This window comes from Ensifer adhaerens, from assembly GCF_013283195.1.
GTDB classification, from domain to species: domain Bacteria; phylum Pseudomonadota; class Alphaproteobacteria; order Rhizobiales; family Rhizobiaceae; genus Ensifer; species Ensifer adhaerens_G.
Window position 1 is genome coordinate 470,795 of sequence record NZ_JABEKT010000001.1, and the last position, 112,002, is coordinate 582,796.

Genomic DNA, 112,002 nt, shown 5'->3' on the forward strand with positions numbered 1-112,002 from the left:
CGCTTGGCGCGGGGTGGAGCAGCCCGGTAGCTCGTCAGGCTCATAACCTGAAGGCCGCAGGTTCAAATCCTGCCCCCGCAACCAAATCATAAAAGCCCGTCAGGTGAAAACCGGCGGGCTTTTCTGCGTTCTGGGACAGCGACAAAGCCAGCCGCCAAGCGAACTCGAACCGACCTTGTGGCCGCCTTCGAAAAAACTTCACGGTGACGCACAATTCCGGCTTGCAGCTCTAGTCGCTAGAGGTCGTAGCCTTGCGGCAAGATATGCAAGGAGCAGGTCATGGCAGGCAATATTCGTGAAAACCGCTATCGGGTCGAAGGCATGGATTGTGCGTCCTGCGCCTCGAAGATCGACACCGCCGTCCGGCGTATGCCGGGTGTCGAGGATGTCTCGGTTTCCGTTGCCGCGGGTACGATGTCGGTCAAGCACGCCGACGACGGCGCGCTTGCGGCGAACATTGTCAGTAAGGTCGGAAAACTCGGCTACCGGTTGCATCCGATCACCGGCCACCAGAAGCCGGCCATTGTTGCAGCACACACTTGCTCGGGCGACCATTCTCACGACCATTCTCACGACCACGACCACGACCACGACCACGACCACGACCACGACCACGACCACGACCACGACCACGACCACGACCACGACCATGGGCACGGACACGGGCACGGGGATGACGGCGGCAAGCACGCGCATGCCGGCTATCACACGCATGATCATGGCAACAGCCACAACGCTGCCCGGCCATCCGTGTCACAGCCGTTAAATTCCCATGCACACGATCATGGCCCAACGACTGGTCCCTGGTGGCGATCGGGCAAGGGTCGGCTGACGATTGCCTGCGGTGTTGCGTTGGCCGCCGCCTACGGCCTCGGTCACCTTGTTCCGGCAACCGAGCCCTGGATCTTCACGCTTGCCATGCTGGTCGGTCTGCTGCCGATCGCGCGGCGCGCCTTCGCCGCCGCAACCTCCGGCACGCCGTTCTCGATCGAGATGTTGATGACGATTGCCGCCGTGGGAGCCGTCTTCATCGGCGCGACGGAAGAAGCGGCCATGGTCGTCTTGCTCTTTCTCGTCGGCGAACTGCTCGAAGGCGTGGCCGCAGGCAAGGCGCGGGCGAGCATCCAATCGCTGACGGCACTGGTGCCCAAGTCGGCCTATCTCGAGCGCAACGGCCGCGTCGATGAAGTGCCGGCCGAAAGTCTTGACGTCGGCGCCGTCATCCTCGTGCGCCCCGGCGACCGTGTTCCGGCCGATGGCATCATCCTCTCGGGCGAAAGCGCCGTGGACGAAGCACCAGTCACCGGCGAAAGCACGCCGGTGCACAAGGCTGTCGACGACGCACTCGTTGCCGGAACGGTCAATGGCGACGGCGCCCTGCGCGTCCGCGTGACGGCTGCCGCCTCGGACAATACTATTGCCCGCATCGTACGGCTCGTCGAGGAGGCGCAGGAAAGCAAGGCGCCGACCGAACGCTTCATCGATCGTTTCTCGCGCTACTATACGCCCGGCGTCGTCGTCGTCGCAGCACTCGTCGCGATCCTGCCGCCGCTTCTGGGTGGCGGCGTCTGGAGTGAATGGATCTACAAGGGGCTGGCAATCCTGCTGATCGGTTGCCCCTGCGCATTGGTGATCTCGACGCCGGCAGCGATCGCCGCCAGCCTTTCGGCCGGTGCGCGCCGCGGCCTGCTTTTGAAAGGCGGCGCCGTACTGGAAAATGTCGGCAAGATCACCGCTGCGGCCTTCGACAAGACCGGCACGCTGACCGAAGGCAAGCCCCGGGTCACGGATGTCGTCGGCTTCGGCCGCGCCGAAAACGAAGTGCTGGGCCTTGCCGCAGCGCTCGAGCAAGGATCGAGCCATCCATTGGCACGAGCGATCCTGCAGCGTGCCGGAGAGTTGAAGTTGCCGATCCCGGGCATAGCGACGGTAAAGGCGATCGGCGGCAAGGGCCTTGAGGGCGTAGTCGGCACGGCCGATGTGTTCCTCGGTTCGCCGCAGGCTGCAAACGATCGCGTGCCAATGTCACCGGAGCAGAACACGCGCATTGCGGCACTCAACGACGAGGGCAAGACGGTTTCGGTGCTGATTGCTGACAACGCGATCGTCGGTGCAATCGCCATGCGCGATGAACCGCGTCCGGATGCCGCCGCCGGCGTGAAGGCGCTGACCGATGCCGGCATCCATGTGGTCATGCTGACCGGCGACAACCGCCGCACGGCAGAGGCGATTGGCCGGCAATTCGGCATGGAGGTGCGTGCAGAACTGCTGCCTGAGGACAAGCAGCGAATCGTCGGCGAATTGAAGACGTCCGGCTTCAACGTTGCCAAGATCGGCGATGGCATCAACGATGCGCCGGCGCTTGCTGCGGCCGATGTCGGCATCGCCATGGGTGGCGGCACCGATGTGGCCTTGGAGACGGCCGACGCAGCCGTGCTGCATGGCAGGGTTGGAGACGTCGCAGCGATGGTGAACCTTTCCCGCTCCACAATGCGAAACATTTTCCAGAATATCACTATTGCGCTTGGCCTGAAGGCCGTTTTCCTCGTCACCACGATTGCCGGGATCACCGGTCTGTGGCCGGCCATTCTGGCCGATACCGGCGCCACGGTGCTGGTGACCATGAATGCGCTGCGCCTGTTGCGGCCCGCCAGAACGGCTTGAAGCAAAGACATAAAACGGAACCGGCGGCATCGAATGTCGCCGGTTTTTTGTTGCGATGACCGTTGATCTGCCTGTGTATATTCACGCTGGACTCTCATCAGCGATCCGGTGAGAGTATAAGGAGATCTCGATTGAGGGCTTCCGTGCCGGGAAATCGATGATAAACTTATACCAAATGGTAAAAAAATCGCCGGCACGGTTTCTGGGAAGAAGACCGAAGCGGGCCAGTTTGGGGATCGCAAGGCCAATATGGACAGTATTGCCATCGAACTGCGTGGGATCGACAAGAGCTTCGGTCCGGTTCACGCCAACAAGAATATCAATCTGAAAGTCCGCAAGGGTACGATCCACGGCGTCATCGGCGAAAACGGTGCGGGCAAATCGACCCTGATGTCGATCCTCTACGGCTTCTATCAAGCCGACAGCGGCGAAATCCACGTGGATGGCAAACAGGTGACGATCCGCGACCCGAATGCGGCGATCGCCGCCGGCATCGGCATGGTGCACCAGCACTTCATGCTGGTCGAGAACTTTACGGTTCTCGAAAACATCATGCTCGGCGCGGAAGAAAGCCAGATCCTCAACAAGGGCATCGCCAAGGCGCGGGAAGAGCTGAAGCGGCTTGAGCGCGAATATGCGCTGGAGGTCAATCCGGATGCGGTCATCGAGGAATTGCCGGTCGGTCTGCAGCAGCGCGTCGAGATCCTGAAGGCGCTCTATCGCCGCGCCGATATCCTGATCCTGGACGAGCCTACCGGCGTGTTGACGCCGGCCGAGGCTGACCATCTCTTCCGCGTTCTCGAACAGCTGAAGAGCCAGGGCAAGACCATCATTCTCATCACCCATAAGCTCAGGGAAATCATGGCGATTACCGACGAAGTGTCGGTGATGCGGCGTGGTGAGATGGTGGCGACGCGAAAGACAGCGGAGACCTCGGTCGAGGAACTCGCCGAACTGATGGTCGGCCGCCGCGTGCTGCTGCGGGTGGAGAAGGGTGAGGCCAAGCCCGGCGACGTCAAGCTCTCCGTCAACGGTCTGACCGTCAAGGACGGCCGCGGCGTCACCATGGTCGATAATGTCTCCTTCAATCTCCGGGCTGGCGAAATCGTCGGCATTGCCGGCGTTGCCGGCAATGGCCAGTCGGAACTGCTGGAGGCGATTTCCGGTATCCGCCGCGCGGTTTCCGGCGAAGTCCACCTGAACGGCAAGCCGATCAACGTCACCGGCCATGTCGATCCCAAGGACCTGCGCGACCGCGGTCTCGCTCACGTGCCGGAAGACCGGCATCATGTCGGGCTCGTTTTGAAATTCGAGGAATGCGAAAACGCCATCCTCGGCTATCACCACGACAAGCGTTACCTTAACGGCGTCTTTCTGAACGTCGATGCCATCCGCAAGGATGCCGAACAGCGGATCGCCGAATACGACATCCGCCCGCCGAACGCCCGGCTGAAGACCGCCAATTTCTCCGGCGGCAACCAGCAGAAGATCGTTCTCGCCCGCGAGATGGAGCGGAGCCCGGATGTGCTGATCATCGGCCAGCCGACCCGCGGTGTCGACGTCGGCGCCATCGAATTCATCCACAAACGGATCATCGAGATGCGCGACCAGGGCAAGGCTGTCCTGCTTGTCTCCGTCGAACTCGATGAAATCCGCGCCCTGTCGGACCGTATCCTGGTCATGTTTGCCGGCCGTATCGTCGGCGAGCGCGATCCCGACGCGACCGAGGGCGAGCTGGGCCTGTTGATGGCCGGCGTCGAAGGCCGCAAGGAGGCCGCAGAATGAGCAATCCCTATGCAAAGCTTCCGGGGTGGGTCGAATACGGCCTCGTCCCGCTGGTCAATCTCGCCGTCGCGTTTCTCGTTGCCGGTCTCGTGGTTCTGCTCGTCGGCGAAAACCCGCTCGAAGCCGCCTACCATCTGATCAACGGTGCCTTCGGCCGCGGCGAATACATCGGCTTCACGCTCTATTACGCCACGACCTTCATCTTCACCGGCCTTGCGGTCGCAGTCGCCTTCCACGCCGGGCTTTTCAACATCGGCGGCGAAGGTCAGGCCTATGTCGGCGGTATCGGCGTCGCGCTCGCGTGCCTCTGGCTCGACCAGACGATGCCGTGGTTCGTGGTTTTCCCGCTGGCGATTATCGGTTCGGCCCTGTTCGGCGCCGCTTGGGCGTTCCTGCCGGGCTGGCTGCAGGCCAAGCGCGGCAGCCATATCGTCATCACCACCATCATGTTCAACTTCATCGCGTCGAGCCTGATGGTCTATCTCCTGACCCGGGTGTTGAAACCGCTCGGCTCGATGTCGCCACAAACCCGCACCTTTGCGGAAGGCGGCCAGCTTCCCAAGCTCGACTGGCTGCTGTCGATCTTCGGGCTCGATATCGGAACCGCGCCGTTCAACGTGTCGTTCCTGCTGGCGCTGGTCGCCGCCTTTGGCGTCTGGCTTTTGATCTGGCGCACCAAGCTCGGCTATGAGATGCGCACCATGGGCCACAGCCCGTCGGCCGCCCGTTATGCCGGTATGAGCGAGAGCCGCATCACCGTCATTACCATGATGATCTCAGGTGCGCTTGCCGGCATGATGGCGCTCAACCCGATCATGGGTGAGCAGGGCCGCATGCAGCTCGATTTCGTCCAGGGTGCAGGCTTCGTAGGCATCGCGGTTGCTCTCATGGGCCGTTCGCATCCCGCCGGCATCATCCCGGCGGCCGTTCTCTTCGGTGTGCTCTATCAGGGCGGCGCCGAGATCTCGTTCGAAATGCCGTCGATCTCGCGCGACATGATCGTCATCATTCAGGGCCTCGTCATTCTGTTTGCGGGCGCCCTTGAAAACATGTTCCGGCCGGCGATCACCCGGTTGTTCTCCACCTCCAGCCGGCGCGCCGCGGTCGTTGCCCAGACCAAGGGAGCTTGAGCCATGGATTTCTTCCACGTCATCGTGGTGCTCCTCGAGTCCACCATCCGCGTCTCCGTTCCGCTGATCTTTGCGGCTCTCGCCGGGCTCTTCACCGAGCGTGCCGGTATCTTCGATATCGGCCTTGAGGGCAAAATGCTGGGTGCGGCCTTTGCCGCCGGCGCGGTCGCCGCCATCACCCAGTCCGTGTGGCTGGGGCTGCTTGCCGCCATCCTCATCTCGGTGGCCCTGTCGCTGGTTCATGGTTACGCATCGATCACCCAGCGCGGCAACCAGATCGTTTCGGGCGTCGCCATCAACTTCATCGTTGCCGGTTCCACCGTCATCCTCGGCGAGGCCTGGTTCCGCCAGGGCGGGCGCACGCCGGCGCTGGCGGAAGGCGCACGCTTCCAGACGATCAACTTCCCCTTCGCCGACACCATCCGCGAAATTCCGTTCATCGGCCCGATCTATGCCGATCTGCTGTCCGGCCATTTCATCCTGACCTATCTCGCCTTCGCCATGGTGCCGATCAGCTGGTGGATTCTCTACCGCACGCGTTTCGGCCTCAGGCTCCGCGCGGTCGGCGAAAACCCTGGCGCCGTCGACACAGCCGGCATTTCGGTGATCTGGATGCGGTATCGCGCCGTCATCTGCTGCGGCATCCTGTGCGGCTTTGCCGGCGCCTATCTGTCGCTGGCGATGACCGCCGGCTTCGTCAAGGGCATGACGGCCGGCAAGGGCTATATCGCTCTTGCAGCTCTGATCTTCGCCAAATGGCGGCCGTTCAACATCATGCTTGCCTGCCTGCTCTTCGGCTTCCTCGATGCATTTGCGATCCGTCTGCAGGGCAATCCCCTGCCGCTGATCGGCCAGGTGCCGGTGCAGCTGATGCAAGCGCTGCCCTACATTCTCACCGTCATCTTGCTTGCCGGCTTCATCGGCAAGGCCATCCCGCCGAAAGCTGGCGGTGTCCCCTATGTGAAGGAGCGGTAAGACCATGGAAAACGAGCTCTTCGAGGCCGCCCGCGAGGCGATGGCCAAGGCGCATGCGCCTTATTCCAAGTTTCCTGTTGGTGCCGCGATCCGTGCTGAAGACGGCCAGATCTATACCGGCGCAAACATCGAGAACCTCTCCTTCCCGGAGGGATGGTGTGCCGAGACCACTGCCATCAGCCACATGGTCATGGCCGGCCAGCGCAAGATCATGGAAGTTGCCGTGATTGCCGAGAAGCTGGCGCTCTGCCCGCCCTGCGGCGGTTGCCGGCAGCGGCTTGCGGAATTCTCCGGCGCCAGTACCCGGATCTATCTCTGCGACGAGACGGGCGTGAAGAAGACGCTGGCTCTGTCGGATCTGCTGCCGCACAGCTTCGAGACCGAGATCCTCGGATGAACAGCGCTGCGGAATTTCTGCGGGACAGGCTCGGTGGCCTGTCTCCACGCTATGGCATTGTCCTCGGGTCAGGACTTGGCACACTTGTCGAAGCGGTCGGCGGCGCGATCCGCATTTCCTACGCGGATATTCCCGGTTTTCCCGTCAGCAGCGTTTCTGGCCATGCCGGCGAACTCGTCGCAGGCTTGCTTGGCGACGTTCCCGTCGTGATGCTGTCCGGCCGGGTGCATTATTACGAGAGCGGTGACGCCAACGCGATGCGCGTGCCGCTCCAAACCCTGAAGGAGCTCGGCGTCGAAAACCTGGTGCTGACCAATTCCGCGGGCTCGCTCAGGGACGATCTGCCGCCCGGATCGGTGATGCGGATTTCGGACCATATCAACTTTTCCGGCTTCAATCCGCTGATCGGCGTCGAAAGCGACGATCGCTTCGTCGGCATGACCAGTGCCTATGATGCCGCACTCGGCGACCGCATGCGGGCCGCAGCCGAGCGGTTGGCGATACCCTTGCAGGACGGCGTTTACATGTGGTTTTCCGGGCCGAGCTTCGAAACGCCGGCGGAAATTCGCATGGCGCGCGTGCTCGGAGCCGATGCCGTCGGCATGTCGACCGTGCCGGAAGTGATCCTTGCGCGCTTCATGGGCCTGAAGGTCGCGGCAGCCTCGGTGATCACCAATTTCGGCGCGGGCATGACCGGTGGCGAACTCAGCCATCATGAAACCAAGGACATGGCCCCCGTCGGCGGCAAGCGGCTCGCCGCGATTCTCAAGGAAATGATTTCCACCGAAGCGGCGGCCAACTGACCATGCTTCCCCAGGAGATCATCCGTCGCAAGCGAAATGGCGGGAGCCTCGAAGCGGCAGACATTGCACGCTTCGTCCGCGGTCTCTCCGATGGCTCGATTTCGGAGGGCCAGGTTGCGGCCTTCGCCATGGCCATCTGGTTTTCAGGCATGAGCCGCGACGAGACGGTGGCGCTGACACTGGCCATGCGCGATTCCGGTGAAACGCTCGACTGGAGCAGCATCGGCCGCCCCATCGTCGACAAGCATTCCACCGGTGGTGTCGGCGACAACGTCTCACTGATGCTCGCCCCGATCGTTGCCGCATGCGGCCTGGCCGTTCCGATGATCTCCGGGCGGGGATTGGGTCACACCGGCGGCACGCTCGACAAGCTCGAATCCATACCCGGCTATGATATCCAGCCGTCGGCGGCACTGTTCCGCAAGACGGTCGACGAGGTCGGCTGCGCCATCATCGGCCAGACCGCCAATCTGGCGCCCGCCGACAAGCGGCTCTACGCCATCCGTGACGTCACCGCGACCGTCGATTCCGTTCCGCTGATTACGGCTTCGATCCTGTCCAAGAAGCTTGCCGCCGGCCTGCAGTCGCTGGTGCTCGACGTCAAGGTCGGCAATGGCTCGTTCATGAGCGATGCCGGCGAGGCCGAGGTGCTGGCCCGATCGCTGGTCTATGTCGCCAATGGCGCCGGCGTGCGCACGTCGGCATTGCTTACGGACATGAATGAACCTCTGGCCGATGCGGCCGGCAACGCACTCGAGATCTGGAACTGCCTTGCCTTTCTCAAGGGCGACAAGCGTGGCACTCGTCTCGAAACTGTCGTGATGGCCTTTGCCGCCGAAATGCTTGTTGCAGCCGGTGCTGCAGTCGATCCGACAGCCGGCGAGGCACTAGCCCGCGCGGCGCTTGCAAACGGTGCGGCGATCGAGCGTTTCGCTGGGATGGTGCATGCGCTCGGCGGTCCCGCGGATTTCGTCGATCGGCCGGGACAATACCTCGTGCCGGCGCCGGTCATCTTGCCAGTGGAAGCCGAAAGCGACGGCTTTTTGCAGTCCTGCCGGACTCGCGATCTCGGGATGAGCGTTATTGCTCTGGGCGGCGGGCGGACACATCCGAGCGACCAGATCGATCATCGCGTTGGCTTCTCCGCGTTGAAGCCTCTGGGAACGCCGATCGCCAAAGGGGAGCCCTTCGCGTTCGTCCATGCTGCGGACGAGAATGCGGCGGTGCGGGCGCGCCAAGAGATCCGGTCACTCTACGTGATCGCCGACATCCAGCCGGAGACGTGTGCGCCGGTCCTTTCAAGGATCACCTGACCAGGTGCAGAGCGCCGTCTTCGACGCGATAGGATGATAGCCGGCTGAGGAAGCTCATGCCCACGAGCATTCCGGAAAGCGACTTGTCCGGCAGCACGAAGGCGTCGACGTCCCGCAGGGATATGCCGCCGATTTCTACCCTGTTCAGTTTCGCCCGTGCCGCGCCGACCTCACCATTGGCTGTTCCAACCCGAACGTCGAATGTCAGTGTCGCCGGTGAAAGGCCGAGCCTGCGCGCGGTCGAGACATTGATCGCGATCGTGCTGGCGCCGGTATCGACCATGCCGCGCTCGGTGCGGCCGTTGATGCGAAAGGCGCCGAAGAAATGGCCCGAGCGGTCGGCTTCAAGCACCACGTCTTTTCCAGCTGCATATTTTGCAGTCGTTGCCGGAACGGCGCCGCTTGCTGCGGTCCTGCCTGTATCGGCGGGTTTGGGGCTTGAGAGATAGGAACTCGCAAGGTCTGGAATGACCAGGGCCGCAACCGCGATGCCGCCGGCAAATGTCAGCAGACGTCCGAACAATGGCCTGGCCTCCCGTGCTTTGGGCCGCACACATGCGTCCCGATCGAGCGTTCAGTAGAACAGGGGAAGGGCTAATAGGGCACAAAAAAACCGCCGGTTTGCCGGCGGTTTTTGGTCAATTCTTCGCTCTGGTTAAGAAACGGAAAATTACTTCGTTCCGTACATACGGTCGCCGGCATCGCCGAGCCCGGGCATGATGTAGCCGAGTTCGTTCAGATGGCTGTCGATCGATGCAGTGAAGATCGGCACATCCGGGTGCGCGGCCTGAAAGTTGCGGATACCTTCGGGCGCTGCGAGCAGGCAGAGGAAGCGCAGGTTCTTCGCGCCGCGTTCCTTCAGCTTGTCGATCGCCGCGATCGAGGAGTTGCCGGTCGCAAGCATCGGATCGACGACGATGATCAGCCGCTCGGACAGGCTTTCGGGTGCCTTGAAGAAGTATTCCACCGCTTCCAATGTATCGTGGTCGCGGTAAACGCCGATATGCGAGACGCGGGCCGAAGGCACCAGTTCGAGCATACCTTCCAGCAGGCCGTTGCCAGCGCGCAGGATCGAAGCGAAGACAAGCTTCTTGCCTTCCAGCACCGGCGCGTCGATCTCCTGCATCGGCGTCTCGATGCGCTCCATCGTCAATTCCAGATCGCGCGTTACCTCGTAGCAGAGCAGCGTCGAGATTTCCCGAAGCAGTCGCCGGAAACCCGCGGTCGAGGTTTCCTTCTTGCGCATGATGGTCAGCTTGTGTTGCACAAGCGGATGATCGATCACTGTTACGCCGTCCATGGCCACCTTCCCGGAAGTTTCTGTATCCGCCCTTTTTCCATGGATTGCTCCGCGGCCGCAAGGGCGTTGGGCGGCTCGTTGTGTTCATCCCCAGCCGCGCCATCCATCTTGGCCCGGCGCGGGCTTGGATCAGACTAACGCCAGCAATCTCTGGCGTGTCGCCTCGTCGACGAAAGCCGCCTCGATCGCCGTCCTGGTCATGCCGTTGATGTCGTCGTCTCCGAACCCCATCACCTCCGAGGCGATGTCGTATTCCTGGGCAAGCGAGGTGTGGAAGAAGGGCGGGTCGTCGGAATTGAGCGTCACCCGAACGCCGGCCTCGTGCAGGGCTCGCAGGGGATGCGCGGCAAAATCCGGGAAGACCTGCAACGAGATGTTGGATCCGGGGCAGACTTCCAGAACGACACGCTCATCGGCGATCCTCTTGACGAGATCCGCATCCTCGATCGCGCGCACGCCGTGGCTGATGCGCGACGGCCTGACATGGTCGAGCGCATCGCGCACGCTGAAGGCGCCGGATAGCTCCCCTGCGTGGATCGTCAGGCCAAGGCCGGCATCGCGGGCGATATCGAAGGCCCGGGCAAAATCGGCGACGCTGTGCATGCGTTCCTCGCCTGCCAGATTGAAGCCGGTGACCAGAGCGTGCTCTCTTTTGGCGGCAAACTCGACCGTTCTGACGACCGATTCCGGACCGAGATGTCGGATGCCGGTGATCAACATGCGGGATTCGATCCCGGTCTTTGCCTTCGCCGCCTCCATGCCAGCGGCCAGGCCCTCGAGATAGGCGTCGGCGCCAAGCCCGATGGTGTTGCCGTGATCCGGCGAAACGATGATCTCGCTGTAGATCGTTCCGGCTTCCGCCAGTTCCGTAAGATAGGTTTCGGCAAGAAGCGCATAGTCCTCCTGCGTTCGAAACAGCGAGGCGACTGCGTCGTAGCATTTCACGAAGCTGGTGAAATCCGCCCAGACATAGGCGCGGTCGGCGATGATTTCACTGGTATCGAGCCCGTACTTCTCCGCCTGCAACAGCGCCAGTTCCGGCGATGTCGCGCCCTCGATGTGGCAGTGCAGTTCCGCCTTCTTCAGATGTGCGGTCAAATGAGGCTTCTCCCGTGTAGGCCCGGTGCGATCCCGAGATGTCTGGCGACCGTTTCGCCGATATGTGCAAAGGTGTTGGCAATCCCGAGCGAACGGCTGCGCACCGCCGGCCCGAACATCAGCACCGGCACGCGCTCGCGTGTATGGTCCGTTCCGCGCCAGGTCGGGTCGCAGCCGTGATCGGCGGTCAGGATGACGATATCGCCGGGCTTCAGCCGCCGGTCGAGATCGGGCAGCCGTGCGTCGAAGGCTTCGAGGGCTGCGGCATAACCGGCGACATCGCGGCGGTGGCCGAAAAGCATGTCGAAATCGACGAAGTTGGTGAAGACGAGGTCGCCATCCTCGGCCTCATCGATTGCGGCAAGGCTCGCATCGAACAGCGCCATGTTGCCGTCGGCCTTGGTCAGCTTCGTCACGCCCTGGTGCGCGAAGATATCGCCGATCTTGCCGATCGCGTGCACCGTGCGGCCGGCGTGCGCCAGCCGGTCGAGAACCGTCGGCTCCGGCGGCAGAACCGAGTAGTCGCGCCGGTTGCCGGTTCGAACAAAGGTCTGTGGGCTTTGCCCGATGAAGGGGCGGGCGATGACGCGGCCGATATTGTGGTCGTCGACGAGGCGGCGAACGACTTGGCAGAACTCCAGCAGGCGCTCCAGCCCGAAGGTGTGCTCGTGTGCGGCGATCTGAAAGACGCTGTCGGACGAGGTGTAGCAGATCGGCTTTCCCGTCTGCATATGCTCCTCGCCGAGGCGGGCGATGATATCCGTACCGGAGGCGTGGCAATTGCCGAGAATGCCGGGGATGTTGCCCTCGCGGCAGATCGCCTCGACCAGCTCGGCGGGAAACGCGTCGCCTTCGGCCGGGAAATAGCCCCAGTCGAACATGACAGGCGTACCTGCAATCTCCCAATGGCCTGAGGGCGTATCCTTGCCGCGCGAGACTTCGCTCGCAGCGCCGTAGGCGCCGTAGACCCGGCCTGGCACTGGCATGCCCACCGGCACCCGCCCCGTGGCCAATTTCGCCGCGTGCATGAGCCCGAGTGCCGACATGTTGGGAAGATTGAGCGGCCCTTCGCGCAATCCTGCGTGATCTGCCGCTCCGGTCGCGCAGAATTCGGCGATGTGGCCAAGCGTGTCCGCGCCCAGGTCGCCATAGGTTTCGGCATCCGGCGCACCGCCTATGCCGAAAGAATCGAGGACAAAGAGAAACGCGCGCGCCATGAACGATCCGGTAAGCCGGAGCGCGAGCGGAGCGCGCGGTCCGGTGCTGCAACGAGCGCGGAAGCAGATGCCGCCAGCGCAATCCCGAAGGAATAGCGCCGGCGAAGTCGCATTGCAATTGGGTTCGGTTATGCTGCGATCAGCAGTCGGGGCACTTTATGATTTCCGCCTGGCGCGAACGGAAATAGGCCGTCTTGGACAGGTTGATCGTCTTGAGTGTGCTGGACCCCAGGCCCTCGGCAAAGAGCAGAAGTTCGTGCGGAACGACGAGTTCGGTGCGAACGACGAAGGCTTCGGTGGTGGCGAACTGCGCCGGTACAGTTGTCGCAGAGTTTGCGGGGTAGGGTATCGCGCCACTCTGATCACGCGACCAGATCACAGTGCCTTTGTTGGCGGCGTCGACTTTGATTCCGGTTATCTTCAGGGTGTATCCGGAATTCTGGTAGGGTGCGAGGATGCTCTTGGCGACACTCGACATGTTGCCGAGATAGGTTTTGTTAACCTCTGACTGTTGCGCCACCATATCCGCCACCGAGCTTGCGGCCCGTTCGACCTTGTTCTTCACCGAGAACCCTAGGGTAACTTCGAACGCCCCGATATAGGCGACGATCAACATTGGGATCACCATGGCGAATTCGATCGCGCCGAAACCGCTGCGGTCTTTTGCGAGCAACGTAATCGCGCCGCGAGTACGGGCAAACAAGGCGATTGTCTTCTTCGTAAGAGAGGTCACGGACGCCCTCATTCGTTTTCGTTGCGGAAAGTCGCGGTCGCGACCATGAGATAGTCTCGTGGCATGCTCGCACCGGCGGGGCGCAGATTGGTCACGAAAGGACGGACAAGGTCCGTGATCACGCTCCATCGGTAGTACGCGCGCAGCACGTTGTATGTGCCCGGTCCTCCCGGTGCGAAGGAGAAGTTCCCGGTATTGATGTCGTTGGATTTGGCCATTCGCGGTATATCGACTGGCAGTTGAGCCAGGTCGGTCGTGCTCTTGACATCGATAAGCAACCTGCTCGGAATGTTCACTTCGTTGCCGGTGCACGTCAGCATCACCGAGATCTCGGCGCAGAACGCCTGACGGAACTGTTTCTCCGTCATGTCGGTGGGCTTGCCTCTGGCGAAGGTGATCTCGCCAGTGCGAACTTTGCGCGCCATCACCTCCGTCGCGTTGGCCAGGAGGCGCTCGCCCGCAAAGGCAAAGAATGTCTCGAAGCAGGCAAAAGTGACCACAAGGAACGGGATCGCCAGAATCGCGAACTCGATCGACGCCGCGCCACTTCTATTCCCAAACAGACGCCGCAGCGGACCGCGATTTGATCTCGAAGATTGCCTAGAGCCTTGAACTTCCTGTTCGGCCAACATCTCGTCGTCCCATCATGTTACGTTTGATGGGTGAGAAATAAGGGGTAACTCTTGATATTTCGTTCTCGATGATCATCGGCATTTTAATGATCGCCGGCGTTTTTTACCTGATTCTAATTGGTGGCGCCGGTCGTTTTGCGTTCAGCATGCCGCTCACAGTTCGGGGTGCACGACAGCACGGTACGTGAAGTCTGCTTGTAGACACGCACGGTATTGCCCTCGTCGATAGAGACGAGAATGCGCTCGTCGACAATCGCATTGCCATCCTGGTCCAGGATCACAAGGTTCGTCGTGCCGAAATTGCGGCCTGTGACGACGATGGTCTTTGCGTCGGCGACCGTTGCGTCGGCAACATCAGCGTTGCCGATGATCACTTTGCTTACGGGGCGATCAAGCTTGAGGACGCGCGCGTGATCCATGTAGACGCGCATGATGTCATCCTGGGCAAGGGCGGGCCGGGTTGGAGACACCGCAAAAAGCCCGACGAGCACGAGAAGAGATAAACTGGCTTGGGCGGTCGTGGAGGGCACAGACATGGGGCGTCCTTGAGGTGACATCGCCGCATCCTCGCGCGTCTTGGTGAATGAAGCGTTAAGGTACAAGCGTCTCGCCAGCGGCCTGGAAATGTTTGCCGTTCGTTTACCCAAAAATCAGCGATGCGACGTTCATCTTTTAGTAACCGCCTTCCTTAAGTCGGTAGCAATCCGGCGGGCATAGGTTGGGCTCATCCGATCAACGGCAACAGTTGGCGGACGTGCTGAACAACAATCGCGAAGTAGGAGAATCATCATGAAGAAGATTTTTGCCCGTCTGATGAAGGACGAGTCTGGCGCAACTGCAATCGAATACGGCCTCATTGCTGCCCTCATCTCCGTTGCGCTGATCGGTGGCGCGACCCAGCTGGGCAACGTTCTCGACGGCCAGTTTACGTTCCTCGCCGATCAGGTGACCGGTTCGCAGACCGCGCCGTAAGGCAACCTTAGGGCTCACGGAATGAAAAGCAGAAAGCCGCCCTTGTTGGCGGCTTTTTGTTACCTTGGCAGATATGTTCAGGAACATCCCGCCTTTAAGACGAATCGCTGAAGGCGGATAAGATGCTCAGGAATCAAAGTGCTGGAGCTCCCTGGTGCGTTCTTCCGAACGCACGGCGCTCTAAGTCTCGCTCGCGGAGTGGATTTCGATAAATGCTCTTGTTGGCCTTCCTTGCAATCTTTCCGCTGTGTCTGATTTGGGCCGCTGCCTCAGATCTGATGACGATGACGATACCGAATCGTCTGTCGCTGCTTCTTGCTGTTGGCGCGGTCCTCGCGAACGTCGCCGCCGGCTCCGGTTTCGTTGACATCGGTTTCGATGTGGCTGCCGGTCTGCTGGTCTTCCTTTTGTGCTTTTGCCTTTTTGCCTCCGGTGTCATGGGGGGCGGTGACGCAAAACTATTGAGCGCCTGCGCTCTTTGGTATGGGCTGAACGGCTCTCTTCTGGCGTTCCTGCTGTATGTCTCGCTTATGGGCGGCGTCTTGACGGTGCTCATTGTGATGTTGCGGTCCAGCCAGCATGTGTTGCTTGCCGCCGGCATTCCAATCCCTGGTCTTTTGCTGACCGCAAAGAAAATTCCCTATGCAATCGCGATTGCTGCTGGCGCCTTCCTGGCCTTTCCGGCCTCGCCCTTGTCTCGAATGGCTCTCGCGCAGTTTGGCCTTTAGCGTTGATGGGTGCGGAAAGCTGCTCGGAAGGAGGCTGTTAACCATACCCGTAGATGGGTCGTTAACTATAATTACACCAATTCCTGATCAATCTGATCCCGGCATATCTGCGGGGCACAGAAACGATCATGAAACCGGTTCGCATCATCATACTGACGGTGGCCGTCGCGTCGGCGGCGATGGCCGGGTTGTTGGCGATGAAGCTGACCCGCGGTCCTGCCCGGCTAACGGCCGAGCCCGTCATTGAGCGGGCTCCGACTGTCAATGTCCTCGTAGCCAGCAAGAGCTTACCTGTCGGGTCTCGCCTCGGCGGAGACGCCGTCCATTGGATGGCCTGGCCCAAGGACGGCATCGTCGATGGCCTCATCACCGAAGAAAACCGCCCATCGGCGATTGAAGACCTGACCGGCGCCGTCGTTCGGCTGCCGATATTCAATGGTGAGCCGGTGCGCAACGAGAAGGTTGCCGACTCCTCAAGTCGAATCATGTCGTCGCTCCTGCCTGCCGGCAAGCGCGCGGTTGCTACGGAAATTACGGTTGCGACAGGGGCCGGCGGTTTCATCCTGCCGAACGACCGGGTCGACGTCATCATGGTCCGCAAGTCGGACAACGATGTTTTCCTGACGGAGACAGTGCTCAGCAACGTCCGCGTTCTGGCGATCGACCAGCAGGTCGAGGAGAAGGACGATGGCTCCAAATCCGTGGTCGGCACCACGGCGACCCTGGAGCTGACCCCTGATCAATCAAAGGTCATGACCGTCGCCCAGCAGATGGCCGAGCGTATCTCGCTCGCCCTTCGCAGCGTCGCGGATGCTCAGGAGCCCGATACGAACGCAGCGGATTATCTTTTGAGCGGTGATGGCCAACCCAGCATTCAGGTCATCAAGTCTGGCTCCATCGTCAAGGGCGACGGTTCAAGTCAGGGCCAGCAACAATGAGCGATCGAGTGGAGCACAAGGTGAAGCGGATCGGAAATAAGTTTCGGGCGTCTGTTGCGGCGGGCCTGTCGTTTTGCCTGACATTTTCGGGCATCGCGCTGCCAACGCTCCCGTCCGCCCATGCGGCTGCCTCCTCGGTCGTCAGGATCGTCGAAAGCGGGCCGGGGGCGAAGAAGAAGGTCAGCCTTGGGCTGAACAAGGCCGTTGTCGTCGATCTACCTTCCGATGCCCACGATATTCTCGTTGCTGACCCATCGCTCGCCGATGCCGTTACGCGCACATCCAGACGGATTTATCTCTTTGGTAAATCCGTGGGGCAGACCAACATTTTCGTATTCGGGCCGAACGGCGAAGAGATCGTCAGTCTTGACGTCGAGGTCGAGCGCGACATCGCCAACCTGCAGTCAAACCTGCGCCGTTTCATTCCCGATGCCGACATCAATGTCGAAATCATCTCCGACAACATCGTCCTGACAGGCACCGTGCGCACGCCGCTCGATTCGACACGCGCCGTCGACCTCGCCAAGGCCTTCCTCCAGGGCGGTGAAGCGACCACACGCAACATTACTGCGCAGGGCAACAATGGTGATGCCGATATCTTTGCTGAGGATCGGCAGGTCTCGCAGATCGTCAACCTGCTGACCATCGATGGCGATGATCAGGTCACGCTGAAAGTTACGGTTGCCGAGGTCAGCCGCCAGGTCCTCAAGCAACTCGGCTTCAACGGCAGCGTCTCCGATGGCGACAGCAGCATCGGATTCCGCAACCCCGCCAACCTCGGAGACGCCATCGGGCTCGGCGCAAACGCACTCATCAAGGGCTCGATTGGTGGAACGACGATAGCAAGCTACATCAATGCGATGGAGCAGGCAGGCGTGATGCGCACGCTCGCCGAGCCGAGCTTGACCGCGATTTCGGGCCAAGAGGCGAAATTCTACGTTGGCGGCGAGTTTCGGCTGCCCGGCATGCAAGAGGTCGAAAGGGACCCCACCACCGGCCTGAGTAAGGTCAAACGCGAGGTCAACGACGTCGAATACGGCATTCGCCTGAACTTCAAGCCTGTCGTTCTCGGTCCTGGTAGGATCAGCCTGCAGGTCGAGACCGAAGTGTCGGAGCCGACCTACGAAGGCAGTGTCGTTACCGGCAACGGCTCCAACGCCATCCCCGGCAACACCTTCCTCGGCATTCGCAAGCGCGAGGCATCGACCAGCGTCGAGCTCCCCTCAGGCGGTTCGATCGTCATCGCCGGTTTGGTGCAGGACAACATCCGTCAGGCGATGTCCGGCGTGCCGGGCGCCTCGAAGATCCCAGTCCTCGGAACGCTCTTCCGCAGCAAGGATTTCGTCCGCAACGAGACCGAACTTGTCATCATCGCGACGCCCTATCTCGTGCGGCCAGTGGCCAGAAGCGCGATCTCCAGGCCCGACGACAATTTCAATGCAGCCAATGATTGGGAGAGCTTCTTCCTTGGTCGCGTGAACCGGATCTACGGGCGCCCGGAAGCATCCGCTCCGGCTGGCCGCTACCACGGCAACGTTGGCTTCATCTACAAATAGGCTGGGTCATGCAAACGCGAAGCAGCTTCCACGAGAATTCTGAAAGGCCGAGTGCCATGCCCCTCAACAGATCCGGAATGCCCGCCCGTCATTTGCGGCATGTTGCAATCCTCGTCGTTGCCGCGGGGCTGCTTGCCGGCTGCGGCACCAAGGACAATCTTGCAACGGGCTCCATCCCGGATGACTACCGCACCCGCCACCCGATCGTGCTTGCCGAAGGTGAGCGTACGATCGATATCCCGATCGCCTCCGGCGATCGCCGGTTGACGCAGGGCACGCGCGACGTCATCAGCGGCTTTGCGGCCGACTATCGCAATTTGTCGACCGGTGTTGTCCAGATCATGCTGCCGCGCGGCTCGGCAAACAGCCACGCAGCCCAGGCCATGCGCAAGGAGATCCGCAGCGTTCTCGTTGCCGCCGGTGTCCCGGCCAAGCGATTGATCGAGGCGGGCTACGAGGCCGGTCCGATGGGTGACGCTGCACCTGTTCGCATTAGCTATGTGGCGATCACCGCCCAGACGTCCCCCTGTGGTGAATGGCCCGAGGACGTTGCGCTCAACACGATCCAGAACCGCAACTACTATAATTTCGGCTGCGCATCGCAATCCAATCTGGCGGCGCAGATCGCCAATCCGACCGATCTGCTCGGCCCGCGTCAGATGTCGCCGATCGATGCGGAGCAGCGTGGTCAGGTCATCAAGGACTGGCGCGGAACCGAAAAGAGTGACGGACCCGTCATCGTCTTCAATTGATATCGTTGGGATCATCAGATGAGCACCATTGAGTACAGGATCGAAACGGGCGCCGCGGCCGGCGACCTCGCCTTCGATACCGTGCAGCCGGGTGACCTCGAGCAGGTCCGCCCGCTGCCACGCATCTCGATCCACGCGTTTTGCGAAACCGAGGCGATGCAGCGACTGATGGAGCGTTGCGGCCAGGATCGCCGTATGGCGAAGGTCAGCTTGCGCATCAACAACGGCGGCATCGATGCCGCGGCCAACATGTTTGCGAGCGTGTCGACGCCGAACCTGATCATTCTGGAAACATCGGCCGATCCCCGGTTCCTGCTGAGCGAACTTGCGCCGCTGGCTGCGGTCTGCGATCCGAGCACCAAGGTGATCCTCGTCGGCAAATACAACGATATCGGGCTCTATCGCGAGCTCATCCGCAACGGTATTTCGGAATACATGGTCGCGCCCGTGGCAATGCCAGACGTTCTGTCCGCGGTCGCATCGATTTTCGTCGATCCCGACGCCGAGCCATTGGGACGCAGCCTGGCGTTTATCGGCGCCAAGGGCGGCAGCGGTTCGTCTGCCATCGCGCACAATTGCGCCTGGGGCATTTCGAATCTGTTTTCGACGGAGACCATTCTTGCCGATCTCGACCTGCCTTATGGCACGGCCAACATCGATTTCGACCAGGACCCGCCGCAAGGCATATCGGAGGCGGTTTTCGCGCCCGAGCGGCTCGACGAGGTCTTTCTCGATCGGCTTCTAACCAAATGCTCCGACCATCTTTCGCTGCTTGCGGCGCCGTCGATGCTGGATCGTGCCTATGACTTCGAGGGCGGTGCCTTTCATCCGATCCTTGAGATCCTGCAACGCAGCGCGCCGGTTTCGGTGCTCGACATCCCGCATATGTGGACGGATTGGACACGCTCGGTTCTGGGCGAAGCCGATGAAATCGTCATTACCGCTGTGCCGGATCTCGCAAGCCTTCGCAACACGAAGAACCTGCTCGATGCCTTGAAGAAGCTTCGGCCGAACGACAAGCAACCCCATCTCGTCTTGAACCAGGTGGGTATGCCGAAACGTCCGGAGATCGCGGTGAACGAATTCTGCGAATCGCTGGAAATCGAAGCGGCAGCCATCATTCCGTTCGATGCCGTCCTGTTTGGCAATGCATCGAACAGCGGCCGCATGATTGCGGAGATCGACAAGAAGTCGGCAGCAGCCGAAACCTTCTCCCAGCTCGCGCATCTGCTCACCGGCCGCGCGTCGATGAAGAAGGCGCGGCGTGGCGGTCTCGGCAAGATGCTTGCGGCGCTCGGCAGAAAATAGACGGCGCACAGAACGGGCGGATCAGGAACATGTTCGGCAAACGCGGAAACGAAGGCTTCGGCAAGGGTGGCACCACAGGTGCCGCGATGCCGCCGATCGCCCCGGTCACGCAATCGGCGGTGATCGAGCGCGCCGCGGTGCCGGTGCTTGCCGACCCGCAAACGTCCGCCGCGCGCCCACAATCTCCAGCTCCGGCACAAAGAAAGCGACCCGCGCGCACCGAGGACTACTACGATACCAAATCGCAGGTCTTCTCGGCTCTGATCGATACGATCGACCTGTCGCAGCTGGCCAAGCTCGATACGGAAAGCGCTCGCGAGGAAATTCGCGATATCGTCAACGACATCATCACGATCAAGAATTTCGCGATGTCGATCTCCGAGCAGGAAGAGCTGCTCGACGATATCTGCAACGACGTGCTTGGCTATGGACCGTTGGAACCGCTGCTCGCGCGCGACGACATTGCGGATATCATGGTCAACGGTGCCGGCCAGACCTTCATCGAAGTCGCCGGAAAGACCATCGAGTCCGAGGTCCGCTTCCGCGACAATGCCCAGCTTCTGTCGATCTGCCAGCGGATCGTCGGGCAAGTGGGGCGGCGCGTCGACGAATCCAGTCCCATCTGCGATGCGCGTCTTCCCGACGGTTCGCGTGTCAACGTCATCGCCCCGCCGCTCGCCATCGACGGCACCGCGCTGACCATCCGCAAATTCAAGAAGGACAAGCTGAAGCTCGATCAGCTGGTGAAATTCGGCGCGATCACGCCCGAGGGGTCCGTCCTTCTTCAGATCATCGGCCGCGTCCGCTGCAACATCGTCATTTCGGGTGGTACCGGCTCGGGCAAGACGACGCTTCTGAACTGCTTGACCGGCTTCATCGATCTCGACGAACGGGTGATCACCTGCGAAGACACGGCCGAACTGCAATTGCAGCAGCCGCATGTGGTTCGTCTCGAAACCCGGCCGCCGAATATCGAAGGCGAGGGTGAGATCACCATGCGGGATCTCATTAAGAACTGTCTGCGCATGCGACCCGAACGCATCATCGTCGGCGAAGTGCGCGGACCTGAGGTGTTCGACCTTCTGCAGGCGATGAACACCGGCCATGACGGCTCGATGGGAACGATCCACGCCAATACGCCGCGCGAATGCCTCGCCCGCATGGAATCGATGATCGCGATGGGTGGCTTCACGCTGCCGGCCAAGACTGTCCGCGAGATCATATCCGGATCCATCGACGTCATCATCCAGGCTGCGCGCCTGCGCGATGGCTCGCGCCGTATCACCCACATCACGGAAGTGGTCGGCATGGAAGGCGACGTCATCATCACGCAGGACCTGATGCGTTACGAAATCGAAGGCGAAGATGCCAACGGCCGCATTATCGGCCGCCACGTCTCGACCGGCATCGGGCGTCCGCATTTTTGGGATCGCGCCCGCTACTTCAACGAAGACAAGCGCCTGGCGGCGACGCTCGACGCCATGGACAAGGGCTAGGATCCGCGATGTTCGGCATAGGCCTTCCTGTCCTCGCCTTGGCTGCCCTGGTCGCGATATCGGCGGCGGCGCTGGCCTATGGGGTGCTGTATTCGCGTATCGAAAGCGAGAAGAAGACGGAAGGTCGTGTGCGCAGAGTGAGCGCGGCCGAAACCGATCGGGTCAAGGTCAAGGCCGCCCGCGATCGCGTCAACGAGATGTCGAAGCGGCGCAAGTCGGTCCAGGATTCGCTCAAGGAGCTCGAGAAGAAGCAGCAGGAAAAGTCGGCGAGAGCCGCGCCCTCGATGAAGGCGCGGCTCTCGCAGGCAAATCTGTCTATCTCGTTGGCGAAGTTTTATGTTTTCAGCGGATTGTTCGGGCTTTTCGCAGCTTTTGTCGTGTTGATCCTGGGGGCCGGTCTGGCCATTGCTGCGGGTATAGGCCTGATTGTCGCCGCAGGCTTGCCGCGTTGGCTGGTCAACTTCCTGATCAAGCGCCGTTGCAAGAAGTTTCTTGAAGAGTTCCCGAACGCGCTCGACGTCATGGTTCGGTCGATCAAATCCGGCCTGCCTTTGAACGACGCGCTCCGCCTCATCGCCAATGACGGGCAGGAACCGGTAAAGAGCGAATTCCGCAGGGTGGTGGAATCGCAGCAGGTCGGACTGAGTGTCACCGAAGCCTGCGCCCGCATGATCAATCACATGCCGCTGTCGGAGGTCAATTTCTTTGCGATCGTGATCGGGATTCAGGCTCAGGCTGGCGGTAACCTGTCCGAAGCGCTTGGCAACCTGTCGAAGGTGCTGCGAGAGCGCAAGAAGATGAAGGCCAAGGTCAATGCTCTGTCGATGGAAGCCAAGGCCTCGGCCTGGATCATCGGTGCCCTGCCATTCATCGTGTCGACCCTCGTCTATCTGACGTCGCCTGACTACATGATGATCCTGTTTACCGATCAGCGCGGGCATCTGATTATCGGTGCTGGTCTCGTCTGGATGAGCATCGGCATCCTGATGATGCGCAATATGATCAACTTCGACATCTGAGGTACAATTATGGGCGAAGGATTGGTCAAGACGTTCACGGATCCCAACATCATCCTTGCTGTTCTCGTCTCGTTTGCGGTGCTGGCGACCTTCTATTCGCTGGTGGTGCCATTCTTCGAGCGTGGAGATCTCGGCAAGCGGATGAAATCAGTGGCCACCGAGCGGGAGCAGATACGCGCGCGGGAACGCGCCCGCCTCGCCACGGAGGTCTCGAACGGCAAGGCCAGTCTGCGCGGGCAGAACAACACGTCCGTTCGCCAGGTCGTCGAGCGGTTGAACCTGCGCAAGGCCCTCGTCGACGACAATACCGTCAACCGCCTCAAGACTGCCGGCTATCGCTCGCAGAATGCGCTCAATACGTTCCTTTTCGCACGGTTCTGCCTTCCGTTCCTGTTTCTGGTCGTCGCGGTCGTCTACATCTTCGTGCTCGGCAATTTCGCCGAGAAACCTTTCATGCTGCGGTTCGCATTTGCCATCGGATTCGCCTATCTCGGCTTCTATGCGCCGAACATCTTTGTCGCCAACGCCATCGCCAAGCGACAGCACTCCATCCGTCGCGCCTGGCCGGATGCGCTCGATCTCCTCTTGATCTGCGTTGAATCCGGTGTGTCGATGGAGCTCGGCATGCGGCGCGTCGCCGACGAAATCGCCTCCCAGTCGCCGGCCCTGGCGGAAGAGCTGGTGTTGACGACGGCCGAGCTTTCGTTCCTGCCCGAACGCCGTATCGCGCTTGAGAACCTTGGACAGCGCACCGGGCTAGATGACGTCAAATCGGTGGTACAGGCGCTGATCCAGGCGGATCGCTACGGAACGCCGATCGCCCAGGCGCTGCGCGTGTTGGCACAGGAAAGCCGTGACCAGCGCATGAATGCAGCGGAAAAGAAGGCGGCCGCTTTGCCGCCGAAGCTTACCGTGCCGATGATCCTGTTCTTCCTGCCGGTTCTCGTCGCCGTCATCCTCGGTCCGGCCGGCATCCAGGTCGCCGACAAATTCTGACATCCCGGGTCAAAGGTAACGCAAGGGAACGGCGGGCGGTTGCAGCGCGCCAGAGGGCGCTTTGAGTGCGTCAGCCGACAATATGGCGATTGCCAGCTGGCAAAGCTCAGTTGGTGTTCGCGTCGTCCGCTTTGGCAAGCTCTTTCCATGCGCCCTGCTGTGACAGCATCGAGCGCAAATACGTCACATTTGCCTCGGCCTGCTCGCCCGACAGTTCCTGGCGGGCGATCGTTTCGGCCTCTTGAAAGCGTCCCTGCAGGCCCACGGCGAGCGCGAGGTTCTGCCGCACGCTGCTGTCGGCGCCCGGTTGTCCCGCTGCCGATTTCAAATAGGTTTCGGCCGTGCGCAGGTCCTTGGTCAGAAGATAGGACATGCCGAGGTTGGAAAGCACCGACGGCTCGTTCGGCTTGAGTTCCAGCGCCTCGCGGTAGCGCAGGCGTGCCTCCTGGGATCGGCCGAGCTGGTCGAGGATTGCGCCTTCTGCCGATTTCAGCTTCCAGTCCGGCCGGTCCGGTGTCTGGGCGCGGCTGATCGTGTTCAATGCCTGTTCCAGCTGGCCCGCGGCTGCTTGCGCCTTGCCGTAGGCGCCGAGAACTTCGCGGTCCTGCGGATGGTTGATCGCGACCTGCTGCATGACGGCGAGTGCCTGTTCGTTGCGTCCGGTCATACGCAGGAGGTTGGCGTAATTCAGCCCCGCCTCGCGATCCCTCGGGTTCTTCTCATAGGCTTGGCCGATGCTTTCGGCCGCCTGCGACAGCTCCGATGCGGTCATTGATTGGACGGGCTTCGACGTACGCGAGATCGAACCGGTCGTCAGTTCCTTCTTCGGCTGGTTGGCGCAACCGGCGACAGACAGGGCGACGATCGCAATCGCGGCGCCTTGTATGAGACGGGTGACATTTCGGGATGAGATCGTGTTGTGTTTGGCCATCGGCGGTGTCCCCAGCATGCATTCGCGCACCAGAACTCCAAACAACATCGGCGCAACTTTCACTCCAGCAATAATCTGTTAACCCTAACAGAGCGTTAATTGCGCGAATCCATCTCTGTCAGCCGAGGACTTCCATGGCCCCCTATCAGTTCATCGAACGGCCGTCGCCGTTCAACACCAGCGCCGGCAAGACGCTGCCGATCTTCGCGGTCACGCCGGCGCATATCGAAACGGGAGCCATCGATCCGATCGCGCTTGATTGGGCGCGCAAGGCCGGCTTCAAGGCCGAATCGGGCGCCGTGCTGCTGACCCCGTCTTCGGATGGCCATCTCGGCGGCGCGCTCTTCGGTCTGGGCAGCAACCCGTCCGAGGCGCCGTTCTTGACCGGCAAACTCGCGCGCGCTCTGCCGGCCGGCAAATGGCATATCGAAACAGCACCGCTGACAGCCAACCGGCTGGCGCTCGGTTATGGCCTCGGCTCCTATCGTTTCGAGCGCTACAAGTCGGCAAAGGGCGAGCCGCCGACCTTGTTGATCCCAAGCGATGCCGATGCGACCGACATCAAGCGCCAGCTCGCCGGCGTCTTTCTTGCCCGCGACCTCATCAACACGCCGACCAACGACATGGGACCGGAAGCGCTGGAAGGGGCATTCCGTGCGCTTGCGACGCATTACAAGGCCGACGTCTCGGTGATCTCGGGCGAGGCGTTGCTGACGCAGAATTTCCCGCTCGTGCACACCGTCGGCCGGGCCAGCGCCGAAGCACCTCGTCTTCTCGAGCTGCGCTGGGGCAAGAAGGGCCACAAGAAGGTGACGCTGGTCGGCAAGGGGGTTTGCTTCGATACCGGCGGCCTCGACATCAAGCCCGCCTCCTCCATGCTCCTGATGAAGAAGGACATGGGCGGTGCCGCCAACGTCATGGGCCTCGCGCTGATGATCATGGACGCAAAGCTCAAGGTCGACCTGCGCGTCATCATTCCTGTCGTCGAGAACTCGATCTCGGCCAATGCCTTCCGCCCCGGCGATATCTATCGCAGCCGCAAGGGCCTGACGGTGCAGATCGACAACACCGACGCCGAAGGCCGGCTCATTCTTGCCGATGCGCTCGCCTATGCCGATGAGGAAAAGAACGATCTTCTCGTCGATATGGCAACGCTCACCGGTGCCGCCCGCGTTGCGCTCGGCCCCGACCTGCCGCCGTTCTTCACCGACGACGCTGAGCTGGCGCACGACTTGACGGAAGCGAGCCTCAGCGTCGACGATCCGATGTGGCGCATGCCCTTGCACATGGGTTACGACAAGGATGTCTCGGCGCGCATCGCCGACCTGACGAACGCGCCTTCCGGCGGCATGGCAGGCTCGATCACCGCAGCACTCTTCCTCAAGCGCTTTGTCACCAACACCAAGAGCTGGGTGCATTTCGATATCTTCGGATGGGCGCAGTCCGAACGGCCGCATTCGCCTATTGGCGGCGAGGCCCAGGCCATTCGCGCGCTTTACCAGCATATCGGGCAGATGGCCAAGTAAGGCTTAGATCAAGACGACCGGCGCTGTCCCTGCGCCGGTCGCTTCAAAAGAAACGCTTGCGTAACGGTCCGTGTCTATGTTGGGGCGGGACAGCGCTGCGCTTTGCTTACAGCGCACAGGCTGCTGTCGCCGTTAATCGTCTGCATGACACTTCAGCCGAAGAGGCATGCGGCTGCGCAGGAGTTGCCATTGCCGGTCGAGCTTACGCCTTCCCAGGCCCTTGGGCTCTGGCACACGGTTTCGCTGGAACAGGTGCGTGTCGACGGTCGCGATCTGACGCTGCGCCAGATGGCGATCTTGCTGCAGATCTATCTTGTGCCACCGCCCCACACCGTTCGCGGCCTTGCCGCAACGCTCGGCGTCACCAAGCCGGTCATCACACGCGCGCTCGATACCATGGGCGCGCTCGGGCTTGTCGATCGCGTCCGTGATGATCGCGATCGACGCAATGTCGTCATCAAAAGGACAGTTGACGGTGCTCTTTATCTTGAAAAGTTCGGCGATCTGATCATTGATCAGGGCCGCAAACAGCCTAAGTGAGTTGACATGTCGACACTTCCCGATCGCCGCCTGAATGCCTATCGAGCCGACCTCGCCGAAAGCCGCCTTCGCGGCGTCGTCGATGCCGAGCGCTACGTCGAGGGAAGCGTCGCGCGCGTCTCCGTGCCGGTGACGCCGCTTCGGGCGAAGCCCGATCTTGCCTGCGGGACCGATACCGAGCTGCTGCTCGGCGAATCGGTTCGCGTGCTCGACACCAACGAGAGCTGGTGCTGGGTGAAGGCCGATCTCGACGGTTATGTCGGCTACTTGCCGGAATATTGCCTGGCGCCGGTGGTCAAGAGCCCGACGCATGTCGTTTCTGCGCCGCGCACCTTCGTCTATTCCGGGCATGACCTGCGTTTTCCGACAGTCTACCCGCTGTCGATGGGGAGCCGACTGACCGTCATCGACGAGCGCGAGACCCGCGGCACCCGCTATTTCCTGCTTGATGGCGGCCAGGCCGTGGTTGCCAACCATTGCATCGAGGTCGGCAAGGTTGTCGAAGGCGACTATGTCTCAGTTGCCGCCCGTTTTGTCGAAACGCCCTATCTCTGGGGCGGCCGCTCCGGTTTCGGCATCGATTGTTCCGGTCTCGTCCAGCTGTCGATGATGATGGTCGGCAAGCTGGCGCCGCGCGATTCGGACATGCAGGCGGCCGGCCTCGGCACGCCGATCTCCCGCGAAGAGCTGAAGCGCGGCGACCTCGTCTTCTGGAAGGGACATGTCGCGTTGATGGAAGACGACGAGACGCTGATCCACGCCAATGGCCATACGATGACCGTTGCGCGCGAAGGTCTGGAAGCCTCGATCGAGCGCATCGGCTGGCTCTACGAACAGCCGACGGGCTATCGCCGTCCCTGACGATTCAACGGCTCAGTAGCCGGCTAATTTGTCGACGACGTGCTGCAGCGGCTGCCCGCTTTCGAGGCGGGAGATCTGCTGTTCGACGTGGCGGAACAGCGCCTTGACGTCCGAGGACGCGGCGACATGCGGTGTCATATAGACGTTCGGCATTTGCCAGAAACGGCTATCGGGCGAAAGCGGCTCCTGCTCGAAGACGTCGAGGGAGGCCGCGTGGAGAATACCCGCGTCCAGTGAACTCAGGATATCGGCTTCGTTCTGGCTGCCGCCGCGGCCGCCATTGATGAAGACCGGGGCGCCAAAGGGGCCATTGCGGCTCAACTTGGCAAAAAGCCCGGCGTTGAAGATGCCTTGGGTCTCAGGCGTCAGCGGCAGCAGGCCGACCAGGAAATCGGTACGCGCCAGGAAGGCATCCAGCTCGTCGCCGCCATAGGTCTCGATGCCGTCGACGGCCTTCTTGCCGCGCGACCAACCGACGACCTTGAAGCCCATGACGGAAAGCTTGCGGGCCGCATCCTGGCCAAGCACGCCCATTCCCATGATGCCGACGGTCACATCCGCCGCTTCCGGCTGCGATAGATCGCGCCACTCGCGCTTTGCCGCAAGCGCTTCATAGGTCCGGTGTTGGCGCAGATGCATCAGGCATTGCATCACCACCCATTCGCCCATGCGGGTCGTCAGGCTGCGATCGACGAAACGAACAAGCGGCACCTCCGGCAGCCCCGGCAACGTCAGCACATGGTCGACGCCAGCGCCGCCGGAGAAAACCACCTTGAGATCGGGCGCCCTGTCGAAGAGGTCGGGGGCCGATTTCCAGACCACGGCGTAGTCGACACCCGAGAGGTCACGATTGTCATGGACGGCGTCGGCGCGGTTGATCACTTCCCGATCCGGAAAAGCACCTTTGAGCGCTGTTTCCACTTCTTCCGGGATGAACTTCAGATCGACGATGACAGGGCTTTTTGCGGGCATGGCGGGAACTCTACTGGCGGATGGCGGTGAGGTTGACGGCTTCGAGGTTGAAGGCGGCGGCCATCAGGGCCTTGGTGTAATCTTCCTGCGGCGCATTGAAGATGCGCTCCGCCGGACCCTGTTCGACGACCTTGCCCATGCGCATGACGATCATCTCGTTGGCCAGCGCCCGCACCACCTTGAGGTCATGGCTGATGAAGAGATAGGCGAGGTCGTGCTTGTGCTGCAGGTCGCGCAGCAGGTCGACCACCTGCGCCTGAACGCTCATGTCGAGCGCCGATGTCGGTTCGTCCAGCATCACGAATTTCGGTTTCAGCACCATCGCACGCGCAATCGCGACGCGTTGGCGCTGGCCGCCGGAGAATTCGTGCGGATAGCGCCAGCGGGTGGCGGCATCGAGACCCACTTCCTCGAGCGCCGCAGCAACGCGGGCATCGCGCTCGTCGTCCGACAATGTCCGCTCGTGGATTTTCAGTCCTTCGGCGATAATGTCGGCAACAGACATGCGCGGGCTCAGCGAACCGTAGGGGTCCTGGAACACCACCTGCATCCGGTTTCGAAGCGGCCGCATCTCGCGGAAACTATAGGCATTGATGTCCTTGCCGACGAAGGCGATGCGCCCCTTGGACGAGATCAGCCGCGTCAGCGCCAGGCCGAGCGTCGTCTTGCCCGAGCCCGATTCGCCGACGACGCCGAGCGTCTGGCCGGCGCGCAATTTGAGATCGATACCGTCGACCGCCTTCACATGATCGACGACCTTGCGCAGGAAGCCGGCCTTGATCGGAAACCACACCTTCACGTCATCCGCTTCCATGACGATCGGCTTCGAGGCGTCGGAAGGAGGCGGGTTGCCCCGCGGCTCGGAAGCGAGCAGATGGCGGGTATAGGCATGCTGCGGATTGGCGAAGATCTCGGCGGTCGGTCCGGTCTCGACGATCTTGCCCTTGGTCATCACACAGACGCGATCGGCGATCTTGCGCACGATGCCGAGGTCATGGGTGATGAACAGCATCGACATGCCGTGTTCGTCCTTGAGCTTCTTGAGAAGTTCGAGGATCTGCGCCTGCACGGTCACATCGAGCGCCGTCGTTGGCTCGTCGGCGATCAGCAGCTCCGGCCGGTTGGCAAGCGCCATGGCGATCATCACACGCTGGCGCTGGCCGCCGGACAATTCGTGCGGGTATGCTCCGAGCCGCTTCTCCGGTTCGCGAATGCCGACCTGGTTCAACAGTTCGAGAATGCGCGTACGCGCAGCAGCACCTTCGAGCCCCTGGTGCAACTCGAGGATCTCGCCGATCTGCCGCTCGATCGGGTGCAGCGGATTGAGCGACGTCATCGGCTCCTGGAAGATCATCGTGATGTCGTTGCCGCGCACCTGGCGCAGTTCCGCGTCGTTGGCCTTCAGAAGGTCCTTGCCGTTGAAGCGGATTTCACCGCCCGGATGGCTTGCCGAAGGGTAGGGCAAAAGCTTCAGGATTGAGTTGGCGGACACGGACTTGCCGGAGCCGGACTCGCCGACAAGCGCAACCGTTTCGCCGCGCTTGATGTCGAAGGAAATGCTGTCGACCGCAATCGAGGTGTTGCCGCCTTGGTGGAAGGCGACCGACAGATCACGGATGGAAAGAATGGGATCGGTCATCGTCGCGCTCACCGGAATGTCTTTCTCGGATCGAAGGCATCGCGGGTCGCTTCGCCGACGAAGATCAGCAGCGACAGCATCACCGACATCACGCAGAAGGCCGTTAGCCCGAGCCAGGGAGCCTGCAGGTTGGATTTGCCCTGGGCGATCATTTCTCCAAGGGAAGGCGAGCCCGGCGGCATACCGAAGCCGAGGAAGTCGAGCGAGGTCAGCGTGGTGATCGAGCCCGACAGAATGAACGGCAGGAAGGTGAGCGTCGCCACCATCGCATTCGGCAGCAGGTGCCGGTACATGATCGTGCCGTTGCCGACGCCAAGTGCACGCGCCGCATTCACATATTCGAAGTTGCGTGCCCGCAGGAACTCGGCGCGCACAACGCCGACGAAACCGACCCAGGAAAAGAGCAGCATGATGCCGAGCAGGATGAAGAAGCCGGGCGGCAGGATCGCGGCGATGATCAGGAGAATGTAGAGCACCGGCATCGATGACCAGATCTCGATGAAACGCTGCATCAAAAGGTCGGTCCAACCGCCGAAATAGCCCTGCACCGCACCGGCCGTCACGCCGATGATCGCCGATGCGATGGTGAGCACCAGGCCGAACAGCACCGAGATGCGGAAGCCGTAGATCATGCGCGCCGTCACGTCGCGCGCCTGGTCGTCGGTGCCGAGCCAGTTGAGATTACCGGCGATGCAGTTGCGGTCGGCCGAGCCTTCCGGATAGGCCGAGCAGCGCTCGTCCTTGCTCATCAGCCAGAAGGGCTTTGTCGGCGCCGAATGCGGAATGTTGGAGTTGACCGTCTGGTAGGAGTAACGGATCGGCGGCCAGACCATCCAGCCGTTGGCCTCGATCTCGTCGCGGATGAAATCCGAGCGGAAGTCGGTCTCGGCGAGGAAGCCGCCGAACTTCTCCTCCGGATAATCCACCACCGCAGGAAACAGGATCTCGCCCTTGTAGGAGGCGATGATCGGCCGGTCGTTGGCGATGAACTCGGCAAACAGGCTGAGCACGAACAGCAGAAGGAAAATCCAGAGCGACCAGTAACCGCGCCGGTTCGCCTTGAAATTCTGCCATCGCCGTTGGTTCACTGGTGAAAGGAAACCGCGTGGCGGGGCCGCAACCTGCGTGGCAGTCGGGGTGACGGTGTTCATCACACGTCCCTCCGCTCGAAGTCGATACGCGGATCGACCCAGGTATAGATCAGGTCGGAGAGCAGGCTGACGACCAGTCCCATCAGCGAGAAGATGAACAGCGTCGCAAAGACGATCGGATAGTCGCGCTTGACGACGGAATCATAACCGAGCCGGCCAAGGCCATCGAGCGAGAAGATGTACTCGATCAAAAGCGAACCGGTGAAGAAGGCCGAAATGAAGGCGCTCGGGAACCCGGCGATGATGATCAGCATCGCGTTGCGGAAGACGTGGCCATACAGCACCTGGCGGTCGTTAAGGCCCTTGGCCCGTGCTGTCGTCACATACTGTTTCTTGATCTCGTCGATGAACGAATTTTTGGTCAGCAGCGTCGTCGTTGCAAAGGCCGAAAGCAAGAGCGTGATCAGCGGCAGCGTCATGTGCCAGAAATAGTCGAGGATCTTCTGCCACCAGGGCAATTGCCAGAAATTGTCTGAAACGATGCCGCGCAGCGGAAACCAGTCGAGGAACGATCCGCCGGCAAAGACGACGATCAGGAGGATGCCGAACAGGAAGCTCGGAACGGCGTAGCCGACGATGATGATTCCGGATGTCCACACGTCGAAGGTCGATCCATCAGACACCGCCTTCTTGATGCCGAGCGGGATCGAAATCGCGTAGGAGAACAGGAGGATCCAAACCCCGAGCGAGATCGAGACCGGCATCTTCTCCTTGATGAGGTCGATGACCGAGGTGTTGCGGAAGAAGCTCTCGCCGAAATCGAAGCGAATATAGTTCCACATCATCGTGCCGAAGCGTTCGAGCGGCGGCTTGTCGAAGCCGAACTGCTTTTCGAGCTTGGCGATGAATTCCGGGTCGAGCCCCTGGGCACCGCGGTACTGGCTGCCCTGATCGCCACCGGCCTGCATCAGGTCGCCGCCGCTGCCGCTCAAGCGGTCGGAGCCGCCGGCGTTGGTCAGGTCGGAGATCACCTGCTCGACCGGTCCGCCCGGCGCAAACTGGATGACGGTGAAGGAAATCGCCATGATGCCGACGATCGTCGGGATCATCAAAAGCAGGCGACGCAGGATATAGGCACCCATCAGGCCAGCCTCTCGATCGACGTGTTGCCGGTGGCCCGGACCCGCGAAGCGTTGGCGTGCGCCCTATGGTGTTTCAATCCTCACGTCTCCTTGCGGCTCTCAGGCCCAAGCCGGGCCTATATTCGTTATCAGTGATTCGTTTTTCTGCATTTGGAATCGAGACGGCTTCCGAGTGCAAGGGCTTCATTTGGCCGTGGCGTTTTTCGACCACCAGGTATCCGGGAAGCCAGTCCCGTAATAGGGGAGCTCCTGTGTCCGGGCGAGGTGGTTCCAATAGGCAACGCGGATCGCCTTTGAGTAGAACAGCGGCACGACGTAGTGGTGGGCGAGAAGGACGCGGTCGAGCGCCCGTGTCGTCGCAATCAGTTCGTCGCGGTTCGGCGCGAAGATGATTCGTCGGATTAGCTCGTCGATCGCCGGGTCGGAAATGCCGACATAGTTTCTCGACCCCGGTTGGTCGACCGAGCCCGAGCCCCAGTAGTCGAGCTGTTCGTTGCCGGGCACCAGTGTCTGCGCCCAGATTCCGTAGATCATGTCATAGTCGAAGCTTCTGACGCGATTGGTGTATTGCGAATCGTCGACGGTGCGGATGCGCGCATCGATGCCGATTTTCTTGACGCTGTTGATGAACGGCGTGACCGTGCGCTCAAAGGACGGATTGGACAGAAGCAGCTCGAAGGAGAAGGGCTCGCCGGTCTTGACGTTCACCAGCCGGTTGCCCTTGAGCTCGTAGCCCGCCTCCTTGAACAGTTCGAGCGCCTTGCGCAGGTTGCCGCGCACCTTCTGCGGGTCACCGTTCACGGGGTTCTTGTAGGGCGTGGTGAAGACTTCGGCCGGAACCTTGTCCTTCAGCTCCTCAAGGATTTCCTTTTCGCGGCCCTCGGGAAGGTTTGAGGAAGCAAGCTCGGTGCCCCAGAAATAGCTGTCAACGCGCTGATAGGCGTTGTAGGCGAGATTGCGGTTCAGATCCTCGAAGTCGAAGGCGTAGTTCAGCGCCTCCCGCACCCGCTGATCCCTGAATTTCTCACGGCGCATATTCGGCACCAAGGCCTGCATGACTCCCGTTGCACGCAACGGATTCTCGATCTCCTCGCGGACCACACGGCCGTCCTTCATGGCCGGAAAGTCATAGGCCGTGGCCCAATGGCTTGCGCTACTGTCCTGGTAGAAGTCGACATTGCCGGCGCGAAAGGCCTCGAACTGCACGTTCCGGTCACCGAAGAACGCGTAGCTGATCGCGCCGAAATTGTGCTGCCCGACATTGACGTTCAGGTCCTTGCCCCAATAGTCGTCCCTCAGCTCAAAACGGATCGAGCCACCCGGCTGGAACGAGGCGATCTTGTAGGGGCCGGAGCCCATGACCGGCTCCAGTGTCGTGCGGGCGATATCACGTTTGTTGCCCTTGGCGTCCTGGCCTTCCCACCAATGCTTCGGCACGATGGGGAACTGGCCGAGAATGTTCGGCAGTTCGTGGTTGTTCTTCTCGTCAAAGCGAAAGGTAACGTCGCGCTCGCCGGTTTTTTCCGCCGAAACCACGTGGCGGTAGTAGTTGGACAGGAGCGGATTGTGCTCTTTCACCATGTTGAAGGAGAAGATGACATCATCAGGCGTTACCGGCATGCCGTCCGCCCACTTGGCCTCTGCGCGCAGGCGAAACGTGGCCGACGAAATGTCGTCGGGATAGGAGACGCCCTCGGCAAGCAGGCCGTAAGCGGTGGTAATCTCGTCCTCGGCGGATTTCAGCAGCGTATCGAAGACGAGGGACGCAACACCGCTCGCCGCCTCGCCTTTGGCGAGGATAGGGTTGAACGTGTCGAACGTGCCGGTCTCCGAGAGCCGTAATTCTCCGCCTTTCGGGGCATCCGGATTGACATAGTCGAAGCGGGCGAAGCCGTCCTTGTGCTTGGGTTCGCCGATCGACGACGTGCCATTGCGCCAGACCGGCTGTTCTTCGGCATGCGCTGCAGGAGGAAGAAGAACAAGTGCGGCCGCCAGAAACGACGTCGCGAGGCCAAGTTTCACGGTCCTGCAGAAAATTGGCATCCAGCCGGTACCCCTTATATTTCAACGTTCTTTTGCGAGAGAATAGGCGAAATCGGGCCAAATGACAGGCGCCGCCGCAAATCAGGCGAAATTTTTGCGTCACATCCCGGTGATCCGCAAGGCTGAGGCAAAGGCGGCACCTTAGGATCAGGGGATATCGGGCATCTCGCACCCATTGCCGGTGCGGTTCGCCCTTGGGGAATGAACGGAACGGAATTGGACATGGTTGCTGCAATACGACGCTGTGGCTCGGCGCTTCTGGCGCTCTTGCTCGGAACGAGCGTCTTGATCGCCGATGCCGCCAGCGCAGACGACACGCCGGCCAAGGCGCTGTTTGGCGCCAAATCACTGCCGGCGCAGATGGCGCCCTCGTCCTACGGTTTCTATGCCAAGGGTTGCCTTGCCGGCGGCGTGGCGATCCCGACGGATGGCCCGACCTGGCAGGCCATGCGGCTGTCGCGCAACCGTCGCTGGGGCCATCCGCAGATGATCGCGCTGATCGAACAATTCTCCCATGATGCTGCCGAAAAGGTCGGCTGGCCCGGTCTGCTGCTCGGCGATATCTCGCAGCCGCGCGGCGGCCCCATGCTGTCCGGTCACGCTTCGCACCAGATCGGCCTCGATGCCGATATCTGGCTGACGCCGATGCCGCAAAGGACCCTGACGGGCCGCGAGCGCGAGGACATTTCCGCGACATCCATGCTGCAGAAGAACAAGTTTCTGACCGTCGATCCGTCGATCTGGACGCCGTCGCATGCGCGGTTGATCATGCTGGCGGCAAGCTACCCTCAGGTCGAGCGGGTTTTCGTCAATCCGGCGATCAAAAAGAAGCTCTGCGACACCTGGAACGGCGACCGCTCGGCGCTCGGCAAGGTCAGGCCGATCTATGGCCACGACTATCATTTCCACATCCGCATCAAATGCCCCGAGGGGTCGTCGACCTGCAAGGACCAGGCGGCGGTGCCGGCCGGCGATGGCTGCGACAAGTCGCTTGCCTGGTGGTTTACCGATGAGCCCTGGGCGAAGCCGAAGAAAAAGCCGGGCGAAAAGCCGGTGAAGCCCCGCCTCACGACCATGGCCGACCTGCCGAAGGCGTGCACGTTGGTGCTGAACGGCCCAGCGCCGGCCTCTGAGCAAGATGTGACCTTTGGAATGGCCTATCGCGCCGCCTCACCGGCACCCGCAGAGCAAGGCATCGAGCAGGTGATCGGCAATGCCGCAAGCGATTTGCCGCCATCTGACGTGCCGGTGCCGCTGCCGCGTCCGACGCTGCAATAGGCGTCTTGCCTTGCGGCTTTTCAATCCTGTTACGCTCATGTATACGGCGATCAAATCGATTTAAATTTGATGGCGGGGAGATGGCATGGCGGATCGGAAATGCGTGGCCCTGATCGCGCACGATCAGAAGAAGGACGATCTTGCCGCCTTTGCCAAGGCAAACGAAGCGGTCTTTGCGCAGTGGAAGATCGTCGCCACCGGTACGACCGGCGGCCGCGTTCTCGATGTCTGCCCTGGTCTCGATGTCACGCGGCTGAAAAGTGGCCCGCTCGGCGGCGATCAGCAGATCGGCGCGATGATCGCGACCGGCGATGTCCAGCTGCTGATCTTCTTCGTCGATCCGCTGACGGCGATGCCGCATGATGTCGACGTCAAGGCGCTGATGCGACTTGCGATCGTCTATGACATCCCGATGGCGCTCAATCGCGCCACAGCCGAGCAGTTGATCGACTTCAACCACAACTGATAGAGAATTTTTCGAAACCTCACGGCGACGATCAGGATGGACAGTGCGATGCCCGGTGCGAGTGACAACAGCTTTTCCTTTCCGATCCTGATCGGCGATATCGGCGGCACAAATGCGCGCTTTGCCTTGCTGCTCGACGCCTTTGCCGAGCCGAAGCAGCTGCAGCCGATCAAGACAGGCGATTTCGAGACGATCGAAGAAGCGCTGCAGAAGAGCATCCTCGACAAGACGTCCGTCCAGCCGCGTTCGGCAATCCTCGCGGTCGCCGGTCCGATCAAGGGCGATGAAATCCCGCTGACCAATGCCGGCTGGGTGTTACGCCCGAAGGACATGCTCGAAAGCCTTGGCCTTGAGGACGTGCTGATCATCAACGATTTCGAGGCGCAGGCGCTGGCCGTTGCTGCTCCGGCGGCGGAAGATCTGGTGCAGATCGGCGGTGGCAGCGTCCGCCCTCTGACCTCTCGCGTCGTTCTCGGCCCAGGTACCGGGCTCGGGGTGGGCGGTCTGGTCTTTGCACAACACACCTGGTTTCCGGTTCCGGGCGAAGGCGGCCACGTCGATATCGGTCCGCGCACGGAGCGCGACTTTCAGATCTGGCCTTTCCTGGAGCCGATCGAAGGGCGCATGGCCGGCGAGCAGATCCTCTGTGGTCGCGGCATCATGAACCTCTATCGCGCTGTTTGCGCGGCCAATGGTGAAGAGCCGGTGATGAAGGATCCGGCCGAGGTCACGACAAGCGCGCTGTCCGGCAACGACGCTGCTGCCGTCGAGACCATATCGCTGTTCTCGACCTATCTCGGGCGGGTGGCCGGCGACATGGCGCTGATCTTCATGGCCCGCGGCGGCGTGTTCCTCGCCGGAGGCATTTCGCAGAAGATCTTGCCGGCGCTGCAAAAACCGGAATTCCGCGCCGCCTTCGAAGACAAGGCGCCGCACTCCGCTCTGATGAAGACAATTCCGACCTTCGCGGTCATCCATCCGATGGCGGCACTTTCCGGTTTGGCGGCTTTCGCGCGCACGCCGAGAGACTTCGGTGTTGCAACAGAGGGACGGCGCTGGAGAAGCTGAAGCGGCCGGATCGCGCAAAGACTCGCCAAAGCCGCATCAAACCACTATAGAGCCCGGGAAAGGTAGCGTCGGCGTCCGACGCACCGCACAGGCTCAGGGAAGACAGGCTTTTTGAGCGCTAAAGATAAAAAACAGCATACGGTCGATTCCGAAACCATCACCGGAATCCTGAAGCGGGTCATTGCAGAAAACGGTCGCGATCACATCCGCGGCTATGTCTTTGCCATTGGCTGCCTGGCCGTCGTCGCTGCGACGACCGGCTTTACCGCCTCGATCATGGAGACCGTGATCAATGAGGCCTTTGCCAACAAGAACGCGAGCATCGTGCTGCTGGTCTGCGGTTCGATCTTTGGCGCTTTCGTGCTGCGCGGCTTTGCCACCTACGGCCAGGCCGTCGCGTTGTCGAAGATCGGCAACAATATCGTCGCAAGGTACCAGAAGCGGCTCTACGCGCATCTGATGGCGCTCAGCGTCGGCTATTTCAGCGAGCAACGGTCGGCACAGCTTGCGGCCCAGATCAGCCAGAACGTCAGCGGCATCCGCGACGTGCTCAATCTGACGGTAACGTCGATCGCCCGCGATCTGTTGACCCTGATCGGCCTGATCGGCGTGATGTTCGTCAAGGACTGGTTGCTGTCGATCATCGTCTTTGTGACGGCGCCGCCTTTGCTTCTGGGCCTGCGGTATGTTTCCAAGCGGCTGCGCTCTGCGACCCGCGAAGCCATCGATGTCAACAGCCGTGTCCTTGGTGCGATGCAGGAGACGATCCAGGGGATTTCCATCGTCAAGGCCTTCACGATGGAAGGCGAACTGCGCAGCAAGGTCGACGCGATCGTCGATCGCGCTGAAAATCGCGCCAACCGGATTGCTCGCCTGAGCGAACGCACGGCGCCGATGACCGAAACTTTTGCGGGCCTCGCCATCTCCAGCGTGCTTGCATATTCCGCATTCCGGGCAATCTACAACGATGTTCCGCCAGGTGCCTTCTTCGCTTTTGTCGTCGCTCTGTTGATGGCTTATGACCCGGCGCGACGGCTGGCCCGCCTTCAGGTGTCGCTGGAGCGCGCTGCGGTCAATGCCCGCATGGTCTACGAGATTCTCGATACCGTTCCGCATCAGCGCGACAAGCCGGGTGCAAAGCAGCTTACCTTTGATGGCGCGACCGTCGAGCTGCGCGATGTGCGTTTCCGCTACGCCAATGGTGATGAAATCCTGAAGGGTGTCAGCTTCGTCGCCGAAGGCGGCAAGACCACCGCTCTCGTCGGTCCGTCCGGGGCCGGGAAGTCGACGGTCATCAGCCTCGTTCCACGGTTCTACGATCCGGCCTCCGGCCAGATCCTGATCGACGGACAGGACATAGCCGATGTGACCAAGCAGTCGTTGCGCAACGGCATCGCCTATGTCTCGCAGCAGCCTTACCTTTTCGAAGGCTCGATCCGCGACAACATCCGTTACGGTCGTCCGGATGCGACCGATGCGGAAATCGAAGAAGCCGCGCGTCTCGCCTATGCGCATGATTTCATTCTCACCCAACCGCAGGGTTATGACACCGCGGTCGGCGAGAACGGGGTCACGATGTCCGGCGGTCAGAGGCAGCGGCTGTCGATCGCCCGCGCGCTCGTGCGCAATGCGCCGATCCTGCTGCTCGACGAGGCGACTTCGGCGCTGGATACCGAGTCTGAGGCGGCCGTACAGAAGGCGCTCGACGAGGCGATGCACGGACGCACGGTGATCGTCATCGCCCACCGGCTTTCGACGGTCGTCAATGCCGACAAGATCATCGTCATGAAGGATGGCCTTGTCGTCGAGGAAGGCACGCACGAGGACCTGTCGCGCCGCCAGGACGGGCTGTACGCGCGCCTGCACAATCTCCAGGGCAAGGTCCCACAGGCGTCGGTCGACGCTGAAATCTAAACGTGAGCAGGAAGGAAAATCGCCGATGAGCACAACGGACATGAAGCTTGTGGTCGTCGGCGCGGCCGGTCGCATGGGCCAGACGCTGATCCGTATGATCAATGGCATGGATGGCGTCCGCCTGCATGCGGCGGTGGAGCGTCCAGGCTCGCCTTTCATCGGCCGCGACGCCGGAGAGATCGCCGGTCTCGGATCGATCGGCGTCTCGGTCACCGACAAGCCGCTCGAAGCCTTCGTCGAAGCCGAAGGCGTTCTCGATTTCACTTCGCCTGCCGGCACTGTCGAATTTGCCGGCCTGGCCGCGCAGGCACGTATCGTGCATGTCATCGGCACCACCGGCTGTGGAGCGGACGATGACGCGAAGATCCGTGCCGCCGCGCGTCATGCCCGCATCGTCAAATCGGGCAATATGAGCCTCGGCGTCAACCTTCTCGGCGTGCTCACGGAGAAGGCGGCGCGTGCCCTTGGTCCGGCTGGCTGGGACATCGAGATCCTCGAGATGCACCACAAGCACAAGGTGGACGCCCCCTCCGGTACAGCGCTGCTCCTCGGCGAAGCGGCGGCGAAGGGGCGCCGCATTGCCCTTTCGGAAAATTCCGTGCGCGTGCGCGACGGTCACACCGGCGCCCGCCCGCAGGGCACGATCGGGTTTGCGACGCTGCGCGGTGGCTCGGTGATCGGCGAACATTCGGTCATTCTCGCCGGCGAAGGGGAGCAAGTGACCTTGTCCCACAGCGCCACCGACCGCTCGATCTTCGCACGCGGTGCGGTGACTGCAGCGCTCTGGGCGCGGGACCAGAAACCCGGCTTCTACTCCATGCTCGATGTTCTCGGGCTCGACTGACACCATCTCTATCATCTCAAGGGGAAATCATATGAGCGGCACCCTCGTCCTCGTCCGGCATGGCCAGAGCGACTGGAACCTGAAGAACCTGTTCACCGGCTGGCGTGATCCTGACCTGACCGAGCTTGGCGTCGAAGAAGCCAAGGCCGGCGGCCAGGCGCTCGCCGACTACGGCATCAAGTTCGACGTCGCCTTTACATCGTCGCTGATCCGCGCTCAGCGTACCTGCCAGTTCGTGCTCGATGCCGTTGGCCAGCCATCGCTCGAAACCATCCGCGATCAGGCTCTGAACGAGCGCGACTATGGCGACCTCTCCGGTCTCAACAAGGATGATGCTCGCGAAAAATGGGGCGAAGAGCAGGTGCATATCTGGCGCCGTTCCTACGACATTCCGCCGCCGGGCGGCGAAAGCCTGCGCGACACCGGCGCCCGCGTATGGCCCTATTACCTGACGGAAATCCTGCCGCGTGTGCTGGCCGGCGAGAAGGTTCTCGTCGCCGCGCACGGCAACTCGCTGCGTTCGCTGGTCATGGTTCTCGACCGTCTGACCAAGGAAGAAATCCTGAAGCTCAATCTCGCGACTGGCGTGCCGATGGTCTACATGCTCAACGCCAATTCGACGGTCGCTTCCAAGGAAGTGCTGGGCGACATGTCGGCCGCGCATTGAGCCGAGCATGCATCAACAAGCAAAAGGGGCGCATCGCGCCCCTTTTTCGTTTTCAGGCCTTGCCGGCCTCCCAGCCGAGGATGGCACGCTTGCGTGTCAGCCCCCAGTGATAGCCGGTGAGAGCGCCGCTCTTGCCGACCGCCCGGTGGCAGGGAACGACGAAGGAGATCGGGTTGGCGCCGACAGCCGCTCCGACGGCGCGCGAGGCGGTCGGCTGACCGATCTCACCGGCGATCGTCGAATAGGTCGTGGCGCGGCCAAGCGGGATCTTCAAGAGCGCCTGCCAGACCCGGATCTGGAAGTCGGTGCCGATCAGGAAGATCCGCAAGGGCTGGTCGTCGCACCAGCGTTCCGGATCGAAAATGCGAGCGGCATATTGCGCCGTCGCCGCGCTGTCCTCGACGTAAGCGGCGTTCGGCCAGCGACGCGCCATGTCCTCGAAACTCTCCTGCTCACCGCCGCCATCGGCAAAGGCAAGGCCGGCCAGGCCGCGGTCGGTGATCATCACCAGTGCCGTGCCAAAGGGGGAAGGGTGATAGCCGTAGCGGATGACAAGGCCGGCGCCGCGGGCCTTCCACTCACCCGGCGACATTGCCTCATGGGTGACGAACAGGTCGTGCAACCGGCTCGGGCCTGATAGTCCGACCTCGATGCTGGTCTCCAAGAGCGGCATGTCCTCCTGGCGCAACAGCCGCTTGGCATGGTCGAGCGTGACCGCCTGCAGAAAGGCCTTCGGGGAAAGCCCGGCCCAGCGCGTAAAGACCTTCTGCAACTGCGTCGGCGATTGCTTCAGCCTCTGGGCGATCGCGTCGAGCGAAGGCTGTTCGCGATACTCTTCGGTGAGCATTTCGATCACGCTTCTCACCGTGTCGTAATCGGTGCCGCCGGGCGTGATATCGGTCGGGAGGGTTGTCGCTATGTTCATCGGTCATCTCCTGTCGTGACACAGGTAATCATGGCGCCGGTGCCGTTGCCACCCGAAACTTGATCGGGTTCCGTCAGCGGCGGCGCACGGTTGCAAGTGCCCCGGAAAACGCGGTGGCGAAGGTTTCCCGGTCGTCGCGGTTGAGGAAGGAGCCGACATCGGTCCGGTTCCCGCCGTCGCTGACGCTCATCGAGACGATGCCGATCTCCTGGTGCCGCGCGATGTTGAAGCGCGCCCAGAACGGGTTGAAACGATGCTCTGTCATCCGGCCTGATGGCGTGAATTTGCGCACTGAAACGTCGGTTCGCGAAACGCGCACCTCTTCTCGGGCGCGTGCCGAGCGGTAGTTCAGCCAGAAGGCGCCGAACAGCAGCGCGAAATCCAACCCGAAGAAGAACACGATCGGCCAGGCGCCGATCACCATGAATACGACTGCATGCACCAGGCTGAGCAACCCGGCGATCAGAAAAAACACCTTGAACCCCTTGAAGCCGAGCGAGCGGTAGGGGGTCAATTCGGCGCTGAACACCGGCTCTTCGCCGGCAGCCGTCTCGTCGTTGCCATCAGTCATGACCATTGACTATAGATGCATCATGAAAAACGTGAAGCCGAAATTGCCGGGCACGCCCGCGAAAAAGAAGCCGGCGTCGAAACGCCCCGCTCCGCGAACGACGGGCGTCTACAGTCGCGAGGAAATCGCGGAGATTTTCCGGCGCTTTTCAATCCAGCGGCCGGAGCCGAAGGGGGAGCTGGAACACGTCAATCCTTTCACCCTGGTGGTGGCCGTCGCCCTGTCGGCACAGGCGACGGACGCCGGCGTCAACCGGGCGACGCGCGCGCTCTTTGCCATTGCCGACACGCCGGAAAAGATGCTGGCGCTGGGCGAGGAGAAAGTCCGCGATTACATCAAGACCATCGGGCTTTTCCGCAACAAGGCGAGGAACGTCATCGCGCTCAGCGAAAAGCTGATCACAGATTTCGGCGGCGAGGTGCCGCGCACGCGCGAGGAACTGGTGACGTTGCCGGGCGTCGGACGCAAGACCGCCAATGTCGTGCTGTCCATGGCCTTCGGCCAGGCGACGATCGCCGTCGACACCCATATCCTGCGTATAGCCAACCGGCTCTGTCTGGCGCCGGGCAAGACCCCGGACGAGGTTGAAGCGAAGCTCTCGCGTATCATTCCCGACGAATATCTCTACCACGCGCATCACTGGCTGATCCTGCATGGCCGTTATTGTTGCAAGGCGCGCAAGCCGGAATGCGAGCGCTGCGTCATTGCCGATATCTGCAAGTCGCCAGAGAAGACCTGCGACATTCCGGCGCCGCTGGTCGAGTTGCCGCAGCAGGTTCTTCCGGTGGCTGGCTGATTTCGGCCGGAGGCGGGCTCAGGTGGAAATCAGTCCGTCGATGAGCTGACTGATCGCTTCAACGTAGAGGTCCGTCGGAGCGCCTTCGGCAATCTCCAATGCCGCACGATCAAAAGCCGCCGACAGAAGAGTTGCTGTTGCAGCCAATGCGTCCCGGTCAATGACCTTCGGCGCCATCGCTTCCGCCAAACCGTCTTCCAGCGTCCTCTGGGCATTGGCTGCATCGATCGCGGCCATCTCGCGCGTGCCGAGCACGGCCGGCCCGTCGAGCAGCAGGATGCGGATTCGACCGGGTTCTGCCATCGCGTCGAAGAAGGCTCTTGCGCCCGCTATCAGCGCATCGCGCGACGTCAGGTCATCGACGGTCGCTTGCTCGATCCTGGCCGCCACCGCACCGGCTTCGCGCTCGGCAACCGCGCGAAACAGCGCCCTCTTATCTTCGAAATGGTGGTAGAGCGCCCCGCGCGTCAGGCCGGCGGCCGCCACGATGTCCGGAGTCGACGTCTCCGCATAACCGCGCGCGACGAACAGTCCGTGGGCCGCGTCGAGGATGGCAGCGCGGGTCGTGTCGGAGCGTTCGCGGTTGGTGCGGCGCGGCGATTCTATTTGCATACATTCAGCCTGTATGTTAATTCGATAAATACATGCAGACTGTATGATAATACGAACCCGAGGAAAAGCCATGAAATCGACGAGCTACTATCCCGTCATCATGACGTCAGACGTTGCGGCAACCGCGGCCTTCTACGTCGACAATTTTCGCTTCAAGGCACTGTTCACCAGCGATTGGTACGTGCATCTGCAATCTTCCGAATCCGAGACGGTGGCGCTCGCCATCCTCGACTATCGTCATGAGACCATTCCGGAACAAGCCCGCAAGCCTGTTGGTGGATTGCTTCTCAACTTCGAGGTCGAGGACGCGGATGCCGTTTATGCCGACTGCCGCGCGGCTGGCCTGCCGATCCTGCTGGCCATCCGCGATGAGGATTTCGGTCAGCGCCATTTCATCACCACCGATCCGAACGGCGTCCTGATCGACATCATCAAGCCGATTCCGCCGAGTGCCGAGTTTGCTTCCGCCTATGACGTCAGCGCACTTCCGGCGGAATGATCGCGGTGCGCGCGTGTTTTGTCTTCCAAATGGCTGGAAAACCGCTATTAACGAACACCGGCCATTAGGGAAACTGGACGGAGTTCATGACAAAATACGACGTGCTGACGATCGGCAATGCGATCGTGGATATCATTGCGCGCTGCGATGACGGCTTTCTGAGCGAAAACGGCATCATCAAGGGCGCGATGAACCTCATCGATGCTGACCGGGCGGAGCTGTTGTACTCGCGCATGGGCCCAGCCGTAGAAGCTTCCGGCGGCAGCGCTGGCAACACGGCGGCCGGCGTCGCCAGCCTTGGCGGCCGTGCCGCCTATTTCGGCAAGACGACCAACGACCAGCTCGGCGAGATCTTCGCGCACGACATTCGCGCCCAGGGCGTCTACTTCCAGACCAGGCCGCTCGAAACCGTGCCGCCGACGGCGCGCTCGATGATCTTCGTGACCGAGGACGGTGAGCGCTCGATGAACACCTATCTCGGCGCCTGCGTCGAGCTTGGCCCGGAAGACGTCGAAGCCGACGTCGTCGCCCAGTCCAAGGTCACTTACTTCGAAGGCTACCTCTGGGATCCGCCGCGCGCCAAGGACGCGATCCGCGAGGCTGCCAAGATCGCCCATGAAAACGGTCGCGAAACTGCAATGACCCTGTCGGACAGTTTCTGCGTTCACCGCTACCGTGACGAGTTTCTCGAGCTGATGCGCTCCGGCACCGTCGACATCGTTTTTGCCAACAAGCAGGAAGCGCTCGCACTTTACGAGACAGAGGATTTCGACCTGGCGCTGGAAAAGCTGTCGAAGGACTGCAAGCTTGCAGCCGTGACCTTGAGCGAGGAAGGCTCCGTCGTCGTGCGCGGCGCAGAACGCATCCGCGTCGGTGCGACGCCGCTTGCGCAGGTCGTTGACACGACAGGGGCCGGCGATCTTTACGCAGCCGGCTTTCTCCACGGATATACGACCGGTCGGTCTATCGAGGATTGCAGCAAGCTCGGCAATCTCGCAGCCGGTATCGTCATCGGCCAGATCGGTCCGCGGCCGATGGTCTCGCTCGCTGCTGCCGCCAAGCAGGCCGAGCTCGCCTGAGGCGAGCCGGATTTTCTCTCTAAACGAAAAGAGGGCGTAGCCTTTACTTGAAGGCTTCGCCCGGATAGGCGCCCCAGATCTCGCTCTGGACGATCCAGCCGTCGACGCCCTGGGTTTCGATGTGGCACCAGTCACCGTTGCATTCACCCACGCGGATGACCACGCCGGGCTCCATGCGGGCGACGATCGCCGCGGTGCTCTGGGGCTCGCGCCGCAGGTTGACGAACACGCCTTCGCCCTTGCCGCGCATCCATGGCGCGGTGACGGCGGTGCGGTCGCCCGACAGAAGCGCCTGATTCACCCAGCCTTCGGTGCCATCGGCGTCGCGGATGCGGCGCCAATTATCGTATTCCTGAATGATTTCCACCGGCACGCCGGGCCTGAGGTAACGGAACGCCACCGCATAGTCGACGCTCGGGCCGATGCGCAGATTGACGCTCTTGGCCTTGAGGCTGACGAATCGCGGCAGCGGCAACCCGCTGGCTCCCTTGGCGGCCTGGGCATGGGCGCCCGAAGTCGTAATGACCGCGCCGACGAAGGCGGCGATCAACGCGAACGAGAGTTTGGAAATGACGTGACGCATGACGAAGCTCATTTTCCGTGGCAACTTGCAGGCGCAGTTCACCCAGGGCGCTTGGCCGGGGCGTAAATCGCGGGGACGACGCAGCGAGTTTTGTTTGTCTTCCCGACCGGGTCTGGTAGAAATTGCGGCTACAGGGAGAAAGTATCGCCCAACTTGGTTAAGGACCCGTCAACGAGGCCCATCGCAGCAATGACAAGCAAGAAGAAGCCCAAGGTCTACATCACCCGGAAACTGCCGGACATCGTCGAAACCCGCATGCGCGAGCTGTTCGACGCCGAGCTCAACATCGACGATACGCCCCGCAGTCAGCCGGAGCTTGTCGCTGCGGTGAAGCGCGCCGACGTGCTCGTGCCGACCGTGACCGACCGGATCGACGCGGCGCTGATCGAGCAGGCAGGCCCCCAATTGAAGCTGATCGCGAGCTTCTCCAACGGCGTCGACAACATCGACGTCGATGCCGCCGCGCGAAAGGGCATCACGGTCACCAACACGCCGAACGTCCTGACCGAGGACACCGCCGACATGGCGATGGCGCTGATCCTGGCGGTGCCGCGCCGGCTTGCGGAAGGTGCGCAGATACTGACCGATCGCAAGGGCGAATGGGCCGGCTGGTCGCCGACCTGGATGCTTGGCCGCCGCATTGCCGGCAAACGCATCGGTATCGTCGGAATGGGCCGCATCGGCACCGCTGTCGCCCGTCGTGCCAAGGCCTTCGGTCTGTCGATCCACTATCACAACCGTCACCGGGTCAAGACCGAGACCGAGGAGATGCTGGAGGCGACCTACTGGGACAGCCTCGATCAGATGCTAGCCCGCGTCGACATCGTCTCGGTCAATTGCCCCTCGACGCCGGCGACCTATCACCTGCTGTCGGCCCGCCGCCTGGCGCTGATGCGCCCGGAAAGCTACATCGTCAACACCGCCCGCGGCGGCATCATCGACGAGACGGCGCTAATCAAGTGCCTGCGCGAAGGCAAGATCGCCGGGGCCGGGCTCGACGTTTTCGAGAACGAGCCTGCGGTCAATCCCAAGCTCATCAAGCTTGCCGGCGAAGGTAAGGTCGTGCTGTTGCCGCATATGAGTTCGGCGACGCTCGAGGGCCGCGTCGACATGGGCGACAAGGTGGTGATCAACATCCGCACCTTCTTCGATGGCCACCGACCGCCGGACCGCGTGCTGCCCGGTCGCGACTGATCAGAGCACCTTGCGCATTTCGATGGTGGTGGGGCGGGCAAAGCCCGGATGCGCCGTCCTGCCGGTTTCGACAAAGCCCCAGGCCGCAAACGTCCGGTGGTTTTCGGTGAGTTCGATCCGCGTCTGCAGTCTCAGGGCGGATAGGTTGCGACTGCGTGCCGTGTCTTCGGCCTTTGCCAGCAACAGCCGGCCGACGCCCTGACCCCGATATCCCTCAGCGACTGCAAGCTTGCCGACATAGAGGCAATCGGTCTCCGGCTTGCAGAAGATGCAGCCGGCCAGTTCCGGTCCATCGAGGGCGATCAATCCGATTTCTGCCGAAGCTTTCTGCTTCAAACCTGCGACCGTCAGCGCATGGGCTGACGACGGCGGGTCGATCCGCCCATCCATGTAGGCAAAAGCTTTCAGGATCAGATCCAGCAATTCCCCGTAGCGATCGAAGGTCGCGTCGATTTCGATGATCTGCATCAGTCCGCCTTGTCGGTCCCGCGCCTGCGATAACGGATGGTGCTGAACTGCGCCGAGAGCGCATCATACATCAACAGTCGGCCGACGAGCGGCTCGCCGATGCCGGCGATCACCTTGATGGCTTCCATAGCCTGCAATGTTCCGATGACGCCGGTCAACGCGCCGATGATGCCGGCCTCGGCGCAAGACGGTACCACGCCTGGCGGAGGCGGCTCAGGAAAGAGGTCGCGGTAGGACGGGTTGGGCACGCCATCCTTGCCGTTGCGATAGGGCATCAGCACCGTCAGCGACCCGTCGAAGCGACCGACTGCGCCGGTGACGAGCGGAATGCCGGTGCTTGCCGCCGTATCGGCGGCGAGATAGCGCGTGTCGAAATTGTCCGAGCCGTCGATCACCAGGTCGTATTGGACAAACAGTGCCTCGGCGTTGTCGGGGGCAAGGCGAAAGGGATGCGGCTCGACCGCCACATGCGGATTGAGCGCGCCGATCGTCGCGGACGCACTGTCGACCTTCGCCTGGCCAATATCCGCAGTTTGGTGGATCACCTGCCGTTGCAGGTTCGACAAGGACACCACGTCGTCGTCGACGATGCCGAGTGTGCCGACGCCGGCGGCAGCCAGATATTGAAGAACGGGAGCGCCGAGGCCGCCGGCACCTATGACGAGAACGCGCGCGGCTTTCAGCTTCTGCTGCCCCGCACCGCCGAGTTCCGGCAGGATGATGTGGCGCGCATAGCGCGCGATTTCCGAGGGGTCGAGGCTGGTGTTGGTCATGAGCGCACACTTTCCATGATCGGCTCCATCATCCCGAAACGTTTCCATGCTCCACGGTCAGGAACCGGCCGCGCTCGCCGAGCGCGTCGAACATCGCACGGTCCGTCCCGGTCATGAAGGCCTGGCCGCCAAGCCCGTCGACGAGATCGAAAAGGGCGGCGCGGCGGCCCATGTCGAGATGCGCGGCGATCTCGTCGAGCAGCAGGATCGGGGCGTGGCCGGTCATGTCGCCGACAAGGCGTGCATGGGCGAGCACCAGGCCGACGAGCAGCGCCTTCTGTTCGCCGGTCGAGCAGCGCTCGGCCTCCATGTCCTTTTCGCGGTGACGGATCAACAGGTCGCTGCGATGCGGTCCGTCCAGCGTCCGGCCGGCGGCCGCATCGCGCGGCCGACCCTCGCGCAGCATGGTCAGATATTGCTCTTCAAGGTCGAAGGCCGGCCTGTGGCTCTCATTGTCGAAGAAGCCAGAGAGCGCCAGGCGCGCGGACGGAAAGACGCTGTCGCCGGTATTTCTTTCGACCAGCGCCGTCAGCAGGCCCAGCATTTCCTGTCGGGCCAGCGCCATCGACACGCCGAGCCCGGCCATTTCTTTTTCGATGGCAGTGAGCCAGGCCGGATCAGGACGAAATTCGCTGAGGAGCCGATTGCGGCTGCGCATGGCACGGTCGAATTCGCTGGCGCGCCGGCCATGTTCGGGATCGAGCGAAAGCACCAGCCGGTCTAGGAAGCGGCGGCGATCGGCCGAGGGGCCGGTGAAGAGGCCGTCCATGGCCGGTGTCAGCCAAAGCACGCGCAAATGGTCGGTCAGTTCGTCGACCGTGTTCGCCGCCGTGCCGTTCAGCCGCAGCCGCCGCGATTGCCCCTCATTCGTACCGGCCGTTCCGGTGCCGATCTCGACCGGGCCTTCCATGCCCACCACTTCGGCGAAGACCGAGAAGCCGTCGCTGGCGCCGACGCGGGCGACATCGGCATAGGCAGCGCGCCGGAGGCCGCGGCCGGGCGACAGAAACGACACCGCTTCCATCAGATTGGTTTTGCCGGCGCCGTTCTCGCCGGTCAGCACGATATGCCGCTGGTCGAGCGTCAGCGACAGCGCCGCGTAATTGCGGAACTCGCTCAGCTTCAGACGATTGAGAAAGACCTTCTGTGGCATTTCGGGTCCGGATTCGACTTCGGCGCCAGTAACAGCGCGCCGGAAAGGACGCTCTAACACTTTCAGCGCACTGCATAATTCTCGACCTAAATCGGTGCCGATCTAGGAATTCATGCAGTAGGACGAAAGCGGCCGCCAAGGCAAGGCGAAAGGCAGCCTCGGCCATTTGCAGCGAAAAATGCGCGATAACGGCGGGGAAAGCCTTGCAATCCCTGTGTTTCAGCGCTTTTCTTGATGGCCTGCGTACAATATGACAGCCGCATGACAATCCACGAACGGATATATGTGTGATGCTGGCTTGGTTCCGCAAACTCCTTCCCCGCGAAGACCGCTTCTTTGATCTCTTCGCTCACCATTCGCGCACCGTCGTCGGTGCCGCCGAAGCGCTCGAAAAGCTTCTGGCCGGTGGTAGCGACCTCGAAAAACATTGTGACCGCATCGTCGCGCTCGAGGACGAGGCTGACAACATCACCCGCGACGTGCTTCTGGCCGTCCGCCGCTCCTTCATCACGCCGTTCGATCGCGGCGACATCAAGGATCTCATCCAGTCGATGGACGATGCCATCGACATGATGCACAAGACGGTCAAGACGATCCGGCTGTTCGAACAGAAGACCTTCGATCCGGGCATGCAGGAAATGGGCGCCATCGTCGTTCAGGCGGCGCATCTGATCGCTGAGGCCATTCCGCTGCTCGATCGCATCGGCACCAACCATGGCCGGCTCATTGCCATTGCCGAAGAGATCACGCGCATCGAAGGCCGGTCCGACGAGCTTCATGACCAGGGTCTGAAAGATCTCTTCCGCCGCCACGGCGCCAACAACGCGATGGCCTACATCATTGGCAGCGAGATCTATGGCGAACTCGAAAAGGTCGTCGACCGCTTCGAGGATGTTGCCAACGAGGTCAGCGGCATCGTGATCGAGAACGTCTGATGGACGCGACGCTCGCCCTGCCGCTGCTTGTCGCGCTGATCGCGATTGCGCTGTTCTTCGACTTTCTCAACGGGCTGCATGACGCCGCCAACTCGATCGCGACGATCGTGTCAACCCGAGTGCTGCGGCCGCAATACGCGGTGCTTTGGGCGGCGTTCTTCAATTTCATCGCCTTCCTGTTTTTCGGCCTGCATGTGGCCGAGACGCTCGGAAAGGGCATCATCGATCCCAGCATCGTTACGCCGCTGGTGATCTTCGCGGCGCTGATGGGCGCGATCTTCTGGAACATTGCGACCTGGATCTTCGGCATCCCGTCGAGCTCCTCGCATGCGCTGATCGGCGGTCTCGTCGGTGCCGGCCTGGCGCGCACCGGCGGTGACGCCATCGTCTGGACGGGCCTCCTCAAGACCGTTGGCGCCATCTTCATGTCGCCGATGATCGGCTTCTTCCTGGCGCTCCTGTTGATCCTCATCGTCTCATGGATATTCGTGCGCCAGACGCCGTTTGCCGTCGACCGCAAGTTCCGGGTGTTGCAGTTCATCTCGGCCTCGCTCTATTCGCTCGGCCATGGCGGCAACGACGCGCAGAAGACCATGGGCATCATCGCCGTGCTCCTGTTCTCTCAGGGCTATCTCGGTTCGGAGTTCTACGTGCCGTTCTGGGTAGTGATCACCTGCCAGGCGGCAATCGCTCTCGGCACGCTGTTCGGCGGTTGGCGCATCGTGCACACGATGGGTTCGAAGATCACCAAGCTCAATCCGATGCAAGGCTTCTGCGCGGAAACCGGCGGTGCCATCACGCTGTTTGCCGCCACCTGGCTCGGCATTCCGGTATCGACGACCCACACCATCACCGGTGCCATCATCGGCGTGGGCGCGGCCAAGCGCGTGTCTGCGGTGCGGTGGGGCCTTGCCGGCAACATCGTCATCGCCTGGTTCGTGACCATGCCGGCCGCTGCGGCTATCTCGGCGCTCACCTACTTTGCAGTCGCCCTGTTCCTCTGAGTTCATCCGCCTCCGGCACATTGCCGGGGGCGGCCCCCTCTGAATTCGAGACGCGTCAGCCCCCGACGCGCGCGGCCGGGCTATCCTGGCCATTTTGATGCAGCGTCAGGCTTGCGGCGCGCGCGCCCGCTGGGACCTCGAAGGTCATCTGCGCATCGACCGACCTTGCAAAGAAGCGATGTTCCGCCTCGGCGAAAATTTCGATCGGTCCCTGGCCCGTTGCCTGCGTAAACAACCGGTTGCCATCCCGAAAAACCGTCAGATCGAAACCGGGCGCCAGCCGATAGGTGCCGACATAGGCGTCGTAGGTTGCCGGGTCGGCGGAGATGGCGACCCGCTGAACCGGGGCGGGTGCGAGCGACCTCTCGCGATCGAGCAGATGCACGCCGATGTCATCGACGCCGACTTCCGTCGAGGTGTTCGACAGGACCACGACGCCGACGCCAGTCGACGGTCGGAAGCCGACGAACGATCGGTAGCCGCCGGTGCCGCCATTGTGCCAGACGATCTGCCTTTCGCCGGAGCCGGAGATAACCCAGCCGAGTGCCTGCTCTTCGCTGCCGTCGCCAAGCGGCTTCCGCGTCGCAATCATCGTGGCAAACGCAGGCGCAAGGGATGAGGGCTTCTTGCCCATCGCCGCCTGCAGGAAGGTCAGAAGATCGTTGGTGGTCGAGCGCAGTGCGCCTGCCCCTGGCAGCGCGCCGAGATCCCAATCGCTTGTCGGCTCCAGGCCAGCATCGTGCCCTGTTGCGCGCCGCCCCTCCCATTCGGGACGCGCGGTGATCGCGGTATCGGCCATGCCGAGCGGAATTGCGATGCGCTCCCTGACGAGCGCCTCGTAGGACTGGCCCGACTGTAACGCGAGCACATGGCCAAGCAGGCCATAACCGAGGTTGGAATACGCGTGCTCACCGCCGGGTTGTCGGGTCGGCTGGTGACTGGAAAGGAAGGCGTAAAGCTTGGCGACGCCATAGTCGGCATAGGGATCGTTATCGTCGGCCGGCATCAGATTGTCCGGCAATCGCGGCAGGCCGGACATGTGCATCGCCAGATGTTCAAGCGTGATCGGCTTGCCATCGGCTGCTTGCCTCAGGACAACGCTTTCCGGCAGCAGCTGCGAAACCGGTGTGTCGAGCTGGACACCGCCGCGTTCGGCCATGTCGGCAAGCGCGAGTGCAGTGAAGACCTTGGTCACCGAGCCGATCTCGAACACGGTGTTGCCATCGAGCGGGCGCGGGTCGTCCTTCTCCAGTCGGCCGTGCGCGACGACCCGTTGTCCGGCCGCATCGATAATGCCGACGACGATGCCGACCGACTGTTTCTGCTCGTCGATACGCGCGGTCAATATTTCCAGGATTTCGTCATCGGTTGCGGAGATAGGGGCTGCCTGGGCGGCTGTGCCGAGCGTCATGATGGTGATCCAGTTGAGGAGGAGGTGCCGCATGGAGGGGAGATAAGCATTCCATTTTCGGTTGCAAGACGCATTCGGCGCATACCAACCCTCGATAGTCGAGACCTGGTCAAGACTTGGTCGAGGTATCGCAGACTGTGGGGCCGGGGCCGAGCTGTTGCGCCTGAAATGCCCGGTGGCTTATGGATCCCAGTGCGGTGGATCGCCAAAAGCCTTCTTCAGGTGCTCGGCGATTGCCTTTAGTTTCGCCGAGGATCGCCGACCCTCGGGGTGGGCCATGTAGATGAACTCCGGTTCGGGGCGAAACCCGATATCGATCTCGCGCAAACGGCCTTCACGCACGGCGGGACCGCAGAGGAAGGCCGGCAATAGCGCGATGCCGAGCCCGGCGACGGCGGCATCGTGGATCATGTCGCCGTTGTTGATCCGGAGCGCCATGCGGGCGCGGATGACGGTCGAGCCGCCCGGCCCCTCGAACCGCCAGTCGGAGGCGCCGCGGTTGGTGTAGAAGATGCCGCGATGGTCGTTGAGTTCGGCTAGCGAGGCCGGCGTGCCGTGGCGGCCGAGGTATTCGGGCGAGGCGACCAGCAGGCGCCGGCTCTTGGCGAGTTTCCACACGACCAGCCGTGAATCGGCGATGACCCCGTGACGAACGATCGCGTCAAAGCCCTCCGAGGCGACGTCGATCCGACGGTCGTCGAGATCGAGCGTCAGTTCGATCTCGGGATGTGCCGCCAGAAACGGATAAAGCGCCGGTCCGAGATGCAGATGCCCGAAGCTGACGGGCGCGGCGATCCGGAGCGGTCCCGTCAGTGTTCCCCTGCGCTCGGCCAGATCGCTGGCGGCGGCCTGAACCTCGCTGACGATCCGTACGGCACGCTCGCGAAAAGCGATGCCGTCCTCGGTCAGCGTCAGCTTGCGCGTGGTGCGATGCAGGAGCGTTGCGTTCAGGCTGCGTTCCAGGTCGGAAACCCGTTCACTGATCACCGATTTCGACAACCTCAGCCGACGCGCCGCCTCGCTGATCGAGCCGGCTTCCGCAACCGCGACAAACGCGGCGATTCCTTCGATTTTCAGCATCGTTCGGCTTTCCCGAATTCGAGTTCCATCATTGGCAGACTAATCCGAACGGAAATCTTCGGCCATATCTATCGGCATCGAAGGACAGCGGTCGATGCAAAGGCGATCGGTCCGAAACCAACGCAACGAAAGGAAATCCATCATGACACGCTTGCAGAACAAGACCGCGCTCATCACCGGTGGCACCAGCGGCATCGGCCTGGAGACGGCGCGGCAGTTCATCGCCGAAGGCGCACGCGTCGCCGTGACCGGCACCAACCCGAAGAACATCACCGAGGCACGCAAAGTGCTCGGCGAAGGCGCTCTTGTCATCGAGGCCGATGCCGGAAACGCTGCCAGCCAGGCCGCTGTTGCGGAGCAGGTCAAGGCCGCCTTCGGCCATCTCGACATTCTCTTCGTCAATGCCGGCATCGCCAAGCTCCAGCCGATCGAAAACTGGGACGAAGCGAGCTTCGACCGGTCGCTCGATATCAATGTCAAAGGCCCGTTCTTCCTGATCCAGGCGCTGTTGCCGATCTTTTCGAAGCCGGCCTCGATCGTGCTCAACACCTCGATCAATGCGCACATCGGCATGCCGACCTCCAGCGTCTATGCGCTCAGCAAGGCGGCCTTGCTTTCGCTTGCCAAGACCCTTTCCGGTGAACTGATCGGCCGCGGCATTCGCGTCAATGCCGTCAGCCCCGGCCCGATCAGGACGCCGTTGCATGATGGCCACGGCGCGACGCCGGCGGAAAACAAGGAGATTGTCGCATCGATCGCCGCACAGATCCCACTCGGCCGTTTCGGCGACGCAAGCGAGATCGCCAAGGCAGTCGTCTTCCTCGCCTCCGACGAGGCCGCGTTTACCGTCGGTGCCGAGCTGATCATCGACGGTGGCATGGCCACGCTCTGATATTGCTTGCCGCCGCCGCCCGCCGTTCGGCGCCGGGCGGCGGCGACCGCGCCGCCTCCGGCGTTGGCATTGGTCGCCGAGAAGAGTATATTTTTTCGTTCTAATAAATCGTCGTGCATTGGAAGAGAATGAGGCAAATCCCACACCGATCAGATCCGGGAGGAGACGATGTCGAGTGTCAGATGGACCATAAAGGGCCGGGAATTCATTCACTGCAATTGCGCCTATGGCTGCCCCTGCCAGTTCAACGCGCTGCCGACCCACGGCAATTGCTGCGCCGTCGGCGGGATCGAGATCGAGACCGGCCATCACGGCGAAACGCGGCTCGACGGCTTGCGATGCGGACTGATCGCGGCCTGGCCGGGCGCAATTCACGAGGGCAAAGGAGCGGTCGTGCCGATCGTCGATATCCGCGCCACTCCGGCGCAACGGGAGTCGTTGCTGCGCATCATGAGCGGCCAGGATACCGAGCCAGGAGCGACCTTCTTCCAGGTGTTTGCCACCACATTTGAAACCTTTCACGACCCGGTCTTTGCCGAAATCGATTTCGATGTCGACGTGAGCGCCCGCACAGCACGGCTGAACGTTCCCGGCTGGATCGTCGCGCGCGGCGAGCCGATCCTGAACCCGGTGACGGGGAGCCCGCATCAGGCGCGCATCAACCTGCCGAAGGGCTTCGAATACGATATCTGCGAAGTCGGGCGCGGCTGGGCCGATACCAAAGGGCCGTTGGCGCTGTCGATCCCGGATTCGCACGCCCATTTTGCCAGCATGCATCTGACTGAAAGCGGCGTGGTGCACTGACTGTTATGGCCGACACCCCGCTCGAAACGCTTCTTAGGCGCGACCGGGTGATCGTCGCGTTCTCGCTGCTGGCCCTGACCGGGATTACTTGGCTCTATATCCTCTGGTTGGCAGTGGGAATGGATAGCATGGCCGTCATCCCCGCCTCGGGCGATGGCATGAGCACGGGCATGGCCATGGATATGGACATGACGGCGGATGCAATGGCGCCGATGGGCGATACGACCCTCCGCCCGTGGCGTGCTTCGACATTCGCCTATGCCTTCGTCATGTGGGCGGTGATGATGATCGGCATGATGACGCCTTCGGCGGCGCCGATGATCCTGCTCTATGCCCGTGTCGGGCGGCAGGCGGCGCGTGACAACAAGCCATTTGCCGCCACCGGCTTCTTTGCCGGCGGCTATCTTTCCGCCTGGACTCTGTTTGCCGCCCTCGCAACATCAGGGCAATGGCTGCTGGAGGAAGCGCTGCTGCTGACGCCGATGCTGGCGAGCGCCAGCCGCGGTCTGAGCGCTGTCATCCTGATTTCGGTCGGGCTTTTTCAATGGACGCCGCTGAAGGACGCCTGCCTGAGGCAGTGCCAGGCACCGTTCCTGTTCATCCAGAACCATGGCGGCTTTCGCCGCGATGCCGGCGGTGCCTGCCGGCTCGGTCTGCTGCACGGTCTTTATTGTGTCGGTTGCTGCTGGGCGCTGATGGCGCTCTTGTTCATCGGCGGGGTGATGAACGTCCTGTGGATCGCGGCGATCGCCATTTTCGTCCTTGCCGAAAAGATCGTGCCGGGCGGCCGGCTGTTGTCGCGCATCGCAGGCGCCCTGATCGTCATGGCCGGGCTGTGGCAGCTCGCGGCCATGACGTGATCTTTAGAGGCAGCCGCTGAGCGTCAGTCGCTCAGCGTGTCGAAGAAGTCCTTCATCCGGGCAAAGAAGCCGGCGGATTCCGGGTTGTTGTCCTTCGACGAGATCTGCTCGAATTCCTGCAGCAGCTCGCGCTGGCGCTTGGTCAGCTTCTGCGGGGTTTCGATCTGCATCTGGATGTAGAGATCGCCGGTCTGGCTGGAGCGCAGCACCGGCATGCCCTTGCCCTTCAGGCGGAACTGCTTGCCGGCCTGGGTGCCTTCCGGCACCGTCACGCGCGACTTGGTGCCGTCGAGCGTGGTGACGTCGAACTTGCCGCCGAGGGCTGCCGTCGTCATGGAGATCGGCACGCTGCAATAGAGATCGGCGCCATCGCGCTGGTAGAACTCATGCGGCTTGACCGAGAGGAAGATGTAGAGGTCACCGGCCGGCCCGCCACGCACACCTGCTTCCCCTTCGCCGGAGAGGCGAATGCGGGTGCCGTCTTCGATGCCGGCCGGGATGTTGACGGAGAGCGTGCGCTCTTCGGTGACGCGGCCATGGCCGTGGCACTTGGTGCAGGGGTCGGTGATCGTCTGGCCGCGGCCGCCGCAGGTCGGGCAGGTGCGTTCGATCGAGAAGAAGCCTTGAGCGGCGCGCACACGGCCGGAGCCCTGACAGGTGCCGCAGGTTTTCGGGCTGGTGCCGGGCTTGGCGCCGGAGCCGGTGCAGACGTCGCAGGTGATCGAGGTCGGGACCCGGATCTGCGCGGTCTTGCCGGAATAGGCCTCTTCCAGCGAGATTTCCATGTTGTAGCGCAGATCGGCGCCGCGCTCGCGGCCACCCGATGAACGCCGCTGGCGTCCGCCACCCATCATCTCGCCAAAGATGTCTTCGAAGATGTCGGAGAACCCGCCGGCACCGCCGGCACCACCGCCGAAGCCGTTGCCCATGCCGCCCTGCTCGAAGGCTGCGTGGCCATAGCGATCATAGGCCGCGCGCTTCTGCGGGTCCTTGAGCGTCTCGTAGGCTTCGTTGATTTCCTTGAAGGTCTTTTCCGAGGCGGCGTCGCCGGGGTTCTTGTCCGGATGATACTTCATCGCCAGTTTGCGGAAGGCGCTCTTCAGCTCCTTCTCATCCGCGGTCTTGGCAACGCCAAGCGTTTCGTAAAGATCACGTTTCATTCTTCAAAGATTGTCCTGTTGACAAGGCGTGCCAGCGCGGGGGCCCGGCGGCTGCCTGGTTACCTTGCCACAGGATTTAGTAAACCTTGAAGCGCGATACCATAGCCCATCGAGCTGCAGATGCGGTTTTTTGTCGGAAAAATGACGTTTCTGCCGGTCTTGCGCCTCGCTGGCGCCGCTCGTTGCCATTCCAGCCCACGACGTTGTCCCATGGCGGCCGTCTCAGAGGCGTGGGTCCAGTGCCGCCCGCCCGTGAAAAAGCCGTTCGACGCGAGCCTGCGGGGGTATAAAGAGCAACAAAAAAGCCCGGGTCACCCCGGGCTTTTTCGTCTCTAGCAGAGAGCGACTTAGGCCGAACGCTTGCGGTCGTCTTCGTCGTTGACTTCTTCGTAGTCCGCATCGACGACATCGCCGTCGCGGGCGGCGTCAGCGGCGGCGTCCGCATGGGCGGCGTCCGTCTGCTGGGCCTCATAGATCGCCTGACCGAGCTTCATGGAGACTTCCATCAGCGTGTTGGTCTTGGCCTTGATGTCTTCGGCATCAGGCTCGGAAGCCTCGACGGCGGTCTTCAGCGCGGCAATCGCGTCGGAGATCGCGTTGCGGTCGGTTTCCGAAACCTTGTCGCCATAGTCCTTCAGCGACTTTTCCGAAGAATGGATCAGGCTTTCTGCCTGGTTCTTCGCTTCTACGCCTTCGCGGCGCTTCTTGTCGGTTTCGGCATTGGCTTCGGCGTCCTTGACCATCTTCTCGATGTCGGCGTCGGACAGGCCACCGGATGCCTGGATGCGGATCTGGTGTTCCTTGCCCGTACCCTTGTCCTTGGCCGAGACCTGGACGATGCCGTTGGCGTCGATGTCGAAGGTCACTTCGATCTGCGGCATGCCGCGCGGTGCCGGCGGAATGCCGACGAGATCGAACTGGCCGAGCAGCTTGTTGTCGGCTGCCATTTCGCGCTCGCCCTGGGAGACGCGGATCGTCACGGCCGACTGGTTGTCGTCGGCGGTCGAGAAGGTCTGCGACTTCTTGGTCGGGATCGTCGTGTTGCGTTCGATCAGGCGGGTGAAGACGCCACCAAGCGTTTCGATGCCGAGCGACAGCGGGGTCACGTCGAGAAGCAGAACGTCCTTGACGTCGCCCTGCAGAACGCCGGCCTGGATCGCAGCGCCCATGGCCACGACTTCATCCGGGTTCACGCCCTTGTGCGGCTCCTTGCCGAACAGCTGCTTGACGGTTTCCTGCACCTTCGGCATGCGGCTCATGCCGCCGACGAGAACGACTTCGTCGATCTCGGCAGCCGAGACGCCGGCATCCTTGAGGGCTGCCTTGCACGGCGCAACGGTGCGCTGGATCAGGTCGTCGACAAGCGCTTCGAACTTGGCACGGGTCAGCTTCATCGTCAGGTGCTTCGGACCGGACGCGTCGGCCGTGATGAACGGCAGGTTGATTTCGGTCTGCTGCGACGAGGACAGCTCGATCTTGGCCTTTTCGGCAGCTTCCTTCAGGCGCTGAAGAGCGAGCTTGTCGTTCTTCAGGTCGATGCCCTGTTCCTTCTTGAACTCGCCAGCGAGGTACTGGACCAGACGCATGTCGAAGTCTTCACCGCCGAGGAAGGTGTCGCCGTTGGTCGACTTCACTTCGAAGACGCCGTCGCCGATTTCGAGAACCGAGATATCGAAGGTGCCGCCGCCAAGGTCATAAACGGCGATCGTCTTGCCGTCCTTCTTGTCGAGGCCGTAGGCAAGCGCTGCAGCAGTCGGCTCGTTGATGATGCGCAGCACTTCGAGACCGGCGATCTTGCCGGCATCCTTGGTTGCCTGGCGCTGAGCGTCGTTGAAGTAGGCCGGGACGGTGATGACGGCCTTCTCGACCTTTTCACCGAGGTAGGATTCAGCCGTTTCCTTCATCTTCTGAAGGATCATGGCGGAGATCTGCGACGGCGAGTAGTTCGTGCCGTGCGCTTCGACCCAGGCGTCGCCATTGTCGGCCTTGGTGATCTTGTAAGGCACCATGTCCTTGTCTTTTTGCGTGGTCGGATCCTGGAAGGTCCGGCCGATCAGGCGCTTGATCGCAAAAAGCGTGTTTTCCGGGTTGGTGACCGCCTGGCGCTTGGCCGGCTGACCAACGAGACGTTCGCCGTCTTCGCTGAATGCCACCATCGAGGGGGTCGTGCGCGCACCCTCGGCATTTTCAATGACCTTCGCATCTTTTCCGTCCATGACGGCGACGCAGGAGTTGGTCGTTCCCAAGTCAATACCAATAACTTTAGCCATGTCGTTCTCTCCTTGCAGCGGACTGTCGGAACCCGGTCAGGCATTCGTGAGACAGCCCCTAACGGGATGGTCTTTGGATTTCTTCGCAGCGTTGGCTGCGCCGATGCGGCGTATATAAGGACCGGCGTTTCGGACTGCAAGGCATTCTGCGGGGCGATTGGGGGCAAAAGCAAGCCTGCGATTGGCGTGCGGCGGACAATCGGCGTTTCGCCGAAGTCCGGGACGGCCCCAAAGCGGCAGCACGGCGCCGTTTGCGCCGCCTCAACCGCCCGTCAGGATATCGAAAAGTGTCGTGCGCTTGGTGGCGCCGGTGGTCTCGCCGACATCGGCCGGCGGTACCATGCCGCCGTTGCCTTCGGGCAAGGGGCGGGTCTGCTGGACGGCCATCGAACCGTCGACGCCGACAGGCGGTGCTGGAAAGGCGTTCGGATCGCCGGAAAGAATGTCGCCCGTTGCTGCCGGCGGTGTACCGCCGTCGTCGAAGACCGGCTGCACCCCGGTGGTGCCGAACAGCGGCGAGGGCGAAAGCCCCTCGTGCGCGGCCAGCATGTAGTCGTGCCAGGCCTTGGCGGGCAGGCCACCGCCGGTGACCTTCTTCATCGACTTGCCGTCGTCATTGCCGAACCAGACGCCGGTGGTGAGGTTCGAGGTATAGCCGACGAAAAGCGCGTCGCGGAAGGATTGGGTGGTGCCGGTCTTGCCAGCCGCTTCCCAGCCCTTCAGCTGGGCCTTCTTGCCGGTGCCGTTGGTCAGCACCCGCACCATCATCTGGTTCATTTCGCTGACGATGGCCGGGTCGAGCACACGCGGCGGGTTGTCGTAGGTATTTTCGTAAAGCACCGTGCCGTCGGCCTTGGAAATCCGGCGGATGACATGCGGCGTCGCCTTGAAGCCGCCGTTCATGAACGGGGCATAGGCAGACGTCAGCTCGACGAGGCTGACCTCCGAGGTTCCGAGCGCGATCGAGGCATTGGCCTGCATCTCGGAATCGATGCCGAGGCGGTGCGCGACCTTCACCACATTTTGCGGACCGACTTCCATGACGAGCTGCGCGGCGATGGTGTTCAACGAATTGGCAAGTGCGTCGGCGAGCGTGACCTCGCCGCGGTATTTCTGGTCGTAATTTTCAGGCGTCCAGTTGCCGATCCGGACCGGGCCGTCGTTGCGGATCGACATCGGAGTGCGACCGATCTCGAGTGCTGCCGCGTAGACGAAGGGCTTGAAGGCGGAGCCGGGCTGGCGCTTGGCCTTGGAGGCGCGGTCGAACTGGCTTTCGGCATAATCCTTGCCGCCGACCAGCGCACGAATGGCGCCGGTGCCGTCGATCGACACGAGGGCTGCCTGCGAAGCGTCGAGCTTCTTGCCGTCGGCGTCAAGCGTGGCGCTGATCGCCTCTTCCGCCTTCTTTTCGAGGTTGAGGTCGATCGTCGTGTCGATGACCAGGTCTTCCTTGATCTCGCCGATCATGCCGGGAAGCTGATCCATCACCATGTCGGCGACATAGTGCTCGGCGCCCGACCAGTAGCTCTTGGCCTTGGTCGGCGTCTGCGACATCGCGGTCTTGATTTCGCTTTCGGTGACGAAGCCTTCCTCGCGCATGGCGCCGAGAACGACCTGGGCGCGCTCTTCCGCAGCCTTCGGGTCGCGGGCCGGCGACAGGCGCGAAGGCGCCTTCAGCAGGCCGGCAAGCAGAGCCGCCTCGCCGAGGTTCACGTCGCGCGCCGATTTGTTGAAATAGCGTCGCGACGCCGCTTCGACGCCATAGGCGTTCGAGCCGAAGAACACCCGGTTGAGATACATCGCCAGGATCTGGTCCTTGGAATATTTCTGTTCCAGCCAGAAGGCGAGCAGTACTTCCTGCACCTTGCGTTCAAGCGTGCGCTCCGGCGACAGGAACAGGTTCTTGGCAAGCTGCTGGGTCAGCGTCGAGCCGCCCTGGACCATCCGGCCGGTGGTGACATTGGTCAGCATGGCGCGTGCCAGGCCCAGCGGATCGACGCCGAAATGCGAATAGAACCGGCGGTCCTCGATGGCGATAACTGCCTGGGGAATGTAGGGCGACATGTTTTCGAGCGACAAAGCTTCGCCGCCGGTGGTGCCGCGATTGGCGATGATGTCGCCATTGACGGAAAGAATCTTGACGTTGGGCGGCCGCTCGGGGATCGACCAGCTTTCGGCGCTCGGCATGCGCGCGCCGTAATAGAGCACCAGGCCGCCGACGCCCATCGCACCCCAGATCCCGAGCACGATGCACCAGTAAAACAGGGTGCGCACGAGGCCGATGAACCCGCCGCCATTGCCGGAGCCGCGTCGCGATCCGCCACGCTTGCTGCGCTTCGCCTTCTTCTTCTGCGCGGGAGCCGATTTTCCACGGGCCGGTTTGCGGCCGCCGCCGGTTACGCGATCGCTGGCCTCGATGCGAAAATCGTCATCATCGTCGTCGGTGCTTGCGCCGAACGAGGGCTCGATCCGTTGTCCTGACTTGCCGCTTGCTGCCATGCTGTTTGGATTTACCCCTCATGCCGCATCGCGGGCGCCCAGTCGTTTTGCCCCAGCGGCAAACGCAATCTCAAGAGCGGGGAAAGTTGATCGATCGACCCGCCACGGCGATGCGGTGAACTTTAAATGCGGCAATTTAAGGGGGGGTTAAAAACCTGATCGTAAAATATGCATGCTCTTCAACAGCTTGCCGGATCTGGCGTCACGGAGCGTTGCCGTTTCGTTCGCATGATGACACTCGTCCGAGAACCGCGGACCGTTCGGGCGGGCGAGGCGCCTGGAAACAGGCATCAAAGACCAGTCGTACCACGCCCCATATAGCGGCTCCTGCGGTCCCTCGAGGCCCGCGTCTTTGCGCGGACACGAATCCATTGGACGAGCCCATTCCTTGGCGCGCGTGACATAGGCGACCGCCGACGCTGTGGCAGACATGAAGATCCGGTACTGGGTCTGTCGATGCCGGACTATTCGGCAGTCTTTTCGTCCTGCACCAGGCGATCGGTCTTTTTCAGGACTACCATTTCTTCGGATACCGGCTCGCTTTCCGTCGATATGCTCGCTGTCGTCGTTTCCGTGTCGATCGCTGCATTGGTCTTGGCGTGATAGGCGCATTCGGCAAATGCCGCGGAGGTCGACAGGCCGATGGCGGCTACGGTCACTAGAAGCGTCCTCATGATCTTCTCCTTCTCGCTCACCGGTCAAATCTAACGCGCAAAGCGATCTGCTCGAAATCACGATTTTGTTCCGGCGGGAGGCCGGGCCAGGTAGTGCCATGACGTCGCCGAAGCGCGTGGGGTCGGCGGGGCGATTGCAGAATGCTTGCGGACTATCGATCAGCCGATAGCCTTCAACTTCGCTCTCTAAATCAACAGTCAGGTGTCTATCGACGCGGCTAGGGATTAAAATGGTGCGATGCAGCAAATTGCCCTTGAAAATATTGCGGCGCATGATTATTATACGACTTATCGAAGCGCTGCACCTCCTCCCGCGGCGCCCGATGCGGATCGGTGGCACTCCTCCTCCCAGTCACCGGTCAAGTTTGAGAGCCCCGTGCACCTCCTCCCGCGCGGGGCTCTTTTCATGTCTGGGCCTCTCTCCTGCCTGACGAAGTCAACTCACCTTCGGCGCAGATTAGACTGGTCCTGCAAGGCTTGCGGGTGTATCGGCGCGGACATGGGCTCCAAGGCAAACGGCTACATCTACGCGCTACAGGCAATCGTCATCTTTGCGATCCAGGACGGCATCTCCAAACATCTGGGCAGCCTCTATCCCCCTGTCTTTGTGGCAATGATCCGCTATTGGGCCTTTGCCCTGTTTGCAGTCGTGCTCGCCACCCGGGCAACAGGCGGGCTCAAGGTGACGGCCGCGACCAGAAGACCGCTGCTGCAGGTGCTGCGCGGGCTGCTGTTGCCGCTGCAGATCGTCATGGTGATCACCTCGTTCACGCTGGTGGGGCTGGCGCATTCGCAGGCAATCCTCGCGGCGACGCCCTTATTTGTTGCCCTCCTGTCGATGCCGCTCCTGGGTGAGCGTGTCGGCTGGCGCCGGTGGCTGGCGATCTCGGTCGGGCTTATCGGCGTTCTCCTGATCCTGAAACCGGCCGAGGGCCTGTTCGAGACGGCATTCCTGTTGCCCTTGGTGGCAGCCCTTGTCTTTGCCCTCTATGTCATCGTCACCCGGCTGGTCAGCCGTGACGATCAGGCCATGACGAGTTTTTTCTATACCGGCATCGTCGGCGCCCTGGCGATCAGCCTCGTCGGTCCGTTCTTCTGGACAACGCTGTCGCCACCGGATTGGGGCTGGATGCTGCTCCTATGCCTTACCGGGACCTCGAGCCACTATTTCCTCATCCGCGCCTATGACGTGCTGGACGCGGTCGCTGTCCAGCCGCTGACTTACCTGCAACTCGTCTTCGCGTCGGTCATGGGTGTCAGCATTTTCGGCGAGACGCTGACCACCAACATGATTGCCGGCTCGGTGCTTGTGGTGGCGGCCGGCATCTTCACCGTCTGGCGCGAGCGCGTCGTTGCCCGCCGCAAGGCAGGCCTGCCGCCGGCCTGATCGGCGATATCGATGTTTTCGCGAATCCTGCTATGGCTTCGCCTTGATGTTGTGCTCGCCTGGCTGCCCCGAAAGCCGATGAGGAGGAATGCCGTGAAGTTTCCGTCCGCCGCTGTGCTGGCCTTTTCCACGCTTGCCACCGTGAATTCCGAAGTTCTGGCGCAGGATAGCGTCGCCTATGTCGACGATCGCTCTGATGGTGCCGCTGTCGTTCGATCGCTCTACAACGCCATCAATCGCAAGGAATACGCGCGCGCCTACGGCTATTTCGGCGAGACGAAACCCGTCGGCGGATACAAGGCTTTCACGCGCGGCTACGAGCGGACCGTTTCGGTCGAAGTGAAGCTCGGCAAGGTGAAGACCGAGGCGGGCGCCGGAAGCATCTACTCAGCGGTGCCGGTTGCGGTGAAATCGATCGAGAAACGCTCACGCGTGCGCTTCTTCGCCGGCTGCTACGTGACGCGGATCATCAATCCGTCGCTGCAGGTGCCGCCGTTCACGCCCTATCAGATCGAAGCTGCACGGCTGAAGGAAGTGAAGGGACCGCTCGAAGCGGCCCTTCCGGCCGTGTGCAAGGCACCGTGACGGCCCTTCGTCCCGGCCTTACTGAACCGGGCCGCGCCGCTCGGCAAGGAAGCGCGAGCGTTCGAACACCAGGATCACGGCAAGCGCCATGATGAACGGTATGACCAGGTAGAGAATCCGGAAGATCGCAAGGGCCGCCAGCACGTCGGCCGGGTCCATTTCCGGAAGGGCGGCGATGAAGACCAGCTCCAGCACGCCAAGCCCGCCCGGCGCGTGCGAAAGCAGGGCTGCCGAGAACGATGCCAGAAAAATCCCCAGAATGACGATGAAACCCGGATTACCGGCTTCCGGCAGGGCGAAATAGATGATTCCGGCCGCACCGATCAGCTCGACCGGCGCGATCACCAGCTGCCGCAAGACGATGGCGGGTTTCGGATAATGCAGCTGGAACCAGCGCGTGCGGATCGACGGGAAGCCGACGAGGCTGCCGACGACATAGAGCGTGATGACGATCAGGATCAGCACGCCTGTCGTCAACGACATTTCGACCGGCAGGAATTCGGCGAACCGTTCGATGATTTCCGGTTTCACCAGAAGCACGATCGCCGACAGCATCAGGGTTCCGAGCGCGAAGGTGAACGAGCAGAAGGCGACGAGGACGCCGACTTCTCCCGGCGTCAGCCCCTTCGATCGGTAGGCCCGGTAGCGCACGACAGCGCCGGAAAAGACGGATGCGCCGAGATTGTGCGAGAGCGCATAGGTGGTGAACGAGCAGACGGTGATGAACCACAGCGAGATGCGGTGGCCGAGATGATCGAGCGCCAGCTTGTCGTAGCCGGCAAGGGCGGCATAGGCGACCAGTGTGGCGCCGATCGCCAGAAGCCAGCTTTTCAGGGAAATTGCCGTGAAGCTGGCAAGGAAATCGTCCAGCGAGAGACCGCTCAGTTCGTGATAGAGCGCATGCACCGAAAAGATGATCGCTGCCAGCCCGACGACGGGCCAGAAGTACGCGCGCAGCCTGCTCATAGCGGCGTCGCGATCGCTGCAACAAGCTTGGCCGAAGGCTCTGTCGACGGCGCCGCCACTATCTCGGGACGCATCTGTTCATGAAAGCAGCCACCATCGTGGCTCCAGCTCGTCACAGTTTCGCGCCCAGAACGCGACGTCTCGGTCCTTACACTTGCCAATGATCCAATTTCCCATTCTGATTTGTTTTGCAAAAGGGAAGCACCTGAGGCCGGTGAGGTCAAGGATCGATGCCCCGCCAGAGGCGGGTGTTCGGTCAAGAAATCGCGAAGACGACACGGTAAAGCGGAGGCGGTCGGATGCAGAACGACGAGGAAAAACTGATCGAAGCGGTCTTTCGCAACGGAACCGTGACGGTCGTCGGCGTGGTGCTTTCGTTTTCGCTGGGATTTCTCACCCAGTGGGCGGCCAATCCGCTGCCGTGGAATATGGGCGATCTTCCCGCCGTCATCCTCTTGGCGATCGGCATCCTCCTGCAGATGCGTGCGCTGTGGGACTTCCTCCATCTGCGCTCGCTGCAGCCGAAGGTCTACGAGCAGGCGACGCGTGTGTTCTTCATCGGCGTGATGGTTACCGGCAGCGGCGTGTTTGCCGCGTTGATTGCCGACTTTGTCGAGATGATCTCCAAAGTGGCGTGACCGTCGTGGCGGGCTGACCCGCCACGACGTCGTTGCTGCAAAATTCCTTAAGTCAGAATCGATTCAAGGAGAAATTATGCAGCAAATTCATGGTATTACAGCGTCCATAGCGCGCCATGTTTGGCGCGCGGCGCAGTAACATCAGGCCGCAAGCGCATTCAGGATGCGGATCCAGGAGCGAATGCCCTTGTGATAGGACTGCAGCTCATACTTTTCGTTCGGCGAATGGATACGGTCGTCCGAAAGGCCGAAGCCGACGAGCAGCGATTCCATGCCGAGCATCTTCTGGAAGTCGCCGACGATCGGGATCGAGCCACCCATGCCGATGACCACGGCCGGCTTCGGCCACTCGTCGGACAAGGCAAGCTTCGCCGTGTTGAGCAGGTTCGAATCGTAAGGCAGCTGGATCGCCGGCGAACCGCCATGGGCATGGAATTCGACCGTGCAATCCGCTGGCACCTTCGAGCGCACGTAGGCGCGGAAGGCCTCGCGGATCTTTTCCGGGTTCTGATTGCCGACGAGGCGGAAGGAGACCTTGGCGGAAGCCTCGGCGGCGATCACCGTCTTGAAGCCTTCGCCGGTGTAGCCGCCGATGATGCCGTTGATCTCGGCCGTCGGGCGCGCCCAGGTCAGTTCGAGAACCGAGCGGTTCTTTTCACCCGACGGGATCGACAGGCCGATTTCGCCGAGGAACTTTTCGGCCGTCTGGCCGAGCGTCTCCCATCCGGCCTTGATCTGGGCCGGAGTTTCCTCGACGCCTTCGTAAAAGCCTTCGAGCGTCACACGGCTGTCATCGTCGTGAAGCCCGGCGAGGATGCCGGTCAGGATGCGGATCGGGTTGGCGGCAGCACCACCGAAGTAGCCCGAATGCAGGTCGCGGTCGGCGGCATTGATGACGACTTCCTCGCCGACGAGACCGCGCAGGCCCGCCGAGATTGCCGGCGTGTCCCGGTCCCACATGCTGGTGTCGCAGACAAGTGCATAGTCGGCTTTGAGTTCGGCCGCATTGGCTTCGAGGAAGGGTTTCAGCGACGGCGAGCCGGACTCTTCCTCCCCTTCGAACAGGATGGTGACGCGGCAGGGCAGCGAACCGTGGACATCCTTGTAGGCGCGGGCTGCCTCGACGAAGGTCAGGAGCTGGCCCTTGTCGTCGGCGGTGCCGCGACCGGTGATGACCTTGCGGCCGGGCTCAAGCTCCTTGAGGCCGGGTTCGAACGGATCGGTATCCCACAGGTTCAAGGGATCGACCGGCTGCACGTCATAGTGTCCGTAGAACAGCACATGCGGCGCATCGGCGGTGGCGCCGGCGTGATGGGCGACCACCATCGGATGTCCGGGGGTGTCGCGGACAGAGGCAGTGAAGCCGAGACCGCTCAGTTCCGCGACCAGCCATTCGGCGGCCTTGCGGCAATCGGCCTTGAAGGCCGGATCGGTCGAGATCGACTTGATGCGCACGAGGTCGAAAAGCCTGTCCAGGCTCTTCGGCAGGTTGGCGTCTGCGCGCTCGAGAATGGGGGTGATATCTGCCATCATGCATATCCTTGCTTCAAGTTTTGCCGGAACCTACTGCATGACGTCGCGAATCGGAATCGATTTCGTGAGCGAAATCATGCAGCCGTTCAACGGTCGGCAGCGACTTTGGCGTGTCCGAACGAACCCGCTCTGGTTGTTTAGAGCCTCGGGCGGGCGGGTTTAAGCCAAATTTATTGATGGAACGATCAGAGGGGCGTGTCGCTGTTACGCGGTGCCGCCATCGCGCGGGGCATGGGCAAGCGCCATGCGCATGTATTCGAGCATGAGTTCCCGTTCGAATTGCCTGAGGCCTGATAGCAGGGACTGATCGGCCGCAAGTGCAGCCTCCTTGGCCGCGGCCTCGATTTCCCTCGCCCTCTGCGTCAGGAAGATCTGTTGCGAGCGTTTATCCTGCGGGTGTTTGCGCCTGACGATGAGCCCGTCGCGCTCCATCCGCGCCAGCGTATTGGCCATGGTCGCCTGTTCGATGTCGAGCCTGTCGAGAAGTTGCTTCTGCGTCAGGCCTTCCTCGGCCCATAATTCCAGGAGGACGGGGAATTGGCCGGGCGCGAAGCCGAGCTTCTGGCCGCGCTCCTGAAGGGCACGCGAGAAACTTTTGGCCAGCAGGCTGGCCAGATAGGTCGCAGATTCCATACGATTGAAGGCCATACGCCAATGGGTACGCCCGATGCGGCGCGAAGACAAGTTACAAAGCAGGCGATGGACTTGAGAAAGCCTTGTCTCGCAGCGATTTGACCCGACCAACGAGAAACCGCCACGGCGCGGAGGCGGCGCCGTGGCGGTTCTCTGAAAACGGGACAAAGGCCCGGAGAGGGGGATAAGGCCTTTGTCCTCATCTGGTGCGGGCGGGGGACAGGCCAATCACCAGAAGACGGCATCACTCGGTGCCGTTGAGTAAGATTTGAGGAGTCAAATGTGGCTTTTCAAGGATTGGGCCGAGGAATCGCGCATTACAAATGCGTAACGTTTCCGTGAAGCTTGGGGCCGCATCCAAAGGCTTTTCCGCGGCGCGCCGAAACCGAACAGGACGCGTGACCGCCGTCGTCATCCTTGCCACGACCACCACGCAGCGCACCGTTGTGCGCTGCTGCCTTGTCGCAGCCGGAGATAGGCGCCGCATGCCCAATACGCAAGCCTGTAGATCGGTCCGTGTCCGGCCGGAAGGGCGACCGAAGCGACAGATGGTTCGTGCAAGGGGTGGACGGTGTCGAACGCGGCACGATCGCTCGCAACAATGGGGTGAGAATGTCGCGAGCGCGGAAAACCGCAATGGACGTTTGGCTCACCCCGCGCTATCCATTGCCGATGAAAAACGGTGATCACCTCTTCCTCGTCGACGGCTCCGGATTCATCTTCCGGGCGTTCCACGCCATCCCGCCGCTCAACCGCAAATCCGATGGCCTTCCGGTCAACGCGGTGTCCGGTTTCTGCAACATGCTGTGGAAGTTGCTCACCGATGCGCGCGATACGTCGGTCGGCGTGACGCCGACGCATTTCGCCGTCATTTTCGACTATTCCTCGAAGACGTTCCGCAACGAACTCTACGATCTCTACAAGGCCAATCGCTCGGCGCCGCCGGAGGATCTCATCCCGCAATTCGGGCTGATCCGTCACGCCACGCGTGCCTTCAACCTGCCCTGCATCGAGAAGGAAGGCTTCGAGGCCGACGACCTGATCGCCACCTATACCCGCCTTGCCGAAAAGGCGGGCGCCAGCGTCACCATCATCTCCTCCGACAAGGACCTGATGCAGCTGGTGACGCCGAACGTGTCGATGTACGACAGCATGAAGGACAAGCAGATCTCGATCCCGGAAGTGATCGAGAAATGGGGTGTGCCGCCGGAAAAGATGATCGACCTTCAGGCGATGACCGGCGATTCCACCGACAACGTGCCCGGCATTCCCGGCATCGGTCCGAAGACCGCAGCGCAGTTGCTGGAAGAATACGGCGATCTCGATACGCTGCTTGCGCGCGCCGGCGAGATCAAGCAGGCCAAGCGCCGCGAAAACATCATCGCCAATGCTGACCTCGCCCGCCTGTCCCGCCAGCTGGTGACGCTACGCACCGACACGCCGCTCGACGTCCCGCTCGAAGACTTTCAGCTCGAACCGCAGGATGGACCGCGTCTCGTCGCCTTCCTGAAGGCGATGGAATTTACCACGCTCACTCGTCGCGTCGCCGCTGCCACCGGCACGGACGCCGATGCTGTCGAGCCGGCCACGGTGCCGGTCGAGTGGGGCGCGGATGCGCGCGGGCCGGATCTCGACAAGGCTTCGGCTGCACCGGCGCCTGCACGCGCCGCAGATGCCGCACCTGCGGCCAAGGGCGACGTCGTCTCCACGGGCGAGGCCGGCGAGGCGACGCCCGAGGCGTTGGCGCAGTCGCGCGCAGCCCTTTTTGCCAATGCCGCCATCGACCACACGCGTTACGTCGCGATCCGCGATCTGCCGACGCTCGATGCCTGGATTGCCGACGCCAGGGAAGCGGGCCTCGTCGCCTTCGATACCGAAACGACGTCGCTCGACGCCATGCAGGCCGAGCTTGTCGGCTTCTCGCTGGCGCTTGCCGACTATGCCAAGGATCCCGCGGGAACGGTGATCCGCGCGGCCTACGTGCCGTTGATCCACAAGACCGGCGTCGGTGATCTTCTCGGCGGCGGCCATGCGGAAAACCAGATCCCGGTGCGTGAGGCCCTGAGCCGGCTCAAGGTCTTGCTTGAAGATCCGTCGGTGCTGAAGGTCGCGCAGAACCTGAAATACGATTACCTCATCATGAAGCGGCACGGCATTACCGTGAAGGGCTTCGACGACACCATGCTGATGTCCTATGTCGTGGATGCCGGCAACGGTACGCACGGGATGGACGCGCTGTCGGAGCGCTGGCTCGGCCACAAGCCGATCGCCTACAAGGACATGACCGGCAGCGGCAAGTCGTCGGTGACATTCGACTATGTCGATATCGACCGCGCCACCGCCTATGCCGCCGAGGATGCCGACGTCACGTTGCGGCTCTGGCATGTGCTGAAGCCGCGGCTTAGCGCCAAGGGGCTGGTGCGCGTCTATGAACGGCTGGAGCGGCCGCTCGTGCTGGTTCTGGCGAATATGGAAGAGCGCGGCATCACCATCGACCGCCAGATTCTGTCGCGCCTCTCCGGCGAGCTGGCGCAAGGCGCTGCAGCCCTCGAGGACGAGATCTACAAGCTGGCCGGCGAAACCTTTACGGTCGGATCGCCCAAGCAGCTCGGCGATATCCTGTTCGGCAAGATGGGGCTGCCGGGCGGGTCGAAGACCAAGACCGGCCAATGGTCGACCTCGGCACAGGTGCTCGAGGATCTCGCGGCCGAAGGCCACGAACTGCCGCGCAAGATCGTCGACTGGCGCCAGATGACCAAGCTGAAGTCGACCTATACCGACGCCCTGCCGGGCTTCGTTCATCCGGAAACCAAGCGCGTCCACACCTCCTATGCGCTGGCGGCGACGACGACGGGACGGCTGTCCTCGTCCGACCCGAACCTGCAGAACATCCCGGTGCGCACCGCCGAAGGCCGCAAGATACGCACAGCCTTCATTGCGACGCCCGGCCACAAGCTGGTTTCGGCCGACTACAGCCAGATCGAGCTGCGCGTGCTGGCCCATGTCGCTGACATCCCGCAGCTGCGGCAGGCCTTTGCCGATGGCGTCGACATTCACGCCATGACGGCTTCGGAAATGTTCGGCGTTCCGGTCGAGGGCATGCCGAGCGAAATCCGTCGGCGAGCGAAAGCCATCAACTTCGGCATCATCTACGGCATCTCCGCCTTCGGTCTTGCCAACCAGTTGTCGATCGAGCGGTCGGAAGCGAGCGATTACATCAAGAAGTACTTCGAGCGCTTCCCCGGCATTCGCGACTACATGGAAAACACCAAGGCCTTTGCCCGCGAGCACGGCTATGTCGAGACGATCTTCGGCCGGCGCGCGCACTATCCCGACATCCGCTCGTCGATCCCCTCGCATCGCGCCTTCAACGAGCGTGCGTCGATCAACGCGCCGATCCAGGGCTCTGCGGCCGACATCATCCGCCGCGCCATGGTCAAGATCGAGCCGGCGCTCGCCGAGGCGAAGCTTTCCGCCCGCATGCTGCTGCAGGTGCATGACGAACTGATCTTCGAGGTCGAGGATGCCGAGGTCGAGCGCACCATTCCGATCGTCGTCTCGGTGATGGAGAACGCCGCGATGCCGGCGCTCGACATGCGCGTGCCGCTCAAGGTCGACGCTCGCGCCGCGATGAACTGGGACGAGGCGCACTGAGGCTTTTCTGAGGGAAACCATCAGTAAGCCTGCATCGACAGCTGCGGGTATTCTTGCACAAGGCGGCCACCACGGTCGCCTTTTGTCTGTCCCGATATCACGATGAGAGAAAGCGCATCCGCTTGCCACGTCAGCCGTTGCGGCTTTGCTCGTCGCCCCCTAGGCAGCAATCGGGAAGGGCGCGCCAGCGCGCCCGGCAGAGCCGCTGATCGGAGGGACCATGGCCGCCAATACATTCATCCTTGTGCTGTCCTGTGACGACAAGCCGGGCATCGTTGCCGCGGTGACGACGGAGCTGGCCGGCCTTGGCGCCAACATTGCCGAAAGCAGCCAGTTCTGGGATCGGCACACCAACAGCTTCTTCATGCGCATCGCCTTCCAGGCACCCGATGGCATGGTGCGGGACGATGTCGAGCGGGCGCTACGACCGGCTATCGACCGGTTCCAGATGCGCACCACGCTTACGGAGGCGACGCGCAAGCCGAGGATCGTCATTCTGGTGTCGAAGTTCGACCACGCGCTGTTGCACCTGCTCTACCAGATCCGCGTCGGCTGGCTGAACGCCGAAGTCGTCGCCATCGTTTCCAACCACGAGGACAGTCGGCGGACGGCGGACCTCGAAGCAGTGCCCTATCACCATTGGCCGGTGTCGAAGGCCAACAAGGCGGAGCAGGAGGAGAAGCTACTGCATCTCGTGCAGGAGACGGGCGCGGACCTGGTGATCCTGGCGCGTTACATGCAGGTCTTCTCCGACACCTTGTCGAAGCGTCTTTATGGCAAGGCGATCAACATCCACCACTCGTTCCTGCCGTCCTTCAAGGGGGCAAAACCCTATCACCAGGCCCATGAGCGCGGCGTCAAGCTGATCGGCGCTACGGCCCATTACGTCACCCCGGATCTCGACGAGGGCCCGATCATCGAGCAGGAGACCGAGCGTGTCAGCCACGCTTTGACGGCAGACGATTTCGTCGCCAGCGGCCGCGACATCGAAAGCCGTGTGCTGGCGCGTGCGGTCAAGCTGCACCTGGAGCGGCGCGTCATGCTCAACGGTCACAAGACGGTCGTGTTCAGCTAACGGGGGTCTGCGGGATGCGGGCGGCGCTAGGGGTGCGGAAACTGGAAAACAGTCGCCTCAACCCATCACGACCTTCCGCGACGATGTCAAAGCTGCGGCCGAAGAGCAGCCACTGCGTGCAGAGGCCCAGCATCATCCAATGAAGCGTGCGGGTCGCCGATGTCGGCGTCCAGCTGTCGCGCATGTAGCCGCTGGCAAGGGCACGGGCGAATGCCAGCTCGAGCAGGGAATTGTGATGTTCGTCGAGTTCCCTGTGACGCGTCAGGACCTCGCTCATGTCGCCGTCGTAGTTGGTGCGCAGCATGATGGTGAGGATGCGCTGGCGTTGCTCATCAGCAGCCAGAATATCGATCCAGGCACCCATCGCATCCTCGACGATTGCCAGAGTATCGGCGGTCTCGGCCTCGATCTCCTGAGCGATCATGTCTTCCTGGGGCAGGGGGACTGCGTCATGCAGGGCTAGGAAAAGATCGGTCTTGTTGGAAAAGTGCCAGTAGATGGCGCCGCGGGTCACGCCCGCTTCCTTGGCCACTTCCTCCAGCGTCGTGTTCGACACACCCTTTGCGTAGAACACACGTTCGGCAGCACTCAGGATCTTCTGCCGGGTTGCCTCCGCATCGGCTTTCGTTCGGCGCATTCATTCCTCCTTGCAGAACGGCCCGCCGAGAAGGCGGGCCGTCGATTGTCGTGTTACTCGGCGGGTGTCGGGGTCTCGGCTGCAGCCGGTGTGGCTTCGGCCTTCTTGCGTCCGAACAGCTTCGTGACGAACACGAAGAACACCGGAACGAAGAAGATCGCCAGCACCGTTGCCGAGATCATGCCACCCATCACGCCGGTGCCGATGGCGCGCTGGCTGCCCGAGCTTGCGCCCGTGGCGATCGCCAGCGGCAGAACGCCGAGCGTAAAGGCAAGCGACGTCATCAGGATCGGGCGGAAGCGCAGGTGCGCTGCCTCCAGCGTCGCGTCGATCAGCGACTTGCCCTGCTCGCGCAGCTCCTTGGCAAACTCGATGATCAGGATGGCGTTCTTCGCCGACAACCCGATGATCGCGATCAGGCCGACCTTGAAGTACACGTCGTTCGGCATGTCGCGCATCGTCACGGCCAGAACCGAGCCGATGACCCCAAGCGGAACCACCATGATGACCGCAACCGGGATCGACCAGCTCTCATAGAGCGCGGCCAGGCACAGGAAGACGAGCAGGCACGACAGCGCGATCAGCAGAGGCGCCTGGGTGCCGGACTGGATTTCCTGCAGGGACTGGCCGGTCCATTCGTAGCCGAAGCCCGCCGGCAACTGCCCGGCAAGCCGTTGCATCTCGGCGATCGCGTCACCGGACGAATAGCCGTGAGCCGCTTCGCCGCTGATGCGCACCGACGGGTAGCCGTTGTAGCCGATCGTCTGGGTCGATGCCTTGACCCACTCCACCGTCGCAAAGGCCGAGAGCGGAACCATGCCCCCATTGGCGTTGCGGACGTTGAGGTTCAACAGATCCGCCGTCTGCATGCGCTGACCTTCGTCCGCCTGCACCGTCACACGCTGCATGCGGCCGGCATTCGGGAAGTCGTTGACATAGGACGAGCCGAGGTTGGTCGAGATCGTCGAGTTGATGTCGGCAAACGTCACGCCGAAGGTATTGGCCTTTTCGCGGTCGATGGTCACGCTGACCTGAGCCGCATCGGGCATGCCTTCGAAGCGAACGCCGGTGACGATCTTGCTCTCAGCCGCAAGGCCGAGAAGCTGGTCGCGGGCCTGCGAGAGCGCCGCTTCGCCGAGACCGCCCCGATCCTGCAGGCGGAAGGAGAAGCCGCCCGTGGTGCCGAGGCCCTGGATCGCCGGCGGCGACAGCGCAAAGCTGATCGCATCCTTGATCTGGCTCATCGCCATCGTCGCCCGCATCGCGATCGACTGGGCGGCGTTGTCGGCATCGCGTTCCTTCCAGTCCTTCAGCGTCACGAAGGCGAGCGCTGCGTTCTGTCCGGTGCCGAAGAAGGAGAAACCGTTGATCGCAATGATGCGTTCGACAGCCGGCTCCTGGCCGAAGATTTTTTCGGCCTGCTCCACCACCTCGGTCGTACGGTTGCCCGTCGCCTCAGAAGGGAGCTGCATCATGACGATCACGAAGCCCTGGTCTTCGTCCGGAAGGAACGACGACGGCAGCTTCATGAACAGCCAGCCGAGACCGGCCAGAACCGCAAGGTAGACGATCATGTAGCGGCCGGTCCGGTGGACCATATGCTTCACGATACCGCTATAGCCATGCGAGGTCTTGTCGAAGCTACGGTTGAACCAGCCGAAGAAGCCGCGCTTGGCGTGGTGGTGGCCCTTGGGAACCTGCTTCAGGAAGCTGGCGCACAGCGCCGGTGTCAACGACAGCGCAAGCAGCGCCGAGAACAGGATCGACACGACCATCGTCAGCGAGAACTGGCGATAGATCACACCGACGGCGCCCGGGAAGAAGGCCATCGGAATGAACACCGAAGCCAGAACCAGCGTGATGCCGATGACGGCGCCGGTGATCTGCTTCATCGCCTTGCGGGTCGCCTGCTTCGGCGTCAGCCCCTCTTCGGACATGATGCGTTCGACGTTCTCGACGACGATGATCGCATCGTCGACGAGGATGCCGATCGCCAGCACCATGCCGAACATGGTCAGCACGTTGATCGAGAAGCCCATCGCCAGCATGACGGCGCAGGTGCCGAGCAGGGCGACCGGCACGACGAGCGTCGGGATGATGGTGTAGCGGATGTTCTGCAGGAACAGGAACATCACGATGAAGACGAGCGCGACCGCTTCGACCAGTGTCGAAAGCACCTTCTCGATGGAAACGGCAACGAACGGCGAGGTGTCGTAGGGAACCGAATATTCGAGGCCCTGGGGGAAGAACTTCGACAGTTCGTCCATGCGCTCCTTGATCGCCGCAGACGTCGACATGGCGTTGCCGCTCGGCGACAGCTGCACGGCGATGGCCGCGGACGGCTTGCCGTTGAGGCGGGTCGAGAACGCATAGCTTTCGCCACCGATTTCGACACGAGCGACGTCACGCAGGCGGACGGAGGAGCCGTCCGGATTGGCGCGAAGCACGATCGCTCCGAATTCCTCGGCGCTCGACAGCTGGCCCTTGACGACGACAGGAGCACTGATCTGCTGGGTGATCGGGTTCGGCTGCGCGCCGATCGAGCCGGACGCGATCTGGGCGTTCTGTGCCTGGATGGCATTCGTCACGTCGGCGGCCGTCAGGTTGAGGCCGAGCATCTTGTCGGGGTCGAGCCAGATGCGCATCGAACGTTCGGTCGCAAACAGCTGCGCACGGCCGACGCCGGGCACACGCTGCACTTCGTTCAGAACGTTGCGGCTGAGATAGTCGCCGAGACCGATGGCATCCATCGAGCCGTCGGTCGAGGTAAGCGCGACGATCATCAGGAAGCCGGAGCCGGCTTCATCGACCTGCACGCCCTGGCGCTTGACCGAATCGGGCAGGCGCGGTTCGACGCGGCGAACGCGGTTCTGGATGTCGACGGCCGCCTGTCCCGGGTCCGTGCCCGGTGCAAAGGTGGCGCTGATGTCGACCGAGCCGGAAGCGCTGGAGGTCGATTCGAAATAGAGCAGGCCCTCGACGCCGTTCAGCTCGTTTTCGATCAGCCGGGTAACGCTCTGATAGGTGTCCTGCGACGAAGCGCCGGGATAGCTCGTGTTGATGGAGATCTGTGGCGGTGCGACATCAGGATATTGCGATACCGGCAGAAGCGGTATCGCAATGATGCCGGCGATCATGATGAAGATCGCCACCACCCAGGCAAAAATCGGCCTGTCGATGAAAAAACTGGGCATTAATCAGCACTCACTTTGTGGCTTCAGCGGGCTTTTCTTCGGCCGCCGCGGTCGTCTGCGCTGCTTCGGCCGCGGGCTTGGCGTTCGGGTCCCAATCGGTCGGCTCGACCGGCGCACCGGGGCCGATCTTCTGGAAGCCTTCGACGATGACCTTTTCGCCGGGCTTCAGACCTGCCGTTACCTGCCAGCGGGTTCCGACGGTGCGTCCAAGCGTGACGTTGCGGAACTCGACCTTCTTGTCGGCGGTGACGACATAGACCTGCGACTGGCCGGCAACGTTGCGCTGGACGGCCTGCTGCGGCACGGTGATCGCGTCCTTCTCGACACCTTGCTGGACAAGCACGCGGACGTACATGCCGGGCAACAGGTCACCCTCGGGATTGGGGAACTCGCCGCGCAGCGTCACCTGGCCGGTGGTCGCATCGACCGCGGCCTCCGAGAACAGGAGCTTGCCCTTGTGTTCGTAGGGCGTGCCGTCGTCGAGGATCAGCTGAACCTCGGCTTCCTGCTCGCCGCTCAGCATCTTGCCGTCCTCGAGCGCCTTGCGCAGGCGGATGAGGTCGGTCGCCGACTGGGTAAAGTCGGCATAAAGCGGATCGAGCTGCTGGATCGTGGCGAGGTTTTCCGAGCTGTTGGCGCTGACCAGAGCACCCTCGGTGATCAGCGCGCGGCCGATCTGGCCGCTGATCGGTGCCGTCACGTTGGCATATTGCAGGTCGAGCTTGGCAGCAGCGAGGCCGGCCTGCGCGATGGCCACGTCGGCAGCCGCTGCGGCGAGCAGGGCGGATGCATCGTCGAACTGCTGGGCGGCAACGACGTTGGCCTTCTTCAACGCTTCCTGGCGGGCGGCTTTCTGCTCGGCCTGGAGGCGCACGGCCTCGGCGCGGCGCAGCGTCGCCTCGGCCTTCTCGACCTGCACCTGGAAGGGAGCCGGGTCGATGCGGTAGAGCACGTCGCCTTCCTTCACCTTGGTGCCCTGCTGGAAGACGCGTTCGACGACGATGCCGGATACGCGCGGACGAACCTCGGCGACGCGCGTCGCGGTGATGCGGCCCGGCAGTTCGTTGGTGATCGGCAGCGTCTCCGACGCGGTCGTGAAGACGGCGACAGCCGATGGCGGGAAGGCGGGAGCGGCCTGTTCTTCTTGTTTCTGGCAGCCGGAAAGCAAAATCACGGTTGCCAAGGCGGCGGCCAGTGTCGGTCGGTTCATGCGCATAGCGATGTCCATATTCGGTGACCGTGCGCAGCCAGCGTGGGTCGCAGGGCTGCGCGGTCCGGAAGTGAAGGGAAGCAAGACCGGCATCGGGAACGGAAAATACCGGAACGCTAATATACAAACACAAATGTATGTTAATTTTCGCCGCAGTGCAACACCGTGATGCAGCGCGTTGAATCTACGAAAAAAATCAGCCGCCGCAGCGCTTTCGGCGCCACGGCGGCTTGATATCACCAAGCTTTGATCCGGCTATGTCGCCGGACTTGTCGCGTCAGGCCAGAACGCGGTCGTCGGCACCGAAGCGGTGCATGCTGCCGACCATCGGCGTCGCATAGACGATGTCGTCGGGGGCGTAGCGGTGTTCGCCGAAAAGCCGGACGGTGATCAGGCCGACCTGTTCGGACTCGAGATAGACAATCGTGTCGGCACCCAGATGCTCGACATGGACGACCTTGCCCTTCCAGTCGCCGCTCTCGCGCGACAGGCCGAGATGTTCCGGGCGGATGCCGATCGTCTTGGCGTTCTTGTCGCCGAGCCGGGCGCCATCGATGAAGTTCATCTGCGGTGAACCGATGAAGCCGGCGACAAAGACGTTGGCCGGACGATTGTAGAGATCCATCGGCGAGCCGATCTGCTCGATCTGGCCGGCATTCAGCACCACGATCTTGTCGGCAAGCGTCATCGCCTCGACCTGATCGTGGGTCACGTAGATCATCGTTGCCTTGAGGCTGCGGTGCAGCCGAGCGATCTCGAGCCGGGTGTTGACGCGTAGCGCGGCGTCGAGGTTCGACAGCGGCTCGTCGAAGAGGAACAGCTTCGGTTCGCGCACGATGGCGCGGCCGATAGCGACGCGCTGGCGCTGGCCGCCGGAAAGCTCCGCCGGGCGCCTTGCGAGATAGGGGTCGAGCGACAGCATGCTCGCCGCCTTGCCGACCTTGTCCTCGATCTCTGCCTTCGGCTTGCCAGCCTGCTTCAGGCCGAGGCCCATATTGTCCTTCACCGTCAGGTGCGGATAGAGCGCATAGGACTGGAAGACCATGGCGATGCCGCGTTTGGCCGGCGCCACATGCCCGACCTCGACGCCGTCGATCTGGACGCTGCCGGAGGTCGCGTCCTCGAGGCCGGCGATGGTGCGCAGCAAGGTCGACTTGCCGCAGCCGGAAGGGCCGACGAAGATGACGAACTCGCCGTCTTTTACTTCGAGATCGATGCCCTTGAGAACCTCATGGCTGCCATAGGCCTTGCGGATGGATTTGAGTTGAAGTGATCCCACCTGATTGCCCCTCTTAAAGTTTGACCGGCTGGCCGCTACGCACGCTCTCATCCGCCGCAAGGCAGATGCGCAGCGACTGGACGGCGTCGTTCATGTGGCGGTCGAGATTGATATCTTCGCGGATGGCCTTCAGCACATAGGCCTGCTCACGATCGCACAGTTCCTGATGGCCCGGTTCGCCGTCCATGGTCAGGTCTTCGTCCGGTTTCAGGAAGCGGCCATTGGGGCCGGTTTCCGCCGTGTGCACGCGAATGACCGAGGTCTTGGTGTGGGTGTCGATATCGTCGGACTTGGCATTCGGATCCATGACGATCGACACCGAGCCCTTCGGCGACATCACGTCCTTCACGAAGAAGGCGGTCTCGGAGATCATCGGGCCCCAACCGGCTTCATACCAGCCGGCCGAACCGTCTTCGAAGATCACCTGCAGGTGGCCGTAATTGTACATGTCTTCAGCGATTTCGTCGGACAGACGCAGGCCCATGCCGCGCACTTCCACCGGCTTGGCATCGGTGATCTGACACATAACGTCGACGTAATGCACGCCGCAATCGACGATCGGCGGGGTCGTCTGCATCAGCGACTTGTGGGTTTCCCAGGTCGGGCCGCTCGACTGCTGGTTCAGGTTCATGCGGAAGACGTAAGGACCGCCGAGCTTGCGAGCTTCGGCAATAAGCCGGATCCACGAGGGGTGATGGCGCAGGATGTAGCCAATGATCAGCTTGCGGCCATGCTTCTTGGCAGCCGCAACGACGCGCTCGGCGTCGGCGACCGTCGTTGCCAGCGGCTTCTCCACGAACACGTCGCAGCCGGCTTCGAAGGCGGCGACCGCATAGTCGGCATGGCTGTCGGAATAGGTGCAGACCGAGCAGAGTTCCGGCTTCAGGTCTGCGAGCGCCGTGTTGAAATCCGGATGGATTTCGTAACCGCGAAGCTCTTCCGGAAGCTCGACCTTGGAACGATTGACCAGGCCGACGATCTCGAAGCCGGGATTGTTGTGGTAGGCGAGCGCATGGCTGCGCCCCATGTTGCCGAGACCCGCGACGAGGACCCGGACCGGTTTGCTATCTGAACTCACTTGACTGCTCCTGCGGTGATGCCGCGGATCAGCTGCCGCGAGAAAATGACATAGAGGACGAGAACCGGAAGGATGGCGAGCGACAGGGCCGCAAGCACCGCATTCCAGTTGGTGACGAATTGGCCGATAAAGATCTGCGAGCCGAGCGTGACCGTCTTGGTCGCTTCCGCCGGCGCCAGGATCAGCGGGAACCACAGATCGTTCCAGATCGGGATCATCGTGAACACGGCAACGGTCGCCATTGCCGGCCGGATCAGCGGCAGGACGAGGCGGAAGAAGATCGAGTATTCCGACAGCCCGTCGATGCGACCGGCGTTCTTCAGGTCATCGGACACCGTGCGCATGAATTCCGACAGGATGAACACCGCAAGCGGCAGGCCTTGCGCCGTATAGACGAGGATCAGCGCCGTCAGCGTGTTGACGAGGTTGGCCGCGACCATGCCCTGGAGGATGGCGACGGTGCCGAGCCGGATCGGGATCATGATGCCGATCGCGAGATAGAGCCCCATCAGCGTGTTGCCGCGGAAGCGATACTCGGAGAGGGCAAAGGCGGCCATGGCACCAAACAGCAGTACCAGCGCGATCGAAACGACCGTGACGATGAAGCTGTTCTGGAAGTAGGTGGCGAAATCGCCCTGGCCGAGCACCGTCTGGTAGCCGATCAGGCTGAAGGTCTGCGGTGTTGGAACCGACAACGGCGCCCGGAAGATGGCGTTTCGATCCTTGAACGAGTTGATGAACGTCAGGAACACCGGAAACAGCGAGATCAGCGTATAGGCGATCAATGCTGCGTGGACGAAGCCGGTGCGGAAAATGGAGTGGCGTGCTTGCGACATCTCGGCCTCCCTTAGAACTGATAGCGGCGCATGCGGCGCTGGATGACGAAGAGGTAGAGCGACACGCCGGCAAGGATGATCAGGAACATCACCGTCGCGATCGTCGCACCCATCGAGCGGTCGCCGAGCTGCAGCTGGAAGCCGAAGAAGGTCCGGTAGAGCAGCGTGCCGAGAATGTCGGTCGAACCATCAGGACCGGCAAGTGCGCCCTGCACGGTGTAGACCAGGTCGAAGGCGTTGAAGTTGCCGACGAAGGTCAGGATCGAGATGATGCCGATGGCCGGCAGGATCAGCGGCAGCTTGATCTTCCAGAACTGGCTCCAGCCGGTGACGCCGTCGCATTCGGCGGCCTCGATCACTTCATCGGGAATATTGAGCAGCGCGGCATAGATCAGCATCATCGGGATGCCGACATATTGCCAGACCGAGATCAGCGACACGGCGATGAGCGCCGAGCCGGGCTTGCCGAGCCAGGGGGCGAACATCGACTTCAGGCCGACGAGATCGAGCATCCAGGGGGCCACGCCCCAGATCGGCGACAGGATCAGCTTCCAGATGAAGCCGACGATAACGAAGGAGAGCAGCGTCGGCAGGAAGATCGCCGTGCGGTAGAAGGTCACGAAACGCAGCTTCGGGATCGACAGCATGGCTGCGAGCGCTACGCCGATCGGGTTCTGCACGCACATGTGAATGATGAAGAAGATGACGTTGTTCTTCAGCGCGTTCCAGAAATCATGTGCCCAGCGTTCGTCGCCGAACAGCACCTGGAAATTCGCCAGACCAACGAAGGTCGGCTGGCCGTCGACTGTGTTGAACAGGGAAAGGCGCAGCGTCTCGATCAGCGGCAGGATCATGACCGCGGAGTAGACCAGCAGGGCCGGCAGCAGAAAGACGAGGATGTGCCAGCGTTTCGGCCGTCTCACGGTCGGCTGTCCCTCTTGCAGTGAAGTGGCGTTGCTCATGGATCGTACCCGCTTGTTCGACCGGTTCCCTCAGGGATCATGATGCGTGTCGACGCCACGCGGCCGGTCTTGCCGCATAACGCCTGCCCCGATCGGGCTCATGACGAAGGTTAAGGCTATCGCGTTCTTTTGCAAACGACTGCGTCGGGGACCTCCCCATCACGGGGAGGTCGGTGACGCTGCGGCTGGGGGAGTGCCTTCTTGGGCAATGTCCTCCCGCCCGGCCCTTGCTGCACCTTTCCTCGGGTCCCGCGGATCCGAGGATGAGAACATGCAGCAATTCATAGTGCTACGGCGACGGTAGCGCATCTTGACAGACGCTTGGCGCCGTAGGGCCGACCCTCCCCGTGAAGGGAGGGAACCAGTTGCGCTTACTTTGCCGGCTTGTACCAGCCGTCGAGACCCTTCTGCAGCTTTTCTGCAGCCACCTCAGGCGTATCCGTGCCGTTGATGACGTTTGCAGATTCGACCCAGGTCTCGTTTTCGAGGTTCGGCGTGCCGCGCGACAGGATCTGGTAGGTCGAGCGGATCGTCGGCTTGCACTTTTCGCGCCAGGAAACGAATTCCTGAGCGAGCGGATCGGCCATCTTCACGGCCGTCGAGTTCAGGCTGAAGAAGCCCGGCAGCGAGTTGGCATAGATGTCGGCGAATTCCGGCGACGAGATCCAGGTCAGGAGCTTCTTGGCTTCTTCGGCGTGCGCGCTCTTGGCATTGAGGCCGACGCCGATGTCGTTGTGGTCGGAGATGTAGCAAGCGTCGCCGGCGTTCTTAACCGGAGGCGGGAAGGCGCCCATCTTGAATTGGGCCTGGGTGTTGAACAGGCCGATTTCCCACGAGCCGGCCGGGTAGATCGCAGCGCGGCCGAGCGTGAACAGGTTCTGACTATCAGGGTAGGTCTGGGCTTCGAAACCGTCGCCGAGATAGTCCTTCCACTTGGCCAGAACCTTGTAGGGCTCGACCCAGGCAGCGTCGGTCAGCTTTTCTTCGCCCTTGATCAGCTTGGCGCGACCTTCTTCACCCTTCCAGTAGGTCGGGCCGATGTTCTGGTAGCCCATGGTCGCGGCTTCCCAGAGGTCCTTGGTGCCCATCGCCATCGGGATGTAGTTGCCGTCGGCCTTGATCTTGTCGAGAGCCGCGAAGAATTCGGCTTCCGTCGTCGGGATCTGGATGCCGAGCTGGTCGAAGGCGTCCTTGTTGTAGATGAAGCCGTGGATGACCGAGGCCATCGGCACGCAGAAGGTGGCCGAGCCATCGTCCGTCGTCCAGGCGGACTTGGCGACCGGCGAGAAGTTCTCCATGCCCGGAAGCGCTGTCAGGTCGGCCAGGTGCTTCTTGTTGTAGAGTTCGAGCGAGGCGTCGAACGGGCGGCAGGTGATGAGGTCGCCAGCCGAGCCGGCGTCGAGCTTGGCGTTCAGCGCCGCGTTGTATTCGGTGGGCGCGGTCGGAGCGAACTTGACCTTGATGCCCGGATGCTTGGCTTCAAACGCCGGGATCAGCTTTTCCTGCCAGATCGCCAGGTCGTCGTTGCGCCAGCTTTCGATCGTCAGCGTCACGTCCTCGGCGTGCGCCAGGCCGGCCGAGCCGAGAATGCTCGACGCGAGCAGCAGGCCCTTGAGTGTCGTACGGGTCATTTAGCTTCTCCCTCTTATATGCGCCGTTCTGGCGCGGTTTGAATCCCAGGTTTTTGTCAGGCCGAGACGATGTCGATCGCCCGGCGCAGATTCTGTTTGGTCTGGTTGAGCGCCGCCTCGGCGGCTGCGACGTCCTTCGCGCCCGAGGCGAGCAGGATGGCGATCTTGACCGAACCGGATGCGGCATTGATCAGCCGCCCGGCCTCAGGCGCGCTGACGCCGGTAATGTCGGTGACGATGCGCACCGCCCGGCCATGCAGCTTGATGTTGTCGGCGCGCAGATTGACCATGTGGCCATCGAGCACGTGGCCGAGATGGATGCCGACCAGGGTCGAGAACATGTTGAAGGCGATCTTCTGCGCCGTGCCCGCACCCATGCGCGTCGAGCCGGAAACGACTTCCGGCGGCGTCTGCAGCAGGATGGCGACATCAGCGTCCTTGAAGAGGGCCGCACCCGGATTGTTGGCGACGGCGATCACCTTGGCGCCGAGCTTGCGCGCCTCGTCGGCTGCGGCGAGCGCATAGGGTGTCGAACCGCTGGCCGACACCGAGACCAGACAGTCGCCCGCAGCGATGCCAGCCTTGCGTACGTCTTCGCGCGCCAGATCCATGTCGTCTTCGTAACCGCCGGCAAGGTCGCTGAGGCTGGCGGCGCCGCCTGCAAGCAGAATGACGATCTGGTCGTGCGGGATACCATAGGTGCCGGGGAGTTCCAGCGCATCGGCCATGGCCATCAGGCCCGAGCTGCCGGCGCCGGCATAAGCGAGCCTGTGTCCGGCACCAAGCGCTTCTGCGGCCAGGGACGCAGCAGTGGAAATCTGCTCGATCGCAGCGTCTACGACCTTTGCTGCCGCCTGCTGCCCGGATGCGAGCAGCCGAAGCGCGAGGGCTGGATGCATGACATCCAGGCCTTTGGCATTGTCGTGACGCTCCTCGGTCTTCACTGAAGGCATAGGTTGTGTCTCCTCTGGGCGAATTAATGCCAAAAAAATACCAATTGTCTAGGAGAATTTACATTTTGAAGCCAGAAAAAAGCAATCGCTGAAATTATCCATTGTTATTCAGTGCGTTATTTCAAAATCGCATGTCGAGACCAATTCGGACTTGGTTATTGGTATTTTTTTGGTATCTTCAACGGGCGGAGGTGCTCATGCCAAACTACCTGATTGGAATCGATGGCGGCGGAACAAGCTGCCGGGCGGCTGTGGCTGCGGGGGATGGCCATATTCTCGGCCGCGGCAAGGCTGGTGCCGCCAATATCCTGACGGATCCCGAAACGGCGCTCGCCAATATCGCCGGCGCCGCGCGCGCTGCGTTCGAAGAGGCCGGCCTTGATCCCGCTGGTATAGCGCAGGCGCGGGCGCTTGTCGGTGTCGCCGGACATAACGTCGGCGATGCGGTGCACTATGTGAAGCGCCGCCTGCCGTTTGCCGCGGCCGACATCGAATCGGATGGCTTGATCGCCCTGCAGGGTGCGCTCGGCGACGAGGACGGTGCCGTTGCCATTCTCGGCACCGGCAGCATCTATATCCTGCGCCGGGGCGACGCGATCAGCTATGTCGGCGGCTGGGGCTTCACGATCGGCGACCATGGCAGCGGTGCACGCATCGGCCATGCCCTCTTGCAGGAAAGCCTGCTCGCCTTTGACGGCATTCACGAGGCTTCGCCGGTGACGGATGGCGTCATGGCCGAGTTCAGAAACGATCCGAGCAATGTCGTCGATTTCGCACGCCTGGCAAAGCCAGGCGAGTTCGGCCGTTATGCCCCGCGTGTGTTCGAAGCGGCGCAGCTAGGCGATCCGGTCGCCGTGCGCCTGTTGAAGACGGCGGCAATCACGGTCGACGAAGCGCTCGACGTCGTTGTCGCTCGGGGAGGGAGGAAGCTCTGCCTGCTCGGCGGTCTCGCGCAGCTCTACCGTCCATGGCTTGCAGAGCGCCACCAGCCGCTTTTCGTCGAAGCCGAGGCCGACGCCCTTACCGGCGCCGTGGCGCTCGCCGCACAGCGCTTCGGCTCCCGCAAGGAGGTTGGCGCATGACCGACCATCTCGCCGCCATTCTGCCGCTCGAAGGCCTGCAGGCGGGCGGCTCCGGCCCGCTCTATCTCAAGCTGCGCCAATCCCTCGAAGACGCGATCCAGTCGGGCAAGCTCAATCATGGCGACGCCCTGCCGCCGGAGCGCGATCTGGCGGACTACGCCAATATCAGCCGCGTTACCGTGCGCAAGGCGGTCGACGATCTCGTGCGCGACGGTTTGCTGGTGCGCCGCCACGGTTCCGGCACCTTCGTCGTCAAGCCGGTGTCCAAGGTGCAGCAATCGCTGTCGCGGCTGACCTCTTTTACCGAGGACATGGCGCGCCGTGGCTTGAACACCCATGCGCGCTGGCTCGAGCGCGGCCTGTATCATCCATCCCCGGACGAGATGATGGCGCTGGGCCTGCCGGCCGATGCACTGGTGGCAAGGCTCGGGCGTCTGCGTATCGCCGACGACATGCCGCTGGCGATTGAGCGCGCAAGCATCTCGGCCGAGTTCTTGCCGGATCCGCAGTCCGTCACGTCGTCGCTCTATACCGCGCTCGACAAGACCCGCTCGCGTCCGGTCCGAGCCGTGCAGCGCATCTCCGCCTGCAACATCAAGGATCCGGATGCCTCCATGCTCGGCGTCGCCGTGGGCTCTGCCGGCCTTTCCATCGAACGCGTCTCCTATCTCGCATCGGGACGTGTCGTCGAATTCACCCGCTCGCTCTACCGGGGCGACGCCTATGATTTTGTCGCGGAACTGACCCTGTCGGAATCCTGACCGACGGAACCGCCAAGAAAGGAATTGACTATGCAGACCAACATGCGCCGAGAAATCGACGAGATCCCCGAAGCGGCAGCCCGTCTTCTCGACCGTTCGTCCGAAGCCTTGAAGCAGGCCGGCGCAGCGCTCCGCGCCAAGGACCCGGCCTTCCTGGTGACGATCGCGCGCGGCTCCTCGGACCATGCGGCGCTGTTCCTGAAATATGCGATCGAGCTGCAGGCCGGTCGCCCGGTCGCCTCGCTCGGGCCGTCGCTCGCCTCGATCTATGGTGCCAAGCTCAAGCTCGGTGGCGCTGCGGCGATTGCCATTTCGCAATCGGGCAAGAGCCCCGACATCGTCGCGATGGCGCAGGCGGCAACCGATGCCGGTGCCGTATCGATCGCGCTCACCAACACTCTGCCCTCGCCGATCTCGAAGGCCTGCACCCATCCGCTCGACATTCTCGCCGGCCCGGAAATCGCCGTTGCCGCGACCAAGTCCTACGTCAACTCCATCGTCGCCGGCCTTGCCGTACTCGGCGAATGGACCGGCGACGCGGCGTTGCAGCGCGCCGTGGCCGATCTGCCGAACCAGTTCGCCAAGGCGGTGAAGCTTGACTGGCACGAGTTTGCCGCCGACCTCGGCGAGGCGGAATCGCTCTACGTGCTCGGCCGCGGTCCGGCACTGGCGATCGCCAGCGAAGCAGCGCTGAAGTTCAAGGAAACCTCCGGCATGCACGCCGAAGCCTATTCGGCAGCCGAAGTGTTGCACGGGCCGGTCGCGCTTGTCGGCGCCAAGTTCCCGGTGCTGACGCTTGCAGCGCGCGATGCGGCCGAAGGCTCCGTCGCCGAGATCGCCGACGGCATGGCCGAGAAGGGCGCCGTGGTGCATGTGACGTCGAGCCGCGCCGGCAAGGCAAAGCGCCTGCCGTTCGTCGAGACGGGACACCCGATCACCGACGCGCTGACGCTGATCCTGCCGTTCTACGGCTTCGTCGAAGCCTGGTCGCGCTCGCGCGGCCTCAACCCCGATGCACCGGCCAGCCTCAAGAAGGTAACGGAGACGAGATGACCGAGAAGAAGGCAATCATCGGCGCCCGCCTGTTCGATGGAATCGAATGGCACGATGGCGCCGCCCTCCTGATCGAGGCCGGCCGCGTCAAGGCCATCGTGGCTGCCGGTGATGTGCCGGCGGATGCCACCGTCATCGACACGCACGGTCTGCTGCTGGTGCCCGGCTTCATCGATCTGCAGGTCAATGGCGGCGGTGGCGCACTGCTCAACGCGCAGCCGACGCTGGACGGCATTCGCCAGATCTGTTCGGCCCATGCGACATTCGGCACCACGGCGCTGTTGCCGACGCTGATCACCGATACGCGCGAAGTGCGCTCGGCAACGATCGCAGCCGGCCTCCAGGCGAAGGCGGCTGGCGTGCCGGGCTTTCTCGGCCTGCATCTGGAAGGCCCGCATCTCTCGGTCGCTCGCAAGGGCGCGCATGATCCGGCGCTGATCCGCCCGATGGATGATGCCGACCTCGCGGAGATGGTCGACTGTGCCAGGGCGCTCGGTGTGCTCATGGTCACCGTCGCGCCGGAGAACGCCACGAAGGAACAGGTACGCGCGCTCGCCGATGCCGGCGCCGTCGTCAGCCTCGGCCATACGGATGTCGGCTATGAGGCCGCGGTCTCCTACGCCAAGGCGGGGGCGAAGACGGTGACGCATCTCTTCAACGCCATGAGCGGCCTCGGTCATCGCGAGCCCGGCATCGTCGGCGCAGCGCTTGCGACCGGAACCTTGCATGCCGGCCTGATCGCCGACGGCTACCATGTCGATCCAGCCTCGATGGGTGTGGCGCTGCGCGCCAAGATGGGTCCCGGCCAGATCTTCCTGGTCACCGACGCGATGTCGCCGATCGGAACGGATATGACGAGCTTCGAGCTTAACGGCCGCGAGATCCTGCGTCACGGCGGCCGGTTGACGCTTGCAGACGGCACGCTTGCCGGCGCCGATATCGACATGCTGTCGTCGGTGCGTTTCGTGCACGAGAGGCTTGGGCTTCCGCTCGAGGAGGTGCTGCGCATGGCATCGGCCTATCCTGCCGACGCCATGGGCCTCTCCTCGCACAAGGGTCGCCTGCTGCCCGGCGCGGACGCCGACTTCGTGCTGCTGACGCCGGAGCTGGCCATGGGATCGACCTGGATCGGCGGCGAGAAAGTCTACGCCGCCTGATCGCATCGACAGGCAAAACCTGTGGCCCGACGATCAGAGATGGTCGTCGGGCTTTTTCTTTGGCGCGGACCGAAAGAGCGGCGAAAGGGCCGGAGCGGAAATGGCCTACTGCGCCGAAAGGCGCGCCTTCATCGCCCGAACGGTTGCCACGTCCGTGCGACGCCGATCTTCGGCCACAAATCCCATGCTGACCAGTCGTGGATCGTGAGCCGGCTCACGGATCGAGCAAGACGAATGCACTTCGCTGACCGACAGGTTTTCAAGCAGCGCGTCTACGGTCTCAAGCGTCACGCCCGAGCCCGGCATGATCGAAAGACGCCCGGCGGCGAGCGCCACAAGCTCCGCAAGCTTTTCGATCGCCTGCGGCGCGCTTCTGGCGCCGCCGGATGTCAGGATCCGCTCGAAGCCGAGTTCGGCTGCCATTTCGATCGCATCCTTGAAATCTGGCACCAGGTCGAAGGCGCGGTGCAGCGTGAGGCCAAGGCCCGCGGCGTGACCCGTCAGCTTTCGCAGCATCGTAGCATCCAGCTGGCCATCGGCGAGCGAAGCGCCAAGCACGACACCGGCAAGCCCGGCATCGCGCACCGCATCGATATCGCGACGCATCATGTCGAGATCGCCGGCACCGAAGACGAAGTCGCCCGGCCGCGGTCGGATCATCACATAGACGGGCACCCGGGGCGGACCGGCGAGCGCCATCAGCCCGGCCGTCGGCGTCAGCCCGCCGACGGAGAGCGCTGCGCAGAGCTCGATGCGGTCCGCTCCGCCTTCCACCGCCGCTGCAAGCCCGTCGGCGTCGTCGACGCAAACCTCAAGTCCAGTCACGCTCATGCTTTTTCTCCTCCAAGGCCAAGCAAAGCGGCGCCGATCAGCCCGGGCTCGACCTGACATTCGCCGCGCACGACCAGCGGCCGTTTGAACTGGCGCAGAATCCGGCTACGAACCGCCTTGTCGATCTCCTCCAACAACGGCTCGACATTGGAAAGCCCGCCGCCGACCGGCACGATGGTCGCGCCCGTCGTATTGATGACCACGGCGAGCGGCGAACTGACGAGATCGACAAGCACTTCGACGGTCCGTTTTGCCTCCGCGTCGCCTTTCAGCCATGCCTCGATGATCTCGTGGCTCGACAGCGTCTTGCCGTGAATGGTGTCGTGCATGCGTTCGAGCCCGCGCGCGCCGCCGACGGTGTCGACGCAGCGCCGCTGTCCGCAACCACAGGCATAGGCCGGAATGGCGATCGGTGGGTCTCCCGCTTCCGCCGCCAATGCGGGCCCGTGCCCCCATTCACCGGCAAAGCCGCCATCGGCGTTGATCAACTCGCCGCCGACCACCAGCCCGCCGCCGACGCCGGTGCCGAGGATGGCGCCGAAGACGATGCGGTGGCCGCGCCCGGCGCCGGCGCCGGCTTCTGCAAGCGCGAAACAGTCGGCGTCATTGGCGATCTTGACCGGCAGGTGCAGCTCGCGTTCGAGCTCGGCCACCAGTTCGCGGCCGTCGATGCAGGGGATGTTGGCGCATTTGATCCGGCGCGTTTCCGGGTCGATGACGCCGGTGATCGAGATCGCCACGCATTCCGGATGGCCGCCGGCCTCGTCGAGCACCGATTCGAGCACCTGGACGAATTGACGAAAATTGCTGAGAGGGGTCGTGCGGCGCGGCAGCGGAAAGATCCGGTCGCGCGAATGCACGATCGCGCCCTTGATCGCCGATCCGCCGATATCGAAACAGACGATCATGCTTCTCCCCGGATCACGGCCTCGGCGGCAAGGGCGATCGACAGCAGCCGGTCGTCGTGATGATGCGGCGCTGCCAGCTGCAGCCCGACGGGCATTTCGCCGGCACCGGTGCCGCAGGGGATCGAGATGCCGCAAAAATCGAGGAAATTGCCGATGAGCGTGTTGCGCAGCGTCCTGGCATTGGTCTTGAAGAACAGCTCGTCGTCGGCGAGCAGCGGCGCCACCGGCGGCGCGACGTGTGGCAATGTCGGGTGGACGATCAGTTCGCCCGGCTTCAGGCTTTCGACCGTTTCGTGGATCAGCTGGTCGCGGGCATCGAGAAGCGCGATGTAGTCGGGCATGGTGATCTTCTCGCCGAGCCGTGTGCGGGCGACGACGCGCGGATCGATGCGTTCGGCCTCGGGACCGGCCAGGCGCTCCCGGTGCAGCGCGTAAGCCTCGGCGGTGACGAGAGCGCCGTGGCGTGCCATCAGATCGAACACTGCCTTGAACGTCGGGAAGGGGCGGCGCGTGACCGTGGCTCCGGCCTTTTCCAGCCGTTTGATCGCATCCTCGAAGGCTTCGACGACTTCGCTCTCGGCCTCGTCGAAGACGATGGTTTCGGGGATGACGATCGAGAGGCCGGTGATCTCACCGCGGCGCACCACCGGTGCGGTCAATCCATGCATGGCGGCGTCGAGCCAGACCGCATCCTGCACCGTATGGCAGAGAGGCCCAAGCGAATCGAGGCTTTCGGCGAGCGGAAACACACCCTTCATCGAATAGCGGCCGCGTGTCGCCTTGTAGCCGACGATGCCGGTCATTGCCGCCGGGATGCGCACGGACCCGCCGGTGTCGGTGCCGATTGCCGCCGGCACGAGGCCGGCCGCGACTGCCGCCGCCGATCCCGACGAGGAGCCGCCCGGAATGCGCTCGACATCGGTCGACGCCGGATTGTGCGGCGTGCCGTAGTGCGGATTGATGCCGAGGCCGGAAAAAGCGAACTCGCTCATATTGGTTCGTCCGACGCTGACCATGCCGGAACCGGCAACAGCTGCGACCACTGCGGCGTCGCTGCCGGCGGGCGGAGTGTCGCGTAGAACCGCCGAGCCGGCGGTGGTCACGCTGTCCTTGACGTCGAAGAGGTCCTTCCAGGCGACGGGAAGACCGTCGAGCAGGCCGAGCGAACGGCCGGCCCGGATCCGGCTGGAGGCGGCCGCCGCCTCCTTCAGTGCGCGCTCGCGGGTGAGGCCGACGAAGATCGCCTGGTCGCCATGTGCTTCGATGCCGGCAAGCGTTTCCTCGGCAAGCGTGACCGGGTCGAGTTTGCCGTCCTGGACGAGGACCGAAAGCCCGGCGAGCGTTTTCTGTCTGGTCATAGTCTCCCCTTGTCCGCCTGCCATCGGTGGCGTTCGTCTATTCTGTCGACCTGTCAGGCCGCTGATTGAATGCGTGTTGCAATCGCTTGGGCGCGTTTCTTGCGCCGGCTGTTATCGTCTACATCACTTACCATATCGCTCCCGATGGCGTTTGCCATGGCTCGCCCGTCTTCGCCGCAGGAATTTTACCGAATGAAGGCGATGCCGATTGTCCTGCCTTGTCGATGCGACAGCTTCTGCCTACATGCCTCATCGAACCTGCCCGACACTGGAGACATGCGGATGATTTTGGACGCGGCGCGACTTTCCCTCGCCAATCTCTTTGCGCCGGAAACCCGCTCGGTGTTCTGGAAAGTGCTCGGCCTGACGCTTCTCGCGCTCGCAGCACTCTGGTTCTGCCTGCGCGAACTCTTCATATGGCTGGCTTTGCCCTGGCTCGATGCCTTGATGCCCGGTACGCCCGCATGGGCCGGCTGGCTCACCTTCGTGCTCGGCATCTTCGCGAGCCTCGGTCTGGCACTGGCGCTGGCCCTGCTTCTGGCTCCGGTGACGGCGCTGATCGCCGGCCTGTTCCTCGATGATGTCGCCGAAGTGGTGGAAGCGCGCGACTATCCGAACGAGCCGGCGGGCAGGCCCCTGCCGCTTGGCGAGGCGATTGCCGGCTCCGCCAAGTTCCTTGGCGTCGTCATTCTCGGCAACATACTGGCACTGTTTCTGCTGCTCGTGCCCGGCGTCAACCTGATCGCCTTCTTCCTCGTCAACGGATACCTGCTCGGGCGGGAGTTCTTCGAATTTGCCGCCATGCGCTACCGGTCGCCGGCCGAGGCCAGGCTCTTCCGCGCCAAGCACCGCTCGACGGTGTTTCTGGCCGGGCTGATCCTTGCCGCCTTCCTTGCCGTGCCGCTGCTCAACCTGCTGACGCCGCTTTTTGCCGCCGGCATGATGGTGCATCTCCACAAGAGGCTGTCGGCAAGCGACCCGGGATTTTCGCTCGCGCGTGGATCTGCGGCCGGGGCCTGAGGCGCAATCTGCTTGACAGCGCACATTCGCTGGCCAATCTGCCGGCAAATCCACATGATGTCGTGCGCCCAGGTGGCGGAGACCGGACGGAGCAGCTGTAATGAACCATGCCGAAGACCGGATCACCCGTCTCGAAGAGACGGTGGCCCACCAGGCCAAGACGATCGAGGAGCTTTCCGATCAGCTCGCCGAGCAATGGAAGGTCGTCGAGCAGACGCGGGCCAAGCTCGACCGGCTGACGGAACGCTTTCTCAGCCTCGAGGAGCAATCGCTCGACGCGCCGCCGATCACCCGACCGCCGCACTACTGAGCCGCAATCTCATCGCAATTGACCAAGGGTAGAAAACAAAAAAGGCCGCCGTTCCTGCGAACGGCGGCTTTCTTCATATCAGGCGGAAGCCCTTAGTAGGGGCAGGCTTCGTCGCTCATGTAGTCGTGAACCTGGACCTTGCCGGCGATGATTTCGGCCTTCACCTTTTCGACCGCGTCGAGCATTTCCGGGGTGATCAGGGCCTTGTTGTTGTCGTCGAGCGCGTAGCCGACGCCATCTTCCTTGAGGCCGAGGTTGGAGATGCCGAACTCGAACTTGTCGTTCTTGGCAGCCGTGAAGGCTTCGTAGACGGCGACGTCGACGCGCTTCAGCATCGAGGTCAGAACCTTACCCGGCTGCAGGCCGTTCTGGTTGGAGTCGACGCCGATGCCGAGCTTGCCAGCGTCAGCCGCTGCCTGCAGGACGCCGACGCCGGTGCCGCCGGCTGCGTGGTAGACCACGTCCGAACCCTGGTCCATCTGCGACTTCGCGATTTCGCCGCCCTTGACCGGGTCGTTCCAGGCATCAGGCGTCGTGCCGGTGTAGGCTTCGAGAACCTTGACGTCAGCGCCGGTCGACTTGGCGCCGCCGACATAGCCGCAGGCGAACTTGTGGATGAGCGGAACGTCCATGCCGCCGATGAAGCTGACGGTCTTCGACTTCGAAGCGAGACCGGCGAGCACGCCGACGAGGTAGGAGCCTTCCTGTTCCTTGAACACGATCGACTTCACGTTCGGCTTGTCGAGCACCATGTCGATGATCGCGAACTTGGTGTCGGGATATTCGGCGGCGATCTTTTCGAGCGGGGCGGCCCAGTTGAAGCCGGCCATGACGATCGGGTTGTTGCCGTCGCTGGCGAAGCGGCGGAGCGCCTGCTCGCGCTGTGCGTCGTTGGCGATTTCGAACTCGCGGTATTCGACGCCCGATTCAGTCTTGAATTTTTCGGCGCCGTTAAAGGCCGCTTCGTTGAACGATTTGTCGAACTTGCCGCCCAGATCGTAAATGATGGCCGGCTTGATGTCGGCGGCCAGAGCCGTCGCGGACATCATGGAAAAGGCAAAGAGACCGAGAATTGTTTTTTTCATCGTGCAGCCCTGTTGTCGCTATTGATCTTTATCGGGTCCTCCCGCGGGCCCCGAATGGAGCCTGTCTGCGGAACCCACCCCTCTCGCGGGGGCTAGGGTGGCGGCATCCTTGCACGGTCGCGGCAAAAAAACACTCAAAATTTTTCAGATGGTAAAAATGTCGACCGGCATTCACAGGCATCGTTAAAATGCCGGTTCCCTTGACCTTTTAGGGTTCGAGGGGTGACGCCGTGCGCCGTGCGCCCGGTTTAAAAGCTCAACGCAGCTCGCGCAAAAGTAAGCGGCTGTCTTGCGACGGCAACCCGCCCAAATGAAAGCGGAAGCGCAGCAAGTGTATCCGGGGGATCGTGATGCGCCTTAGCCGCCGATCGGGCAGCTGACGCCGGTGCCGCGCAGGCCGCAATAACCATCAGGGTTCTTCGCCAGATACTGCTGGTGGTAATCCTCGGCAAAGTACAACGGGCCGGCCATTTCGATCTCGGTGGTAATCTTGCCGGTATGGCCGGACATTTTCAGCGCCGCCTGGAAGGCGTCGCGTGCGTCCTTCGCCGCTTTCAGCTGGGCATCGTCGTAGACATAGATGGCGGAGCGATAGGTCGTGCCGATGTCGTTGCCCTGGCGCATGCCCTGGGTCGGGTCGTGCTGCTCGAAGAAGGTCTTGAGCAGGCGCGACAGGGCAACCACCTTCGGGTCGTAGACGACCAGAACCACTTCGGTGTGGCCGGTCAGCCCCGTGGTGGTTTCCTGATAGGTTGGGTTCGGCGTCAGCCCGCCGGAATAACCGGCCGCAGTGACGTAAACGCCAGGGATGTTCCACAAGAGCCGCTCGGCGCCCCAGAAGCAACCCATGCCGAGCAGGATCTTCTCTGTGCCTTCGGGGTAGGGGCCTTTCAGCGGGTGTCCCGAGACAAAATGATTGACGGCGGTCGCCATGGCGTCCTCGCGCCCGCGCAGCGCCGTCTCGGCGTCTGGCAGGATGGTCTTCTTGTTGAACATGTCGATCAGGAACATCGTGGAAACTCCATGTCGTCGACGCGGGTGGCTGCGCTCCGCGATGATCAGGCAGCGAAGCGGCCGGCGGCCGGTCGCTTTTTGTATCCGGCCATCCAAAGCAGGAGGGCGAGAAGGGCAAGCACTGCAAAGGCCGGCTGCGTCAACAGCCAGTGCAGCATCGAATGCCAGAAGGTTGGTCCGGTATCTGTGCGTTGCGCGAACTGCACCCAGCTGGCGGTGTCGGCACCGAGGACTTCGAGATCGTCACCGAGCGACGTCGTCACCAACTCGGATGCGGCAACGGACTGGATGGCATCGACCGCACCGGCAAGGACGGCCCCAAGCAGCACCACAAAACTCGCCAGTCTCAGCACGAAGCGCATCGATCCCTTATTCTCCAAACGTTATCACGCCAGACCGAGGAAGCCCCCGCCTTTCGGCACCGGCTCGGCTTTCAGGGGGCAAAGCCGACGAGGTGGGCGAGCGTTGCAATCCGATATGGCGCAGCGTCCAGGCGGCCTCAGAAGGGAGGCGCCGAACAACTCTGCTGCAAGAGATAGGCCCGGTCGGCGACCAGCGCAATGGCAACCGCCGACTGCCAAGTTATACAAGATGTCAACAATCTGTCAGAAAGCAGTTGATCCCACGCAAATCATCGGTATATATCCCGCCCGTCCGCCGGTTCGCGCCGGATGACACGAAGGGCCGCGGCCCTTCCCATCCAGCCGCATGACCATCGGCTGTTGACGGATGGACAGGTGGCCGAGTGGTTGAAGGCGCACGCCTGGAACGCGTGTATACGTGAAAGCGTATCGAGGGTTCGAATCCCTCTCTGTCCGCCATTTCTTCATGTAAGATGTTGTTTTTCTGGGCTTCGTCTTTGCCGCCCATCATCTGGCGCATCACTTTGCGTTGAAGCTGGATGCTTCTCTGTCCGGGAGCTACATGCGGCCATCTCGCGGTGGCTATGGCCGGATTGTCGTGGCGGCTGATCGGCTGCGCATCGTGGTTGAGGATGCCGTCTTTCGATAGGTCTGGAGCCCCTGGCCCCAAGTGCGGTGGGCGCCATAAAGCAATCCTATCGATATCAAGCCAGACGCCGAGGGTGCAAAGCAGCAAGATGCCCAGATTGGTGTCGAGCAAAGCTGTGTCAGCACGAGAAAGCTTGTCATTACGTCGGAATGATTGCTACCCTCGCGTCCTGCACTCAAACAGAGCGAGGGACTGCAATCGGTGCGGGAACCGGCGCAATTGTCGCCGGAGTTGTGCGTGATAGCTGGGGTGGTGCGGCTGTTGGTGCCGTGGCCGGTGGCATCATGGGCAACCTGATGGGTCGTTCCCGTGAGGGCGAAGGCTATTGCATCTATCGTGACCGCTATGGGCGCCGCTTCGAAGCGCGCTGCCGATGACAGCAGCCCAACTTTCTCCGAACGCGTGGAGGGTGTCGATTTCCGGACCGGGCTCGGTGTACCCTGGAAGGTGACGACAGGGTTCAGACTGTCGTCTCTGACGGATCTGCGGCGCGACGGGTGATACTGTACGTTGGGGTAAGTATTTACGACGAACTGGCACATAGCCGAATGAAGGCAAACTCATGGTCCAGCTATCGCATGCCCAGCAATCCGTCCAGTCAACGCCCGGCTCGCTGCGCCCGGATATGATCGCGGGCCTGACGGCAGCGGCAGTGGTGCTGCCGAAGGCAATGGCCTATGCGACCGTTGCCGGCCTTCCAGTCAGCGTCGGGCTCTACACCGCCTTCGTACCGATGATCGTCTACGCGCTCCTCGGCACCTCGCGCGTGCTCAGCGTCAGCTCGACGACCACCCTCGCGATCCTGACCGCAAGCCAGCTCGCGCTCGTCGTGCCTGGCGGTGAGCCGGATAAATTGCTCACGGCAACCGCGACACTGACGGCGCTGACAGGTCTGCTGCTGATCGCTGCGTCAGCCCTGCGTCTGGGGTTCGTGGCAAACTTCATTTCGTCGCCGGTCCTGACGGGTTTCAAGGCCGGGATCGGCCTGGTCATTGTGCTCGACCAAGTGCCCAAACTGTTCGGGCTGCATTTTACCAAGGAGGGGTTCTTCCGGGATATCCTGAACCTCATCCACCATTTGCCCGAAACGTCGCTTGTCACACTCACGGTCGGCGCTACGGCACTGGTGCTCCTGCTGCTCCTGGAACGCCGCTGGCCACATTCCCCTGCTCCCCTTGCCATAGTCGCGGCGGGCATAGCCGTTTCGTGGTTGGCGGGCCTTGGCTCCGCAGGTGTTGCGACAGTGGGGCACATTCCCCAGGCCCTGCCGTCCCTGGTGCTGCCGGATGTCGACCTGATCCTCCAACTTGTTCCCGGCGCATGCGGCATCGCACTGATGAGTTTCACCGAGACGATCGCCGCGGGCCGGGCTTTTGCGGTCGCCGGCGAGCCGCCGATCCTGCCAAACCGCGAACTCGTGGCGACCGGCGCTGCCAATCTCGCTGGCGGGCTCTTTGGCGCGATGCCGGCAGGCGGCGGGACATCGCAGACGGCGGTGGTGCGCGCTGTCGGCGGGCGCACGCAGAAGGCCTCGTTGGTCACGGCGGCGGCCGCTGCGGCGACGATGCTCTTTCTTGCGCCACTACTCGGCCTTTTGCCGCAGGCCGTGCTCGCGGCAATCGTCATCGTCTACTCCGTTGGTCTCATAAGGCCTGCCGAATTTGCCTCGATCCGCAAGGTCCGCCGTATGGAGTTTCGCTGGGCGCTTGCCGCCTTCCTCGGCGTGCTCCTGTTCGGCACGCTCCAGGGCATCCTCGTTGCCATTACCCTTTCGCTCGTCGGTCTCTCCGGCCAGGCAGCCAACCCACGTGTCCACGTCGTTGGCCGTAAACGCGGCGAGGACCTCCTGCGGCCGCTTTCGACCGAGCATCCGGACGATGAAACATTCGAAGGCATGCTGATCCTGCGCCCGGAGGGACGGCTGTTTTTCGTCAACGCCCAGCAGGTCGGCGACCGTATTCGCGCGCTTGCCAGTGAGCAGAAGCCGCGTGTCCTGATGCTGGACCTCAGCCGCGTCGTCGACATCGAATACTCGGCGCTTCAAATGATCATCGACGGCGAGCGGAGCCTTGCGCGGGAGAACATTCAGCTCTGGCTCGCGGGCCTCAACCCGGATGTGCTCGCCTACATCAGGGCTTCGGGCTTTGCCGACCAGCTTGGACCGAACCGCATGTTTTCCAACACCCGCGCCGGGATCCGTCACCATCAGGATAGCCACGCGGCAGCGCCGTCACAGCCCGCTGAGGGTGCCGCAACCACCTGACCTTGCGCAAAGTGCCTGACATCAGGTTTTTGCTTTCGGTCTTCTTGTTTTCGGACCGCATCGCATGGAACGCTGCTGCAACGAGAGAATGCGTCTGCCTATCCGGCTGGGGAAGCGATAGCGCAGCGAACGTACTTCAAGGGCCTGAGAATAACATAACAATACACTAATCTCGTGCGCTCCATGGTCCCAGTTAAAACTTCAGATATAGTATTATTTTATTCCAAATAGCTCCTTGAAACGAGTGAAGAAGGGTGTATTCTCGCCAAAATAGCGATGAGCATTTAGTCAGATTTGGTTCCCGATTTCCGAGTATTTGGGGGAAGCTCTATGGTTGACTGGTTCGTAAGCACGCTTCGCACTTATCCTGAAATTGCAATATTTCTCTCATTGGCGCTCGGATACTACTTCGGGTCGTTCACGTACAAAGGCCTGGGCCTTGGCGCGGTCACAGCGACGCTGATTGCGGCCGTCATCATCGGGCAGCTCGGTATCACCATATCGCCCCCGCTCAAGGCCACGTTCTTTCTGATGTTCCTGTTTGCGATCGGCTACGGCGTCGGGCCGCAATTCGTGCGTGGCATTGCCAAGGATGGCCTGCCGCAGGCGTTGTTCGCCGCGGTCGTCTGCGTCTTCTGCCTTGGGGCTCCCTATATCGCCGCCAAGATAGCCGGCTATGATGTCGGTTCGGCACTGGGACTTTACGCCGGCTCGCAGACCATCTCCGCCTCCATGGGGCTGGGGACGGACGCCATCAATCGTCTTGGTCTGGCACCGGAAGAAACCAAGCGTCTGCTGGATGCGATGCCGGTCGCCTATGCCGTCACCTATATTTTCGGCACGATCGGATCGGCGATCGTGCTCGCCCTGATTGGTCCGGCGCTGATGGGTATCGATCTGGAGGCGGAATGCAAACGCTACGAGGCGGAGCAGGGCGGCAAGAAGGAAGTGGGCGGGGCCGGGACCGCCTGGCACCATTACGAGTTGCGTGCCTACCGCGTGCGCGAGGGCGGGCCGGTCGTCGGCAAGACGGCGCATGAAGCCGAATCCATGATCCCGGAGCAGCGGATCTTCATTGAACGTATTCGCCGCGGCGGAAAGATCGAGGATGCGACGGCAAACACGGTGATCCAGGCGGGCGACGTCGTTGCCGTGGCCGGCCGGCGTGAAGTGCTGGTCAGCCTGATCGGGCACGCGGCCGAGGAAGTGGACGACCGCGAATTGCTGGCCGTGCCGGTCGAAGGGGTCGATGTCCTTGTCACGACCAAGGAAGCGAACGGCAAGACGCTGGCGGAACTGGCGCAATGGCCAACGTCTCGTGGCGTGTTCCTGCGCCGGATCGCCCGGGGTGCCACGGCGACGGAAATTCCGATCCTGCCGAACACGCAGATCCACCGCGGCGATATCCTGACGATCGTCGGGCGGACGCAGGATACCGCGGCTGCCGCCAAGGCTTTGGGCGTGGCCGACCGGGCGACCGACGTTGCCGACGTCGCCTTCATCGGGGCTGCGATTGCCATCGGTGCCCTGATCGGTGCGCTGGTCTATAAGGTCGGGGATGTGCCGTTTACGCTCTCCACCTCAGGGGGCGCGCTGATCTCCGGGCTGTTTTTCGGCTGGCTGCGCTCCGTTCGGCCGAAGTTCGGGCGCATACCGACATCGACGGTCTGGTTCATGAATTCCGTCGGCCTCAATGTCTTCATCGCCGTGGTCGGCATTTCGTCGGGCCCAGGCTTTGTTGCCGGCTTGCAGCAGCTTGGTTTCAGCCTGTTCCTTTGGGGCATATTCGCAACGACCGTGCCGTTGGTGCTGGCGATGTATGTCGGGAAATATGTGTTCCGGTTCCACCCCGCCATTCTCCTGGGGTGCTGCTCGGGCGCGCGCACGACGACAGCCTCTCTTGGCATGATCAATGATCGGGCCAAGAGCCAGATCCCCGGGCTCGGCTACACCGTGACCTATGCCGTCGGCAACACTCTGCTGACGATCTGGGGCATGGTGCTTGTGATGATGATGACCTAGGGCGTTCCCCGGAAAATTGCGAAGCAGCTCCTCGTCAGGAAGTGCGTAAAAACAAAGAGATAGAGCGTTGCTCCTGTCCGTGTTGTTTCGCAACGCTCGAGCGGCCTGTTCCGGCCGTTCCACACCATCTTTCGAAGCGCGGACCGGCAGCACAAGGTCCGATTTTCAAAGTGCATCAATCGCGTATTGCGACCAGAATTGTAGCTGCCGCTGAATGAGGACCTCGGACCGGTGGCAGCGGGCAGCCCATTCGAAACAGAGTTGGGAGCACGTCATGCCAGACGAGACCGCACATGTAGATCAGTTTCTGCTCATCCATTCGGCGCGCGCCGATAATTGGCGAGAAATCACGACGCTGGCCGACGCCTGGGCCGCCAACCGCGGCGAACGGACAGCACTGGAGAGGGCGATTGCAGCTGTGGCGCCGGCGGAGGAGTACCACGCCTATCCGGGTGGGCGATTGCTGTCGGCGATGGCAGAACGCATCGCCACCAACGATGCCGGCGGGGCGGCAAAACTTGCGCGGCGCATCTCCAACGGACTGCTTACCCATTCCTACCGTGGGCGCCCAGGCGAGTGGGACGTCCACGACGAGATGTCGGCGACCGAAGTGGTCGATATCATGCCGCCCGGAACCGGTGAGCCCGGCGGTCGTCGGCCCTATTTCGAAGTCCTCTACGTCAACAGCCAGCCGGCCGCCCGATGGGATGCCTTCGCAGCGGAGATCCGCAGGCTGCGCCGGCCGGAGGATGGTTTCATCTACGAGCCTGTTCTGGTGGGCTCGTTCGAGGATGCCTTCTGCGCGGCCGCGCTGAACCCCGATATCATAGCCGTCGTTCTCGCCGAGGGATTTCCCTACCGCTCGCGCCACGACGCGCCGGTGCTTCGCTCGGTGCTCGATCCGCTTGGGGAGGCCGAGGGTCCGGATATGTCGGCGCTGCGCCTGGCGCGTGGCTTGAAGCAGATCCGGCCGGAACTCGACGTCTATCTTCTGTCTGACCGCCAGGTCGAAAAGATTGCCGGAGACCCGACGGCCGATGCCGTCAGGCGCGTGTTCTACGCGGTTGAGGAGCCGCTGGAACTGCACCTCGCCATCCTTGAAGGCGTGCAGGCGCGCTATGAGACCCCCTTCTTCGACAATCTGAAGAAATATGCGCGGCGGCCGATCGGCACATTCCATGCCCTGCCGATTGCGCGCGGCAAATCCGTCTTCAAGTCGGACTGGATCCGCGACATGGGGGAATTCTATGGTCTCAACCTGTTCCTGGCGGAAAGCAGTGCGACCACGGGGGGTCTCGACAGCCTGTTGGAGCCAACCGGCACCATCAAGCGCTCCCAGGAGCTGGCGGCCCGTGCCTTCGGCGCCGACCACGTCTTCTTCGTCACCAATGGTACGTCCACCTCCAACAAGATGGCCGTGCAGGCGCTTCTGGCGCCAGGCGACATCGCGGTGGTCGACCGCAATTGCCACAAGTCGCACCACTACGGCATGGTGCTGACAGGCGCACAACCCTATTACGTCGAAGCGTTCCCGATGACGGAGTATTCGATGTATGGCGCCGTGCCGCTTGCCACCATCAAGCGCGCGTTGCTGGCGCTGAGGGCGGAAGGCCGCCTCGACCGCTTGAAACTGCTCGACCTCACCAACTGCACGTTCGACGGCCATATGTACAATGTCCGGCGGGTGATGGAGGAGTGCCTTGCCATCAAGCCGGACCTCATCTTCCTCTGGGACGAAGCGTGGTCCGGATTTGCCCGGTTTTCCCCCTTCCTGCGTCCGCGCACGGCTATGGGGGCGGCGGCCGATATCGAGGACTGGCTGCGTGATCCGGCCTCGATCAGCGCCTATGAAAAGCAGCGCGCCGATCTCGGCAAGGATCCTTCGGACAAAGCCCTGCTCGCCGCACGTCTGATCCCCGATCCGCGTCTTGTCCGTCTGCGGGTCTACCAGACCAACTCCACGCACAAATCCATGTCTGCAATCCGGCAGGGCTCGATGCTGCTGGTCAAGGATGTCGATTTCCACACTGTCGAGGCGCAGTTCCACGAGGCGGTTTTCACCCATGCCTCGACCAGCCCGAACCAGCAGCTGATCGCCAGCCTCGACGTCGCGCGCCGGCAGATGGAGCTCGACGGTTACGGTCTGGTGATGAATGCGATCGAGATTGCGCTGAAGATCCGCCGCGCAATCAACGAGCATCCGCTGATCTCGAAATACTTCCACGTCCTTGGCGCTGATCAGATGATCCCGGCCGAATATCGGCAGTCAGGCTTCAAGGATTACCTGGCACCTGGTTCCACCTGGGCAACCGCCGTCAAGGCGATGAAGGAGGACGAGTTCTATCTCGATCCCACGCGCATGACGCTGGTGTGCGGCACGGCCGGTTTCGACGGAACGCAGTTCAAGGGGCTGCTGGCGAACGAGTACGATATCCAGCTGAACAAGACCTCGCGCAACAGCGTGCTGCTGCAGTCCAACATCAACAACACCCGCAGCGATATCGCGCATCTGATCCGTGTGCTGGTCGAGATCTGCCACGGTATCGAGAAGCGCCTGGCCGACGGCGGGGAAGAAGAGCGGACATCCTTCGCCGCGCGGGTCAAGTCGTTGATGACCGACGTGCCTGACCTTCCCAACTTCAGTCACTTCCACGAGGTGTACCGCAGCGATGCAGGCCGCACGACGCCGGAAGGCGATATGCGCGCCGCCTTCTTCCACGCCTATGACGCGTCCGTGTGCGAGTACGTGCCGCTTATCGGAGCCGAATGCGACAAGAGGCTGAAGCAGGGGCCGGAAATGGTCTCAGCCAACTTCGTCATTCCCTATCCGCCCGGGTTCCCGATCATGGTGCCGGGCCAGGTGCTGACGCAGGAGACGATCGACTTCATGCGCAAGCTCGATGTGAAGGAGATCCATGGTTACGAGAAGGCGCGCGGACTGAAGCTGGTGAAGCCCGACGCCGTCGCCGCCAAGGCGAAGCGTCCGTCAAAGGCAAAGTAGCGCCAGGATGCGGGTGGCGCTCGATCGCTTCGACGTGGTTATACGCATGGTGATGCCTGCGCTTCCTTGGGACTGGCGCACGTAGCTGATGCAGGAAGGCGGGGCGACCGAGGCGGCGTTCGTCGCGAAGGTTCGCTCCGTCGTCTCGGTTTTGCAGGAGCGTTGGCGGTGGGAGCGAACGCAACATAGCCTTTGATCTGGGCGAGGGGGGACCAGTCTGGACATGATTTGGGTCGAGCAATTTCTGATCAAATATCCCGAGCTTGCGGTATTCCTTGCGATCAGCATCGGATATCTGATCGGTGGCCTCAAGGTCGGTGGCTTCAGCCTCGGGCCGGTGACCGGCTCACTGTTTGCGGGCATCCTGATCGGACAGTTCGCCGATGTCCCGATTGCCGGCATGGCGAAATCGTTCCTGTTCCTCCTGTTCCTCTTCGGCATCGGCTACTCGGTCGGGCCACAATTCCTGCAGGCATTGAAGCGGGACGGCATGAAACCCGTCCTGCTTGCCGTCGTCGTTTGTGTCACCGGCCTGCTCACGGCTGTCGTCGTTGCCAAATTCCTGGGCCTGGATCCGGGCTTTGCAGCAGGCCTCCTGTCCGGTTCCCTGACCGAAAGCCCGGCGATGGGTACCGCAACGGAAGCGATCAATGCCCTGCCGCTGGCCGAGGCGGATCGCACGCGGTTCGTGGCGCACATCGCCGTGGCTGACGCTGTCTGCTACGTCTTCGGTGCGGTTGGCGTCATTCTTTTCTGCAGCGTCATAGGCCCCCGGCTGCTTGGCATCGATCTCGTTGCCGAGGCGCTGAAGCTGGAGAAGGAGTATGGCATTACCCGCAAGGCGGCTGGTGTCTCGTCCGCCTGGCACAGGTTCGAGATTCGCGCTTATCAGATCGCGGATGGCGCACCGGTTGCCGGGCAGTCGATCGCCACCGCCGAGGCGGCATTTCCCGAACACAGGCTTTTCATTCAGCGCCTGCGCCGGGGCGGCACGATCATCGAGGCGGCCCCGGATGTGGTGATCAAGCCCGGTGACATTGTGGCTGTCTCCGGGACGAGAGAGGCACTGGTCAGTGTGCTTGGGCCGCGCGCCGAAGAGATCGAAGATCGTGAACTGCTCGATGTCCCGGTATCGATCTGCGACGTGCTGCTGACAAGCCCCGACCTCAAGGGGCGAAGCATCGCCGATCTCGCCAAGGAGAGCTGGACCCGCAGCCTTTATCTGCGCTCCCTCACGCGTGGGGGCCAGGATATTCCCATTGCGCCGGGGATCACGGTCGAACGCGGCGATATCCTGCGCCTGGTAGGACCGGAGGCCGTAGTGTCGAGCTCCGTCGAGCGCGTTGGCGTCGTGGTCGCCCCGCCGGCGGCGACAGACTTCCTGGTCCTCGGTCTTGCGATTTTCCTTGGCGGGCTCGTCGGCGTTCTCGTCACGTTTCCCATTGGTGACATGCGGATTTCGCTGAGCACCAGCGTGGGCACGCTGCTCGCCGGTTTGGTCGTGGGTCACCTGCGCACCCGCTTCCCGCTCTTTGGCCGGATACCGGACGCCGCGGTCTCGCTCATGACGTCGCTTGGTCTTGCCGCCTTCGTTGCGATGACCGGGCTTCATGCCGGACCTGTGTTTGCCTCGGCAATCGCCGAGGCGGGCATCGGGCTTCTGTTCGGCGGCATGATCGTCACCATGGCTCCAATGATCGTGGGCCTTTACTTCGGGCGCTACGTGCTTGGGATGAACCCGATCCTGCTGCTGGGCGGGCTCGCGGGGGCGCAGACGATGACAGCCGGGATGGCGGCCGTTCAGGACAGATCCGGCAGCACCGTTGCAGTCCTTGGCTACACGCCTGCGGTCCCTATCGGCCATATCCTGCTCACGACGTGGGGAACTGTGATCGTCGGTATTGTTGCGTGATGAAAAACCGCAGGCTCAATCGATCGGGGCAACACTTCTGCACGGCTAGATTTCGCAACAGACTTAAACAGTAAAAAGGAAAATACTGGCTGCGAATCGACAATGCTACCCACCAATGATCTGAAAGGTGCCTTTGATGCGACAGACCTTATACATTGTTCCGCCCGCACTTCTCATCGTTGCACTGACAACCGCGGGGACCGTGGCGGCGCAAGAGCCGGCAAAGCCGGCAGCGCAGCCCACGGAGACCAGCAAGGCGCCGGAACATTGGATCCCCAAGCTGCGGCTGGGCGACGACAATGCCTACTTCGAATTCTACGGCCAGATCAACAAGGGCCTGCTGATCTACGATGACGGCGGACAAACGAATAATTATTTTCCGGTCGACAACGGCAACTCGTCCTCGCGCGCGGGATTCCGGATCTACAGCCTCATGGAAAAGGGCTGGTCATTCGGTGCCAATCTCGAATGGGAATGGAACCCCTACTCGACAACCAACGTGAACCAGCTGAACGAGGATCACTTCGATTGGGGAACCGACCTGCTGCGCAAGGCGGAAATTTACCTCGACTCGAAGGACTACGGCAAATTCTGGTTTGGTCAGGGCAGCATGGCGTCGGATGCGACCGCCGAGGTCGATCTGTCCGGGACCACCGTGGTCGGTTATTCGCTTGTCTCGGATATGGCCGGTGGGCCGTTCTTCCGCAACGATGACGGCACGCTCTCGACGGTCCACGTCAAGGATGCGTTCACCAACTTTGACGGCCTCAGCCGCAAGCTGCGCGTCCGCTACGACACCCCTTCGTTTGGTGGCTTCAGCTTTGCGACGTCTGTCGGCACGCAGGTCGTGCCGGAAACAACCGACGTCACGGTGTGGGATATGGCAGTTCGATACGATGAGACCTACGATGCCTTCAAGGTCGGTGCTGCAATTGCCTTTTCCAGGCCGGGGGACGGCAACTCGATCTACGACGCGTCCGTTTCCGTCCTGCATCTGGATACCGGTCTCAGCCTCACCCTTGCGGCGGCCCTTTCCGACAAGGAAACGGTCGATGGGCACTATGGCTATGTGAAGGTCGGTTATCAGGCTGATATTTTCGAGGTCGGCAAGACGGCGTTTTCGGTTGATGCCTATTTCGGCAAGGACATTGCGGGACGGGGTAGCAAGAGCGATTCCTACGGGGCGCAGGTGGTCCAGAACCTCGACTATCTGCAGACCGAACTCTACCTCGGTGCCCGGACGTACTCCCTGGAGCAGGAGACTGCAAATCTCCAGGATAGCTTCGCTGTTCTTGGAGGAGCCAGGATCAAGTTCTGAAGCCATGCCGGCGGCAGCTGCCGGCCATGCCGCCCGCTCATCGCGCATTCGTTCGTTTCGACTTCTTAGGTGGGCGATGGGCGCGAGCGCGCCGATCGGCACGTTCGATCTTTACGCCGTGGAAGGGGGAACGGCGGCGATGTGCGTTCGTGCGGTCGGGCGCGGTTATTTGGACACGTTCAACGCGCTGAAGGAAAAGTGACACGGGAAGAGTTCGAATATCCGATCCCTTATGGGGAGGCCGAAGAGATGCTTACGCATGCTTTGGGCGTGATCGAGAAAACGCGATACGAAATTGAGTTCCAAGGCGCATACTGGGAAATCGACGTCATTACCGGCGCATATCTCGGGCTGGTGACGGCGGAAATCGAGCTTGCGGACCCCGACGATGAGCCTTCGATGCCGCCTTGGCTCGGGCCGGAGATAACCGGGAACCCGCTTTGTTCGAACCGCGGTCTGGCCCTTGAAGCGGGCCGACCGGGCTGAGGCTTCGCAAGGCAGGGTGAGGCGGCATAGCCGTGTCGGTCCTTCGATGATCCCGAAGGTTGAATTTCGTCTCAAGTCAGGAAATGGAGCCAAAAACATGGAAAAGAAAGAGATCGATCCCAACGCGGCGCCGATCAGTGCCAAGGATCTGCGCATGCAGATGCTGCAACGCGAAATGGATGAAATGGACAAGGAACGCAAGCTGCGGTCAATTGAGGAGCAGAAGCTCTCCAAGTTCACCGACGAGTTCCTTCATGATCACGTAACGCCTGAGGAAATCGCTGTCGTGCGTCGGCTGGTCACAAATGCCGTGCGTGACGGAAAGTTGGAGGCGCTGGTCTACAGTTTCCCTTCGGACCTCTGCTCGGATCGTGGTCGTGCCATCAATAGCGCTGACAAGGACTGGCCCCAAACGCTTCAAGGCAAGGCCAAGGAATTCTTCGAGCGCTACCAGCAGTTCGGCAAACCTCAGGGCTATAAATTGAAGGCGATGATCATCAACTTCCCAGGCGGGGTCCCTGGAGATGTTGGATTTTTCCTGAACTGGGCGCCCGACGATATCAAATAGCCAGCCAGGCGGAGGACAGCGAAGCGGCGGTGCGCACTGCCGCTTAGACGCAATCCTGTCTGTCGCACCCTGACACTTATCGGGATAGCGGGCGGTCGCGAGAAAACGCGTGATAGCAATCTTCGATGCTCTCGAAGATCATCGGCCTGCCGATTTCCTCGACCAGGCCCGATCGCTCAAGCATCTCCAGGGCATCGGTGTGCAGCTCGGCAAGACCGAGCGCAATTCCGCGGTCGGCCATATAGGCTCGGACCTCTTGCAGCATGATCGCTGCGCTACTGTCGATCTGCGGAATCGCGCTCGCGTCGATCACGAACCAGCGGGTATCCTCGGGCAGATCGTCCACAAGAGCGCGCAGCTTTTCGGCGATGTAGTCGGTATTGAAGAAGAGCAGGCTGCCCTGGATCATGCAGACTGTCAGTCCCTCGACGGCGAGCGCGTCGGGAGCGCGGTGAAGCTTGAAAAAACCGTCGCGGCCCGGGATCCGCCCAAGGATCGCGTATCGCGGAAACATGCTTTTCTGCAAGAGATAGACCAAGGTTGCCGCGATCGCGATGACAACACCGTTGAGCACGCCGAGGCCGATCGGCCCCCACATCGCGATGAGAGCGAAAGCGAACTCCATTCTGCTGATGCGCCACGTTTGTTTGAGAGCATCTATGTCGATGAGGCTGAGCGCCGTTGCGGCAAGAATGGCTCCGAGCGCCGGGATCGGTAGGATCCGCAGCGAGTCGCCGAGAAAGACAATGGTAGCCAACAGGCCCGCGGCCGCAACGAGGCCGGCAATCTGGGATTTGCCTCCCACCAGCAAGTTCACGGCAGTTCGCGAGTCCGAAGCAGTGACGGGAAATGCACCAAACAGGCCGGCCGCAATGTTCGCCGCGCCGAACCCGGACAGTTCACGATTGGGATCGACGCGCTCACCCGTCTGCGCCGAAAAGCTTCTGGCGGCAATGATCCCGGATCCGAAGCTGACAAGGAAGATCGCCGCTGCGCCGAGCAGCAGCGGCTGCAAGGAAATTCCGGCCAAGGACGGGATGGCAAGCGGCGGCATACTGCCGGGTATGTCGCCGACGACGGCAATGCCGAGCGCCTCGAAGTCGAACATCGCCGAGAGTGCGGTGGCAAGCACGACGACGATGATCGGGCCTGGGATCGGCGATCGGAATATGCGTGCGGCCTGCAATAGGGCGAAGGCCGAGACGGCAAGTGCAAGAGACGGCAGATGGATGGCGTCGAGTTTGCCGAGCAGTTCGAAGATGGGTCCGATCAGGCCGTCCGATCCGATCTTCAAACCCGTCACGCGCCCGATCTGACTGACCAGGATGGAAAGCGATATCCCCGCGAAAAAGCCGGTGAGGATCGGCCGCGACAGAAAAGTGGCGAGAATGCCGAGCCGTGCCAGACGCGCTGCAAGACAAAGCCCGCCGACGATCATGGCCAGCAGGGCCGCGACGGTCGTCCTGCTTGCCGTGAGGCCAGGATCGGCAAAGAGCGTCGTGAGCACGGCAGCGAGCACCGTCATCGTCCCTGCGTCCGGGCCGACGATCAGTTTGCGAGACGGCCCGAAAAGGGCGTAAGCCACGAGAGGTGCGATGCTGGCATAGAGGCCCGTTTCCGCGGGCAAACCCGCCAGAGCCGGATAGGCGATGGCACTTGGCAGGCCGACCGCCGCGATCGCAAGGCCGGCGGACACATCGCTCTTGAGCCACGCGGCCCTATAGCCTGAGAGACCGGAAATCAGGGGTATGTAGGAAGCGACGGAGGACATGTCTCAGAATACTCGCTTCGCAGTTCGAGGCATTGATCGCAGTCAATCCGTACCAGGGAGATCTCGACACAATTCGACCCACACGAACGCTGACTGGCGCGGCGTTGAGGTAGGCTCTCGTATTATACTAGGGCGAATTCCCCGGTCGTGTAGGATAGGCCACACATGATCACTGCACATCTGGACGCAGCTGGCTGTTGTCCCTTGCACGGAGTGGAGAGGCGGCATGAATGATCGACCGACTGAGGACGGCGATGGGCGGGCGCCGGGATCGGACGGCATGTCGATAGAGGCCCGCGTCACCATCTTTGCCCGGTTGGCTGTTGTCGGTCTTTTCGCCTATCTATCCCTGACCTTGATAGCGCCGTTTGCCATCATCATTCTGTGGGCGGCCGTCTTGGCGGTCGCACTTAATCCCGCCTATCAACGGATATGCAGATGGCTTGGCAACAGGCGAAAGCTTGCTGCGTTCGTTCTGACCCTTGCTTGCCTGGTGTTGATCGTCGGACCGCTTGCAGGGATTGCTGTCAGCTTCGTCGAGCTTTCCCACACCCTATTGACGCGATTGTCTGCCGGCACTTCGTTTGTTCCCGTTCCGCCGGAGGCTGTAAAGAACTGGCCTGTCGTGGGTGAACGTGTCTACGAAGCATGGCTGTTGGCTGCCAGCAACATCAAGGCCGCCCTGATCCGGTTCGAGCCATACCTGCTCCAAGCCGGCACCTCGTTTCTGGCAAAACTGGCGCGCTTTGGAGCAGACCTTGTTGGCTTCGTCTTTTCCGTTCTTGTCGCTGGGTTTCTTTTCGGATCTGCCCAGCGACTGTCGGAACATTTCCAGACGTTTGCAGATCGCATTGGTGGTGAGCGCGGTATCGGCTTCGTCCGGCTTGCCGCCGCGACCATTCGCAACGTTGCGCGTGGCGTCCTCGGGATTGCGTTGCTGCAGGCCATCCTTTGCGCGCTCGTTCTCGGTCTTTTTGGGGTGCCGGCACCAGGTGCGATCGCGTTTGCGGTTCTGGTGGCCTGCATCGTTCAGATCGGGCCACTGCTCGTCATACTGCCGGTGGTGATCTGGGCGTTCTGGCATTTTACCTTCGGCACCGCGATTGCCCTGACCCTGGCGTTGCTGCCTCTCGTCATCATCGACAATGTCATGAAACCGATCCTCGTGGCGAAGGGGCTGTCGACACCCACGCTCGTCATCTTGCTGGGGGTCGTCGGCGGCACGATTTCCTATGGTTTGATCGGCCTTTTCCTCGGTCCTATCGTCCTCAGTGTCTTCTACGACTTGCTGATCGTCTGGGTGCGTGCCGATCGCCCCAGATGACCCGGGACGACCGCACTGAACGGGTGCGGTCGCAGCCTTGTCAGAAAACGTCTGGAACCAAGTTTCTCGGAACGTTCGGCTCCACATAGTCGTCAGGGCGCTTCTGCCTCTTGCCGAGAGCCGGCGCCTGATATTTCACGCGCTCGTAAGGTATGGATTTGAGAAGGTGGCTGATGCAGTTGATCCTCGCCCTTTTCTTGTCGTCCGATGGCACGATCCACCAGGGCGCGTGCTGACTGTCGGTTATTCGGATCATCTCGTCGTAGGCACGCGTGTAGTCCCACCACCGACGATAGGATTCGAGATCCATCGGGCTCAGCTTCCATTGGCGCAGCGGGTCATCAATGCGCTGGCGGAACCGTCGCTCCTGTTCGTCCTCGCTGACAGTCAGGAAATACTTTAGAAGCGTGACGCCGCTTTCAACGATGGCAGCCTCGAACCGGGGAGTAAGTTCAAGAAA

101 protein-coding genes and 2 tRNA genes (1 of these 103 running past the window's edge) are annotated in these 112,002 nt (G+C 62.2%); 57 read left to right on the forward strand and 46 right to left on the reverse strand.

What is annotated here, in order from left to right; all coding sequences use genetic code 11:
• Nucleotides 1-7: 7 nt before the first annotated feature.
• The 8 genes from LPJGGPFB_RS02110 (at nucleotide 8) to deoA (ending at nucleotide 9,067) form a co-directional block, all read left to right on the forward strand.
• Nucleotides 8-84: transfer RNA gene (locus LPJGGPFB_RS02110), tRNA-Met, on the forward strand.
• A 195-nt stretch (nucleotides 85-279) separates the two neighbouring features.
• A complete protein-coding gene (locus LPJGGPFB_RS02115; RefSeq protein ID WP_173418521.1) occupies nucleotides 280-2,664 on the forward strand; it encodes a heavy metal translocating P-type ATPase in 2,385 nt (794 codons plus the stop codon).
• Between the two features lie 249 nt (nucleotides 2,665-2,913).
• Nucleotides 2,914-4,449: an ABC transporter ATP-binding protein gene (locus LPJGGPFB_RS02120; protein ID WP_173418522.1), complete on the forward strand. Its 1,536-nt coding sequence runs from the start codon at nucleotides 2,914-2,916 to the stop codon at nucleotides 4,447-4,449.
• Nucleotides 4,446-5,579 (forward strand): ABC transporter permease, encoded by a 1,134-nt coding sequence (locus LPJGGPFB_RS02125; RefSeq protein WP_173418523.1) that lies wholly within the window; start codon nucleotides 4,446-4,448, stop codon nucleotides 5,577-5,579. The genes LPJGGPFB_RS02120 and LPJGGPFB_RS02125 overlap by 4 nt, the downstream gene beginning before the upstream one ends.
• Before the next feature lie 3 nt (nucleotides 5,580-5,582).
• Entirely contained in the window at nucleotides 5,583-6,554 is a 972-nt protein-coding gene (locus tag LPJGGPFB_RS02130) for an ABC transporter permease (RefSeq protein WP_173418524.1), read from the forward strand.
• Between the two features lie 4 nt (nucleotides 6,555-6,558).
• Nucleotides 6,559-6,951, forward strand: a complete 393-nt coding sequence (locus LPJGGPFB_RS02135; RefSeq protein ID WP_077499546.1) for a cytidine deaminase — start codon at nucleotides 6,559-6,561, stop codon at nucleotides 6,949-6,951.
• Entirely contained in the window at nucleotides 6,948-7,754 is an 807-nt protein-coding gene (locus LPJGGPFB_RS02140; RefSeq protein WP_173418525.1) for a purine-nucleoside phosphorylase, read from the forward strand. The genes LPJGGPFB_RS02135 and LPJGGPFB_RS02140 overlap by 4 nt, the downstream gene beginning before the upstream one ends.
• On the forward strand, nucleotides 7,751-9,067 hold the full coding sequence (gene deoA / locus LPJGGPFB_RS02145) for a thymidine phosphorylase (RefSeq protein ID WP_173420923.1): 1,317 nt from the start codon (nucleotides 7,751-7,753) through the stop codon (nucleotides 9,065-9,067). The genes LPJGGPFB_RS02140 and deoA overlap by 4 nt, the downstream gene beginning before the upstream one ends.
• Here deoA and LPJGGPFB_RS02150 read toward each other — a convergent pair.
• The 7 genes from LPJGGPFB_RS02150 to LPJGGPFB_RS02180 form a co-directional block, all read right to left on the reverse strand.
• A complete protein-coding gene (locus LPJGGPFB_RS02150) occupies nucleotides 9,060-9,590 on the reverse strand; it encodes a TIGR02281 family clan AA aspartic protease (RefSeq protein WP_173418526.1) in 531 nt (176 codons plus the stop codon). The two genes, deoA and LPJGGPFB_RS02150, sit on opposite strands and share 8 nt — an antisense overlap.
• 147 nt (nucleotides 9,591-9,737) lie before the next feature.
• The gene (gene upp, locus LPJGGPFB_RS02155; protein WP_077499538.1) at nucleotides 9,738-10,367 is read right to left on the reverse strand and encodes a uracil phosphoribosyltransferase; all 630 of its coding nucleotides are present in this window, start codon (nucleotides 10,365-10,367) and stop codon (nucleotides 9,738-9,740) included.
• Between the two features lie 129 nt (nucleotides 10,368-10,496).
• Nucleotides 10,497-11,465 carry an adenosine deaminase gene (locus LPJGGPFB_RS02160; RefSeq protein ID WP_173418527.1) on the reverse strand — a complete coding sequence of 323 codons (969 nt, stop codon included), beginning with the start codon at nucleotides 11,463-11,465 and terminating at the stop codon, nucleotides 10,497-10,499.
• Entirely contained in the window at nucleotides 11,462-12,682 is a 1,221-nt protein-coding gene (locus tag LPJGGPFB_RS02165; RefSeq protein WP_173418528.1) for a phosphopentomutase, read from the reverse strand. The genes LPJGGPFB_RS02160 and LPJGGPFB_RS02165 overlap by 4 nt, the downstream gene beginning before the upstream one ends.
• 139 nt (nucleotides 12,683-12,821) lie before the next feature.
• Nucleotides 12,822-13,427 carry a TadE/TadG family type IV pilus assembly protein gene (locus LPJGGPFB_RS02170; RefSeq protein ID WP_173418529.1) on the reverse strand — a complete coding sequence of 202 codons (606 nt, stop codon included), beginning with the start codon at nucleotides 13,425-13,427 and terminating at the stop codon, nucleotides 12,822-12,824.
• A complete protein-coding gene (locus tag LPJGGPFB_RS02175) occupies nucleotides 13,424-14,047 on the reverse strand; it encodes a TadE/TadG family type IV pilus assembly protein (protein ID WP_173418530.1) in 624 nt (207 codons plus the stop codon). The genes LPJGGPFB_RS02170 and LPJGGPFB_RS02175 overlap by 4 nt, the downstream gene beginning before the upstream one ends.
• Nucleotides 14,048-14,160: 113 nt before the next feature.
• A complete protein-coding gene (locus tag LPJGGPFB_RS02180) occupies nucleotides 14,161-14,583 on the reverse strand; it encodes a pilus assembly protein N-terminal domain-containing protein (protein ID WP_173420924.1) in 423 nt (140 codons plus the stop codon).
• Nucleotides 14,584-14,836: 253 nt separating this feature from the next.
• Here LPJGGPFB_RS02180 and LPJGGPFB_RS02185 point away from each other — a divergent pair, with 253 nt between their 5' ends.
• The 9 genes from LPJGGPFB_RS02185 (at nucleotide 14,837) to LPJGGPFB_RS02225 (ending at nucleotide 23,812) form a co-directional block, all read left to right on the forward strand.
• Nucleotides 14,837-15,019 carry a Flp family type IVb pilin gene (locus LPJGGPFB_RS02185; RefSeq protein WP_173418531.1) on the forward strand — a complete coding sequence of 61 codons (183 nt, stop codon included), beginning with the start codon at nucleotides 14,837-14,839 and terminating at the stop codon, nucleotides 15,017-15,019.
• 212 nt (nucleotides 15,020-15,231) lie between these two features.
• Nucleotides 15,232-15,747: an A24 family peptidase gene (locus LPJGGPFB_RS02190; protein WP_173418532.1), complete on the forward strand. Its 516-nt coding sequence runs from the start codon at nucleotides 15,232-15,234 to the stop codon at nucleotides 15,745-15,747.
• Nucleotides 15,748-15,875: 128 nt separating this feature from the next.
• Nucleotides 15,876-16,685 (forward strand): Flp pilus assembly protein CpaB, encoded by an 810-nt coding sequence (gene cpaB, locus LPJGGPFB_RS02195; protein ID WP_173418533.1) that lies wholly within the window; start codon nucleotides 15,876-15,878, stop codon nucleotides 16,683-16,685.
• Nucleotides 16,686-16,705: 20 nt separating this feature from the next.
• Entirely contained in the window at nucleotides 16,706-18,241 is a 1,536-nt protein-coding gene (locus tag LPJGGPFB_RS02200; protein WP_173420925.1) for a type II and III secretion system protein family protein, read from the forward strand.
• Nucleotides 18,242-18,318: 77 nt separating this feature from the next.
• Nucleotides 18,319-18,993 (forward strand): CpaD family pilus assembly protein, encoded by a 675-nt coding sequence (locus LPJGGPFB_RS02205; protein WP_412728328.1) that lies wholly within the window; start codon nucleotides 18,319-18,321, stop codon nucleotides 18,991-18,993.
• An 18-nt stretch (nucleotides 18,994-19,011) separates the two neighbouring features.
• Entirely contained in the window at nucleotides 19,012-20,301 is a 1,290-nt protein-coding gene (locus LPJGGPFB_RS02210; RefSeq protein WP_173418535.1) for a CpaE/TadZ family protein, read from the forward strand.
• A gap of 29 nt (nucleotides 20,302-20,330) precedes the next feature.
• Nucleotides 20,331-21,797: a TadA family conjugal transfer-associated ATPase gene (locus LPJGGPFB_RS02215; RefSeq protein ID WP_173418536.1), complete on the forward strand. Its 1,467-nt coding sequence runs from the start codon at nucleotides 20,331-20,333 to the stop codon at nucleotides 21,795-21,797.
• Nucleotides 21,798-21,805: 8 nt separating this feature from the next.
• Nucleotides 21,806-22,816 (forward strand): type II secretion system F family protein, encoded by a 1,011-nt coding sequence (locus tag LPJGGPFB_RS02220; protein ID WP_173418537.1) that lies wholly within the window; start codon nucleotides 21,806-21,808, stop codon nucleotides 22,814-22,816.
• Between the two features lie 9 nt (nucleotides 22,817-22,825).
• Nucleotides 22,826-23,812 carry a type II secretion system F family protein gene (locus tag LPJGGPFB_RS02225; protein ID WP_173418538.1) on the forward strand — a complete coding sequence of 329 codons (987 nt, stop codon included), beginning with the start codon at nucleotides 22,826-22,828 and terminating at the stop codon, nucleotides 23,810-23,812.
• A gap of 106 nt (nucleotides 23,813-23,918) precedes the next feature.
• Here the strand turns inward: LPJGGPFB_RS02225 and LPJGGPFB_RS02230 are convergent, their stop codons facing one another.
• Nucleotides 23,919-24,743 (reverse strand): tetratricopeptide repeat protein, encoded by an 825-nt coding sequence (locus LPJGGPFB_RS02230; RefSeq protein ID WP_173418539.1) that lies wholly within the window; start codon nucleotides 24,741-24,743, stop codon nucleotides 23,919-23,921.
• Between the two features lie 134 nt (nucleotides 24,744-24,877).
• On the opposite strand from LPJGGPFB_RS02230, the gene LPJGGPFB_RS02235 reads away from it, so the two are divergent.
• From LPJGGPFB_RS02235 to LPJGGPFB_RS02245, 3 genes are all read left to right on the forward strand, one after another.
• Nucleotides 24,878-26,269: a leucyl aminopeptidase family protein gene (locus LPJGGPFB_RS02235; protein ID WP_173418540.1), complete on the forward strand. Its 1,392-nt coding sequence runs from the start codon at nucleotides 24,878-24,880 to the stop codon at nucleotides 26,267-26,269.
• A gap of 189 nt (nucleotides 26,270-26,458) precedes the next feature.
• A complete protein-coding gene (locus LPJGGPFB_RS02240) occupies nucleotides 26,459-26,809 on the forward strand; it encodes a MarR family transcriptional regulator (RefSeq protein WP_053252495.1) in 351 nt (116 codons plus the stop codon).
• A gap of 6 nt (nucleotides 26,810-26,815) precedes the next feature.
• Nucleotides 26,816-27,670 (forward strand): C40 family peptidase, encoded by an 855-nt coding sequence (locus LPJGGPFB_RS02245; protein WP_173418541.1) that lies wholly within the window; start codon nucleotides 26,816-26,818, stop codon nucleotides 27,668-27,670.
• Between the two features lie 12 nt (nucleotides 27,671-27,682).
• Here LPJGGPFB_RS02245 and LPJGGPFB_RS02250 read toward each other — a convergent pair whose 3' ends face one another.
• From LPJGGPFB_RS02250 to LPJGGPFB_RS02270, 5 genes are all read right to left on the reverse strand, one after another.
• Nucleotides 27,683-28,642: a 2-hydroxyacid dehydrogenase gene (locus tag LPJGGPFB_RS02250; protein ID WP_173418542.1), complete on the reverse strand. Its 960-nt coding sequence runs from the start codon at nucleotides 28,640-28,642 to the stop codon at nucleotides 27,683-27,685.
• Nucleotides 28,643-28,652: 10 nt separating this feature from the next.
• Nucleotides 28,653-30,281, reverse strand: coding sequence for an ABC transporter ATP-binding protein (locus LPJGGPFB_RS02255; protein WP_173418543.1), 1,629 nt, complete (start codon nucleotides 30,279-30,281; stop codon nucleotides 28,653-28,655).
• A gap of 8 nt (nucleotides 30,282-30,289) precedes the next feature.
• Complete coding sequence (locus LPJGGPFB_RS02260; protein WP_173418544.1) at nucleotides 30,290-31,432, reverse strand: ABC transporter permease; 1,143 nt, start codon at nucleotides 31,430-31,432, stop codon at nucleotides 30,290-30,292.
• Nucleotides 31,432-32,514: a microcin C ABC transporter permease YejB gene (locus LPJGGPFB_RS02265; protein WP_173418545.1), complete on the reverse strand. Its 1,083-nt coding sequence runs from the start codon at nucleotides 32,512-32,514 to the stop codon at nucleotides 31,432-31,434. The genes LPJGGPFB_RS02260 and LPJGGPFB_RS02265 overlap by 1 nt, the downstream gene beginning before the upstream one ends.
• A 183-nt stretch (nucleotides 32,515-32,697) precedes the next feature.
• The gene (locus LPJGGPFB_RS02270; RefSeq protein WP_173418546.1) at nucleotides 32,698-34,557 is read right to left on the reverse strand and encodes an extracellular solute-binding protein; all 1,860 of its coding nucleotides are present in this window, start codon (nucleotides 34,555-34,557) and stop codon (nucleotides 32,698-32,700) included.
• A gap of 222 nt (nucleotides 34,558-34,779) precedes the next feature.
• Here LPJGGPFB_RS02270 and mepA point away from each other — a divergent pair, with 222 nt between their 5' ends.
• The 6 genes from mepA to LPJGGPFB_RS02300 all read left to right on the forward strand — a co-directional run bounded on the left by mepA (nucleotide 34,780) and on the right by LPJGGPFB_RS02300 (nucleotide 40,794).
• On the forward strand, nucleotides 34,780-35,835 hold the full coding sequence (mepA, locus tag LPJGGPFB_RS02275) for a penicillin-insensitive murein endopeptidase (RefSeq protein WP_173418547.1): 1,056 nt from the start codon (nucleotides 34,780-34,782) through the stop codon (nucleotides 35,833-35,835).
• Nucleotides 35,836-35,920: 85 nt separating this feature from the next.
• Nucleotides 35,921-36,301 (forward strand): methylglyoxal synthase, encoded by a 381-nt coding sequence (locus LPJGGPFB_RS02280; RefSeq protein ID WP_173418548.1) that lies wholly within the window; start codon nucleotides 35,921-35,923, stop codon nucleotides 36,299-36,301.
• Nucleotides 36,302-36,349: 48 nt separating this feature from the next.
• On the forward strand, nucleotides 36,350-37,369 hold the full coding sequence (locus LPJGGPFB_RS02285) for a glucokinase (protein WP_173418549.1): 1,020 nt from the start codon (nucleotides 36,350-36,352) through the stop codon (nucleotides 37,367-37,369).
• A 111-nt stretch (nucleotides 37,370-37,480) separates the two neighbouring features.
• Nucleotides 37,481-39,283, forward strand: coding sequence for an ABC transporter ATP-binding protein (locus tag LPJGGPFB_RS02290; RefSeq protein ID WP_173418550.1), 1,803 nt, complete (start codon nucleotides 37,481-37,483; stop codon nucleotides 39,281-39,283).
• Between the two features lie 25 nt (nucleotides 39,284-39,308).
• Nucleotides 39,309-40,127, forward strand: a complete 819-nt coding sequence (dapB, locus tag LPJGGPFB_RS02295) for a 4-hydroxy-tetrahydrodipicolinate reductase (protein WP_173418551.1) — start codon at nucleotides 39,309-39,311, stop codon at nucleotides 40,125-40,127.
• Between the two features lie 31 nt (nucleotides 40,128-40,158).
• Complete coding sequence (locus tag LPJGGPFB_RS02300; protein WP_173418552.1) at nucleotides 40,159-40,794, forward strand: 2,3-bisphosphoglycerate-dependent phosphoglycerate mutase; 636 nt, start codon at nucleotides 40,159-40,161, stop codon at nucleotides 40,792-40,794.
• 52 nt (nucleotides 40,795-40,846) lie between these two features.
• Here the strand turns inward: LPJGGPFB_RS02300 and LPJGGPFB_RS02305 are convergent, their stop codons facing one another.
• Both LPJGGPFB_RS02305 and LPJGGPFB_RS02310 read right to left on the reverse strand, forming a co-directional pair.
• Entirely contained in the window at nucleotides 40,847-41,719 is an 873-nt protein-coding gene (locus tag LPJGGPFB_RS02305; protein ID WP_173418553.1) for a methylated-DNA--[protein]-cysteine S-methyltransferase, read from the reverse strand.
• Between the two features lie 73 nt (nucleotides 41,720-41,792).
• Entirely contained in the window at nucleotides 41,793-42,290 is a 498-nt protein-coding gene (locus LPJGGPFB_RS02310; protein ID WP_173418554.1) for a DUF2244 domain-containing protein, read from the reverse strand.
• A 22-nt stretch (nucleotides 42,291-42,312) separates the two neighbouring features.
• Here LPJGGPFB_RS02310 and nth point away from each other — a divergent pair, with 22 nt between their 5' ends.
• On the forward strand, nucleotides 42,313-43,086 hold the full coding sequence (gene nth / locus LPJGGPFB_RS02315; RefSeq protein WP_173418555.1) for an endonuclease III: 774 nt from the start codon (nucleotides 42,313-42,315) through the stop codon (nucleotides 43,084-43,086).
• 18 nt (nucleotides 43,087-43,104) lie between these two features.
• On the opposite strand, the gene LPJGGPFB_RS02320 is transcribed toward nth, so the two are convergent.
• Complete coding sequence (locus LPJGGPFB_RS02320) at nucleotides 43,105-43,698, reverse strand: TetR/AcrR family transcriptional regulator (RefSeq protein WP_173418556.1); 594 nt, start codon at nucleotides 43,696-43,698, stop codon at nucleotides 43,105-43,107.
• Between the two features lie 70 nt (nucleotides 43,699-43,768).
• On the opposite strand from LPJGGPFB_RS02320, the gene LPJGGPFB_RS02325 reads away from it, so the two are divergent.
• Together LPJGGPFB_RS02325 and LPJGGPFB_RS02330 are read left to right on the forward strand one after the other, a co-directional pair.
• The gene (locus LPJGGPFB_RS02325) at nucleotides 43,769-44,197 is read left to right on the forward strand and encodes a VOC family protein (RefSeq protein WP_173418557.1); all 429 of its coding nucleotides are present in this window, start codon (nucleotides 43,769-43,771) and stop codon (nucleotides 44,195-44,197) included.
• Between the two features lie 86 nt (nucleotides 44,198-44,283).
• The gene (locus tag LPJGGPFB_RS02330; protein ID WP_173418558.1) at nucleotides 44,284-45,276 is read left to right on the forward strand and encodes an adenosine kinase; all 993 of its coding nucleotides are present in this window, start codon (nucleotides 44,284-44,286) and stop codon (nucleotides 45,274-45,276) included.
• 43 nt (nucleotides 45,277-45,319) lie between these two features.
• Here the strand turns inward: LPJGGPFB_RS02330 and LPJGGPFB_RS02335 are convergent, their stop codons facing one another.
• A complete protein-coding gene (locus tag LPJGGPFB_RS02335; protein ID WP_173418559.1) occupies nucleotides 45,320-45,871 on the reverse strand; it encodes an SH3 domain-containing protein in 552 nt (183 codons plus the stop codon).
• A 177-nt stretch (nucleotides 45,872-46,048) separates the two neighbouring features.
• Between LPJGGPFB_RS02335 and LPJGGPFB_RS02340 the strand changes: the two genes are divergently transcribed.
• Complete coding sequence (locus LPJGGPFB_RS02340; RefSeq protein WP_173418560.1) at nucleotides 46,049-47,053, forward strand: 2-hydroxyacid dehydrogenase; 1,005 nt, start codon at nucleotides 46,049-46,051, stop codon at nucleotides 47,051-47,053.
• On the opposite strand, the gene LPJGGPFB_RS02345 is transcribed toward LPJGGPFB_RS02340, so the two are convergent.
• From LPJGGPFB_RS02345 to recF, 3 genes are read right to left on the reverse strand one after another with little or no spacing between them, the layout of a single operon-like run.
• Nucleotides 47,054-47,521 (reverse strand): GNAT family N-acetyltransferase, encoded by a 468-nt coding sequence (locus tag LPJGGPFB_RS02345; protein WP_173418561.1) that lies wholly within the window; start codon nucleotides 47,519-47,521, stop codon nucleotides 47,054-47,056.
• Nucleotides 47,521-48,294 (reverse strand): molybdopterin-synthase adenylyltransferase MoeB, encoded by a 774-nt coding sequence (locus LPJGGPFB_RS02350; RefSeq protein WP_173418562.1) that lies wholly within the window; start codon nucleotides 48,292-48,294, stop codon nucleotides 47,521-47,523. The genes LPJGGPFB_RS02345 and LPJGGPFB_RS02350 overlap by 1 nt, the downstream gene beginning before the upstream one ends.
• Nucleotides 48,295-48,322: 28 nt before the next feature.
• Nucleotides 48,323-49,447: a DNA replication/repair protein RecF gene (gene recF / locus LPJGGPFB_RS02355; protein ID WP_173418563.1), complete on the reverse strand. Its 1,125-nt coding sequence runs from the start codon at nucleotides 49,445-49,447 to the stop codon at nucleotides 48,323-48,325.
• Nucleotides 49,448-49,737: 290 nt separating this feature from the next.
• Here recF and LPJGGPFB_RS02360 point away from each other — a divergent pair, with 290 nt between their 5' ends.
• Nucleotides 49,738-50,382: a DUF47 domain-containing protein gene (locus LPJGGPFB_RS02360; protein WP_173418564.1), complete on the forward strand. Its 645-nt coding sequence runs from the start codon at nucleotides 49,738-49,740 to the stop codon at nucleotides 50,380-50,382.
• Complete coding sequence (locus tag LPJGGPFB_RS02365; protein WP_173418565.1) at nucleotides 50,382-51,386, forward strand: inorganic phosphate transporter; 1,005 nt, start codon at nucleotides 50,382-50,384, stop codon at nucleotides 51,384-51,386. Before LPJGGPFB_RS02360 ends, LPJGGPFB_RS02365 begins: the two co-directional genes overlap by 1 nt.
• Before the next feature lie 55 nt (nucleotides 51,387-51,441).
• On the opposite strand, the gene LPJGGPFB_RS02370 is transcribed toward LPJGGPFB_RS02365, so the two are convergent.
• Both LPJGGPFB_RS02370 and LPJGGPFB_RS02375 read right to left on the reverse strand, forming a co-directional pair.
• On the reverse strand, nucleotides 51,442-52,830 hold the full coding sequence (locus LPJGGPFB_RS02370; protein ID WP_210264337.1) for a serine hydrolase: 1,389 nt from the start codon (nucleotides 52,828-52,830) through the stop codon (nucleotides 51,442-51,444).
• 147 nt (nucleotides 52,831-52,977) lie between these two features.
• Complete coding sequence (locus LPJGGPFB_RS02375) at nucleotides 52,978-53,877, reverse strand: LysR family transcriptional regulator (RefSeq protein WP_173418566.1); 900 nt, start codon at nucleotides 53,875-53,877, stop codon at nucleotides 52,978-52,980.
• 142 nt (nucleotides 53,878-54,019) lie between these two features.
• Here LPJGGPFB_RS02375 and LPJGGPFB_RS02380 point away from each other — a divergent pair, with 142 nt between their 5' ends.
• The 3 genes from LPJGGPFB_RS02380 to LPJGGPFB_RS02390 all read left to right on the forward strand — a co-directional run bounded on the left by LPJGGPFB_RS02380 (nucleotide 54,020) and on the right by LPJGGPFB_RS02390 (nucleotide 56,433).
• Nucleotides 54,020-54,769: an SDR family oxidoreductase gene (locus tag LPJGGPFB_RS02380; protein WP_173418567.1), complete on the forward strand. Its 750-nt coding sequence runs from the start codon at nucleotides 54,020-54,022 to the stop codon at nucleotides 54,767-54,769.
• A gap of 168 nt (nucleotides 54,770-54,937) precedes the next feature.
• Complete coding sequence (locus LPJGGPFB_RS02385) at nucleotides 54,938-55,573, forward strand: DUF1326 domain-containing protein (protein ID WP_173418568.1); 636 nt, start codon at nucleotides 54,938-54,940, stop codon at nucleotides 55,571-55,573.
• 5 nt (nucleotides 55,574-55,578) lie between these two features.
• Nucleotides 55,579-56,433, forward strand: a complete 855-nt coding sequence (locus LPJGGPFB_RS02390; protein ID WP_173418569.1) for a DUF2182 domain-containing protein — start codon at nucleotides 55,579-55,581, stop codon at nucleotides 56,431-56,433.
• 23 nt (nucleotides 56,434-56,456) lie between these two features.
• Here the strand turns inward: LPJGGPFB_RS02390 and dnaJ are convergent, their stop codons facing one another.
• The 4 genes from dnaJ to LPJGGPFB_RS02410 form a co-directional block, all read right to left on the reverse strand.
• Nucleotides 56,457-57,593 carry a molecular chaperone DnaJ gene (gene dnaJ, locus LPJGGPFB_RS02395; protein ID WP_077499455.1) on the reverse strand — a complete coding sequence of 379 codons (1,137 nt, stop codon included), beginning with the start codon at nucleotides 57,591-57,593 and terminating at the stop codon, nucleotides 56,457-56,459.
• A 347-nt stretch (nucleotides 57,594-57,940) separates the two neighbouring features.
• Nucleotides 57,941-59,863, reverse strand: a complete 1,923-nt coding sequence (gene dnaK, locus LPJGGPFB_RS02400; protein WP_077499453.1) for a molecular chaperone DnaK — start codon at nucleotides 59,861-59,863, stop codon at nucleotides 57,941-57,943.
• 261 nt (nucleotides 59,864-60,124) lie between these two features.
• On the reverse strand, nucleotides 60,125-62,362 hold the full coding sequence (locus LPJGGPFB_RS02405; RefSeq protein ID WP_173418570.1) for a transglycosylase domain-containing protein: 2,238 nt from the start codon (nucleotides 62,360-62,362) through the stop codon (nucleotides 60,125-60,127).
• Nucleotides 62,363-62,826: 464 nt separating this feature from the next.
• Nucleotides 62,827-63,036: a hypothetical protein gene (locus LPJGGPFB_RS02410; protein WP_173418571.1), complete on the reverse strand. Its 210-nt coding sequence runs from the start codon at nucleotides 63,034-63,036 to the stop codon at nucleotides 62,827-62,829.
• Nucleotides 63,037-63,535: 499 nt separating this feature from the next.
• On the opposite strand from LPJGGPFB_RS02410, the gene LPJGGPFB_RS02415 reads away from it, so the two are divergent.
• Both LPJGGPFB_RS02415 and LPJGGPFB_RS02420 read left to right on the forward strand, forming a co-directional pair.
• Nucleotides 63,536-64,423, forward strand: a complete 888-nt coding sequence (locus LPJGGPFB_RS02415) for a DMT family transporter (RefSeq protein ID WP_173418572.1) — start codon at nucleotides 63,536-63,538, stop codon at nucleotides 64,421-64,423.
• Between the two features lie 93 nt (nucleotides 64,424-64,516).
• Complete coding sequence (locus LPJGGPFB_RS02420) at nucleotides 64,517-65,008, forward strand: hypothetical protein (protein WP_427857494.1); 492 nt, start codon at nucleotides 64,517-64,519, stop codon at nucleotides 65,006-65,008.
• Between the two features lie 18 nt (nucleotides 65,009-65,026).
• On the opposite strand, the gene LPJGGPFB_RS02425 is transcribed toward LPJGGPFB_RS02420, so the two are convergent.
• Nucleotides 65,027-65,974, reverse strand: a complete 948-nt coding sequence (locus tag LPJGGPFB_RS02425; RefSeq protein WP_173418574.1) for a lysylphosphatidylglycerol synthase transmembrane domain-containing protein — start codon at nucleotides 65,972-65,974, stop codon at nucleotides 65,027-65,029.
• A gap of 299 nt (nucleotides 65,975-66,273) precedes the next feature.
• On the opposite strand from LPJGGPFB_RS02425, the gene LPJGGPFB_RS02430 reads away from it, so the two are divergent.
• The gene (locus LPJGGPFB_RS02430) at nucleotides 66,274-66,612 is read left to right on the forward strand and encodes a hypothetical protein (protein ID WP_173418575.1); all 339 of its coding nucleotides are present in this window, start codon (nucleotides 66,274-66,276) and stop codon (nucleotides 66,610-66,612) included.
• Nucleotides 66,613-66,753: 141 nt separating this feature from the next.
• Here LPJGGPFB_RS02430 and LPJGGPFB_RS02435 read toward each other — a convergent pair whose 3' ends face one another.
• The gene (locus LPJGGPFB_RS02435; RefSeq protein WP_173418576.1) at nucleotides 66,754-68,145 is read right to left on the reverse strand and encodes a M20/M25/M40 family metallo-hydrolase; all 1,392 of its coding nucleotides are present in this window, start codon (nucleotides 68,143-68,145) and stop codon (nucleotides 66,754-66,756) included.
• Between the two features lie 204 nt (nucleotides 68,146-68,349).
• Complete coding sequence (locus LPJGGPFB_RS02440; protein WP_173418577.1) at nucleotides 68,350-68,793, reverse strand: MarR family winged helix-turn-helix transcriptional regulator; 444 nt, start codon at nucleotides 68,791-68,793, stop codon at nucleotides 68,350-68,352.
• 657 nt (nucleotides 68,794-69,450) lie between these two features.
• Here LPJGGPFB_RS02440 and polA point away from each other — a divergent pair.
• Together polA and purU are read left to right on the forward strand one after the other, a co-directional pair.
• Complete coding sequence (gene polA / locus LPJGGPFB_RS02445) at nucleotides 69,451-72,432, forward strand: DNA polymerase I (protein WP_173420927.1); 2,982 nt, start codon at nucleotides 69,451-69,453, stop codon at nucleotides 72,430-72,432.
• 220 nt (nucleotides 72,433-72,652) lie between these two features.
• Nucleotides 72,653-73,507, forward strand: a complete 855-nt coding sequence (gene purU / locus LPJGGPFB_RS02450; protein WP_173418578.1) for a formyltetrahydrofolate deformylase — start codon at nucleotides 72,653-72,655, stop codon at nucleotides 73,505-73,507.
• On the opposite strand, the gene LPJGGPFB_RS02455 is transcribed toward purU, so the two are convergent.
• The 9 genes from LPJGGPFB_RS02455 to LPJGGPFB_RS02495 form a co-directional block, all read right to left on the reverse strand.
• A complete protein-coding gene (locus LPJGGPFB_RS02455) occupies nucleotides 73,500-74,144 on the reverse strand; it encodes a TetR family transcriptional regulator (protein WP_173418579.1) in 645 nt (214 codons plus the stop codon). The two genes, purU and LPJGGPFB_RS02455, sit on opposite strands and share 8 nt — an antisense overlap.
• A 53-nt stretch (nucleotides 74,145-74,197) precedes the next feature.
• A complete protein-coding gene (locus LPJGGPFB_RS02460; RefSeq protein ID WP_173418580.1) occupies nucleotides 74,198-77,338 on the reverse strand; it encodes an efflux RND transporter permease subunit in 3,141 nt (1,046 codons plus the stop codon).
• 10 nt (nucleotides 77,339-77,348) lie between these two features.
• Complete coding sequence (locus LPJGGPFB_RS02465) at nucleotides 77,349-78,554, reverse strand: efflux RND transporter periplasmic adaptor subunit (protein ID WP_486599030.1); 1,206 nt, start codon at nucleotides 78,552-78,554, stop codon at nucleotides 77,349-77,351.
• Between the two features lie 271 nt (nucleotides 78,555-78,825).
• Nucleotides 78,826-79,827: an ABC transporter ATP-binding protein gene (locus LPJGGPFB_RS02470; protein WP_173418582.1), complete on the reverse strand. Its 1,002-nt coding sequence runs from the start codon at nucleotides 79,825-79,827 to the stop codon at nucleotides 78,826-78,828.
• Nucleotides 79,828-79,840: 13 nt separating this feature from the next.
• Entirely contained in the window at nucleotides 79,841-80,905 is a 1,065-nt protein-coding gene (locus LPJGGPFB_RS02475; protein ID WP_173418583.1) for a Gfo/Idh/MocA family oxidoreductase, read from the reverse strand.
• Entirely contained in the window at nucleotides 80,902-81,741 is an 840-nt protein-coding gene (locus tag LPJGGPFB_RS02480; protein ID WP_173418584.1) for a carbohydrate ABC transporter permease, read from the reverse strand. Before LPJGGPFB_RS02480 ends, LPJGGPFB_RS02475 begins: the two co-directional genes overlap by 4 nt.
• An 11-nt stretch (nucleotides 81,742-81,752) precedes the next feature.
• Nucleotides 81,753-82,703 carry a carbohydrate ABC transporter permease gene (locus tag LPJGGPFB_RS02485; protein ID WP_173418585.1) on the reverse strand — a complete coding sequence of 317 codons (951 nt, stop codon included), beginning with the start codon at nucleotides 82,701-82,703 and terminating at the stop codon, nucleotides 81,753-81,755.
• Between the two features lie 371 nt (nucleotides 82,704-83,074).
• Nucleotides 83,075-84,334, reverse strand: a complete 1,260-nt coding sequence (locus LPJGGPFB_RS02490) for an ABC transporter substrate-binding protein (protein ID WP_173418586.1) — start codon at nucleotides 84,332-84,334, stop codon at nucleotides 83,075-83,077.
• A 56-nt stretch (nucleotides 84,335-84,390) separates the two neighbouring features.
• Nucleotides 84,391-85,287 (reverse strand): N-acetylmuramic acid 6-phosphate etherase, encoded by an 897-nt coding sequence (locus LPJGGPFB_RS02495; protein ID WP_173418587.1) that lies wholly within the window; start codon nucleotides 85,285-85,287, stop codon nucleotides 84,391-84,393.
• Nucleotides 85,288-85,484: 197 nt separating this feature from the next.
• Between LPJGGPFB_RS02495 and LPJGGPFB_RS02500 the strand changes: the two genes are divergently transcribed.
• Genes LPJGGPFB_RS02500 through nagA form a run of 4 tightly spaced genes read left to right on the forward strand, consistent with a single transcriptional unit; the run spans nucleotide 85,485 to nucleotide 89,340 of the window.
• Entirely contained in the window at nucleotides 85,485-86,369 is an 885-nt protein-coding gene (locus LPJGGPFB_RS02500) for a glucosamine kinase nucleotide-binding domain-containing protein (protein WP_173418588.1), read from the forward strand.
• Entirely contained in the window at nucleotides 86,366-87,130 is a 765-nt protein-coding gene (locus tag LPJGGPFB_RS02505; RefSeq protein WP_173418589.1) for a GntR family transcriptional regulator, read from the forward strand. Before LPJGGPFB_RS02500 ends, LPJGGPFB_RS02505 begins: the two co-directional genes overlap by 4 nt.
• 30 nt (nucleotides 87,131-87,160) lie before the next feature.
• Nucleotides 87,161-88,183 carry an SIS domain-containing protein gene (locus LPJGGPFB_RS02510; RefSeq protein ID WP_173418590.1) on the forward strand — a complete coding sequence of 341 codons (1,023 nt, stop codon included), beginning with the start codon at nucleotides 87,161-87,163 and terminating at the stop codon, nucleotides 88,181-88,183.
• A complete protein-coding gene (gene nagA, locus LPJGGPFB_RS02515; RefSeq protein WP_173418591.1) occupies nucleotides 88,180-89,340 on the forward strand; it encodes an N-acetylglucosamine-6-phosphate deacetylase in 1,161 nt (386 codons plus the stop codon). The genes LPJGGPFB_RS02510 and nagA overlap by 4 nt, the downstream gene beginning before the upstream one ends.
• Before the next feature lie 105 nt (nucleotides 89,341-89,445).
• Here nagA and LPJGGPFB_RS02520 read toward each other — a convergent pair whose 3' ends face one another.
• Genes LPJGGPFB_RS02520 through LPJGGPFB_RS02530 form a run of 3 tightly spaced genes read right to left on the reverse strand, consistent with a single transcriptional unit; the run spans nucleotide 89,446 to nucleotide 92,437 of the window.
• The gene (locus tag LPJGGPFB_RS02520) at nucleotides 89,446-90,171 is read right to left on the reverse strand and encodes a copper homeostasis protein CutC (protein ID WP_173418592.1); all 726 of its coding nucleotides are present in this window, start codon (nucleotides 90,169-90,171) and stop codon (nucleotides 89,446-89,448) included.
• A complete protein-coding gene (locus LPJGGPFB_RS02525) occupies nucleotides 90,168-91,079 on the reverse strand; it encodes an ROK family protein (RefSeq protein WP_173418593.1) in 912 nt (303 codons plus the stop codon). The genes LPJGGPFB_RS02520 and LPJGGPFB_RS02525 overlap by 4 nt, the downstream gene beginning before the upstream one ends.
• Complete coding sequence (locus LPJGGPFB_RS02530; protein WP_173418594.1) at nucleotides 91,076-92,437, reverse strand: amidase; 1,362 nt, start codon at nucleotides 92,435-92,437, stop codon at nucleotides 91,076-91,078. Before LPJGGPFB_RS02530 ends, LPJGGPFB_RS02525 begins: the two co-directional genes overlap by 4 nt.
• A 282-nt stretch (nucleotides 92,438-92,719) precedes the next feature.
• Between LPJGGPFB_RS02530 and LPJGGPFB_RS02535 the strand changes: the two genes are divergently transcribed.
• Together LPJGGPFB_RS02535 and LPJGGPFB_RS02540 are read left to right on the forward strand one after the other, a co-directional pair.
• A complete protein-coding gene (locus tag LPJGGPFB_RS02535; RefSeq protein WP_173418595.1) occupies nucleotides 92,720-93,457 on the forward strand; it encodes a sulfate transporter family protein in 738 nt (245 codons plus the stop codon).
• 100 nt (nucleotides 93,458-93,557) lie between these two features.
• Nucleotides 93,558-93,767 carry a SlyX family protein gene (locus tag LPJGGPFB_RS02540; RefSeq protein ID WP_173418596.1) on the forward strand — a complete coding sequence of 70 codons (210 nt, stop codon included), beginning with the start codon at nucleotides 93,558-93,560 and terminating at the stop codon, nucleotides 93,765-93,767.
• A gap of 92 nt (nucleotides 93,768-93,859) precedes the next feature.
• Here LPJGGPFB_RS02540 and LPJGGPFB_RS02545 read toward each other — a convergent pair whose 3' ends face one another.
• The 3 genes from LPJGGPFB_RS02545 to LPJGGPFB_RS02555 form a co-directional block, all read right to left on the reverse strand.
• The gene (locus LPJGGPFB_RS02545; protein ID WP_112809329.1) at nucleotides 93,860-94,852 is read right to left on the reverse strand and encodes a BMP family lipoprotein; all 993 of its coding nucleotides are present in this window, start codon (nucleotides 94,850-94,852) and stop codon (nucleotides 93,860-93,862) included.
• Nucleotides 94,853-95,209: 357 nt separating this feature from the next.
• On the reverse strand, nucleotides 95,210-95,863 hold the full coding sequence (gene msrA / locus LPJGGPFB_RS02550) for a peptide-methionine (S)-S-oxide reductase MsrA (protein ID WP_173418597.1): 654 nt from the start codon (nucleotides 95,861-95,863) through the stop codon (nucleotides 95,210-95,212).
• Between the two features lie 47 nt (nucleotides 95,864-95,910).
• Nucleotides 95,911-96,228 (reverse strand): hypothetical protein, encoded by a 318-nt coding sequence (locus LPJGGPFB_RS02555; RefSeq protein WP_173418598.1) that lies wholly within the window; start codon nucleotides 96,226-96,228, stop codon nucleotides 95,911-95,913.
• A gap of 369 nt (nucleotides 96,229-96,597) precedes the next feature.
• On the opposite strand from LPJGGPFB_RS02555, the gene LPJGGPFB_RS02560 reads away from it, so the two are divergent.
• The 10 genes from LPJGGPFB_RS02560 (at nucleotide 96,598) to LPJGGPFB_RS02605 (ending at nucleotide 108,447) form a co-directional block, all read left to right on the forward strand.
• Nucleotides 96,598-96,687, forward strand: a tRNA-Ser gene (locus LPJGGPFB_RS02560).
• Nucleotides 96,688-97,026: 339 nt separating this feature from the next.
• Nucleotides 97,027-97,254, forward strand: coding sequence for a YMGG-like glycine zipper-containing protein (locus LPJGGPFB_RS02565; RefSeq protein ID WP_173418599.1), 228 nt, complete (start codon nucleotides 97,027-97,029; stop codon nucleotides 97,252-97,254).
• Nucleotides 97,255-97,439: 185 nt separating this feature from the next.
• A complete protein-coding gene (locus tag LPJGGPFB_RS02570) occupies nucleotides 97,440-99,140 on the forward strand; it encodes a SulP family inorganic anion transporter (protein ID WP_173418600.1) in 1,701 nt (566 codons plus the stop codon).
• 330 nt (nucleotides 99,141-99,470) lie between these two features.
• Entirely contained in the window at nucleotides 99,471-101,162 is a 1,692-nt protein-coding gene (gene aspT, locus LPJGGPFB_RS02575; RefSeq protein ID WP_173418601.1) for an aspartate-alanine antiporter, read from the forward strand.
• Between the two features lie 274 nt (nucleotides 101,163-101,436).
• Nucleotides 101,437-104,163 carry an aminotransferase class I/II-fold pyridoxal phosphate-dependent enzyme gene (locus tag LPJGGPFB_RS02580; protein WP_173418602.1) on the forward strand — a complete coding sequence of 909 codons (2,727 nt, stop codon included), beginning with the start codon at nucleotides 101,437-101,439 and terminating at the stop codon, nucleotides 104,161-104,163.
• A gap of 223 nt (nucleotides 104,164-104,386) precedes the next feature.
• Entirely contained in the window at nucleotides 104,387-106,075 is a 1,689-nt protein-coding gene (gene aspT / locus LPJGGPFB_RS02585) for an aspartate-alanine antiporter (RefSeq protein WP_173418603.1), read from the forward strand.
• 136 nt (nucleotides 106,076-106,211) lie between these two features.
• Complete coding sequence (locus LPJGGPFB_RS02590) at nucleotides 106,212-107,393, forward strand: porin (protein WP_173418604.1); 1,182 nt, start codon at nucleotides 106,212-106,214, stop codon at nucleotides 107,391-107,393.
• Nucleotides 107,394-107,397: 4 nt separating this feature from the next.
• A complete protein-coding gene (locus tag LPJGGPFB_RS02595; RefSeq protein WP_173418605.1) occupies nucleotides 107,398-107,595 on the forward strand; it encodes a hypothetical protein in 198 nt (65 codons plus the stop codon).
• On the forward strand, nucleotides 107,592-107,879 hold the full coding sequence (locus tag LPJGGPFB_RS02600; protein ID WP_173418606.1) for a CYTH domain-containing protein: 288 nt from the start codon (nucleotides 107,592-107,594) through the stop codon (nucleotides 107,877-107,879). The genes LPJGGPFB_RS02595 and LPJGGPFB_RS02600 overlap by 4 nt, the downstream gene beginning before the upstream one ends.
• Before the next feature lie 97 nt (nucleotides 107,880-107,976).
• Entirely contained in the window at nucleotides 107,977-108,447 is a 471-nt protein-coding gene (locus tag LPJGGPFB_RS02605) for a histidine kinase (protein WP_173418607.1), read from the forward strand.
• 76 nt (nucleotides 108,448-108,523) lie between these two features.
• On the opposite strand, the gene LPJGGPFB_RS02610 is transcribed toward LPJGGPFB_RS02605, so the two are convergent.
• On the reverse strand, nucleotides 108,524-110,218 hold the full coding sequence (locus tag LPJGGPFB_RS02610; protein WP_173418608.1) for a SulP family inorganic anion transporter: 1,695 nt from the start codon (nucleotides 110,216-110,218) through the stop codon (nucleotides 108,524-108,526).
• 226 nt (nucleotides 110,219-110,444) lie between these two features.
• Between LPJGGPFB_RS02610 and LPJGGPFB_RS02615 the strand changes: the two genes are divergently transcribed.
• Nucleotides 110,445-111,542 (forward strand): AI-2E family transporter, encoded by a 1,098-nt coding sequence (locus LPJGGPFB_RS02615; RefSeq protein WP_173418609.1) that lies wholly within the window; start codon nucleotides 110,445-110,447, stop codon nucleotides 111,540-111,542.
• 40 nt (nucleotides 111,543-111,582) lie between these two features.
• Here LPJGGPFB_RS02615 and ppk2 read toward each other — a convergent pair whose 3' ends face one another.
• Nucleotides 111,583-112,002: the final stretch of a polyphosphate kinase 2 gene (gene ppk2 / locus LPJGGPFB_RS02620; protein ID WP_173418610.1), read on the reverse strand. It continues 426 nt past the right edge of the window; only the last 420 of its 846 coding nucleotides appear in the window; its start codon lies beyond the right edge, outside the window; the stop codon is at nucleotides 111,583-111,585.

What these genes read in the sequence shown, in the direction of transcription:
- LPJGGPFB_RS02225 (WP_173418538.1), top strand. Translation starts at nt 22,826, where the DNA reads ATGGGCGAAGGATTGGTCAAGACGTTCACGGATCCCAACATCATCCTT.
- aspT (WP_173418601.1), top strand. Translation starts at nt 99,471, where the DNA reads ATGGTTGACTGGTTCGTAAGCACGCTTCGCACTTATCCTGAAATTGCA.
- LPJGGPFB_RS02390 (WP_173418569.1), top strand. Translation starts at nt 55,579, where the DNA reads ATGGCCGACACCCCGCTCGAAACGCTTCTTAGGCGCGACCGGGTGATC.
- LPJGGPFB_RS02115 (WP_173418521.1), top strand. Translation starts at nt 280, where the DNA reads ATGGCAGGCAATATTCGTGAAAACCGCTATCGGGTCGAAGGCATGGAT.
- LPJGGPFB_RS02460 (WP_173418580.1), bottom strand. Translation starts at nt 77,338, where the DNA reads ATGCCCAGTTTTTTCATCGACAGGCCGATTTTTGCCTGGGTGGTGGCG.
- LPJGGPFB_RS02330 (WP_173418558.1), top strand. Translation starts at nt 44,284, where the DNA reads ATGACAAAATACGACGTGCTGACGATCGGCAATGCGATCGTGGATATC.
- LPJGGPFB_RS02380 (WP_173418567.1), top strand. Translation starts at nt 54,020, where the DNA reads ATGACACGCTTGCAGAACAAGACCGCGCTCATCACCGGTGGCACCAGC.
- upp (WP_077499538.1), bottom strand. Translation starts at nt 10,367, where the DNA reads ATGGACGGCGTAACAGTGATCGATCATCCGCTTGTGCAACACAAGCTG.
- LPJGGPFB_RS02250 (WP_173418542.1), bottom strand. Translation starts at nt 28,642, where the DNA reads ATGCCCGCAAAAAGCCCTGTCATCGTCGATCTGAAGTTCATCCCGGAA.
- LPJGGPFB_RS02440 (WP_173418577.1), bottom strand. Translation starts at nt 68,793, where the DNA reads ATGGCCTTCAATCGTATGGAATCTGCGACCTATCTGGCCAGCCTGCTG.
- LPJGGPFB_RS02125 (WP_173418523.1), top strand. Translation starts at nt 4,446, where the DNA reads ATGAGCAATCCCTATGCAAAGCTTCCGGGGTGGGTCGAATACGGCCTC.
- dnaJ (WP_077499455.1), bottom strand. Translation starts at nt 57,593, where the DNA reads ATGAAACGTGATCTTTACGAAACGCTTGGCGTTGCCAAGACCGCGGAT.
- LPJGGPFB_RS02590 (WP_173418604.1), top strand. Translation starts at nt 106,212, where the DNA reads ATGCGACAGACCTTATACATTGTTCCGCCCGCACTTCTCATCGTTGCA.
- LPJGGPFB_RS02455 (WP_173418579.1), bottom strand. Translation starts at nt 74,144, where the DNA reads ATGCGCCGAACGAAAGCCGATGCGGAGGCAACCCGGCAGAAGATCCTG.
- LPJGGPFB_RS02385 (WP_173418568.1), top strand. Translation starts at nt 54,938, where the DNA reads ATGTCGAGTGTCAGATGGACCATAAAGGGCCGGGAATTCATTCACTGC.
- LPJGGPFB_RS02405 (WP_173418570.1), bottom strand. Translation starts at nt 62,362, where the DNA reads ATGGCAGCAAGCGGCAAGTCAGGACAACGGATCGAGCCCTCGTTCGGC.
- LPJGGPFB_RS02535 (WP_173418595.1), top strand. Translation starts at nt 92,720, where the DNA reads ATGATTTTGGACGCGGCGCGACTTTCCCTCGCCAATCTCTTTGCGCCG.
- dnaK (WP_077499453.1), bottom strand. Translation starts at nt 59,863, where the DNA reads ATGGCTAAAGTTATTGGTATTGACTTGGGAACGACCAACTCCTGCGTC.
- LPJGGPFB_RS02335 (WP_173418559.1), bottom strand. Translation starts at nt 45,871, where the DNA reads ATGAGCTTCGTCATGCGTCACGTCATTTCCAAACTCTCGTTCGCGTTG.
- LPJGGPFB_RS02545 (WP_112809329.1), bottom strand. Translation starts at nt 94,852, where the DNA reads ATGAAAAAAACAATTCTCGGTCTCTTTGCCTTTTCCATGATGTCCGCG.
- LPJGGPFB_RS02410 (WP_173418571.1), bottom strand. Translation starts at nt 63,036, where the DNA reads ATGAGGACGCTTCTAGTGACCGTAGCCGCCATCGGCCTGTCGACCTCC.
- LPJGGPFB_RS02175 (WP_173418530.1), bottom strand. Translation starts at nt 14,047, where the DNA reads ATGTTGGCCGAACAGGAAGTTCAAGGCTCTAGGCAATCTTCGAGATCA.
- LPJGGPFB_RS02270 (WP_173418546.1), bottom strand. Translation starts at nt 34,557, where the DNA reads ATGCCAATTTTCTGCAGGACCGTGAAACTTGGCCTCGCGACGTCGTTT.
- LPJGGPFB_RS02595 (WP_173418605.1), top strand. Translation starts at nt 107,398, where the DNA reads ATGCCGGCGGCAGCTGCCGGCCATGCCGCCCGCTCATCGCGCATTCGT.
- LPJGGPFB_RS02205 (WP_412728328.1), top strand. Translation starts at nt 18,319, where the DNA reads ATGCCCGCCCGTCATTTGCGGCATGTTGCAATCCTCGTCGTTGCCGCG.
- LPJGGPFB_RS02610 (WP_173418608.1), bottom strand. Translation starts at nt 110,218, where the DNA reads ATGTCCTCCGTCGCTTCCTACATACCCCTGATTTCCGGTCTCTCAGGC.
- LPJGGPFB_RS02220 (WP_173418537.1), top strand. Translation starts at nt 21,806, where the DNA reads ATGTTCGGCATAGGCCTTCCTGTCCTCGCCTTGGCTGCCCTGGTCGCG.
- mepA (WP_173418547.1), top strand. Translation starts at nt 34,780, where the DNA reads ATGGTTGCTGCAATACGACGCTGTGGCTCGGCGCTTCTGGCGCTCTTG.
- LPJGGPFB_RS02520 (WP_173418592.1), bottom strand. Translation starts at nt 90,171, where the DNA reads ATGAGCGTGACTGGACTTGAGGTTTGCGTCGACGACGCCGACGGGCTT.
- LPJGGPFB_RS02310 (WP_173418554.1), bottom strand. Translation starts at nt 42,290, where the DNA reads ATGACTGATGGCAACGACGAGACGGCTGCCGGCGAAGAGCCGGTGTTC.
- LPJGGPFB_RS02255 (WP_173418543.1), bottom strand. Translation starts at nt 30,281, where the DNA reads ATGACCGATCCCATTCTTTCCATCCGTGATCTGTCGGTCGCCTTCCAC.
- LPJGGPFB_RS02615 (WP_173418609.1), top strand. Translation starts at nt 110,445, where the DNA reads ATGAATGATCGACCGACTGAGGACGGCGATGGGCGGGCGCCGGGATCG.
- aspT (WP_173418603.1), top strand. Translation starts at nt 104,387, where the DNA reads ATGATTTGGGTCGAGCAATTTCTGATCAAATATCCCGAGCTTGCGGTA.
- LPJGGPFB_RS02435 (WP_173418576.1), bottom strand. Translation starts at nt 68,145, where the DNA reads ATGATGGCAGATATCACCCCCATTCTCGAGCGCGCAGACGCCAACCTG.
- LPJGGPFB_RS02360 (WP_173418564.1), top strand. Translation starts at nt 49,738, where the DNA reads ATGCTGGCTTGGTTCCGCAAACTCCTTCCCCGCGAAGACCGCTTCTTT.
- LPJGGPFB_RS02245 (WP_173418541.1), top strand. Translation starts at nt 26,816, where the DNA reads ATGTCGACACTTCCCGATCGCCGCCTGAATGCCTATCGAGCCGACCTC.
- LPJGGPFB_RS02265 (WP_173418545.1), bottom strand. Translation starts at nt 32,514, where the DNA reads ATGGGTGCCTATATCCTGCGTCGCCTGCTTTTGATGATCCCGACGATC.
- LPJGGPFB_RS02430 (WP_173418575.1), top strand. Translation starts at nt 66,274, where the DNA reads ATGCAGAACGACGAGGAAAAACTGATCGAAGCGGTCTTTCGCAACGGA.
- LPJGGPFB_RS02490 (WP_173418586.1), bottom strand. Translation starts at nt 84,334, where the DNA reads ATGACCCGTACGACACTCAAGGGCCTGCTGCTCGCGTCGAGCATTCTC.
- LPJGGPFB_RS02530 (WP_173418594.1), bottom strand. Translation starts at nt 92,437, where the DNA reads ATGACCAGACAGAAAACGCTCGCCGGGCTTTCGGTCCTCGTCCAGGAC.
- LPJGGPFB_RS02485 (WP_173418585.1), bottom strand. Translation starts at nt 82,703, where the DNA reads ATGAGCAACGCCACTTCACTGCAAGAGGGACAGCCGACCGTGAGACGG.
- LPJGGPFB_RS02130 (WP_173418524.1), top strand. Translation starts at nt 5,583, where the DNA reads ATGGATTTCTTCCACGTCATCGTGGTGCTCCTCGAGTCCACCATCCGC.
- recF (WP_173418563.1), bottom strand. Translation starts at nt 49,447, where the DNA reads ATGCCACAGAAGGTCTTTCTCAATCGTCTGAAGCTGAGCGAGTTCCGC.
- LPJGGPFB_RS02540 (WP_173418596.1), top strand. Translation starts at nt 93,558, where the DNA reads ATGAACCATGCCGAAGACCGGATCACCCGTCTCGAAGAGACGGTGGCC.
- cpaB (WP_173418533.1), top strand. Translation starts at nt 15,876, where the DNA reads ATGAAACCGGTTCGCATCATCATACTGACGGTGGCCGTCGCGTCGGCG.
- LPJGGPFB_RS02340 (WP_173418560.1), top strand. Translation starts at nt 46,049, where the DNA reads ATGACAAGCAAGAAGAAGCCCAAGGTCTACATCACCCGGAAACTGCCG.
- LPJGGPFB_RS02580 (WP_173418602.1), top strand. Translation starts at nt 101,437, where the DNA reads ATGCCAGACGAGACCGCACATGTAGATCAGTTTCTGCTCATCCATTCG.
- LPJGGPFB_RS02500 (WP_173418588.1), top strand. Translation starts at nt 85,485, where the DNA reads ATGCCAAACTACCTGATTGGAATCGATGGCGGCGGAACAAGCTGCCGG.
- LPJGGPFB_RS02140 (WP_173418525.1), top strand. Translation starts at nt 6,948, where the DNA reads ATGAACAGCGCTGCGGAATTTCTGCGGGACAGGCTCGGTGGCCTGTCT.
- LPJGGPFB_RS02135 (WP_077499546.1), top strand. Translation starts at nt 6,559, where the DNA reads ATGGAAAACGAGCTCTTCGAGGCCGCCCGCGAGGCGATGGCCAAGGCG.
- LPJGGPFB_RS02345 (WP_173418561.1), bottom strand. Translation starts at nt 47,521, where the DNA reads ATGCAGATCATCGAAATCGACGCGACCTTCGATCGCTACGGGGAATTG.
- LPJGGPFB_RS02280 (WP_173418548.1), top strand. Translation starts at nt 35,921, where the DNA reads ATGGCGGATCGGAAATGCGTGGCCCTGATCGCGCACGATCAGAAGAAG.
- LPJGGPFB_RS02215 (WP_173418536.1), top strand. Translation starts at nt 20,331, where the DNA reads ATGTTCGGCAAACGCGGAAACGAAGGCTTCGGCAAGGGTGGCACCACA.
- LPJGGPFB_RS02285 (WP_173418549.1), top strand. Translation starts at nt 36,350, where the DNA reads ATGCCCGGTGCGAGTGACAACAGCTTTTCCTTTCCGATCCTGATCGGC.
- LPJGGPFB_RS02480 (WP_173418584.1), bottom strand. Translation starts at nt 81,741, where the DNA reads ATGTCGCAAGCACGCCACTCCATTTTCCGCACCGGCTTCGTCCACGCA.
- msrA (WP_173418597.1), bottom strand. Translation starts at nt 95,863, where the DNA reads ATGTTCCTGATCGACATGTTCAACAAGAAGACCATCCTGCCAGACGCC.
- LPJGGPFB_RS02305 (WP_173418553.1), bottom strand. Translation starts at nt 41,719, where the DNA reads ATGAACATAGCGACAACCCTCCCGACCGATATCACGCCCGGCGGCACC.
- LPJGGPFB_RS02605 (WP_173418607.1), top strand. Translation starts at nt 107,977, where the DNA reads ATGGAAAAGAAAGAGATCGATCCCAACGCGGCGCCGATCAGTGCCAAG.
- LPJGGPFB_RS02565 (WP_173418599.1), top strand. Translation starts at nt 97,027, where the DNA reads ATGATTGCTACCCTCGCGTCCTGCACTCAAACAGAGCGAGGGACTGCA.
- LPJGGPFB_RS02170 (WP_173418529.1), bottom strand. Translation starts at nt 13,427, where the DNA reads ATGAGGGCGTCCGTGACCTCTCTTACGAAGAAGACAATCGCCTTGTTT.
- LPJGGPFB_RS02375 (WP_173418566.1), bottom strand. Translation starts at nt 53,877, where the DNA reads ATGCTGAAAATCGAAGGAATCGCCGCGTTTGTCGCGGTTGCGGAAGCC.
- LPJGGPFB_RS02325 (WP_173418557.1), top strand. Translation starts at nt 43,769, where the DNA reads ATGAAATCGACGAGCTACTATCCCGTCATCATGACGTCAGACGTTGCG.
- nth (WP_173418555.1), top strand. Translation starts at nt 42,313, where the DNA reads ATGAAAAACGTGAAGCCGAAATTGCCGGGCACGCCCGCGAAAAAGAAG.
- LPJGGPFB_RS02180 (WP_173420924.1), bottom strand. Translation starts at nt 14,583, where the DNA reads ATGTCTGTGCCCTCCACGACCGCCCAAGCCAGTTTATCTCTTCTCGTG.
- LPJGGPFB_RS02210 (WP_173418535.1), top strand. Translation starts at nt 19,012, where the DNA reads ATGAGCACCATTGAGTACAGGATCGAAACGGGCGCCGCGGCCGGCGAC.
- LPJGGPFB_RS02165 (WP_173418528.1), bottom strand. Translation starts at nt 12,682, where the DNA reads ATGGCGCGCGCGTTTCTCTTTGTCCTCGATTCTTTCGGCATAGGCGGT.
- LPJGGPFB_RS02425 (WP_173418574.1), bottom strand. Translation starts at nt 65,974, where the DNA reads ATGAGCAGGCTGCGCGCGTACTTCTGGCCCGTCGTCGGGCTGGCAGCG.
- LPJGGPFB_RS02190 (WP_173418532.1), top strand. Translation starts at nt 15,232, where the DNA reads ATGCTCTTGTTGGCCTTCCTTGCAATCTTTCCGCTGTGTCTGATTTGG.
- LPJGGPFB_RS02465 (WP_486599030.1), bottom strand. Translation starts at nt 78,554, where the DNA reads ATGCGCATGAACCGACCGACACTGGCCGCCGCCTTGGCAACCGTGATT.
- LPJGGPFB_RS02350 (WP_173418562.1), bottom strand. Translation starts at nt 48,294, where the DNA reads ATGACCAACACCAGCCTCGACCCCTCGGAAATCGCGCGCTATGCGCGC.
- polA (WP_173420927.1), top strand. Translation starts at nt 69,451, where the DNA reads ATGAAAAACGGTGATCACCTCTTCCTCGTCGACGGCTCCGGATTCATC.
- LPJGGPFB_RS02320 (WP_173418556.1), bottom strand. Translation starts at nt 43,698, where the DNA reads ATGCAAATAGAATCGCCGCGCCGCACCAACCGCGAACGCTCCGACACG.
- LPJGGPFB_RS02525 (WP_173418593.1), bottom strand. Translation starts at nt 91,079, where the DNA reads ATGATCGTCTGTTTCGATATCGGCGGATCGGCGATCAAGGGCGCGATC.
- LPJGGPFB_RS02260 (WP_173418544.1), bottom strand. Translation starts at nt 31,432, where the DNA reads ATGAACACCGTCACCCCGACTGCCACGCAGGTTGCGGCCCCGCCACGC.
- LPJGGPFB_RS02365 (WP_173418565.1), top strand. Translation starts at nt 50,382, where the DNA reads ATGGACGCGACGCTCGCCCTGCCGCTGCTTGTCGCGCTGATCGCGATT.
- purU (WP_173418578.1), top strand. Translation starts at nt 72,653, where the DNA reads ATGGCCGCCAATACATTCATCCTTGTGCTGTCCTGTGACGACAAGCCG.
- LPJGGPFB_RS02235 (WP_173418540.1), top strand. Translation starts at nt 24,878, where the DNA reads ATGGCCCCCTATCAGTTCATCGAACGGCCGTCGCCGTTCAACACCAGC.
- LPJGGPFB_RS02370 (WP_210264337.1), bottom strand. Translation starts at nt 52,830, where the DNA reads ATGCGGCACCTCCTCCTCAACTGGATCACCATCATGACGCTCGGCACA.
- LPJGGPFB_RS02505 (WP_173418589.1), top strand. Translation starts at nt 86,366, where the DNA reads ATGACCGACCATCTCGCCGCCATTCTGCCGCTCGAAGGCCTGCAGGCG.
- LPJGGPFB_RS02300 (WP_173418552.1), top strand. Translation starts at nt 40,159, where the DNA reads ATGAGCGGCACCCTCGTCCTCGTCCGGCATGGCCAGAGCGACTGGAAC.
- LPJGGPFB_RS02510 (WP_173418590.1), top strand. Translation starts at nt 87,161, where the DNA reads ATGCAGACCAACATGCGCCGAGAAATCGACGAGATCCCCGAAGCGGCA.
- LPJGGPFB_RS02555 (WP_173418598.1), bottom strand. Translation starts at nt 96,228, where the DNA reads ATGCGCTTCGTGCTGAGACTGGCGAGTTTTGTGGTGCTGCTTGGGGCC.
- LPJGGPFB_RS02570 (WP_173418600.1), top strand. Translation starts at nt 97,440, where the DNA reads ATGGTCCAGCTATCGCATGCCCAGCAATCCGTCCAGTCAACGCCCGGC.
- LPJGGPFB_RS02120 (WP_173418522.1), top strand. Translation starts at nt 2,914, where the DNA reads ATGGACAGTATTGCCATCGAACTGCGTGGGATCGACAAGAGCTTCGGT.
- dapB (WP_173418551.1), top strand. Translation starts at nt 39,309, where the DNA reads ATGAGCACAACGGACATGAAGCTTGTGGTCGTCGGCGCGGCCGGTCGC.
- LPJGGPFB_RS02185 (WP_173418531.1), top strand. Translation starts at nt 14,837, where the DNA reads ATGAAGAAGATTTTTGCCCGTCTGATGAAGGACGAGTCTGGCGCAACT.
- LPJGGPFB_RS02230 (WP_173418539.1), bottom strand. Translation starts at nt 24,743, where the DNA reads ATGGCCAAACACAACACGATCTCATCCCGAAATGTCACCCGTCTCATA.
- LPJGGPFB_RS02415 (WP_173418572.1), top strand. Translation starts at nt 63,536, where the DNA reads ATGGGCTCCAAGGCAAACGGCTACATCTACGCGCTACAGGCAATCGTC.
- nagA (WP_173418591.1), top strand. Translation starts at nt 88,180, where the DNA reads ATGACCGAGAAGAAGGCAATCATCGGCGCCCGCCTGTTCGATGGAATC.
- LPJGGPFB_RS02495 (WP_173418587.1), bottom strand. Translation starts at nt 85,287, where the DNA reads ATGCCTTCAGTGAAGACCGAGGAGCGTCACGACAATGCCAAAGGCCTG.